Consider the following 114,505-nt stretch of genomic DNA (forward strand, 5'->3'; position numbering starts at 1 on the left):
GGCACGCTGTTGAGTTCTCAAGGAACGGACGCTTCCTTCGGCCCCGTCTCCGGGCCCTCCGGGCGCTTCCCTTCGGTGTTTCCAACCCTACCAGACGCTTTCCGGGCCGCTTTCCCGCCCGTATTTCAATCCAGTGGCCGTTGGAATGGCCTTGCCTTTCGGCTGACCCGAACATTATCAGATTTCTCCGGGCCGGTTTTCCACCCGGTACAAGGATCGTCCGGACGCACAGCGTCTCGGCGTCCTCGTTCGGGGGAGATGCCAAAGTACTGGACGGCCGCGGCCGGAGGCAAATCGACTCCGGCCGCGGCCGTCCCGGGGGCTTTCGGTCCGTCAGACGTCCACGACGACAGGCAGGATCATCGGCCGCCGGCGGTAGTTGTCGGAGACCCACTTGCCCACCGCGCGCCGGATCAGCTGCTGCAACTGGTGCGCCTCGGCGATGCCGTCGGAGGCCGAACGCGCGAGCGCCTCCTCGATCTTCGGGACGACCGCGGAGAGCGCGGAGTCCTCGATGCCGGAGCCGCGGGCCTGCAGATGCGGCCCGCCGACGATCTTCCCTGTGGTGCTGTCGACGACCACGAAGACCGAGATGATGCCTTCCTCACCGAGAATGCGCCGGTCCTTGAGAGCCGGCTCCTTCACATCGCCGACCGAGAGGCCGTCGACGTAGACGTACCCGGCCTGCACCTTGCCCGCGATCTTGGCGATGCCGTCGACCAGGTCGACCGCGACGCCGTCCTCGGCGATGACGATGCGGTCCTGCGGCACACCGGTCAGCGCACCCAGCTCCGCGTTGGCCCGCAGATGGCGCCACTCGCCGTGCACCGGCATCAGGTTGCGGGGTTTGCAGATGTTGTAGAAGTACAGCAGCTCTCCGGCGGAGGCATGGCCGGAGACGTGGACCTTGGCGTTGCCCTTGTGGACGACGTTCGCGCCCCAGCGCGTCAGGCCGTTGATCACCCGGTAGACCGCGTTCTCATTGCCCGGGATGAGCGAGGAGGCCAGGATCACCGTGTCGCCCTGGACGATGCGGATCTGGTGGTCCCGGTTGGCCATCCGGGACAGCGCCGCCATCGGCTCGCCCTGCGACCCGGTGCAGACGAGGACGACCTCGTGGTCCGGGAGGTCGTCGAGCGTCTTGACGTCCACGACCAGGCCGGGCGGCACGCGCAGATAGCCGAGGTCCCGGGCGATGCCCATGTTGCGGACCATGGAACGGCCCACGAAGGCCACCCTGCGGCCGTATTCGTGGGCGGCGTCGAGGATCTGCTGGATGCGGTGGACGTGGCTGGCGAAGCTGGCCACGATGATCCGCTTCCGCGCCCCGGCGAAGACCTGGCGCAGCACCCCGGAGATCTCGCGCTCCGGCGGTACGAAGCCGGGGACCTCCGCGTTCGTCGAGTCGGCGAGCAGCAGGTCGATGCCCTCCTCGCCGAGCCGCGCGAAGGCGGGCAGGTCGGTGAGGCGGCGGTCCAGCGGGAGCTGGTCCATCTTGAAGTCGCCGGTGTGGACGACCATGCCGGCCGGGGTGCGGATGGCGACGGCGAGGGCGTCGGGGATCGAGTGGTTGACCGCGACGAACTCGCAGTCGAAGGGGCCGATGCGTTCGCGGTGGCCCTCACTGACCTCAAGGGTGTAGGGCCGGATGCGGTGCTCCTGGAGCTTCGCCTCGATCAGCGCGAGGGTCAGCTTGGAGCCGATCACCGGGATGTCCTGCTTCTCGCGGAGCAGGTAGGGGACGCCGCCGATGTGGTCCTCGTGTCCGTGCGTGAGCACGATGCCGTCGATGTCGTCGAGGCGGTCCCTGATGGACGTGAAGTCCGGCAGGATCAGGTCAACTCCGGGCTGCTCCTCCTCGGGGAAGAGCACCCCGCAGTCGACGATCAGCAGGCGTCCGCCGTACTCGAAGACGGTCATGTTGCGGCCGATCTCGCCGAGACCACCGAGCGGGGTGACACGGAGGCCGCCCTCGGGGAGTGGTGGCGGCGAGCCGAGCTCGGGATGCGGATGACTCAAAAGACTCTCCTCACCACGCGCGACCGCCCTCCCCGCCGTGCCCCGCCGCATGGTGGTACGGGCGGCGGGGCACGGCGGAGACGGCGTGGCGCGCGTGACATTCGTGCACGTGCGTCAGGTGTCTCGTTGTGGAGTTGTGCGGTTGTTCAGAGCTGTACCCCGCCGGCCGCCAGATCGCGCCCGAGCTGCTCGGTCTCCTCCTCGGAGAGCTCGACGAGCGGCAGCCGGAGCGGGCCGCCGGGCAGTCCCAGCCGGCCGAGGACGGCCTTGGTCGTGATGACGCCCTGGGTGCGGAACATGCCGGTGAAGACGGGCAGCAGCTTCTGGTGGATCTCGGTCGCCTTCTGGACGTCGCCGGAGAGGTGCGCTTCGAGCAGGGCGCGCAGCTCGGGGGTGACGATGTGGCCGACGACGGACACGAATCCCACGGCGCCGACCGAGAGCAGCGGCAGGTTGAGCATGTCGTCGCCGGAGTACCAGGCGAGACCGCTGCGGGCCAGTGCCCAGCTGGCGCGGCCGAGGTCGCCCTTGGCGTCCTTGTTGGCGACGATCCGCGGGTGCTCGGCCAGCCGGACGATCGTCTCGGTGTTGATCGGGACGCCGCTGCGGCCGGGGATGTCGTAGAGCATCACCGGCAGGCCCGTCGCGTCGGCGATGGCCGAGAAGTGCCGGAAGAGGCCCTCCTGCGGTGGCTTGCTGTAGTACGGCGTGACGGCCAGCAGGCCGTGCGCCCCGGCCGCCTCGGCGGCACGTGCCAGCTCGACGCTGTGCCGGGTGTCGTTGGTGCTGGCTCCGGCGACGACATGGGCCCGGTCGCCGACGGCCTCGACCACGGCCCGCACCATATCGGCTTTCTCGGCATCGCTGGTGGTCGGGGACTCACCGGTGGTGCCGTTGACGACGATGCCGTCGTTGCCGGCGTCCACCAGGTGGGCGGCGAGGCGCTGGGCGCCGTCGAGGTCGAGGATGCCGTCCGCGGTGAACGGAGTGACCATGGCGGTCAGGACCCGCCCGAACGGGGTCTGAGGAGTGGAGGTCGGAGCCATGGGTCCCACGCTACTCGTAGCGCACCGCGAGGCGCTCCCTCGGGGAGCCGGGAAGTGGAACCCGGCACTGCCTGCTCGGGGGTTCAGGCAGTGCCGGGTCCGGTTTCTCACCCTAGAGGAACCTGATAAACCCCCGCAATACGGGCGCCTCGCACGGCGTATCCGGACATCGGCGACCTAAGGGGCGACACGCCCGTTGGTGTTGAAGGCGGCATGGGTGAGCGGCATGAGCTCCGCCCACTCCGCCTCCATCCGCTCCCCCACCATCTCGATCTCCCGCTGCGGGAAGGACGGGACGGCGGCCTGCTCGTGCCGGGTGCGCAGCCCGAGGAAGTGCATCAGCGAGCGCGCGTTGCAGGTGGCGTACATGGACGAGAAGAGGCCGACGGGCAGCACCGCCCGGGCGACCTCGCGCGCGACGCCGGCGGCCAGCATCTCCTGATACGCCGCGTAGGCCCGGCGGTAGCTCTCCTCCATGACCCGGCCGGTCAGTGCGCGCTGTTCCGCGGATCCCTCCACGAAGCGGTACTGGCCGGGCCGTCCCTCCTGGACCAGCCTGCGGTCCCCGCCCGGGACGTAGAACACCGGCCGGAGCTCGCGGTAGCGGCCGGACTCCTCGTTGTACGACCAGCCCGCCCGGTGCCGGTGGAACTCGCGGAAGACGAAGATCGGCGCGCTGATGAAGAAGGTCATCGAGTTGTGCTCGAAGGGGCTGCCGTGCCGGTCGCGCATCAGGTAGTTGATCAGTCCCCTGGAACGCTCCGGGTCCTTCCGGAGCTCGTCGAGGGACTGCTCGCCTGCGGTCGAGACCCGGGCGGCCCACAGCACGTCGGTGTCGGAGGCGCTGTGCTTCACGAGCTCGACGGTCACATCGCTGCGGAAGCTCGGTTCGGCGGTCTCGGCTGGGGCGTCGGTCACGGTCGGGTCCTTCCCTGGCGTCTCTGGGCGGCGCCCAGCTTACGGGCCGGTACGGAGACGTCCGCGGGGCCGCCGGGAGCGGCTCCCGCCCCTGGCCGGCGCCCTGAGGTGGTCCGGACCGGGTGGGGGTCGATAATCTCACCGGGCACAGCCTGTTCGAGCGTGCATACGAGTGAGGACCAGTCGTGCCCCTGACCTTCCTGACGGCCGACCGCGCATTCGACGAGGCCGCGGACGACATCGCCCTGCCGCACCACGACGAGAACCGCTGGCGCCGCCCCTACCGCCCCGGCCCCTGGCGGGTGGGTGCGGCCGCGCTTCTGCTGCTGCTGGCCTCGTACATGCTCGTCGCCGCGGTGATCGTCGCCTTCGCGGGCGCGCTGTCCGCAACGGTCACGGCGGTGGTCTCGGCCGCCGTCGTGATCGCTCTGGCCCTGCGGGTGCTGCGCATGGGTGTCTGGGTCAGCGCGCACGGACTGCGGCAGGCCGCCCTGCTCACCACACGCACCGTGCCCTGGGACCGGCTGTCCCGGGTGCGGACCGTCCAGCAGCCGGTGAAGTGGCTCGGACTGCCGCGCACCCTGCAGGGCCAGGCCCTGGTCGCGGTGCCCGACGGCGGGGAGCCGCTGCGGCCTCTGCTCACCGACCACAACGCCGACTTCCTGGGCCGCCCGGGGGCCTTCGACCGGGCCGCGGACGCGGTGGAGGGCTGGGCTGCGCACTACGGCCGCTGAGGGCCGCGGGACCACCGGGCGCCAGGGCCTTCCCGGCGCGCGCGGGTGCCCGCTCGCGCCCGATCGGGCCGCCTCGCTCGGACGGGCCGGTCGCCGGACGCGCCGTTGGCCCCCCGCCCGGCACGGCGGGCGGCGGGTGTACGGGCTCAGGCCCGGACGGGACGGCCGTCGTGCAGGGCGATGGCCCGCTGCATGGCCCTGCGGGCGCGGGGGGTGTCCCGTGCGTCGCGGTAGGCCACGGCGAGGCGGAACCACACCCGCCAGTCCTCGGGCGCCGACTCCGCCTCGGCCTTGCGGCGGGCGAAGACGGCGTCGGCGGAATCACGGTCGATCCGGCCGCTCGGGGTCCGCAACAGCTCGTCGACGGGCAGGCCGCCCTCGGCCTCCAGCTCGGCGGCGAGCCGGTCCGCGTCGCGGGCGAAGCGGGTGGTCTGCCACAGGAACCAGACGCCGATCAGCGGCATCACCAGCACGGAGACGCCGAAGGTGACGGTCACCGCTGTGCCCTGCCCGATCAGCGCCAGGCCCCGGCCGCCGGCCAGGACGAAGTAGACGCAGAGGACCCCCGCGAGAACGCCGTAGGTGATCTTGTCGCGCATCGCGGTCAGTCCAGGTCCAGGAAGTGTTCCAGGCCGAGGGTCAGCCCCGGCGTGGACACCACGCGCCGGACGCCGAGCAGGATCCCCGGCATGAAGGAGCTGTGGTGCAGGGAGTCGTGGCGGATGGTGAGCGTCTCGCCGGTGCCGCCGAACAGCACCTCCTGGTGCGCGAGCAGCCCGCGCAGCCGCACGGAGTGCACCGGTACGCCGTCCACGTCGGCGCCGCGCGCCCCGTCGAGCGCCGTGGTGGTGGCGTCCGGCTGGGGGCCGCGGCCGGCCTCGCGCCGGGCCTCCGCGATGAGCTGGGCGGTGCGGGTCGCCGTGCCCGAGGGTGCGTCCGCCTTGGTCGGATGGTGCAGTTCGATGACCTCGGCGGACTCGAAGTACCGGGCCGCCTTCCGGGCGAACTCCATGGTCAGCACGGCGCCGATGGAGAAGTTGGGCGCGATCAGCGCACCGGTACCGGGGGACTCGGCGAGCAGTCCGCGCACGGTCTCCAGGCGCTCGCCGGTCCAGCCGGTGGTGCCGACGACCGCGTGGACGCCGTTGCGGATCAGGAACTCCAGATTGCCCATCACCGCGTCGGGGTGGGTGAGATCGACCGCGACCCGGGCCTTCGCCGCGGTCAGCGCGGCCGGGTCGTCGTCGCGGTCGAGCGCGGCGACGAGCTCCATGTCCTCGGCGGCCTCCACCGCGCGGACGGCCTCGGACCCGATGCGCCCCTGGGAACCCAGGACTGCCACTCGGAGCTTGCTGCTCATGGCGGGATGTTCCTCACTTCTTCCGTGAACCGGCCGGCCGGCCCGTGGCGGGCCGGCGGCGGCCGGTGGACTGATGCGCCGGCTCCAGTGTGCCGCCGCGGCCGGGCGGGCCGTCAGGCCACCACCTCGTGGAGGCGGTCGGCCTGCCGGTCCTTGAGCGGCCCGATCACCGACAGCGAGGGCCGCTGCCCCAGCAGATCACGGGCCACCTCGCGGACCTCGTCCGGGGTGACGGCCGCGATCCGGCCGAGCATGTCGTCGACGGACATCTGGTCGCCCCAGACGAGCTCGCCCTTGCCGATGCGGTGCATCAGGGCACCGGTGTCCTCCAGGCCGAGGACCGTGGAGCCGGACAGCTGTCCCGTGGCCCGCCGGATCTCCTCGTCGGTCAGCCCGTGCCGTGCGACCTGTTCAAGTTCGTCGCGGCAGAGCTTGAGGACGTCGTGGACCTGGCCGGGGCGGCAGCCGGCGTACACGCCGAAGAGTCCGCAGTCGGCGAAGCCCGTGGTGAAGGAGTAGACGGAGTAGGCCAGTCCGCGCTTCTCCCGGATCTCCTGGAAGAGCCGCGAGCTCATGCCGCCGCCCAGCGCGGAGTTGAGGACACCGAGCGCCCAGCGGCGTTCGTCGGTGCGGGGCAGACCGGGCATGCCCAGCACCACATGGGCCTGCTCGGTGTTCCGGCTGAGCAGATCGACGCGCCCGGCGGTGCGGACGGCGCGGCTGCCGGAGCGCGGGGCGACCGGCTGCGCGTCCGTACGGGAGAGCGCCCCCGCCTGCTCGAAGGCGGTGTGGACGAGCTCGGTGATCCGGTCGTGGTCGACGTTGCCCGCGGCGGTGACGACCAGGTGCGTCGGGTCGTAATGCTTCTTGTAGAAGCGGCTGACGCGGTCGCGGGTGAGCCCCTCGACCGTCTCGACGGTGCCCAGGACCGGGCGGCCGAGCGGGCTGTCGCCGAGCATGGTGCGGGCGAAGAGGTCGTGGACGCAGTCGTCCGGGTCGTCCTCCGTCATGGCGATCTCTTCGAGGATGACGCCGCGCTCGGCCTCGACCTCGGCCGCGTCGATGACCGAGGAGGTGAGCATGTCGCAGAGGACATCCACGGCCAGCGGGACGTCCCGGTCGAGCACCCGTGCGTAGTAGCACGTGTACTCCTTGGTCGTGAAGGCGTTCATCTCGCCGCCCACGGTGTCCAGCGCGGCGGAGATGTCCAGCGCGCTGCGCCGCCCGGTGCCCTTGAAGAGCAGATGCTCCAGGTAGTGGGTGGCGCCGCCCAGGGCCGGGGTCTCGTCGCGGGAGCCGACGCGCGCCCAGATGCCGAAGGTGACCGAGCGGACCGTCGGAAGGGTCTCGGTGACGACCCGCAGGCCGCCGGGGAGGGTGCTGCGGCGGACCGTACCGGTGCCGTTGTCGCCCGGGAGGAGCGTTTCGGTACGGCCGACGGCCCGCCCCTCCGAGGAGGTGCGGGCCGTCGGGCGGTGTGATCCGCCCGCAGGGGACAGGGAGGTCACTTGGCGGCTTCGTCCTTCGTCTGCGGCTGGGCCTCGGGCTTGGCGGCGTCGCCGCCCTCCGCCTCGTCCATGACGGGGATCAGCGAGAGCTTGCCGCGCTGGTCGATCTCGGCGATCTCGACCTGGACCTTCGCGCCGACCTTGAGGACGTCCTCGACGTTCTCCACGCGCTTGCCGCCGGCGAGCTTGCGGATCTGCGAAATGTGCAGCAGGCCGTCCTTGCCCGGCATCAGCGAGACGAACGCACCGAAGGTGGTGGTCTTGACGACCGTGCCCAGGTAGCGCTCGCCGACCTCCGGCATCGTCGGGTTGGCGATGCCGTTGATGACCGCGCGGGCGGCCTCGGCGGCGGGGCCGTCGGCGGCACCGATGTAGATGGTGCCGTCGTCCTCGATGGTGATGTCGGCGCCGGTGTCCTCCTGGATCTGGTTGATCATCTTGCCCTTGGGGCCGATGACCTCACCGATCTTGTCCACCGGGATCTTGACGGTGATGATCCGCGGGGCGTTCGGGGACATCTCGTCCGGGACGTCGATGGCCTCGTTCATCACGTCCAGGATGTGCAGGCGGGCGTCGCGGGCCTGCTTGAGGGCCGCGGCCAGCACGGAGGCCGGGATGCCGTCCAGCTTGGTGTCGAGCTGGAGGGCGGTGATGAACTGCCGGGTGCCGGCGACCTTGAAGTCCATGTCGCCGTAGGCGTCCTCCGCACCGAGGATGTCGGTAAGGGTGACGTAGTGCGTCTCACCGTCGACCTCCTGGGAGATCAGGCCCATCGCGATGCCCGCGACCGGCGCCTTGAGCGGCACACCGGCGTTCATCAGCGACATGGTGGAGGCACAGACCGAGCCCATGGACGTCGAGCCGTTGGAGCCCAGCGCCTCGGAGACCTGCCGGATCGCGTACGGGAACTCCTCCCGGGTCGGGAGGACCGGGAGGATCGCCCGCTCGGCGAGGGCACCGTGGCCGATCTCGCGGCGCTTCGGCGAACCGACGCGGCCCGTCTCGCCGACGGAGAACGGCGGGAAGTTGTAGTTGTGCATGTAGCGCTTGCGCGTCTCGGGCGCGAGCGTGTCCAGCATCTGCTCCATGCGGAGCATGTTGAGGGTGGTGACGCCCAGGATCTGGGTCTCACCGCGCTCGAACAGCGCCGAGCCGTGCACCCGCGGGATCGCCTCGACCTCGGCGGCGAGGGTGCGGATGTCCGTGACACCGCGGCCGTCGATGCGGACCTTGTCCTTGATGACGCGCTCGCGCACCAGGGACTTCGTCAGCGCGCGGTAGGCGCCCGAGATCTCCTTCTCGCGCCCCTCGAACTGCGGCAGCAGCTTCTCCGCGGCCAGCGCCTTGACCCGGTCCAGCTCGGCCTCGCGGGCCTGCTTGCCGGGGATGGTGAGCGCCTGGGCGAGCTCGTCGCGGACCGCGTGGGTCAGCGCCTCCAGGACGTCGTCCTGGAACTCCAGGTAGAGCGGGAACTCGCCGACGGGCTTGGCAGCCTTCGCGGCGAGATCGGCCTGGGCCTTGCAGAGCGTCTTGATGAAGGGCTTCGCGGCCTCCAGACCGGCGGCGACGACCTCCTCGGTGGGCGCCTCGCCGCCGCCCTTGACCAGCTCGACGGTCCTGGTCGTGGCCTCGGCCTCGACCATCATGATCGCGACGTCGCCGTCCTCCAGGACACGGCCCGCGACGACCATGTCGAAGACGGCGTTCTCCAGCTCGGAGTGGGTGGGGAAGGCCACCCACTGGCCGCTGATCAGGGCGACACGGGTGCCGCCGATCGGGCCGGAGAAGGGCAGGCCCGCGAGCTGCGTGGAGCAGGAGGCGGCGTTGATCGCGACCACGTCGTAGAGGTGGTCGGGGTTGAGCGCCATGATCGTCTCAACGATCTGGATCTCGTTGCGCAGGCCTTTCTTGAAGGAGGGGCGCAGCGGCCGGTCGATCAGGCGGCAGGTGAGGATCGCGTCCTCGGAGGGGCGGCCCTCCCGGCGGAAGAACGAGCCGGGGATGCGCCCGGCGGCGTACATCCGCTCCTCGACGTCGACCGTCAGGGGGAAGAAGTCGAGCTGTTCCTTGGGGTTCTTGGACGCGGTGGTGGCCGACAGCACCATGGTGTCGTCGTCCAGGTAGGCCACGGCCGAGCCGGCGGCCTGACGGGCCAGGCGGCCCGTCTCGAAACGGATGGTGCGGGTGCCGAAGGAGCCGTTGTCGATGACGGCCTCGGCGTAGTGGGTCTCGTTCTCCACCAGGAAAATCTCCTCGTCTGCGCCCCCTGCCCGTGTGGCGGGGGACGATGGCGGTGGAGCGCCTCTGCCGCCTCACTCCGCGGGCCGGGCCGGTCTTCGATCGAAGCCTCCGGAGACGCTGCCTCCGACGGCCACTACCGAGGACCGGCGCCTGTGGCGACGGTGCTGCGGTGGGGTGGCGCTCCCCCTCATACGGTGTTCTCTTGTTCCGACCAGACTACAAAGCTTCCGCTTCCGTCACACGACGGAGCGGTCCGGCCGGAGTCCGGCGCCGCGCGGCGCACAGGCGCACGGACGGCGCATACGGCGAAGGGAGCGGCCCCCTGGCGTGGGAGCCGCTCCCTTCACGGCGTCTTACTTCGCGCCCGCCGCACCGCGGCGGATGCCCAGGCGCTCCACGAGGGCGCGGAAACGCTGGATGTCCTTCTTCGCCAGGTACTGCAGCAGCCGGCGGCGCTGGCCGACCAGGAGCAGCAGACCACGGCGGGAGTGGTGGTCGTGCTTGTGGGTCTTCAGGTGCTCGGTGAGGTCCGAGATGCGCCGGGTGAGCATCGCGACCTGGACCTCGGGGGAACCGGTGTCACCCTCCTTGGTCGCGAACTCGGCCATGATCTGCTTCTTCGTAGCGGCGTCGAGCGACACGCGGTACTCCTCTGTGATGTTCGATGCGCCCACGAGTGCCCCTGGTCTTGGTCTCAGGGGGGCTTCCGTGACTCGGAGGCGGGGATCCGATGAGCGCTGCGCCCAGAGCCCGCAGGCTCCGGGGGTGCGTACACAAACGGCCGTCACACAGCGTACCAGCCTCGTTCAGGAGGTCAGTGCCCGGAGGGAGTGGTAGACGTCGAAGACCGCGAGGCAGAGCGGGATCAGGGTCAGCAGGACGAAGGCCTCGGCGATCTCCAGGAACCGGCCCCAGAACGGGGTGACGCCCTTCCGGGGCACGATGAGCCCGAGGGCGACGACCACCGCGGCGGCCGCGGCGATCGCGGCGGCGAGCCACACCGTACGGAGATCCAGTGCCGCGCTGTCGCCCCGCAGGGCGTCGCGGATCAGGGCCGCCGGGGGGTTGAGGGAGAGCCCGAGCCCGAGCAGCACCAGCGACCCGAGACCGGCGGCGAGCGCGCAGCCGACCTGTGAGGTGTAGCGGAAGAGGTGGGCGCGCATCAGCATGGCGACGCCGGTCGCCAGCGCGAGGAGCTGGCTCCAGACCTGGCCCGAGAAGCCGAGTACGGCGGCCGAGCCCACGGCCACCAGCGAACAGCCGCCGACCAGACCGACCAGCAGCTCGTGGCCCCGCCGCGCCCGGGCGGCGACGCGTTCGGCGTCGACCGGCCCCTGGGGGTCGGGGTCCGCTCCGTACTCGCCCCGGGTGGTGCGCGGCGGCTCGAAGCCGACGGGAAGCCGGGCGAAGCGCGTGGCGAGTCCGGGCAGGAAGGCGAGCGCGCCCACGGAGAGCGGGACGCATACGGCGGCGGTCTCGCTCGCCGTCATTCCGGCCGTGATCGCCGTGAAGGTGACCAGCAGTCCGATGGCGGAGGCGAGGACGAAGGCGACGAACGGGCTGTCACCGCGGGGGGCGACCGCCGTCAGGACCACCGCGAGGACGAGGACGGCCGCGCAGGCCATGAGGAACTGCAGCTTCCCGACGCCCTGGCCCCCGGCCGGCGGCAGCAGGCCCGCGCCGGCCACCGCGGCGTTCGCGAGGGCGCCGACACCCAGCGCCACGGCGGCACCCCGGTCGTCGTACACCCGGGCGCGGACGCTTGCGAAGGCGAGGAGCAGGACGCCCGCGACGGCCGCGAGGATGCCCTGGAGGCCGTGCGTGTCGTGGCGCGGGGCGGCCGCCCACAGCGCGAAGGCGAGCAGCACGAGCAGCACCGAACCGGCGAACAGGCCGGCGCCCCGCAGCAGGTCGTCGCTCCACAGGGTGCGGTCCCGGGCGACCGCGGAGGCGACGGCGTCCGACACGTCGTCGAAGACCGCCGGGGGCAGGGACTCCGCGAAGGGGCGCAACGAGAGCAGTTCGCCGTCGAGAATGCGCTGCGCGGCGAGCGACCGCGCGCCGTCCAGGACCGTTCCGTTGCGCCGCACCAGGTGGTATCCCACCGGGGCCCCGGTTTCCGGGCTCTGCCCGGAGAGGCGGAGGATCTCGGGGCTGAGGTCCGCGACGGGGATGTCGTCCGGCAGGGCGACGTCGACGCGGCCGTCCGGCGCGACGACCGTGACCCGGCAGAAACCGGTTCCGCCGCCCGGCGGAGCCGCGGGGGCCGGCTGCCCGGCTCCGCTGGCCGCGGCTGGGGCCGTCATACTCACCTGCTGCTTCCCCTCGTCCTCGCCCGTGGCCGCGAGCCGCGGCCGCGGAACGCCGGCCGTGGCGCCGCGTCCCGAATGACCCTGCTGCCGTGGGCGGTTGCTGACCGTGGAACCGGGACGCGGCGCCACCCTACCGCCCGTCCGTCACCCTGTGCGCCAGTAGGATCGCTCCGCGCGGAGGGTCCCTTCACCGCGGGGGTGCCGAACGCAATTTCTCTGTCCGGCAAGAGAATTGGTGAGCAGTGAGCCAGATCGTCGTCAAGCGCCCACCACGGGTCCTGCCTCCCGAGGTGTCCGACGAGGAAGTGCGGCTGCAACCGCCGCCGGAGCTGCCGAGAGGCCAGCAGGAGGGCGCACTCATGCAGTTGCTGCCCATGCTGGGCATGGGCGGCTCGGTCGTGTTCTTCTTCATGACGCCCAATCCGATCATGCGGATCATGGGCATGGTGATGATCGCGTCAACGGTCGCCATGGCGATCGCGATGCTGGTCCGCTACCGGCGCGGCACCCAGGGGCAGCTGTCCGACCTGCGGCGCGACTACCTCAAGTACCTGACGCAGACCCGGCGCTCGGTGCTCAGGACGGCGCGGCTCCAGCGTGACGGACAGTTCTATCTGCACCCCGCGCCGGAGCAGCTGTGGGCGCTCGTCGCCGAGGGCAGCCGGGTGTGGGAGCGCCGGGTCGCCGACGAGGACTTCGGGCAGGTGCGCGTCGGGCTGGGCAGTCAGCAGCTCGCCACGCCGCTCGTCGAGCCCGACACGGCGCCCGTGGACGAACTGGAGCCGCTCACCGCGGACGCGATGCGGCGTTTCCTGGCCACGCACTCCACGCTGGACGGCCTCCCGATCGCCGTCTCCCTGCGGGCCTTCTACCAGCTGACGGTGAGCGGCGAGCCGGAGTCCGTCCGGTCCGCGACGCGCTCGATGCTGGCGTCGCTCGCCTCCCTCCACTCGCCCGAGGACCTCCTGATCGCGGTCGCCGCCGGGCCCGAGGAGGCCGGGCACTGGGAGTGGGCGAAGTGGCTCCCGCACGTCCAGGCCCCGGGGCCCGGGGACGGTGCGGGCAGCCGGCGGCTGATCACCACCGACGCGCACGACCTGCAGGATCTGCTGGCCTCACGGCTGGACGGCCGGCCCCGTTTCCAGGGCGCCGGGCACCCTCTGCTGGACCGGCCCCACATCGTCGTCGTGCTGGACGGCCGGTCGGTGCCGCCCACATCGCCCCTGGCCGCGGCGGAGGGCCTCCAGGGCGTGACCGTGATCGAGGTCGCGCCCGGCGAGGCGGGCGGTGCGCGCGGCGGTCTCTCCATGGTGGTGCACAAGGACTCCCTCCGGCTGGAGTCCGGGCACGGCCAGGTGTACGACGGAGAGCCCGACACGATGAGCCCGGAAGCGGCGGAGGCCCTCGCCCGCCAGCTCGCCCCGCTCCGTGTCGCGACGGGCGGGGACGACGAGGAACCCCTGCTCGCCAACCTGGAGTTCACCGATCTGCTGAACCTGGGGGACGCCGCCTCCGTCGACGTCGCCCGGACCTGGCGGCCGCGCTCGCAGTCGGAGCGGCTCCGGGTGCCCATCGGCGTCGGCGAGGACGGCACCCCCGTGATGCTGGACCTCAAGGAAGCCGCGCAGGAGGGCATGGGCCCGCACGGCCTGTGCGTCGGCGCGACCGGATCCGGCAAGTCGGAGCTGCTGCGCACGCTCGTGCTGGGCCTGGCCGTCACCCACTCCTCCGAGACCCTCAACTTCGTCCTCGCGGACTTCAAGGGCGGTGCCACCTTCGCCGGAATGTCCCGCATGCCGCACGTCGCCGCGGTGATCACCAACCTCGCGGACGACCTGACGCTGGTCGACCGCATGGGCGACTCCATCCGCGGTGAGCTGAACCGGCGGCAGGAGATGCTGCGCGACGCGGGCAACTACGCCAACATCCACGACTACGAGAAGGCGCGGGCCGCGGGTGCCGCCCTGCAGCCGATTCCCTCACTGGTGCTCGTCATCGACGAGTTCAGCGAACTCCTCACCGCCAAGCCCGACTTCATCGAGATGTTCGTGCAGATCGGCCGGATCGGACGCTCCCTGGGCGTCCATCTGCTGCTCGCCTCGCAGCGGCTGGAGGAGGGCCGGCTGCGCGGCCTGGAGACCTACCTCTCCTACCGGGTCGGCCTGCGCACCTTCTCCGCGGCCGAGTCGCGCGCCGCCCTCGGTGTGCCCGACGCCTACCAGCTCCCCAACGTGCCCGGCTCGGGCTACCTCAAGTTCGGCACGGACGAGATGGTGCGGTTCAAGGCCGCCTACGTCTCCGGTGTGTACCGCGCGGCCTCCCACCGGACCTCCGCCCCCGGCGGGCCGCTCCCGGTGGACCGCCGGCCGGCCCTGTTCACGGCCGCGCCGGTTCCCGTCCGCTACGCGGAGCCGGAAGCCGCGCCCCGCGTCCCGGAGCCGCGGGCCCCGGAGGACGACGCGCTGGCCGACACCGTGCTGGACGTCATCGTGCGGCGCCTGGAGGGACGCGGCGCGGAAGCCCACCAGGTGTGGCTGCCGCCACTGGACAACCCGCCCTCGCTGGACGACCTGCTGCCGGGCCTCACGGGTGTCCCGGGCCGCGGGCTGACCCGGCCGGACTTCGACGGCGGCCGGCTCGTCGTCCCCGTGGGCGTCGTCGACAAGCCGTACGAGCAGCGCCGCGACACCCTCTACCGGGACTTCTCGGGCGCGGCCGGCCATATGCAGATCATCGGCGGTCCGCAGTCGGGCAAGTCGACCCTGCTGCGCACGCTCGTCGCCGGCTTCGCGCTGACCCACACACCGCAGGAGGTGCAGCTCTACGGCCTCGACTTCGGCGGCGGCGGCCTGTCCTCCGTCGCCGGGCTGCCGCACGTGGGCGGGGTCGCCTCGCGCCTCGACCCCGAGCGGGTCCGGCGGACCGTGGCCGAGGTGTACGGCATCCTGTCGCGCCGTGAGGAGTACTTCCGCGGCGCGGGCATCGACTCCATCGCCACCTACCGCAGGCTCCGGGCCCGCGGCGACATCTCCGTGACGGAGCAGCCCTGGGGCGACGTCTTCCTGCTCATCGACGGCTGGGGCAACTTCCGCAGCGACTACGAGGGGCTGGAGGGCGCCGTGCTGGACATCGCGGCCCGCGGCCTCGGCTACGGCATCCACCTCGTCATCACCGCCTCCCGGTCGATGGAGGTCCGGGCCCACCTCAAGGACCACCTGATGAACCGGCTGGAGCTGCGGCTGGGCGACACCATGGACTCCGAGCTGGACCGCAAGGCCGCGGCCAATGTGCCGACCGGAGTCCCGGGGCGCGGCCTCACCCCGGAGAGGCTGCACTTCATGGCCGCGGTGCCGCGGATCGACGCCATCAACTCCGACAGCGATCTCTCCGAGGCCACGGCCGCGATGGTCCAGGAGACCAGCCGCCACTGGACCGGCGCCGGGGCCCCCGAGGTCCGGCTGCTGCCCCGCGAACTCCCGGCGGAGAACCTTCCCGCGGGCTCGGCCCACCCGGAGCGCGGCGTCGCCTTCGCCATCGACGAGAACAATCTGGAACCGGTCTTCGTCGATTTCGACCGCGACCCGTTCTTCCTCGTCTTCGGCGAGAGCGAGTCCGGCAAGTCCAATCTGCTGCGGCTGCTCATCCGGCAGCTCACCGAGCGCTACGACGGGGACTCCTGCAAGCTCCTCGTCGTCGACAACCGGCGCGCGCTGCTGGACGTCACCCCGGCCACGCACCTGGCCGACTACGTGCCGATGTCCAACACCATGGACCACCACGTGGAGGCGCTGGCCGACCTGATGAAGCGCCGCACCCCGCCGGCCGACGTCACCGCCCGGCAGCTCCGCGACCGCAGCTGGTGGACCGGCCCCTCGGTGTACGTGGTCGTCGACGACTACGACCTGGTCTCCACGTCCAGCGGAAATCCCCTGGCCGCGCTCACGGAAATGCTGCCCTTCGCGCGCGATGTCGGGGTGCGCTTCATCATCGCCCGCAGCTCGGCGGGCGCGAGCCGGGCCACCTACGAATCCTTCATGCAGCGGATGATGGAACTCGGCGCCCAGGGTGTGCTGCTCTCCGGAGACCCGCAGGAGGGGGACGTGCTCGGGGGTGTCCGGATGCGCCCGATGCCACCGGGCCGGGGCTTCTTCGTCTCGCGGCAGCGCGGCAATCCGCTGGTGCAGACGGGCCTGATGCCGGCGGAGGTGTCCTGATGATCGGTGCCGCCGTCTTCACCGGCGCGTTCGCGGTGGCGTTCGTCGCCTTCGGCCTGTTCGTGAACCCGCGGAAGCTGTGGTGGCGCTTCCGGGCACCCCACTTCGACCACCCGGAGGCGCACGAGCCGTCGGCGGCCTCGTTCACGGGGCGGCGGGTACTGCTGGTGCTGCTGGGCCTGTTCCTGGCGTGGCAGTGCGTCGAACTGCTGCGCCTGGGTGGGGTCTTCAAGACCGGTCCGGATCACGAGGAAGTCCTTGAGCGGGTGGAGAACGCGGCCGCGAGCCTGGAAACCGGCAAGGACGGCGGGCAGTACAAGATGCCGGTGGGTGAGGGATCCTGGGGCTTCTTCATCGACCCCCGGCTCAAGGGCCCCGGCGACGACCCGGTCGCGGTCCTCGTCTCCGCGACCGACGCGGAGGGCGACGGCGAGGACGTGGAGCGCTACAGGATCGACGGCATATGCCTGACGGTCAGGGCGACCCCGGATCCCGGGCAGTCCGAAAGGGATCACGCCATCGACAACCTGACCTATCGCGTGAAGACCGACGTTGTGGACAGTCCTTGCGAGGACGAGTAGGCCGTCCGTAGGTTGAACCGATCCGGGGGCCGTACAGATGGCGAACCGTCATAAATCAGCAAACGGGGGAAGGGGCGCCCGCTGATGGCGTGGGACGAGTGGGAGCAGTTGAAGGCGTCTGCGGCCGAACGGCAGTCGACGCGCATGCAGTTGAACCGGCTGCCGGACGAGGACAGGCCCAACACGGGGACGGGGCCCGGCGACCTCAAGGCAGGCCAGGAGGACCTCGCCCGGATCGGTGACGAGGCGTACACGCTCTACAACCGGCTGTGGGATGAAGCCCGTCCCCAGGACGCCGAGCCCGCGGGGCCCGATCTCGACCGGCAGGGCTTCGCACTCGGCGCGGCCCTGAAACACGTCTCCACCCGCTGGGACAAACAGCTCGGCTCCCTCATGGACGCGTGTGCCCTCATCTCGAACCACATGGAGTTCTCCAACAAGGTCCACACCGAGGACGACACCCGGATCCAGCGGCACGTGAGCAGCATCCACACCCTCGACCAGGGCTTCGACGAGTCGTACGCACCCCCCGGCGAGCGCAACGAGGTGTACGGCACGGATGACGACAAGGACAAGAAGGACTAGGGGGAACGTTCTCGTGGATTTCGAAGCCCTTCATTCTGCCAACTTCAGCACGCTGGACAGCGCGGTGAAATCGTGGAACGGCGTGGTCGGCAAACTCGAGACCCTGGAGAAGGACGCGCGCGAGGGACTGCGCGGCAAGGCCAACAAGGCCGACTGGTCCGGTTACAACGCCACCGTCTCGCGCGAGTTCATCGGCAAGACCGCCGGCGAGTTCGAGGACGCACACACCCAGGCGACGTCCATCCGGAACATCGTCCGGGACACTCGCGACGAACTGAAGCTTCAGCAGAGCAAACTGCTGAAGGCCATCGCCCGGGGCAGGGACAACCACCTCCTCGTCCAGCCGAAAGGCGGCGGCTTCACGGTCGAGGACCCCGAGAACAAGGCGGCGGGCGGCCAGACGGCCGTCGACGCCCTGCGCGACGAACTCCAGGGCATCCTCAACAAGGCGACCGAGATCGACACGACGGCGGCCACCGCGCTCAAGGCACTGGTCGATCTCACCGATTACGGATTCTCCGGGGCCGAGTACAAGGACCGCGACGCGGCCGCCGCAGCCGTCAAGGAGGCCGAGAAGCTGGCCGCACTGGCGAAGAAGAATCCCGAGGACCTGAGCGTCGCGGAGTTCGACGCGCTCAACGCCGGTCTCAAGAAGTACTCGGGCGACGAGATCTTCGCCGAACACTTCGCCTCGACCCTGGGCGCGAGGGGAACCCTGGAGTTCTGGGCGGGGATCAACGACCCCTACCGGGGGCGGGAAGTCGGCCAGGAGCGGCACGACCAACTGGACGACCTGCAGAAGCATCTCGGCCTCACCCTCGCCACGGCGACCCAGGCGGACACCGTGGAGATGGCGACGTGGAAGCGCGAGATGACGGATCTCGGCGACCAGCGCGTGGGGAAGACCGGTTACACGATGGGCTTCCAGGTCATGAGCAACCTCATGCGCTGGGGGAACTACGAGGACCGGTTCCTGACGGACTACGGAACCGAGCTGATCAACACCGAGAAGAAGCTGAGCGACAACGGCCGCCACATGCCGACCGGGTGGGCCCCGATGGGGATGGCCCCGCTCAACCGCACCGGCACCGATTCCGGTTGGGACCCCATGACCGGCTTCATGAAGGCCCTTGCGAACAGCCCCGGCGCGGCCACCGACTTCTTCAACGACACGTTCGTGACGAAGGACGAGGACCACGACTTCATGACGAAGAACAAGGAAGGAAAAGAAGTACGGGACGAACTGTCCAATTTCGAGTACCTCTTCGAGGAACGTGACTGGCCCCCGGAGCGGGACAGCGAAGGCGAGGAGAGCATCGCCGGGCGCAACAACTTGGCCATGGCCCTGGAAGCTGCGACCACAGGCCACCCGGCCGGGGAGATGCCTACGGCCGACACACCGGCGCACAACGCGGGTCAGACGAAGCTCGTGGAAAGCATCTTCGCCTCTGTCTCGGAGAACCCGAATCGCCTGACGGATCACGGTTACATGTCGGACAGCCTCGGCCAGATTGCATCTGAATACCTGCCGGACATGAATCGAGCGATGGCCAATGACCCGTCCAACAAAATCCAGCAACTGTTCCCCGTAGCCGGCTCAGCGGCGGACTTGAACCACAGGGAAGTCACGCGGTTCCTGGTGACAATAGGCCAGAATCCCGAGGCATACGCCGCCGTCGAAGCAGGCCAGAAGAGCTACATGGGAAACCTGCTGGACTACCACCTAAACCCCGATCTTCCAGAAGACAGCCGCTACGTATCGAGCCAGCAGCTCACCGTAGAAGAGATTACGCATGCTTCAGGAGAGATCTCAGGAACCCTCAGCATTGGACGCCAAGAGGCTGTGGCCGGCGCCGCCGATCAATCCGACAAAGACTATGCAAACGCCATGACACAGCTAAAGGGTGCCATTTCGGGAGGTGTGGGCATCGGTATTGGCGTTGGTACAACCTTCATCGCTTCGCCTGTGGCCGGCGCCGTAGCGGGTGGTGCAGCAAGCACAGTGAGCGGTGCAGTCCTTGAACAGCTGTTCAAGGACGCGGAGGGCGATGCGAAAAGCGCCGCCGGTCAAGAGATGGGCAAACACTGGGAGAACGGCATCGACCGCAATACGGAATATTCCCAAAAGGCAGTGTCGGATGCCATCAAGGCGCATGGCTTGGAGTTGCCTGATGCACACGCCTGGGCGCGAGTGGGGTCACGCGACGGCTTCCTCGCCGCGGGCACCAACACCAAAGCCATGGGCCCGGATCTCACAACTGACATTTGATCGGAAATCGTTGTATGCACATCACTCCCAAAGCAGGCGCAGCATGGAACAGCACTCACTGACGCTCAGTCAGCCTTACCGGAAGAGTTGGTGGAGTGCCGCATGCGTAACAGCAGCCATCGTTCTCGGACTCACCGGTTGTTCCGGCGAGGAGAAGCGCACCTACAAGATTCCGCCCTCTCTCTGCGGTGTGCCGCTTGAGTCAGACCTCATCTCTCCTTTTCTGCCTCCAGGTTCAACCATCAGCGTCTCGCCTTCCACACCAGTTGACGGCACTGAACGCTGCACTGTCCGTGTGGATGGCGAGTCAGTAATGATAGCCAGCCAGGAATGGTGGGACGAGGCGAGTAGAGCAACGCCTCAGAAGGTCGCGTCGGCGCATGCCCATGTGGAGCCGAATAATATTTCGGAGGACGGCAGGTATGTCCATTCCTCCAGAGGGGCGGCCTGGCAGGTGTCGTGTCGTGAGCCACAACGCAGCAAGAGTGAACTCTTCATCGTTATCCAGATCCCCGAGTCCGGGACTCCTGACGAGGATTCCATGAAAAGACTCGCCAAGGCATACGCAGAGGAAGTGGCGTCCTCAGACAAGTGCGTACGAAACCACTGACCACGCCTCCCCGGGATGCGCGGAGTCGTCCGTTGAGGACCAGGAAGCCGGCCATCCCCCTTGCGGCACTGCTGGCAGTCGGCTTGGGGGGTTCCGCGGCTTATCTCTTCGGGGTTCCACCGTTCGAGAAGCGCGGTGGCATCGGCGTGGAAAGCGTCTGTGCGTCTCTCGGCGAACCGGCGAAGGCGGCACGTGCGCTGGAACGGGTTCTCCCCGACGCGTCCGAGTACTCCTTCGACGACAGCGTGAGCGGCGGAAACGTCGCACAGGGAGATTCCGGCTACACCGCCGACTGCTTCGTCTCTGGCGATGACGGTGTTCTGCTCAGCGCCAGAGCGCAGCTGATCCTGGTCGGTTCGCCGGGCAGCACACCGGAGGACTGGGAAGCCGAGGTCCTCGGGGACAAGGCGGGGGAGAGCGGAAGTTTCGCGGCGGGATCGAAGGGCGTGGCATCGGCGTCCAGGGCGGCCGTACTGGTGCCCTGCGCCAAGCCCGGGACGGTTCCCGGGGGCTCGTACAGCCTCAGTGTCGTCGTCGACCGGAAGAAGGCGACTGGAGAAGGCGACTCCGGAATACGCCGGGGTCTGACCGATCTCGCTGTCGGCGCGGCCCGTTACTCGCATGAGAAGGCGGGCTGCGACCTTCCGTCCGAACTACCCGGCTGACCGGACGGTTCCGGCGCCCCGTTCCCGCCCGGGCAGGCGGTGGGTGGCGGGCAGGGGAACCGGAGAACGGCGGGGTGGGCGCCTCCCGTGCGCGTCCACCCCGCCGTTCCCCTGTGCGGTTGTTCTGCCCCCGGCCGGGCTCAGAAGTGGCTGGCGGCCTTCCTGTCGCCCGCCTGGTAGGTCGGGCCCGCCTCGCGGACCGCCTTCGCGATGCTCTTCAGCGCCTCCTGGATGACGCGCGTCTCCTTGTCCCACTTGGCGTGGGCCGTGTCGGCCGCCGTCTTGGCCTCGCCCTCGAAGGTGTTCGAGACCGAACGGATCTTCTTCTGGAGAGCTTCGAGCGCCTCGTCCACGCGCCTCGCGCTCATGTCGATGCTCTTGGCCGCTTCTTCGAGCGAGGAGTACGTGACGAGCATGATGTCGCCGTTGTTGCTGCCCATGTGACTGCTCCTGGTGGCATGGATGTGGGTGGGGAGAAGGACGGGACGCGCGAGGCCGCGCTCCGCGTCAGTACTTGGCGATGTTCGAAACGGCCTGCTTCTCCGCCGCGGCATCACCGGAGAATCCGCCGGTCACGTCGACTCCGCGGAGCGCCGCCTGCACCTCGTCCTCGGTGTTGCCCGCGGTGGTACGGGTGACCTGGATCGCTTCCTGGAAGTTGAGCAGCAGCCGCGAGATGCGGACCATGGCCATGTTGATCTCGTTCTGCTTCAGGTCGAAGGCGCCGGCACCGACACCCTTCCAGCGGCCCTCGAGCCCGTCGATGGTCCCCTGAAGGCGCTTTACCTCGCTCTTGATGCCCTCGAACTGAGTGGTGATCTCGTCCTGGAAAAGCTTGAGATCCTGATCTCCGACCTTCTGGACCGTCATGTGTCCTTCTCCCTCTGCTGGATTCTGGAGTGAGCGGCGCCGGCTTGTCCGACGCCGCAGGTAGGGGTCAGTGGGTGGTGGGGCGGGTGCAGGTGCGCCGCCGCTGTCACAGGCTTCGCCGTCGGCGGAGCATGACAAAGGCACCGCCGGCGAGCGCGGCCGCCGCGGCGGCTCCGCCGATGACGAGGCCCAGGCTGCCGCCGCCCGCCTGCTCGTCCGAGGCCGAGACGGCCGCCTCGGCTCCGGGCTTGCCCTCGGGGGCCTCGGACGACGGCGGTGCCGTCGGCTTCTTGGACGAAGAGGACGGCTTCTCGTTCTCGGCGTCGGGACCGGTCTTCTGGTTGGTGAGCGGGTTGATGTCCGGATCGCCGGGCTTGCCGAGGCCGCGGTTGATGTGAGCGCCGGGGCGAATGACGCCGTAACCGTAGTACTCACTCAGCGTCTTCTTATCGCCGTCCTTGCCTCTGCCGGCGCTTTCGAGCATGACCCGGAGCACCTGATTCGCGGTCCATTCGGGATGCGCGGACCAGATCAGGGCGGCGGAGGCGGAAGCCAGGGCGGTCGCAGCACTCGTTCCGCCATCACCATCACAGTACTTCTGAAAAGTCTGATCGCACCAGAGTGGGATGTCCTTGCCCGGAGCGGCCAGGTCGACGAAGTCTCCGTGCTGGGAGTAGTCGGTCACGCGGCCGTCGGGGCCCGACGCCGCAACACCGACGACTTCCGGATAGCTGGCCGGGTACTCCTTCTTGTTCTCCTTGTGGCCAGTGTTTCCCACAGAAGCGAAGAACAACTTGCCCTTGCGTTGGGCATACTCCACAGCATCGTGAATTCTCGCGTTGTAGTACTCACTTCCCATCGACATGTTGATGATCTGCGCATCACTGTCCGCAGCGGCCCGGATCGCCTCTTGCTGGTCGAAGGCGTTAACCGATTCCCTGTTCTGCAGATCGGTGTCGGTCACCCGGAACGGAATGATCTTTGCACCTGGCGCCAAGCCCTGGAGTCCTCCCCCTTTGCCGGTCCCGGCAATGAGTTCGGCCATGGTCGTGCCATGCCCGTCGTAGTCGTCGGTCTCATCGCCCTTGACCCCGGTGGCGTCCATCCCTTTCAGCACCTGCCCCTTGAGTGAGGGCGTGGAGGGATTCACACCACTGTCGATGACCGCAACTTTGACGCCTTCCCCTGTGCTGGTCTCCCAAATCTCCTCGGCGTGCATGGCATCCAGGTACCACTGCTTGGACTGCACATCGATGGCCGACGCCGCAGGAGCCGCGCCAATGGCGCCGGCTCCCAGGAGTCCTCCCAACACCGCAGCGGAAAAGATCCGCTGGAGCGGACGGGACTTCCCGCGGATCCGGACCTTGGTCATTGCTGCCGTCATCCTGACTTCCGAACCTTCCCGTGCCTATTCGATCACCGGTGGTACAGCACCACGCTGCCGCACTGCCCACTCGTCTTCCGGGAGATGATCCGGACGTGCCGTCGGGCGTTGCCGCTCCTCGCCTCCGGACTGCCCCTGGCCAGCGCCTCGTTGGCCGGAACGCTCACCGGAGGAGGCACCTCTGATCAGCGACTGCTCTCCCCTGCCGCTGGTCAGCGGAGCTCCGACGACGCCGTTCGTCCGAGAGACTCCGCGGCCGTTGGCCGGGGAAGTCCTTCCCGGCGGATTGGCCCCCAGGGCTCCCGACCGGGGGACTTGCGCCGAGGTACGCCCCGCGGTGTCCGCACCTCCGCCGACAACCGTCCCCCTGGGAAGGCGTGATGTGGAGGAGCCCCCGGTAGCGGACTGCGGCGTACCTCCGACGATCCCGGCCTGACGGCCGGGGCGCGGCCCCGCCGAGGCGTTGGGCCGACCGTCGGCAACCGGTCGGCCCGCCGTCGTGGGACGACCCGCAACAGGGCCCTGATGTCGCCCGTCGGCAGTACTGGGACGTCCAGCCGCTGGTTGCCCCGGCATCCCCGGCCTTCCCCCCATCGGAGCTCGGCCCTGGCTGCCGGAAGCGGGTGCACGGCCAGTGGATTGGGCAGGATTCCCCATGGGACCGGGGCGCCCCGCCGAACCAGGCCCTCCCGCGCCTGGGCCCGTGCCCGGAACGCCGGGCATGCCGGCCCGTCCGGGCAGTCCGGTGGCACGCCCGGGCGACGTCGAGCCCGGTGCACCGGTGGGCCCGGGACGTCCGACCGCACGAGGTCCGGGGCCGCCTCCGGGGGCTCCGGGGTGGCCCAGGGAACGTGGTCCGTCGCCACGTATGGGCACGCCGAAGCTCGGTCCCGTGGGGGGAACACGGTTCTCCCCCGCCGTGCCCGGGGCCGGTGAGGCCGGCCCGGGAGCCGGTGGCGCCGACGGTGCCGGCAGCGCTGAGGTCGTGTCGATCTCCATCCGAGTGGATTCCCGGACCGGCCCCGAGACGCCGAGATCAGCGATCCGAAAGGCGCCATCAGCCTGCCGTGCTCCTTCTCCCGAGCTCGGGGGTGACGGAGAAGTGCGGTACAGATCGGGCCGCGCACTCTCACCCGACGAGGAAGCCCCGTTGTCCCTGCCTCCCGCAGGCTGCGGCACCGGCGCCTGCAGCGTCCGCGGTGGTTTCGGCGGTTCCTGGGACGCCAGGGTCTCCTCGGAGACCGCGTAGAAGGACGCCAGGCGGTTCATCTGGTTGATGGCCTCCTGGCGGTCCTTCTCTACCTGAAGGGCTTTCTGGTACTCCGGGTTGTCCTCAGTGCGTTCCGGGACGGGGAATTCGTCCGGCTTCTTCTGGACGAGCCGTCCGTCGCGCGGCGGCCGGGCGCTGCGCACGGAGGACAGGCCCGTGCTCGCCACCTTCATCTGGGTGCCGACCGCGTTGGCGAAGGTGCCCAGTCCCCAGGCGTACTTGACGAGTTCCTGCCCGTACCGCTGGAACTCGGTGGCCGCTTCGCCTTTCCACTCGGTCTTCGTGACGAATCCGTTGAGTTCTTCCGCCGCCTCGTTGAGCGCTTTGGTGGCCTTCAGCAGGGACACGCCGGCGTCCTCCAGGTCGGAGGGCTTGGCGCTCTCCAGGAGGTCGAGCATCGGATTGAGCCGCGCGCCTTCGAAGTCCGTCCGGCCGAAGACACTCTTCCCGGGGCCCATGCCGAAGGCTCCCCGGAAGAAGTCCGGCAGCCGCTCCATCATGTCGGCCGTGCCGAACTGGGCCTTGATCTCTGCCGAGTCCGCCTTCTGCTGCTCCTCGGGAGTCAACTCGGGCTTCTTCTCGTCACTCACCGGGAATCACCCCATGTCCGTCGGAAGGTCCCTGTCGCGGTCAAGAACCTTCTTCTCGCCGCCGGTTTGTTCGTCCCGCTTCGCCTCCGCTCGCGCCGCTTCGTCCAGGCGGGCCCTGATCTCGTGGAACCGGCGCCGCATGTCGTTCTCCACGTTGTCGAAGCCGACGTCCGCCGCGTGCACGGCGATGCCCAGCATCTCGATCTGGTCACCGAGGGACTTGGAGAGCTCGACCAGCGCCTTGTGGACACGGTTGTACTGCTGGAAGAAGCCGTCCGCCTCCGCGAAGGGCAGGTTCGTCCCGCTGAAGGACCCGCGGCTGACGCGTTCCAGCGCCACCTTGGAACTGCCGCCGTTGCCGCTCTCCAGCTCGGTCAGCAGCTTGTCGATCCGGGACCGGAACTTCCTGAGGGCGTCCACGCCGCGCTCGAGGTCACCCGCCACTGCCGTCCCCACCGTTCACCGCATCGAGCACGATGCTCCCCCTCCCCGTTTCGCGCCGGCCCTCATCCGGCCGGCCGTTGGTGACCGGCCCGCGGCCGAACGCGCTCTGCCAACAGTAGCCACCGACGGTGACAGTCCCAAGTTCCTTACCGGTTCCGGTACTTCCCGGCGTTCATACGCCCGGACAACCTTAGGCCCCACACATCCGCTGCCGGGGTGACGGCACGTCATTGCGGCGGGCCGTGCGAGGAGTGTCACACCTCGGGCGCCCCCTTCACGCCTCCGTGCCGGCCCGGCCGCCTCCGCCCGCCGTGCGCCGCCGCCAGTCGCGCAGCGCGACCGCGCCGCCGCTGATCGACGCGACCAGGACGCCTCCGCCCACCACCACGTACGTCGCCAGTCGCGCGTTGCGCTCTTCCGGGCTCTCGCCCAGGTGCAGTTCGGCCGGCGTGGGTGCCTCGGCCTTGGTCAGCCCCTCGCGGGCGACCGGCTCGCGGACCGGCTTGTCGTCCTCCGTCAGGGCGCGCACCGGGTCGACGACGCCCCAGCCCACCAACCGGTCGTGGCCGGCGATGGACCGCTCCGCCGTCTGCTGGAGCTGGGCGGTGATCTCCTCCTGCTCCCAGTCGGGGTGCTTGCTCTTGACGAGCGCCGCGACCGCGGCGACATAGGGCGCCGAGAAGCTGGTGCCGTTGTCGGCGCAGTGGCCGCCCCCGGGAACGGTGGAGATCATGTCGACTCCGGGGGCCGCTATGCCGACGAAGTCGCCCGACTGCGAGAAGGGCGCCCGTTCGTTGTTGCGGTCGGAGGAGGCCACGGCCAGCACCCCCGGGTACGACGCCGGGTAGGTCTTCTTGGCGTTGCCGCCGAGGCCGTCGTTGCCCGCCGAGGCGACGACCACGATCTCCCGCGCGAGGGCGGCGTCCACGGCCTGCCGGAGAGCCGGGGCGGGCTCCACGGCACCGGCCGTGTCCTGGGAGATGTTGATGACGTCGGCCTTCTCCGCCACCGCGTGGTCGATGGCCCGGGCCAGGGTCGCGGCGGTGCCGTGTCCCTCCGCGTCGTTCTGCTGGATCGGGATGATCGTCGCGTCGGGCGCGAGACCGACGAAACCGGTGCCCTCCGCGGGGCGGGCCGCGATGATCCCGGCGACCTTGGTGCCGTGGCCGACCGTGTCGGTCGTGCCGTTCTCCTTGCCGCGTTCCAGCTTGTTGCCGTTCTCGTCCTTGAGGTCGCGGTCCAGCAGGTTCCTGCCGCTGCCGGTGTCGACGGCGTCGCGGAGCTGGGGGTGCCGGGTGTCGACTCCGGTGTCGATGACGGCGACCCGGACTCCTTCGCCGGTCGACTGCTTCCACAGTTCGTCCAGCAGGACCCGCTGGAGCGCCCAGGGGCGGCCTTCGTACGGCTTCCCGGGGAAGGTGCACTGGTCCGGTGTGCCGGCCGCCGCGGGGGCGGTGGACAGGCCGGTGAGGGTGAGCACGGCCACGGCCGCTGCCGCGGCGGTCAGCGGGCGAGGGTGGGTGAGGGTCATCGGTCCGCCCCCTCACGAGCCCTGCGGCTGGCGCGCGGCACCGGTGGACAGCCGCGGGCCGGTCGGCAGGAAGGTGGACCAGGCCGCCGGGACCGGCAGCGGCTCCACGTCCTTGTAGCCCAGCCGGTTCTGTGCCTGCCGCGCCTCCTGCAGCCGCTGCTGCTTCTCCCGCTGTGAGCCCGAGGATCCGATGCCGGAGTCCTCCGTCGCGCTGTCGCCGTTGGACTGCATGGCATAGCGCAGCCCGGTGTCGGTGACGAGGAAGAGGAAGCCGGTGCCGGTCTCGGAGCCCTTGAACTGACGGAAGAGCTGACCGGATCCGGGGGTGACGTAGGCGCTGCTGGAGCCGGTCGGCAGCGGGGCGGGGAAGCCGGTGCCGGCCCAGGTGCTGAGCACGGTGGAGCCGTCGTCGCCGTCCACCTCGCGAAGGACGTTGCACACGGTGTTGCGGCTGCCCTCCGCGGTGCCGGCCTCGTTGACGACCCGCGGCGTGTACCGGGGCCACCGGTTGTCCTCGACGAAGCGCCCGGAGGGCTCGAACGCGGCGGCGCTGACGGGCCTGGCCCGCTCGTCCTGTCCGAGCTCGATCAACTGCGGGCTGCTGAGCAGGAGTTTGGCCGTGAAGTCGGACACGGGGGCGACCCGGCCCGGCAGGACGACGTAGTGCTGCTTCCGCGTGCCGTCGGTGGCGGTGAGCACCATGCCGACCCTGTCGGCCTCCGGCTCCAGTTCGCCGGGGACGCCCGCGGGCCCGCCGACCGGGCCGGGCACCGTGGGGAAGTCGACGGTGTCCCCCCGGTGGAGGGTCTTCAGCCAGGCTTCGGAGACGCGCTGGGGCCTGCGGTCCTGTCCGGCGAGCAGGCGGAGCAGCAGTCCGTCCTTCGCCAGGGGGTAGGCCGTGCCGGCGGCGTCGATGACGTAGCGGCTGCCGTCGGGGCCCTCCGCGTAGAGCAGTTCGCCGCCGCGCAGGCGGTCGGTCCCCTCGGTCCGGCCCCGGTCGCGCTCGGCGAGGACGAACGCCGCCTTCTGGATGGCCTGGCCGCCCTGGCCGGGACGCTCGCAGACGGCCCAGCGCTTCGCCTTGCCGGCCTCCGCGGGCTCGGGCAGCCGGTCGGGGGCGTAGGGGATCCCGAGGGTGGCGCCGTGCGGGATCTTCCCGTTGTCGAGGACCGACTCGTCGACCTTGATGACCTCGTCCTTGTCCGGGGCGAGGAGGAGCCTGGCGGAGGCCATGTTGAGCACCGGGTGGAGCTGCGGTTTCTTCCTGCCGGTCCGCAGCACCACGTAGCGGGTGGTGGACTTGCTCGCGATGATCACGTTCTCCCCGGGCACGTCCCAGCCCTTGGGGGCCACCGGTTTGAACATGCCCCAGGCGCCGAACACCGCGAGGACCACGACGCCGATGACGGCGCCGGGCACCACCGCGCGCAGCGGACGCGGTGCCCCCTCCTCCGAACCGGTCGCGTTCGGCTGGAGGAACTGAGCGATCAGCCTCCGCCTGGCGAAGGTGTAGGCGTTGAGTTCGTCCCGCCGTGATGCCATCTGTCCGTTGCCTCTCCCCGCTGGACGGGCAGGTTCCACCACCGGTCGAGGGGCCTGCCGCCGTGCCGCCCCCTACTATGCCTGCCCATGCCCGCCGCATGCCGCTCAGGTAGGGTGACGGGCGGTTCAATACCCGTGAGCCGTTGGTGACTTGAACACGAGGGGGACGAGGCGGCGATGGGGACGGCGACGCGCGTGCGCACCGGGCCGGCCACCGGTCCGGCACCCGGCGACTCCCGGCGGCGGGACGGCGGCGGGGCGGCCGCCCCGGCGGGGGAGCGGGTGGCGCGTGTGCGCCCGCCGTCCCGCACCGGCCGTGTCGGCCCCTTCCTGCTGTGGCAGGTGGTTCTGCTGGAGGCGGCACTCGCGGTGGCCGCGGCCGGGCTGGCGCTCGGCGGTGGGTGGCCGGTGCCCGCCCTCGTCGTCGCCTGCGCGCTGGCCGTGCCCGCGGTGATCCGCCGCCGGGGCCACACGGTGCCGGACTGGTTCGCGGCGGCCCTCGCCCTGCGCTCGCGCCGGCGGACGACCGGGCCGTGCGCGCCGGACACCGACGCCTCCCTGGCCCCCGTCGCGGAGAGCCTTCCCGGCTTCCGCCCGTTTCCCCATGTCGACCGGGAACGCCGGACCGTCGGGATGCTCGGTGACGGCACCTTCCTGACCGCGGTGGTGCGTGTCGAGGCCGCGGGCTCCTCGCTGCGGCCGGCCTCCGGAGCCCGCGCGCTGCCGCTGTCCCTGCTCAGTGATGTGCTGCAGGTGGACGACATCGTGCTGGAGTCGGCGCAACTGGTGCAGCAGGTACGGCCGGCCCCCGCCCCGCACCTGCCGCAGCAGGCGGTCGCGCGGCTCTCGTACGCCCCGCTGCAGGCGGGGACGGGCGCGCCCGCGCTTCGGATGACCTGGGTCGCGGTGAAGCTGGACCCGGAGCTCTGCCGGGAGGCCGTGGAGGCGCGCGGCGGCGGGCTCGGCGGGGCCCGGCGCTGCCTGGTCCGGGCCGCGGACCATGTGGCGAGCAGGATCAGCGGGGCCGGATTCCAGGCCGTGGTGCTGGACCAGGAGGAGCTGAACTCCACGGTCGCCACGGCAGCCTGTGCCAGTCCGCGGCTCGCGGCCCGCGCCGGGCGCCCGGACGCCGGGCCGCAGCGGCGTACGGTGGAGACCTCGCGGGTCTGGCGGTGCGACGACCGCTGGCACACCACCTACGCGGTCGGGCGCTGGCCCGCCCTCGGGCCCGCCGCGCTGCCGCTTCAGCGGCTGGTGTCCCTGATCACCGCCGGACCGGCCTATGCGACCACCTTCAGCCTCGCCGTGCGGCGGGGCCCGCACCGGGGATCGGTGAACGTCGCCGGCCATGTGCGGGTCACCGGGGGCTCCGACACCGAACTGGTCGGTGTGCGGCGCGCCGTCGAGCAGGCCGCGCGGTCGGCGGGAATCGGACTCGTGCGCCTGGACCGGGAGCAGCTTCCCGGTGCGCTGGCCACACTGCCGCTGGGAGGTGCGCGCTGATGGCGCGAGGAGGTCCGGTGCGGATGCCGCTGGGGCTGCCCGGCTCCCGGTACCGGGGGCACACCATGCCGGCGGACGATCTGGGGCTGCTCTCCCTGCCGGTGGGGGACGACGGCGTGGTGATCGGGGACGACGCCGAGGGCCGTCCGCAGCTGATCGGTTTCCACCGTTCGGCGCCCTACGACGTCCTGCTGATCGGCGGTCTGTGGACGGCTCAGGTGCTGGCCCTGCGCGCCGCCGGCACGGGCGCGCGCGTGGCCGTGGAGACGGGACGCGCCCAGGAGTGGACGCGTCTGGCGCACGCCGCGGGAGCAGGGCTGGAGTGCATCACGCTGCACGAGGTCGGCCGGGTACCGCCCATGGGCGCCACCGTGGGCAGCCCCGTCCTGGTGGTGCGGGACTGCGGTATGCGGCCGCCGCGGGGCCGTGTGGTGTCGTCGCCCTGGCAGTCGGTCCTGACGCTGCTGCCCTATCTGAGTCCGGTGGGGCCCCGGCTGCTGAGGGACGCCACGCTGGTGGGTGTGCAGCGGGTGTCGCCACAGGAGGCCGGGCAGATCGGACGGATCCTGGGGCTGTCGGCCGCGGAGATCGCGGCGCTGCCGACCCTGGCGGACGGGGTGACGCTGTGGTGCGCGGGGCGGGAGCGCCACTGGGTCATGACGACCGGCACCGACGCCGAGACGGGGCTGCTGGGTGTGGCCCGCAGAATGGAGTGAACTCCCGCCTCCCCGCGCGGCCTTCCTCCGTGTCCGTCCGGCTGCGCTCCCACGGCCGCGAAGCCCGTCCACCGCGGCCGGGGCTGCCCTAGGATGACGGAGCGCAGCCGGGCGACTCCCGGCCGCGTACGGCGCGGGGCACAGGCGCGGCGCCGGCATCCGGCTGTCTCGTCACCGAAAGGAAGCCGACTGATGGGGAGCGCGCAGGAGAAGGAGGAGCTGTACGCCCTCGACATCTCGGGGGTCGAGTGGCTCAGTGCTCCGGGCAGCGAGTCGGAGGAGCGGGTGGAGATCGCGTATCTCCCGGGCGGAGCCGTGGCGATGCGGTCCTCGGCCGATCCCGACACCGTGCTGCGGTACACCGAGGGCGAGTGGCGGGCCTTCGTCCTCGGAGCGCGGGACGGGGAGTTCGACATCCGCTGAGGCGGGCGCGGGGCTGCCCGCGCCGCGGGCAGGAGCCGGCCGCGGGACGTCGGCCGCCGTCGCCGCCCGGTGCCCGGCGCTGCCTGCGCGCGCCGGGCCCGGTACGGAGCGTCCGTGGGGGTGCCGTCGGCCGGGGCGCCGTCAGCCCTTTCCGATGACCAGAAGCAGCTTCTCCGGGGAGCCGCTGGAGGTGCCCGTCACCCGGTCGGCGGCGAGGTAGAAGCGGTTGTCCTCGTAGACCGGGAACGGGGAGTAGAAGCCGTTCTCCGCGTCACGCGCGGCCTCCGGGTTCTTCATCAGCGTCCTGGGCTTGCCGCCGCCCGCGCCGATGCTGACGATGCGGCCGCTCTTGTCGTAGGCCGGTTTCTGCCAGGCGATGAGATTCTCGCCGTCGGTGCGCAGCGGCATCATCGTCACGTCGTCGCCCGCGGCGGACTTCCACTTCCGCTTGCCGGTGTCCAGGTCGAAGGCGTGGATCTCGTTGTACCGGCCGAAGCCGTCACCGCTGCTCTTCTTCTTGTCCTCGGTCGGCAGGTAGAACAGGTCGTCGCTCGCGGCGACGCCCTGGCAGCCGTCGAGCTTCTGGGACATGATCCGCAGGCCGCAGGCCGGACGGTAGGTCTCCTTGCCGAGGTCGATCTGCGAGCGGACCTTGCCGCCCGCGCCGATCGCCAGGATGCCGCCGGACTTGTTGTCCTGGTCGGAGAGGGAGACGACGACGGGGTCGGTGGAGAAGACGTTGCTGACGTTGAAGCCCTCGGGCGCCGTGTACGTCCACTCGGGCTTGCCGCCGGTGCCGATCTTCTGGAGCTTGCCGCCGGCGGTGCAGGAGAGCGAGCGCAGCAGGGACGTCCCGCCCGCGAAGCCGTTCGGAGTGCAGCCCGCGGCCCTTTCGCCGTCGGGGAGTTCCTTGCCGTCGTCCACCCCGAGCAGGGCGGAGCCGCCGAACCAGGAGGCGCCGACGGTGTCCCCGCCGAGCGCCACGGTGGTGCCGATGTAGCCGCCGAGGCCACCCTTGGGCAGGGGTTTGTCCCAGGCCTTCTCGCCCTTGTCCAGGTCGATCAGGGCGACATGGCTGCACTCGTCCTCCTTCCCGCCCTCGTACGCCACCACGGCCTTGCCGTCGTCCGTGGCGTCGACGGATGCCGCACAGATGGTGCCGCCGACGCCGACGGACCACTTCTCCTTGCCGTTCTTCGCGTCGTAGGCGGTGACGGACTTCAGGGCGGCCTTCACGGCGGCGCCGTCGGCGAGCCAGAACCCGGGGGTGTCCACACCGGACTTGGGAACGTCGGGTGCCGGCTTCTGCCACAGCACCGTGCCCTCGCCCTTGCCGCCGGAGCCGGTGAGGCCGTCGTCGTCCCCGGGGCGGGCGCCCGCCTCCCCCTCGTCGCCGCTGCCGCCGCCGAGTTCGGCGCTGTCGCCGTCTCCGGCTCCGTCCTTCTCGCCGGCGCCGGCGGAGGGCCTGCCGCCGTCGTCGCCGCCGGAGAGGGCGAAGACCGTGCCGCCAACGGCGAGCAGGACCGCGAGAACGCTGCCGATGACGACGGCCGTGCGCTTCCTGCCCGGGCCGCCGCCGGCGGGCGGGGGCATGCTGGGCGGCGGGTACGCGCCGTAAACGGGTTGCTGCGCGTAGGGGTTGGGCTGCCCGTACGGAAGGCCGGGCTGCTGCCCGTACTGCGGGGCGTTCCACGGCCCGGTGGGCGCGCCCTGCGGTGCCGGGGGTATGGGCGCCTGGTGGGGCGGCGGGGGCGTGGGGCCGGGCGCGGGGCTGTCCGGCGCGCCGAAGCCGCCACGGGGCGGCGGGCCGGACGGCTGGTTCGGCGGCTGGTTCGGCGGCTGGTTCGGCGGCTGGTTCGGCGGCTGGTTCGGCGGCTGGTTCGGCGGCGGAGGTGGCTGCGACATGGTGGGTTCCCTCGTTGATGGTGCGGTGAGTCGGCGGATACGGATCGGTGGACGGGACGGGCCCGCCCCGCCCGGCGGACTGGCGGACTGGCCGGCCGACGGCCCGGGGCGCGGCGAGTGGCGGGCGGGCGGGCGTATGCCGTGCCGTATCCCACCACGGTTGCAGGCGGCGGCTACTCATACGCGATAATCAGGAATTCCTCGCCTCCTCCCAGGGATTCACACACGATGAAGAACTGTCCCCGGTCGAGGTACACGTCGAGCGGCGGATGCGTGGTGTGGTAGGCCAGCGCGATCGTCCCGTCGTGCGGCGGGGGGCGTTCACCGCAGATCTCACCGGGCAGTGGGACCTTTCCCAGGATGCTCCCGTCCTTTCGGGAGTAGACCCTGAGTTCGCTGATCTCGGCCTTGACGACGGTGGTCTCCGCGAACCAGGTACCACTGGCGTCGCCGGCGGCATTGTCCTTGATCCTCCCTTCGGGGGCCGGCGCCTTCCAGGACAGGGAACTGCGCGTTCTGTGCTCGTGCTCGGGTGGCGCGGCCGGCCCCGAGTTCCCTCTTCGCCTCCGGCATCGCGGCCCACTTGGCCTTGCCGGTCCGCAGGTCGAAGGCCACGACCTCGTTCTCCTGGGCGGAGCTGTCGCCCGGCGAAGCGTGGCTCGGCCCCTGGAGATAGAGCGTCCGCTCCCCCGCCGCCGCGCCGGGGCACCGGGGCGTCACGTGTTCGCAGAGGCCCGCCTCACGGTCCACGTTCCGGCCCATGTCGACGAGTACGGCCGGTTCTCCCTTCCCCGGGAGGTGGTAGACGCTGTGGGTCCCCTCGGTGATGTCCCGGTGCAGCGTGACCACGAGGGGCGACACGGAGGGGATTCCCTCCACCCGGAGCCCCGCCGGAACCGGCCAGGTCCACTCGCGTTCACCGGTGGCAGGGTCGTGCACCCACACCACCTGCCGTCCGTCGCATGCCGCTCTGGCGACGAGCACGGCTCCGCCGCGGACGCTCTTCACCCCGCAGGAGCCGTCCAGCCGGTTGAGCCGCTGCAGGACCTTCTGGTCGGCGATGCGGAAGACCGTCGCAGATTCCTCCAGCACCACGGCGACCGTCCCCTCCGTAACGGCCAGCCGCCCGGGGTCCACGATGTCGGGCTCCGTTCCGGCCGGTACCGGGAGCTTCCGGGCGCTCCTGAGGGGCTCGGTCGGCGTCAGGGCCATCGGTGCGGGAACGGCCGCGGGCACCGGGCCGTCGTCGGGGACTGCCCGCGCACGGGAGCGGTCGTCCGCGGCGAGCGTGCGGAGGGGGGGCGACGGCGCCCCGGCCGGCGTTGCTGTCACGGCCGTTGGTGGAACGTTCGGCGGCTTCCTCGGCGTGGCCGGGGGCGGTCGAGACGATGTCGCCGCCGGACGCGGCCACGCCGAGGAAGCCGCCGCGCTGCGAGAACACGGCTCCCGTCCTCCCTGCCGCCCGTCCGCGCGCCTTCCGCGCGCCTTCCGCGCGCCGCCCGTCCTCGCCGGAGCGGTGAACGCACATCCCGCCGGAGCGATGGCGGCCGCCAGTGCCGCGGCCGTTCCCCCTCGCATCACGTGTGTCCGTGCGCCGCCCGGCGAAGGCGCAGGCATGGAACTCGTCACGCCGTGACACCATGGATTCCGGCATCTCCCCCGTGTATACGCCCGGTTGGGCAGTGTCGCTGTCGCACCGGTCCCCTACTATGCCCGGTGGCGATCCGCACGTCCCGTGCGGGTCGGGTGACGTTCGGTCAACATCTGCGCCACGCAGTGCATCTCGGGCGTACGTCGGTACGACGAGGGGGGATCAGGCGTTGGGTACGGTCACCCACCTCGTACTGCGGCCCCCGGTCCGTCCACCACGGCCGCGCCGGCCTCCCGGGGCGGTCCGGACACCGTGCCGCCGGCTGGTCCGGTCACACCGCGCCCCGCGTCGCGGCCGGGGCGTGCCGGCCCTCCGAGGCCGCAGCAACCGGTGTCGGCCACAGTGGCCGCCGCGCTGCTCCCGGTGGCCTGGGCGGTGGGCCCCTCCCGCTGGTTCCGTCCGCCGCGGACTCCCGCGCCCTGCCGCTCTCCGCGGTGAAGCGCCGCCACCGGCGGCCGCTGCCGGAGTGACTCGGCGGGGTCCCGGGAAACGGTGCGGATCACGGGGTTCCGGCAGGACCGGGTGGCGGCGCTGTCGATCCCGGGGCGACGGAGTCACCCTTTGGTGTAACGGACGTGCCCGCCATTTCGTGATGACGACGTTGGTGCACGCCGAACCGGGACTGCCCGGCAGCCCTCGGCGCGCGGGCTGATCCGGGGGAGGCCCGGCCGTGCCCACTCCGGTAATGCCGTTTCTCCTCCGGGAGTTGGGCCCGGTTCCGCCGTGCCCGGCCCGTGGTCCCGGACCGCTTCCCGGGCATCACGGACCAACGGGCCGTCAGTCCGCGCCGGACGGGCCTGCCGGACACAGGTTCCCGGTGATTAGGCTTGGCGGGGAGGCGGCGGCACAATCTGCGGGCGCGGCCGCCGCGTCATCACGAGGCGCGCCGCGCGGACGGCCGGTGAAAGCCGCCCCGGTACGGCCCATGAGGGTGCGACACCACACCAGGAGGCATTGTGAGCAGCGATCGGGACGAGCTCCGCGCGGGCGGAACCACACCCGGCGAGGACCCGTCCGACGCGGAGCACGAGCACGAGCAGACGGGCGAGTTCACCATCGACTACACCCCGCCGGCCTGGTACACGCAGAACACGCCCGATGCCGCCCCCGCGGCCGGGGACGGCGCACCGGAGGCCGCCGGTCCGCCGGAACCGCCGGCGCACGGCGGTTCCGGACCCGCGGACCGGTCCGCCGTCCCGCCACCGGGCCCCGCACCGGCCGAGGGCCCGCCGCCGCCCGTGTCACCGCCGCACGCGGCGCCTCCGCACGCCTCCGTGCCACAGCAGGCCCCGTATGCGCCGCCCACCGCGGCACCGGCCATGCCCCCGATGCCCCCGGCGCCTCCGTTCCCTGCGCCGGAAGCCCCCTCCCCCGCATCCGGCCCGGAGGGCGCCGGCCCGGAGGGCGCCGGCCCGGTCGCGTCCGCGCCGGAGGCCTCCACCCCGGCCGCGGACCCCGGCGCCCCGGACGGTGCGGGGGAATCCGGCGAGGGCGTTGACGAGCGCCCGCAGCCCGGCGGTGCCACCATGCGGTTCTCGGCGGCCGCGCTGCGCGAGGAGATCGCCGGTCTCTCCACGGGTCAGCCGGCCGCCGACGGAGAGACCGCGGAGGACGGCGGCCCCGCCGGCAGCGACGACAAGGCCGCCCCGGCCACGGACGCCTCCGGGCCGGCTCCCGCCGGCCACTCCCCGGCCGACGGCCGCTCCCCCGCGGACGGCTCCCCGCACCAGGACGGCCCGGGCTCCGACGGCTCCGACGGCTCCGGCGACGCCCCGGGCAGCGCGTCCTCCGGCCCCGCACCCGACGCGGCCCCGGCCGCCGAGGAGCCGCCGCAGGCCGCCCCGGGCGCTCCGCTCGTCCCCCCGCAGACGCCCGGTCCGCACGGCGGGCTTCCGCCGCTGCCGCCGTCGTTCCAGGCCGCCGACACGCCCCCGGGACCACCGCCCGCGCCCGCCCCGGGATACGGCTACCCGCAGCAGCCCCCGGCCGCGCCCGCCCCCATGCCGCCGCAGCCCGCCGCCCCGTGGCCCCCGCAGGGCCCCGCGGCGCCCCGGGGTCCGCAGCCCGGTTACGGCTACCCGCAGGCCGGGCCCCCCGCCGCGCCCGGCCCCGGGGAAGCGGCCGGTCCGCAGCCGCCGGCCCATCCGCCGCAGCAGCCCCCTCCTCCCCAGCAGTACGACCCGGCGGCCGCCCAGGGCGCCCCGCCGGGCTACGGCTACCCGCAGGCCGGCGCCGCACCGCAGCCACCGCAGCAGCCCGCACCGGCCTGGCCGGGAGAATCGCAGCCGCAGCCGGACGGGCAGCCGTACGCCCAGGGCGACGGCTCCCAGCTTCCGCCCCCCGCCCAGCCGGAACAGCAGCGCTATGCCGCTCCGCCCCCGCAGGGCCCGGTGGACCCCCGCGCCGGTGGCTGGCCGGCCGTCAGCCCCGAGGACCGCCGGCAGGCCGCCCACGGGGCACCGCTCGGCTACACGGCCGCCGTGGAGCTCTCCTCCGACCGGCTGCTGCGCAACAACAAGCCGAAGCCCAAGAGCAAGGCGCCGGGCGCCGGTTCACGGTTCCGCCTGGGCGGCAAGAAGGAGGAGGCGGAGCGGCAGCGGAAGCTGGACCTGATCCGTACCCCCGTCCTCTCCTGCTACCGCATCGCGGTGATCAGCCTCAAGGGCGGCGTCGGCAAGACCACGACCACCACCGCCCTCGGCGCGACGCTCGCCACCGAGCGCCAGGACAAGATCCTGGCGATCGACGCCAACCCGGACGCGGGCACCCTGGGCCGCCGCGTGCGCCGGGAGACCGGTGCCACCATCCGGGACCTGGTGCAGGCGATCCCGCACCTCCACAGCTACATGGACATCCGCCGGTTCACCTCGCAGGCGCCCTCCGGCCTGGAGATCATCGCCAATGACGTGGACCCCGCCGTCTCCACGACCTTCAACGACGAGGACTACCGCAGCGCCCTGGAGGTGCTGGGGAAGCAGTACCCGATCATCCTCACCGACTCGGGCACCGGTCTGCTCTACAGCGCGATGCGCGGCGTGCTCGATCTCGCCGACCAGCTCATCATCATCTCCACCCCGTCGGTCGACGGGGCGAGCAGCGCCAGCACCACCCTGGACTGGCTCTCCGCGCACGGCTACGCCGAACTGGTGCAGCGCAGCCTCACGGTCATCTCCGGTGTGCGCGAAACGGGCAAGATGATCAAGGTGGACGACATCGTGGCGCACTTCCGTACCCGCTGCAGGGGCGTCGTGGTGGTCCCCTTCGACGAGCACCTCGCGGCCGGCGCCGAGGTCGACCTCGACATGATGCGCCCCAAGACCCGCGAGGCGTACTTCAACCTCTCCGCACTCGTCGCCGAGGACTTCGTCCGCGCTCAGCAGGAGCAGGGCCTGTGGACACCGAACGGCGGTCCGCCGCCGCAGTCCGCCCCGCCGCTCCCCGGTCAGTACCAGCAGCAGGCGCCGTACGGGCAGCCGCCGGGGCAGCCCTACGCCCAGCCGGGCGGGGCCCCGCAGCCGCCTCCACCGGGGCACCCCGGGGCGCAGCACCATCCGCAGCAGCCGGGGCAGCAGCCCGGCCAGGCCCCGCCGCCGGGCTGGCCGCAGCAGCCACAGGGGGGTTACGGCTGGCCGCCTCAGCAGCCCGTGCCGCCGGAGCAGCCGGGGCAGCCTCCGCGGCAGTGAAGCGGCGGAAGTGACGGTACGGACCGGGGGCGGGCCGTCCGCACCGGTGGGCCCCGGCCCGTGGTGAGGACCTGGTACGGAGGAGACCTCGTGTCGGCGGAGGGGGCTCCGGGCGCGCGTGGCGCGTGCCCGGGGCCCCTCGTTCGCGCCGTACCGCCCGTACCGTCGTGCGGGCGGTACGGCGCACACGGGCCGGTGGCCGCACGCCCGCGCCTCCCCGGGCGGGTCGGCCGGTGCGCGGGAGCGCGGAAGCGCGGAAGCGCGGAAGCGCGGGCCCGGCTCCGGCACCGTGGCCCGCTCCGGGCCGGCCGGAGGGGGCAGCGCCGCTCGGGGAACGCCTGTCGGGGCCGAGCGCGGGGCCGCGGCGCCGGAGGGCCGCGGCCGGTCAGGAGCGGCCGGTGCCGGAGCCGTCCGTGTCGTTGGCGCCGGCCGAGCCGTCCCGCCGTCCGGCGATCAGGGCCCGGGAGCGTTCGACGTCCTCCGCGATGCCCTTCTTCAGCGCCTCGACCGTCTCGAACCGCCGCTGGCCCCGGAGCCGGGTGAGGAACTCCACTGCCACGTGGAGGCCGTACAGCTCCAGTCCGACCCGGTCGATGGCATAGGCCTCGACCGTCCGCTCGCTGCCGTCGAACTGGGGATTGGTGCCGACGGAGATCGCCGCGGGCATCGACTCCCCGTCCGCCTCCAGCCAGCCCGCGTAGACCCCGTCGGCGGGAACGGCGGTGTGCGGCAGCGTCTCCACGTTCGCGGTGGGATACCCCAGCTCCCGGCCGCGCTGCGCGCCCCGGACCACCACGCCCTCCACCCGGTGCGGGCGGCCGAGGATCTCGGCGGCACCGGCCACGTCGCCCTCGGCGATCAGCCGCCGCGTCAGGGTGGAGGAGAACGGTTCGCCGCCTCCCGCCTCGCCACTGACGTACAGGTCGACGACCTCCACCTCGAAGTCGTAGCTCCCGCCGAGCTCGGTGAGGAAGGCCACGTCACCGGCGGCGCGGTGGCCGAAGCGGAAGTTGGGCCCCTCCACGACCGCCTTCGCGTGCAGCCGGTCCACGAGGACCTTCACCACGAAGTCGGCGGGCGAGAGCTGGGAGAACTCCTTGGTGAAGGAGAGCACCAGGACCGCGTCCACGCCCAGCCCGGCCATCAGTTCGGCACGCCGGTGGTGCGGCGCCAGCAGCGGCGGGTGGCTGCCCGGCCGGACGACCTCGCTGGGATGCGGGTCGAAGGTGACGACGACCGCCGGGACGCCCAGCTCGCGGGCGCGCTCCACCGCCCGTCCGATGATCAGCTGGTGTCCCCGGTGCACGCCGTCGTAGGAGCCGATGGTGACGACGCTGCGCCCCCAGTCCTCGGGGATCTCCTCCAGACCACGCCAGCGTTGCACTGTGACCGCTCCTCGCCCGAATGTGTGAACCCGTGGTGTGCGCCGTCATCCGAGCGGCGCCCGCGGTACCTGTCGGTGTCCGCGGGTCCAAGACTGCCATGCCGGGTGACGGTGCCCGCCATCGGCACCGGGCGCGCGGCCCGGCCGGTGCCCGGCGCCCGGACCGGCCGCCCGGCGTCAGGCGAAGACGGCCAGGCTCCTCGCCCTGCCCCCCGCGCCCTCCACCAGGGCCAGGAACCGCCCGTCCGGGCCGAAGACGGCTGTCGGGCGGCCCTCGGCGAGGCCGGGGGCGTCCAGGCGGACGCCGTTCGACAGCAGCCGGGCCTGCTTCTCGTCCACGTCCCAGCGCGGGAAGGCCGCCGCGGCGGCCTCGGCGAGCGGCATCACCGGCAGGCCGTTGACCGCTTCTCCGGCCGCGTCCACCGCCGCTTGGAGCTCCTCCAGGGTGTGGGCGGCGTCCAGCCCGTACGGGCCGACACGGGTGCGCCGCAGTGCCGTGAGGTGGCCGCCGGTGCCCAGGGCCGCGCCGAGGTCGCGGGCGAGGGCGCGCACATAGGTGCCGGAGGAGCACACCACGGTGACGTCCGCGTCCAGCACCGCCGTGCCGTCCTCCGCGACGGCCTCCCGGACGGTGCGGACGGTGAAGAGCGGCACACTGACGGGGCGGGCCGCCAGCTCGAAGTCCTCCCCCTCTCGGGCCCGCTGGTAGGACCGCTTCCCGTCCACCTTGATCGCGCTGACCTTGGACGGCACCTGCAGAATGTCGCCGGTCAGGCGGGCGACGGCGGACTCGACGGCCGCTCGTCCCTCCCCCGCCGCCTCCGTGGCGCCGGGCGGCAGGCCCGCGGTCCCGGTGGAGGCGGTGATCTCGCCCTCCGCGTCGTCCGTCACGGTCGTCTGCCCGAGCCGGATCGTGGCGGTGTACTCCTTGTCGGTCAGCGCGAGGTGGCCGAGCAGCCGGGTGGCCCGGCCGACGCCGATGAGGAGCACTCCGGTCGCCATCGGGTCCAGGGTTCCGGCGTGCCCGACCCGGCGGGTGCGGGCCATGCCGCGCAGCCGGGCCACGACGTCGTGCGAGGTGTGCCCGGCCGGCTTGTCCACGACGACCAGGCCGTCGGCTGCCGCGATACGGGGGGCGCGCCGCGCGGCACGCCCCCCGGTGTCCTTGTCCGTCATGCCCGCGAAACGCCCTCGCCGCCGTTCTCCCGCCCGGCCGCGCCGCCGGGCTCCTCCTCGCCGAGGTCGTCGTCCCCGAACTCCTCACCCGGCTTGCGGTACGGGTCCGGCCCCCCGGCGTAGTCCGCGCCGGTGGCGCTCTCCCGCACCTGTTCGTCCCGGGCGCGGGCCCGGGCGAGCAGGTCGTCGATGGTGCGGGCGTTGTCGGGGAGGGCGTCCGGCACGAAGGTCAGGCTCGGCGTGTAGCGCACGCCGGTCTGCCGGCCCACCTCGGAGCGGAGCACGCCCTTGGCGCTCTCCAGCGCCGCGGCGGAGGCCGCGCGCTCCTCGTCGTCGCCGTAGACCGTGTAGAAGACCGTGGCCTCCCGCAGGTCGCCGGTGACCCGGGCGTCCGTGATCGTGACGAACCCCAGTCGCGGATCCTTGATACGGCGGTCCAGGGTCTCCGCGACCACGACCTGGATGCGATCGGCCAGCTTGCGGGCCCGCGCGTTGTCGGCCATCGGTCCGTCTCCTTCGTGTCTTCCGGCATCTTGCTTCGGCGGCTGCGTCGCCGCCCCCGTCGGCTGGTCACGACGCGCTCAGTCGTCGTCCTCGCCGTGGAACCGCCGCCGTACCGACAGCAGCTCCACCTCGGGCCGGGCGGCGACGAGGCGCTCGCACCGGTCCAGTACGTCCGTGAGGTGCCCCGTGTCCCCGGAGACGGCCGCCAAACCGATCCTGGCCCGGCGGTGCAGATCCTGGTCGCCGGTCTCCGCGACGCTGACGGCGTACTTGCGCTGCAGCTCGGCGACGATCGGGCGGACGACGGAGCGTTTCTCCTTGAGCGACCGCACGTCGCCCAGGAGCAGATCGAAGGACAGCGTCCCTACATACATGGAGTACAGGTCACGCCACCTGCGGGGCCTCGGGTGTGGTCACCGCCCCGGCCGCCGGCGGGGCGGCGGGGGACAGAAGAACCGTACACGCAACGGCCGGGGCCGATCGACGGAGATTTCCCTCCGCCGACCGGCCCCGGTACTGCCGTGGGGATCAGCCGCGCGGCTTCTCCCGCATCTCGTACGTCGCGATGACGTCGTCGACCTTGATGTCGTTGTAGCTGCCGAGGTTGATACCGCCCTCGAAGCCCTCACGGATCTCGGTGACATCGTCCTTGAAGCGGCGGAGGCCCGCGATGGTGAGGTTCTCCGCGATGACCTTGCCGTCCCGGACGAGACGCGCCTTGGTGTTGCGGCGCACCTCGCCGGAGCGGACCAGGACACCCGCGATGTTGCCGAGCTTGGAGGAGCGGAAGACCTCGCGGATCTCCGCCGTACCGAGCTCGACCTCTTCGTACTCGGGCTTCAGCATGCCCTTCAGGGCCGCCTCGATCTCCTCGATGACCTGGTAGATCACCGAGTAGTAGCGCACGTCCACGCCCTCGCGCTCGGCCATCTGCGTGGCACGCCCCTCGGCGCGCACGTTGAAGCCGATGACGATGGCGTCGGAGCCGGTCGCCAGGTCGATGTCGGTCTCGGTGACCGCACCCACCCCGCGGTGCAGGATGCGCAGGTCGACCTCTTCGCCGACGTCGAGCTGGAGCAGCGAGGACTCGAGAGCCTCCACCGAACCGGACGCGTCGCCCTTGATGATGAGGTTGAGCTGCTGCACCTCGCCGGCCTTGAGCACCTTGTCGAGGTCCTCCAGGGACACCCGGCGGGTGCGCTTGGCGAAGGCCGCGTTGCGCTCGCGCGCCGCGCGCTTCTCGGCGATCTGGCGGGCCGTGCGGTCCTCGTCGACGACGAGGAAGTTGTCGCCGGCGCCCGGGACGTTGGTGAGACCCAGGACCAGCACGGGGGTCGACGGACCCGCTTCCTCGATCGTCTTGCCCGTGTCGTCGTGCATCGCCCGGACACGGCCGTACGCGTCGCCGACCACCATCGTGTCGCCGACCCGCAGGGTGCCGCGCTGGACGAGCACGGTGGCCACGGCGCCGCGGCCGCGGTCGAGGTGCGCCTCGATCGCGATGCCCTGCGCCGACTGCTCCGCGTTGGCGCGCAGGTCGAGCGCGGCGTCCGCGGTGAGGACGACGGCCTCCAGCAGGTCCTCGATGTGCAGGCCCTGCTTGGCGGAGATGTCGACGAACATGGTGTCGCCGCCGTACTCCTCGGCCACGAGGCCGTACTCGGTCAGCTGACCGCGCACCTTCGCCGGGTCCGCGCCCTCGACGTCGATCTTGTTGACCGCGACCACGATCGGCACCTCGGCGGCCTTGGCGTGGTTCAGCGCCTCCACCGTCTGCGGCATCACGCCGTCGTTCGCCGCGACCACGAGGATCGCGATGTCGGTGGACTTGGCACCGCGGGCCCGCATGGCGGTGAACGCCTCGTGACCCGGGGTGTCGATGAAGGTGATCTTGCGCTCTTCACCGTTGACCTCGGTGGAGGCCTGGTAGGCACCGATGTGCTGGGTGATGCCGCCGGCCTCGCCCGCGATGACGTTCGTCTTGCGGATCGCGTCGAGCAGGCGGGTCTTGCCGTGGTCGACGTGACCCATGACGGTCACCACCGGCGGACGCGCGACGAGCATCTCCTCGCCGCCCTCGTTCTCGCCGAACTCGATGTCGAAGGACTCGAGAAGCTCGCGGTCCTCCTCCTCCGGGCTGACGATCTCGACGGTGTAGTTCATCTCCTCGCCGAGCAGCTGCAGCGTCTCGTCCGAGACGGACTGCGTGGCGGTGACCATCTCGCCGAGGTTGAGCATCACGGCGACGAGCGACGCCGGGTTGGCGTTGATCTTCTCCGCGAAGTCGGTGAGAGAGGCACCCCGCGACAGGCGGACGGTCTGCCCGTTGCCGCGCGGCAGCATCACGCCGCCGACCGACGGCGCCTGCATGGCCTCGTACTCCTGGCGCCTCTGCCGCTTCGACTTGCGGCCGCGCCGCGCCGGACCGCCGGGACGGCCGAAGGCGCCCTGCGTTCCGCCGCGGCCACCGGGACCGCCGGGACGGCCGCCGAAGCCGGGACGGCCGCCGAAACCGCCACCGCCACCCGGACCGCCGGGACGGCCGGCGAAACCGCCACCGCCACCGGGACGACCGCCGCCACCGGGACGGCCGGCGAAGCCGCCACCGCCGCCGGGACGACCGCCGCCACCGCCGGGACGGCCTCCGCCGCCCGGACCGCCGGGACCGCGTCCGCCCGGACCGGGGCGGGGGCCCGCGGCCGGACGCTGCGGCATCATGCCGGGGTTCGGGCGCGCGCCGCCGCCGGGGCGGGGACCGCCCGCACCGGCCTGGCCGCCCTGCGGACGGGGCATGCCGCCCGGGGTCGGACGGGCGCCGCCCGGAGCCTGCGGACGGGGACCGCCGCCGGCTCCCTGCGGACGCGGGGCACCGCCGGGAGCCTGGCCGCCGGGGCGCGGGGCGCCGCCGGGACGGGGGGCCGGACGGGCCATGCCCGTGCTGCCGCCGGAGGTGAAGGGGTTGTTGCCCGGACGCGGGCCGCTGCGGCCGCCGGGGCGGCCCGCCTGGCCGCCGCCGGGACGGGCGCCGGGACGCGGCGCCTGGTCACGGCCGCCCTGGCCCTGGTCGCGGCCCTGGCCGGGAGCGGCCGGACGGGCCGGACGCGGACCGGGGGCGGACGCGGGCTTGGGTGCGGGCGCGGACGGGGGCGCAGTGAACTCCGGGGCCGCGGGGGCCGCCGGAGCGGGCTTGGGCGCCGGGGCCTTGGGGCCCGGCGTGGGACGCGGGCCCGGGGCGGGCGCCGCGGACGGCTTCGGGCCGGGCGCGGCCGGGGGCCGCGGACCCGGGGTGGGGGCCGCCTTCGGACCCGGCTGCGGGGCAGCCGGACGGGCCGCCGCGCGCGGCGTGGGCGCGGACGGCTTGGAGGGCGCCGCCTTGCGGGGCGCCGCCGGCTTGCCGGCGGCACGGCCGGAGCCGTTGCCCTGCTGGAAAGCGTCGGTCAGTTTGCGTACAACGGGCGCCTCGATCGTGGAGGACGCCGAACGGACGAATTCGCCAAGTTCTTGGAGCTTGGCCATGACGACCTTGCTCTCGACTCCGAACTCCTTGGCGAGTTCGTATACCCGGACCTTTGCCACTTCGCTCCTTCTGGTCCGGGTTCCGCCGGACCGTCGCTACTTCATGGGCGTACTCATCGCGTACTCATCGAGTGCTCATCGCAATCTCGACCTACTTCCGACTCGCGAGGTACCTGACCGCACGGTTGCCCGTGCCGTTCTCTTACGGTTGTGCCTGATCTCTTACGGTCGCTCCTGTGCGGCCCGCCGTTCGAGGAACGCCCGCACCGCATCGGTGCCGAGCGGCCCCGGGCCCCGGAAGGCCCGGGGGAAGGCCCGGCGGCGGACCGCCAGGCCGAGACAGGCCGGGGTGGGGTGCAGATACGCACCCCGACCGGGCAGCGTACCGCGTGGATCGGGCACGCACTCGCCCCCGACCACCGCGATACGCAGCAGCTCGCCTTTGGCCGCACGCTCACGGCAGCCCACGCAGGTGCGCTCCGGGCAGGCCTGGGCATGCGTCCGGCCAGACGTCCTCAAGTCTACCTCCCCGCACCGACTCACCCCTGTGCAGGGTAAGAACCGCGCAGTAGTCCGCGTATTCCGCCGGCCGGCACCCGGTACCGTCCCGGGCCCGCTCAGGCCTCCCGGCCGTCCTGCCGCTCGGTGTCCGGGCGGATGTCGATCCGCCAGCCGGTGAGCCGTGCGGCGAGGCGGGCGTTCTGGCCCTCCTTGCCGATGGCCAGGGACAGCTGGTAGTCGGGCACGGTGACCCGGGCCGACCGCGCCGCCATGTCCACGACCTCCACCTTGCTGACCCGGGCCGGCGACAGGGCGTGCGCCACCAGCTCGGCCGGATCGTCCGACCAGTCGACGATGTCGATCTTCTCGCCCTGCAGCTCGGCCATCACCGCGCGGACCCGGCCGCCCATCGGCCCGATGCAGGCGCCCTTGGCGTTGAGTCCGGAACGGGTGGAGCGGACGGCGATCTTGGTGCGGTGGCCGGCCTCGCGGGCGATGGCGGCGATCTCCACCGAGCCGTCCGCGATCTCCGGCACCTCCATGGCGAAGAGCTTCTTCACGAGGTTGGGGTGGGTCCGCGAGAGCGTCACGGACGGGCCGCGCACGCCCTTGGCCACTCGTACGACGTAGCTGCGGAGCCGGGCGCCGTGGGAGTAGTCCTCCCCCGGGACCTGCTCCTGCACCGGCAGGATGGCCTCCAGCCTGCCGATGTCCACCAGGACGTTCTTGGGGTCCTTGCCCTGCTGGACGACGCCCGCGACGACGTCGCCCTCGCGGCCCGCGTACTCGCCGAAGGTGATCTCCTCCTCGGCGTCCCGCAGCCGCTGCAGGATGACCTGCTTGGCGGTGGTCGCCGCGATCCGGCCGAAGCCCGAGGGGGTGTCGTCGAACTCCCGCGGCTCGGTGCCCTCGTCGACGTCCTCCGGGTCCTCCGTCGCCCAGACCGTCACATGCCCCGTCTCGCGGTCGAGTTCGACGCGGGCCCGGCGGCGGCTGCCCTCGGTGCGGTGGTAGGCGATGAGGAGGGCCGATTCGATCGCCTCGACCAGCAGGTCGAAGGAGATCTCCTTCTCCCGCACCAGACCCCGCAGGGCACTCATGTCGATGTCCACGGCTACGCCTCCTCTTGGTTCTCGTCCGCACCGGCCGCGGTGACGCGCCCGTCGGCCTTGCGATTGAACTCGATCTCGACGCGCGCCCTGTCGATCTCACCGAAGGCGAGCCGCCGGGTGGTGGGCTTGCGCCCCTTGACCCCGGGCACCTCGACGTCGAGCCCGTCCTCGTCCACGGAGAGGATCCGGGCGGTGAGCTCGCCGCCGCCGGTGAGCCCGGCCTTGATCAGCCGGCCGGTGGCACGGCGGTAGTGGCGCAGCTCGGTCAGCGGGCGGTCGGCACCGGGAGAGGTGACCTCGAGGCGATAGGCCGCCTGCCCCATGGCGTCGGTCTCGTCGAGCTTCTCGGAGACCGCACGGCTCAGTTCCGCACAGGTGTCCAGCAGAACGCCGGAGTCGGAGTCCACGACGATCCGGAGGACCCGCATCCGGCCGACGGGAGTCACCTCGATCTCTTCCAGATCCAGGTCTCGCGCGGCGACCAGTGGTTCGAGCAGTCCGCGCAGCCGCTCGCTCTGGGTGGTGCTCATCCGGGTGACTCCTCGGCCGCGTGTGCTGTTGTCTGGAGATCGCGTGTCAGACCAAAGGGTATCCGGTCGCGGAGGGTGCCGTGTCCGCCTCCCGGAGGGCCGCGGAGTGCCGCGCCCGACCGGTCGGCGATTCGGATGCCGAACGCGGGTACGCTCATGTCGGCCGATCAAGGATGCGTGCGCCCGCCCGTCCCGCCCGGCCCCTCCCCCAGCTCGACCGCGGCTTCCCGCACGACCCCAGGATGTGACCGTGCCGCCCACCACGCCGTCGCGAGCCCTGTCCGGGCCCCGCAGAAGGAGTCTGCTCGCCGGGGCGCTCGCGGCCGGGCCCGGCGCCCTGCTGCTGTCCGCCTGCTCGGGGGACGGCGCGGCCCGGGAGGGCGGCAAGCCGGACGCGGAGGACCGGCGGCTGCGCGAACGGTCCGCGCGGGACTCCCGGCATCTGCTGCTCCGGTACGAGGCCACCATCGCCACCCACCCCGACCTGGCGGAACTCCTCGTTCCGCTGCGGGCGGAGACCGCGCTCCACGCCGCGGCCTTCGAGGCCGGCGACGGCCGCTCCGCCTCCCCCTCGGCGCCGCCCCGGTCCGGCGTCCCGGGCCCGGACGGCCCCGGCGTACCGCCGGCCGCGCCGTCCCCCGCCCCGTCCCCGGACGCCCCGGCGGGCCGGGAGGCAGCGGCCCCCGAGGTCCCGCGGCAGGCCGCCAAGGCCCTCAAGGCGCTGGCCGAGGCCGAGCGCCGCACCGCCGACGCCCGGACCGGAGCCCTCTCCCGCGCGGAGCCGGAGCTGGCCCGGCTGCTCGCCTCGGTGGCCGCGTCCGGCGCGGCCCACGCCTATCTGCTGACGGAGGCCTCCTGATGCCGGTGCCGGGTGGCGGACCTGCCGGGGCCGGGCCGCGGCCCGGCCGCCCGGTGCGCGGCCCCGCTCCCGGACTCCGCGCGGCGGACGTCCCGTTCATCTCTTCCCGGGACCGCCGGCTCCCGGGCCCCTCCCCGGAAGGCAGCACCGCATGATCACCGCCCGGACCGCCCCCCGCGACGACGACGCCCCGCCCGAGGCCGTCCTCGACGCGGCGCAGCACGCCCTGCGCGCGGAGCACGCCGCGGTGTACGGCTACGGGGTGGTCGGCGGCCGGATCGGTGAGGACCGGCGCAAGGAGGCGCGCGAGGGGCACGACGCCCACCGGGCGCGCCGGGACACGCTGCACCGCACGGTCCGCGATCTGGGCGGTGAGCCGGAGGCGTCCGCCGCGGCCTACGCGCTGCCCTTCCCGGTGCCGGACGCGGCCGCCGCGGCACGGCTGGCCGCCGAGCTGGAGGAGCGGGTGGCGGCCGTCTACGCCGATCTCGTCCGGGCCGCCGAGGGCGGGCTGCGCCGGGACGCGGCGGGCGCGCTGCGGGAAGCGGCGGTCCGGGCGGTGCGGTGGCGGGGCGGCAGCGTAGCCTTCCCTGGTCTCACCGAGCGTTCGGCACCGGCCGAGCCCACGGACGGACCGCCGGGCGGCGGCGCGAGCGAGCTCTGACCCCGCCGCCCGTACGGCCGGCGGCGCGGAACACGGCGAGCGGGAACCCGAGGAGACGGCGACGGAAGGGGACGGACCGGGCATGGCTTCCGCAGCACGGGCCGGGAACGACGCTCCGCTGGAACCGCCGCCGCGCCTGGCACGGGCGCTGCGGGAGGCGGGCGACGCCGCCCCCGCCGGCCGGACGTGGCTGGCGGAACTGCCGGTGCTCACCCGGGATGCCCTGCGGCGCTGGGAGTTGGCCCCCGAGCGGGTACAGGAGCCCGGCGGCCGCAGCAGCCTGCTGGTGCTCGTACGGCGGGCGGACGGCGGCCGGGCCGCGCTGAAACTGGTGCCTCCCGGCGCGGACGCCGCCGCGCAGCGCGCGGCGCTGGCCCGCTGGGACGGCTTCGGCGCCGTACGGCTGCTGGAGGCGGACGAGGCGGCCGGTGCCCTGCTCCTGGAACGGCTGCACGGCGAGGTGTCGCTCAGTTCCCTGCCGGAGGCCAAGGCCCTGCTGGAGGCGGCGGGCACGGTCCGGCGGCTGTGGACGGAGCCGGACGCCCATCCCTATCCGTCGGTGGCGGACCGCACCGCGCGGGCGGCGGCGCTGCTGCGCACGGCGGCCGACGAGCCCTGGGCGGCCGATGTCCGGCCGCTGGCCGGGCAGGCGCTCGCGGCCCACGCGGAGCTGACGGCCGCGGAGCCGGAACGGCTGCTGCTGCACGGCCGGTTCCGGGAGGGGAAGGTGCTGGCGGGCGAGCGCGCGCCGTGGCTCGCGGTCGGCCCGGACCCGCTGGTCGGCGAGCGGGCCTACGATCTGGCGCTGCCGGTCCGCGACCGGCTGGAGGACCTGGTGGCCGCCCCGGGCGGGGCGGCCGCCGCCCGCCGCCGGCTGGGCAGGCTGGCGGACTCCCTGGAGGTCGACCGGGAGCGGCTGCGCGGCTGGACGGTGTTCCGCGCGGTGGCCGACGGGCTGCCGGCCCTGGGCCGCGGCCACCGGCGGGGTGCCCTTCTCCTGGAATTCGCGAGCTGGTTCTGACCGGTCCCGTATCCGCCGGCCCCGGCCGGTGCCGCGCCGTTCCCGCACACCTCACCGGCCCGGCGGACCGACGGGACCGCACACCGGCCGCTCCCGTCCGGCGCCGGTGTCCGGCCGCGTTCCCGGCCGATGGAGCGAGCAGTCCGGCACGCGCGCGGCCGGGCGGGCAGGCGGGCGCCCGCTTCCGCGTCCCGTCCCCGTCCGCTTCCGCTGCTGTCCGCCGGACACCGCGCCGGCCGGGGACGGAAACGGCGGGGACGGAAACGGCGCCGCGGCCGTGGCGGGCGCCCGGCCACCGCCGTGCGGTCAGCCGCCGAGGCGGGCCAGGGCCTCCGCGACCGTCAGTTCCTCCCGCTCGCCCGTGCGGCGGTCCTTGAGCTCGACCACGCCCTCGCCGGCCCGGCGGCCCGCGACCAGGATCACCGGCACACCGATCAGCTCGGCGTCGGTGAACTTGACGCCCGGGGAGACGCCCGCCCGGTCGTCGACGAGGACCCGCACCCCGGCGGAGCGCAGCTTGTCGGCGACCTCCAGGGCCAGTTCGGTCTGCTGGGCCTTGCCCGCGGCGACGATGTGGACATCGGCCGGGGCGATCTCGGCGGGCCAGCACAGGCCCTTGTCGTCGGCGGTCTGCTCGGCGAGGGCCGCGACGGCGCGGGAGACGCCGATGCCGTAGGAGCCCATGGTGACCCGGACCGGCTTGCCCTCCCGGCCGAGGACGTCGAGGTGGAAGGCGTCGGCGTACTTGCGGCCGAGCTGGAAGATGTGGCCGATCTCGATGGCGCGGTCGATCTGCAGGCCGGTGCCGCACTTCGGGCAGGGGTCGCCCGGCTCGACGACGACCACGTCGAGGTACTCGTCCACCTCGAAGTCGCGGCCGCAGACGACGTTGCGGGCGTGCTTGCCCTCCTTGTTGGCGCCGGTGATCCAGCTGGTGTTCACGGCCACGCGGGGGTCCGCGATGTAGCGGAAGGCGCTGCCGGCCATGGACTGCGGACCGACGTAGCCGCGGACCAGGTCGGGGCGGTCGGTGAAGTCCTCGGCCGTCACCAGTTCCACGACGGCCGGGGCCAGGTGCTCGCCGAGCTTGCCGAGGTCCACCTCGCGGTCGCCGGGGACACCGACGGCCGTGATCTTGCCGTCCACCTTGACGAGCACGTTCTTGAGGGTGGCGGAGGCGGGCACGCCCAGGTACTCGGCGAGGGTCTCGATGGTGGGGGTGTCCGGGGTGTCCAGCTCCTCGGCGGCCGGGTGGTCCGTGGCCTCCGCCGGGGGCACCACGGTGGTGACGGCCTCGGTGTTGGCCGCGTAGTCGCAGGCCGGGCAGTCGACGAAGGTGTCCTCGCCGGCGGCGGCCGGGGCGAGGAACTCCTCCGACGCGGAGCCGCCCATGGCGCCGGAGACGGCGGAGACGATGCGGTAGTCCAGGCCGATGCGCTCGAAGATCCGGGTGTACGCCTCGCGGTGCAGCCGGTACGCCTCGGCCAGACCCTCGTCGTCGGTGTCGAAGGAGTACGAGTCCTTCATCAGGAACTCGCGGCCGCGCAGCACGCCGGAGCGGGGGCGGGCCTCGTCCCGGTACTTGGTCTGGATCTGGTAGAGCACCACCGGCAGGTCCTTGTAGGAGGTGCACTGGTCCTTGACCGTGAGGGTGAAGATCTCCTCGTGGGTGGGGCCGAGGAGGTACTCGCCGCCCTTGCGGTCCTTCAGCCGGAACAGCAGCTCGCCGTACTCCTCCCAGCGGCCGCTGGTCTCGTACGGCTCCTTCGGCAGCAGGGCGGGGAGCAGCACCTCCTGGCCGCCGATGGCGTCCATCTCCTCGCGGACGACCCGCGAGACGTTCTCCAGGACCTTCTTGCCCAGCGGCAGCCAGGTCCAGATTCCGGCGGACGCACGGCGGACGTACCCGGCGCGGACCAGCAGCTTGTGGCTGAGGGTCTCGGCATCGGCCGGGTCGTCGCGCAGCGTCTTGAGCATCATCCGGGACATGCGCTGGACCATGAGGTTCTCTCCTGCGTGGAAAAAGTGATTGCCCTGGAGGCTACCGAAAAGCGGGGCGCGCCGAGGAACGGCGGCCGTCCGGGCGCTATCGGCGCAGCGGAAGCGGGGCGCCCATCACCGCGTACGGGCTGGCGGCGCTCGGGAAGTAGACGGGGCGGGCGAGGTCCCGGTAGCCCAGGGAGCGGTAGAGGCCGCGGGCGGGACTGTCGGTGTCGATCGCCGAGAGGAGGCTCCGCGGCTCGGTGGCGGCGTCGGTGAGGTCGGTGATCAGCCGGCGGCCGATGCCGCGCTTCTGGTGGTCGGGGAGGACGTGCAGTTCGGTGACGACGAAGGCGTCGTCGAGCCAGGCATCCCGGCCCTCGCGGCGCAGATACGGTTCGACGACGGTGGACCACCAGTGGCCGCGGTCGTTGGGCATGCCGTAGGCGAAGCCGACGAGCCGGCCGTCCGTGATGGTGGCGCCCAGCGCGCGGGCTCCGGGGCAGGCCATGTGGCGCTGGACGATGTGCCGCCGTACGCCGACCTCCTCCTCGGTGAGCCCGAAGGCGAGGGCTTGCACGGCCAGCGCGTCGTCCACCCGCGCGATCAGGTCGAGCGGGCCGACCACGACGTCATCCATGGCCGCGAGACTACTCAAAAGAGCACGCTCATGAAGGCGCCGGTCTCCCGGAAGCCGACGCGGCGGTAGGCCGCGCGGGCGGGGGTGTTGAAGTCGTTGACGTAGAGGCTGGCGAGCGGGGCGACATCGGCGAGGGCGTACCGCAGGACGGCGGCCATGCCGGTCTCGGAGAGCCGGCGGCCGCGGAACTCCGGGGCCACCCAGACACCCTGGATCTGGCAGGCCCGGTCGGTGGCCGCGCCGATCTCGGCCTTGAAGACCACCCGGCCGTCCTCGATCCGGGCGAAGGAGCGGCCGGCGGAGACCAGTTCGGCGACCCGGGCCTGGTAGAGCAGTCCGCCGTCGCCGGCCAGCGGGGAGACGCCGACCTCCTCGGTGAACATCGCCACGCAGGCGGGCATGACGATGTCCATCTCGTCCTTGCGGACGCGCCGGACGTACGGGTCGGGGGCGACGTCCGGGGGCACGGCGGAGGCGACCATCAGCGGCTGGCGGGGCCGCACCTCGCGGGCGGGGCCCCAGCTCGGCTCCAGCAGCGACCAGAGCAGGGCGGTGGACTCGGCGGGGCCGACGATGGAGGAGCAGCGGCGGCCGGCGCGGCGGGCGCGTTCGGCGAAGGCGCGGACGGCCTCGGGGCCGGCCTCCACGGGGACGAGGTTGGCGCCGGCGTAGGCGAGGGATTCCAGCCGGCCGTCGGCGTACCAGCCCCACATCTCGCCGCCGAGCCGCCAGGGGTCGAGGCCGGCGGCCTGGACCCGGGCGGCGACGAAGGCGTTGGTGACCGGGTCGCGGTCGAGCACCGCGAGGGTGGCGTCGAGATCACCGGGGCCGAGGACCCTGGTGGTCGTCTGGGTCAACACGTGTCGGGGCCTCACCGTCTGCTGCTGCGTCGTTCCGGGGCGCCCCCGGGTGCGGCGGGGTGGGCGTCACGCCCCGGGGTCCGTCCGGCCCGTCCCCGGGACGGGACCTGGCCCCAGCCGCACTGTACCTCCCCTGTTCCCGGGGCACCCGCCGTGCCCGGGGAACGGACGGGGCGGCCGGTCCGGACCGGTGCCGCGCACCGGCCCGGACCGGGGGAGGACCTTCCCGGGTCCTGTCCTCCGTCTGGGCCGCCGGGGCTGCCGCCAAACACCGGCCGGCGGGAAACCCTGGGCTCCGGGACGGCCCGTGCCCCCGCCGGGGGGCCGGCGGGGGCACGGGCGGTGTCCGGCGCGCGGGTGCCGCGGGCCGGGGCCCGCGGGTGTGCCCGGTGGCGCGGCCGGCCAGGCGGGGGCGGTCAGCCGGCGGCGGTGACGACGGGCTCGCCGGAGGCGACGCCGTCCTGCTCCATCTGCTCGGCGATCTTCATAGCCTCGTCGATCAGAGTCTCGACGATCTTGGATTCGGGCACCGTCTTGATGACTTCGCCCTTGACGAAGATCTGGCCCTTGCCGTTGCCCGAGGCCACGCCGAGGTCCGCCTCGCGGGCCTCGCCGGGTCCGTTCACCACGCAGCCCATCACGGCGACGCGCAGCGGGACCTCCATGCCCTCCAGGCCGGCGGTGACCTCCTCCGCCAGCTTGTAGACGTCCACCTGGGCCCGGCCGCAGGAGGGGCAGGAGACGATCTCCAGCCCGCGCTGCCGAAGTCCGAGGGACTCCAGGATCTGGTTGCCGACCTTGATCTCCTCGACCGGCGGCGCGGAGAGCGAGACCCGGATGGTGTCGCCGATCCCCTCGCTCAGCAGCGCGCCGAAGGCGACCGCGGACTTGATGGTGCCCTGGAAGGCCGGGCCGGCCTCGGTGACGCCCAGGTGGAGGGGGTAGTCGCACTGGGCGGCGAGCTGGCGGTACGCGTTGATCATGACGACCGGGTCGTTGTGCTTGACCGAGATCTTGATGTCGCGGAAGCCGTGCTCCTCGAAGAGGGAGCACTCCCAGAGGGCCGACTCGACCAGCGCCTCGGGGGTGGCCTTGCCGTACTTGGCCAGCAGCCGCTTGTCCAGCGAGCCGGCGTTCACGCCGATGCGGATCGGGGTGCCGGCGTCGGAGGCCGCCTTGGCGATCTCCTTGACCTTGTCGTCGAACTGGCGGATGTTGCCCGGGTTCACCCGGACCGCCGCGCAGCCGGCGTCGATCGCCGCGAAGACGTACTTGGGCTGGAAGTGGATGTCGGCGATCACGGGGATGCCGGACTTCCTCGCGATGACGGGCAGCGCGTCGGCGTCGTCCTGCGAGGGGCAGGCGACCCGGACGATCTGGCAGCCGGCCGCCGTGAGCTCGGCGATCTGCTGCAGGGTGGCGCCGATGTCCGCCGTCACGGTCGTCGTCATCGACTGCACCGATACCGGCGCGTCACCGCCGACCGGCACCGAGCCGACGTGGATCTGCCGGCTCACCCGGCGGTCCGCCAGTTTGATCGGAACGGACGGCATTCCCAGCGAAATCGCAGTCATCTGCGTGCAACCCCAACGTATGGCTTCTGGCCCGGGAGACAGGCGGGCTCCGGTCCGAGATTACGGCACGCGCGGGGGTGCGGCCGCCGCGGCCTCCCGCGCGGCGCGCGGACGGGGGACGGCCGGGAGGGGGTACCCCCCGGCCGTCCGCGGGCCCGGGCGGGCCGGCCCGTCAGGAGATCCGGACGGGGTTGACGAGGTCGGCCATGAGGACCAGCAGGGTGAAGCAGATGAAGATCCCGGCGACCACATAGGCGACCGGCATCAGCTTGGCGACGTCGAACGGGCCCGGGTCCGGGCGCCGGAAGATCCGGGCCGTGTTCCGCCGCGCCGACTCCCACAGCGCTCCCGCGATGTGGCCGCCGTCGAGCGGCAGCAGCGGCAGCATGTTGAAGAGGAACAGCGACAGGTTGAAGCCCGCGACGAGGAAGAGCATGGTCGCGACCTGCTGCTGCGGCGGGATGTCGAGGTTGAACACCTCGCCGCCGACGCGGGCCGCGCCGACGACGCCCATCGGGGAGTCGGGTTCGCGCTCGGCGTCGCCGAAGGTGGCGTCCCAGAGCGCGGGGATCTTCGAGGGCAGGGCGATCAGCGCCTCCACGCCATTGGTGATCATGTCGCCCATGCGGTCGACCGACTGACCGAAGGTCTGCTGGACGACTCCGGTGGCGGGGCTGAAGCCGAGGAAGCCCGCGGTGACGTACTCGCCCTTGATGAGTCGGCCGTTGTCGTCGTACTTGACCAGCCGGTTCTCCACCAGGTCGGCCTGGAGGGTCTTGAGCTCTCCGGCGCGCTCGACGGTGATGGTGGCGGGACCGGTGGTCTCCCGGATGCGCTCCTGGAGAACGGACCACTCCTCGATCGGCTCGCCGTCGAAGGCGACGATCCGGTCGGCCGGCTGGAGTCCGGCCGCCTTGGCGGGTGAGGCCGGGTCGCCCTTGCGGCAGGTGTCGCGGTTCTCGTTCTGCGAGATCACGCAGTCGGAGACGGTGGAGACGGTGGTGGTCTGGGTGTTGATGCCGAAGCCCATCAGCACGCCCATGAAGACCGCCACGGCCAGCACCAGGTTCATGAAGGGGCCGGCGAACATCACGATCACGCGCTTCCACGGCGCGCGCGTGTAGAAGAGCCGCTTCTCGTCCCCGGGCTGCAGCTCCTCGAAGGCGGCCTCCCGGGCGTCCTCGATCATGGTGCGGAAGGGCGAGGTGGAGCGGGTGGTGACCCTGCCGTCCTCGCCCGGCGGGAACATGCCGATCATGCGGATGTAGCCGCCGAACGGGATGGCCTTGACGCCGTACTCCGTCTCCCCCTTCTTGCGGGAGAAGAGGGTCGGGCCGAAGCCGACCATGTACTGCGGCACCCGCACGCCGAACAGCTTGGCGGTCGACAGGTGCCCCAGCTCGTGCCACGCGATCGAGAACAGCAGCCCGATCACGAAGACGACTATGCCGAGAACCGTCATCAGGGTCGTCATGCGCGGGCCTCCGATGCTGACGTCGCCGCCATCTCACGGGCGCGGGCGCGCGCCCACTCCTCCGCTTCCAGGACGTCGGCCAAGGTGAGGGAGGTTCCCCGCCCGGGGCCGCCGTGCTCGGCCACCACCTCGGCGACGGTCTCCACGATGCCATTGAACGGGAGGCGGCCGTCGAGGAACGCGTCCACGCACTCCTCGTTGGCGGCGTTGAACACGGCGGGGGCCGTACCGCCGAGGCCGCCGACGTGCCGCGCCAGCCCCACGGAGGGGAAGGCGTCGTTGTCGAGCGGGAAGAACTCCCAGTTCGACGCCTTGGTCCAGTCGCAGGCGGGAGCGGCGTCGGGCACCCGCTCCGGCCAGCCCAGCCCCAGCGCGATCGGCATCCGCATGTCCGGGGGGCTGGCCTGGAGCAGCGTTGAACCGTCTGTGAATTCCACCATCGAGTGCACATACGACTGCGGGTGGACGACCACCTCAATCCGTTCGAACGGAATGTCGTAGAGGAGATGCGCCTCGATGACTTCCAGGCCCTTGTTGACGAGGGTCGCCGAGTTGATCGTGATCACCGGGCCCATGTCCCAGGTGGGGTGCGACAGCGCCTGCTTGGGGGTGACCTCGGCCAGCTCCGGCTTGGTCCGGCCGCGGAACGGACCGCCCGAGGCGGTGACGACCAGCTTGCGCACCTCGGAGCGGCTACCGCCCGCCAGCGCCTGGAAGAGCGCGGAGTGCTCGGAGTCCACCGGCACGATCTGGCCGGGCTTGGCCACCGCCCTGACCAGCGGGCCACCGACGATCAGCGACTCCTTGTTGGCCAGGGCCAGCACCCGGCCGGCCTCCAGGGCGGCGAGCGTCGGAGCCAGGCCGATGGAGCCGGTGATGCCGTTGAGCACCGTGTGGCAGTCGCTCGCCGCCAGCTCCGCCGCGGCGTCCGGCCCCGCCAGGATCTCCGGCTGCTTCGCGGAGCCGTACGCGGCGGACAGCGCCTCGCGCAGGGCCGGCACGGCGTCCTCCCGGGCGACGGCCACGGTGCGGACGTCCAGCCGGCGGGCCTGCTCGGCGAGGAGCCCGGCCCGGCCGCCGGCGGCCGACAGGCCGGTCACCCGGAAGCGTCCGGGATGGCGCAGCACCACGTCGATGGCCTGGGTGCCGATCGAGCCGGTGGAGCCGAGGATCACGATGTCCCGCGGGCCCCCGGTGGCGGCGGTGGCCGCCGGGAAGGTCAGATGCGGGTGGGCGAGGGAGTCCGTCATCCCCCCATTGTCACCGCACGGGCCGCGCGCGGCGGACGGCACACCCGCCGCCACCGCGGGCGGCGGGGGCGGAGGCGTACGCGCGTCCGCTCCCCGCAGGGTCCCCCCAGGGCCCGGAGCGACCGGGTCCGGATCCGGGCCGCGCCGGGCGCCGGGCCGCAATACCGTTCCCCGGCCTGCGAGTTCGTGCCCCGGCCGGACCCGGGGCAACCGAGCGGATCTTTCTGCACACGGTTCGTGCAGCCGTATTCCTTCCCCCTGCGGTCACAACTAGCATCGGCTCCACCACGCGCCGCCCCCCACCTGCGGCGATACCCGTTGCGACGTCTGGCTGGGGTGACATGGCACTGCGCTCGCGTACGCCCGAGGAACCGGGGCGGGGGGCGGACCCCGTACGCCGTCCGCGGTCACTGCGCACGGTCCTGCTCGTCCTGGCCCTCATCCCCAGCGTGGCGCTGGCGGCCCTGTGGGGGGTCAGCACGGCGCGGCTGGCGCTCGACTGGCGGCTGCAGGCCCGGCACGCGGCCCTGGCCGACCGCGGCATCGCGCTCACCGGCGACCTGGCCGCCGGCCTCCAGGAGGAACGGCGGCTGACCGCGGAGAGCCTGGCCGGCCCCGGGAGCTCCCGCGACGCGCTGAGAAAGCAGCGCGAGCGGACCGACAGGGCGGTCCGGGCCTTCCGCTCCGGTACGGACTCCGGCACCGCGGGACTGCACGGTGAGCTCCGCGACGCGCTGTCCCGGGCCCGGGAGGAGCTCCGGGTGCTCCCGGACATCCGGGACTCCGTGGACGACGGGAGCGGCACCCAGCCCGTGGCCTTCGAGTCCTTCACCGTCCTGATCGACAGCGCTCTCCAGTTCGCCGACGCCCTGGGCAACACGGACAACGGCGCGGTCAGCGTCCGGGCGCAGCCGCTGACCGACCTCATGTGGGCCACCGAGATGCTCGCCCGTGAGGACGCGGTGCTCACCCGCGGCTGGACCGCGGGGCACCTCGGCAAGACGGAGCGCTCCCGCCTCGTCGAGTGGATCGGCGCCCAGCAGTACCTCCTCACGGACCGCATCGAGTCGCGGCTGTCCGAGGCCGAGTCCGCGTTCCACCAGGACATGACCCTGAAGGACGCCTGGCACACCAAGACCGTGGTGGAACAGACGCTGCTGCAGCTCCCCCTCACCGAGCCCGGCGACCTGCCCCGCGAGGCCGGTCAGTGGCGGAAGGCCATGGCCGGCCTGCGGCCCCCGCTGCGGGAGCTGACCGGCAGACTGGCCGCCGACTTCAACCGGGCCAACGACGGATCGGTACGGGATCTGATGGCCCGCACGGTCGCCGCCAGCGCCATCGGGCTCGGCGCGGTCGTCGTCGTCATCGGGCTCAGCCTGTGGCTCACCGGCTCCCTGCGGCAGCGGATCCTCGCACTGCGCGACGAGGCGGCGCGGCTGGAGACGGAGCTCCCGGCCGTCGTGGAGCGGCTGCAGCGCGGCGAGGACATCGACGTCGAGGCCGAGGTGCGGGAGGTCCCGCACGGCGACGACGAGCTGGGCCGGCTCGGCCAGGCCCTCAACCTCGCCCGCCGCAGCGCCGTCGAGACCGCCGTCCGGGAGACCGAGCAGCACCGCGGCTTCGAACGGCTGCTTCAGCGCATCGCCCGCCGCACGCAGCTGCTCATCGGTCTCCAGCTGAAGAAGCTCGACGAGATGGAGCGCCGCCACGAGGACCCGGAGGTCCTGGAGGGGCTCTTCGACCTGGACCATCTCGCGGCCCGGCTCCGCCGCTACGAGGAGAACCTCGTCATCCTCGGCGGCGGGCAGCCGCAGCGGCGCTGGCGCAGGCCCGTCCCGGTGCTGGACGTGCTGCGGTCCGCGCTGGGCGAGGTGCAGGACTACCGCCGCATCCAGATCGAGGTGCAGGGCAGGCCGTGGCTCTCCGAACGCGCGGTCGGCCCGGTGGCGCACATCCTCGCGGAACTGATGGAGAACGCCGCCGTCTTCTCCAAGCCGCCGAACCCCGTGGAGGCACGGGCCGGTGTGGTGGGCCGGGGCCTGGTCGTGGAGATCGAGGACCGCGGTCTCGGCATGGAGCCGGAGGAGTACGAGCGGCTCAACGCGATGATGGCCGAGCCGCCGCGAATGGACATGATGTCCCGGGCCGACGACGCCCGGCTGGGCCTGTACGTGGTGGCGCGGCTGGCCGCCGGGCTCGGGCTGACGCTCGAGTTCCGCCCGTCGGTGTTCGGCGGCACCCGGGTGATCGTCATGATCCCCGCCGAACTGGTGGCCGGCGAACCGGAGCCGGAGAGCGATGCGCCCGAGGGCGCCGCGGCCCCGGCCGGGAGGGCCCTGCCGGCGGCCCGTGGAGCGGGGGAGCCGAAGGACGCCGCTCAGCCGTCCGCCGCGGAAGAGCCCTCCCCCGGACTCCCGCGCCGCTCCCGGGGACAGGCCGCGGCGGCCGTGACCGGCGGCACCGGTACGCGCGACGGCGGGGCCGCCCCGCACAGCGGTGCCGTGAACGGTGCCGGCGGCGGGGCGAGCCCGCTGCCCCGGCGGGTCCGGCAGGCCGGCCTCACCCCCGAACTCCGGAACCCGCCGCGGCGGACCGGCACCGACGAGGACGCGTCCCCCCACGCGCATCCGGCACCCGAGCGCTCCGGCGCGACGGTGGGCGCGTTCCAGCGCCAGTCCCGCATCATCCGCGGGCCGGCCTCCGAGCAGGACCTCCCCCCGGCCGACGTCAGCCCGCCCCAACCCGGCGGAACAGCAAGGGAAGACCGAGAATGACACAGCGCACCACGGCAACCGACCGGGACCTCGACTGGCTGCTCGACGGACTGGTGGAACAGGTGGCGGGGACCCTGCACGCCGTCATCCTGTCCGACGACGGCATGGTCGTCAGCCAGTCCGGGACCATCGAGCGGACGGACGCCGAGCGGCTGGCCGCCGTGGCCACCGGCCAGCAGAGTCTCGCCCGGGGCATCGACGAGCTCTTCAACGGCGGGGCGGTGCGCCAGATCATCGTGGAACTGGCCGACCTGTGGCTCTTCATCATCTCCGCGGGCAAGGGCACGCACCTCGCGGTGATCGCCTCCCAGGAGGTCGACGCCGAGGTCATGTCGGTGGCGATGTACACCCTGGTCCAGCAGGTCGGCAAGAAGCTGGGCACCGAGCCCCGCGGCGACGCCCCCGCCGGTGACGGGGGTAGATCTGGTTGAGCCACTGGACGGAGGGGCTCGGACCGGACGACGCCGACGGGTCCCTGGTCCGGCCGTACACGATCACCCGCGGCCGTACGGTGCCGGAGCGGGAGGGCCTCACACTGATCACCATGGTCGTCACGACGGACCGGGACCAGCCCCCCGCACGCGGCCTGGAGCCCGAGCACCGCGCCATCCTGGAGCGGTGCCGGGTCCCGGCCGCCGTCGCGGAGATCGCGGCCGCGCTCGATCTGCCGGTCTCCGTGACCAAGATCCTGATCGGGGATCTGATCGCGCTGGGCGGGGTGACGACACGGCCGCCGATGACGGCCGCGCAAGCCGGACTGGACAGGACTCTTCTGCGGGCGGTGAGGGATGGGCTCGAACAACTCTGACCACGGAGCCGGACCGGAGCGTGGCCGGGCGGCTCCGGCGGCCGTCAAGTTCCTCGTCGCCGGTGGCTTCGGGGTGGGCAAGACGACCCTGGTCGGTGCGGTCAGCGAGGTGGCCCCCGTCCGGACCGAGGAGTATCTGACGCAGGCCAGCGCCGGGGTGGACGTCATCGAGGAACTGGCGGAGAAGAGCACCACCACGGTGGCGCTGGACTTCGGCCGGATCACCATCAGCGCCGACCTGGTGGTCTACCTCTTCGGCACGCCGGGCCAGGAACGCTTCTGGTTCATGTGGAACGACCTCGTCAACGGCGCTCTGGGGGCGATCGTGCTGGTCGACACCCGGCGGCTGGCGGTCAGCTTCGCCTCCATCGACTTCTTCGAGAACCGCGGTGTCCCGTTCGTGGTCGGGGTCAACTGCTTCCACGGGCACTGCGACCGCACGGAGGAGGAGGTCCGGCACGCCCTCGACCTCGACCCGGCGGTCCCGCTGCTGCTGGGCGACGTCCGGCGGCCGGAGGTGGGACGGGATCTGATGCTCGCCCTGGTCGATCTGCTGATGGCGATGGCACCGCCGGACGGCGCCCGGGCCTCCCGGGGCGCCGAAGTGCGCTGACGGCCCCGACGGCGAACGGCCCGGGAGGGACGTGTTCAGCCGATCGTGCGGTGGACGCTCTTCCGGCGCACCGGGCCCGGAGCCGCATCGGCGATCCACGGCCCGTCGCCGCTGGGATCGAGGACACCCTCCTCCAGCCAGGTGTACGCCCCGCCGAGGACGCCCGCGGCGACCTTGCGGTCGAGGTCGTCGGTGTTGGTCCACAGCCGGCGGAAGAGTCCCTCGGTGCGGACGCGCGCCTGCCGGCAGAAGGCGTCGGCCAGCTGGTACGCCTCCCGGCCGTGGTCCGCCTCGCGGCGCAGCCGCTCCGCCCGGGCGCAGGCCGCACTGACGGCGAACAGTTCCGCGCCGATGTCCACGATCCGGCCGAGGAAGCACTGCCGGCTCTCCAGCCGCCCCTGCCACCGGGACATGGCGTAGAAGGTGGCGCGGGCCAGCCGGCGGGAGGAACGTTCCGCCCAGCGCAGATGGCGGGCGAGGTCCGGGTGGCCGGCCGGATGGAACTCCCGGTACGAGCCCGGCCGCCGGCCCGGCCCGGTGAGCAGCCCGGGCAGCCAGCGGGCGTAGAAGCCGCCGGCCCGGGCACCGGCGCGGGCCTTCCCGGCCAGGGGGACGTCCGGGTCGATGAGGTCGCCGGCCACCGACAGATGGGCGTCCACGGCCTCCCGGGCGATCAGCAGATGCATGATCTCCGTCGAGCCCTCGAAGATCCGGTTGATGCGCAGATCGCGCAGCAGCTGTTCGGCGGGGACCGCGCGTTCGCCGCGCGCGGCGAGGGAGGCCGCGGTCTCATAGCCGCGGCCGCCGCGGATCTGGACGAGGTCGTCGGCGATGCGCCAGGCCATCTCGCTGCCGTAGAGCTTGGCGAGCGCGGCCTCGATCCGGATGTCCGTGCGGCCCTCGTCGGCCATCCGCCCGGCCAGGTCGACCATGGCCTCCAGGGCGAAGGTGGTGGATGCGATAAAGGAGATCTTGGCCCCGACGGCCTCGTGCCGCCCGACGGGCCGGCCCCACTGCTCGCGGGCGGCCGACCACTCGCGGGCGATCTTCAGGCTCCACTTGCCGGCGCCGGCGCAGATGGCGGGGAGGGAGAGCCGGCCGGTGTTGAGGGTGGCGAGGGCGATCCGGAGGCCCGCTCCTTCCGCGCCGATGCGGTGAGCGGCGGGGACCCGGACGCGGTGGAAGCGCGTCACGCCGTTCTCCAGGCCGCGAAGTCCCATGAACGCGTTGCGGTGTTCGACCGTGATGCCCTCGGAGGAGGCCTCCACCACGAAGGCGGTGATGCCGCCGCGGTGGCCGTCCCCGGCCGGGACGCGGGCCATGACGACGAGCAGATCGGCGACGACGCCGTTGGTGGTCCAGAGCTTCACCCCGTCGAGGAGGTAGTCGTCGCCGTCGGGCACGGCGGTGGTCGCGAGACGGGCCGGGTCGGAGCCGACGTCGGGTTCGGTGAGGAGGAAAGCGGAGAGGTCCGTGCGGGCGCAGCGCGGCAGGAAGGCCTCCTTCTGCTCCGGGGTACCGAAGACCGCCAGCGGCTGGGGGACGCCGATCGACTGGTGCGCGGAGAGCAGGGCCGCGATCGCCGGGCTGACGGAGCCGGCGAGGGCGAGGGCCCGGTGGTAGTACACGTGGCTGAGCCCGAGGCCGCCGTACCGGGTGTCGATCTTCATGCCGAGCGCGCCGAGGTCCTTGAGGCCGCGGACGACGTCGTCGGGGATGCGCGCCTCGCGCTCGATGAGGGCGCTGTCGACGCGGGTGGCGAGGAACGTGCGGAGCCGGGCGAGGAACGCCTCCCCGCGCCGTTCGTCTCCGGGGTCGGGGGCGGGGCCGGGGTGGACGAGATCCGGGCGGAACCGGCCGAGGAAGAGCTCCTTGGCGAAGCTCGGCCTGCGCCACTCCTGTTCACGGGCGGCCTCGGCCACCTCGCGCGCTTCGCGTTCGGAGACGGAGGGACGGGTGGACGGTGCGGTCACGGGGCTCACCTCGCCGCGAGTAGGGGGTGCGGGGCCGGCACCGGCCGGGGCGGGGACGGCGGGGCTCCGGCCGGGCGGTGGGGGCTGGTGACGGTGTACCCGGCCGGGGACGGCACATACCGGGCGCCCCCCGAACCGATGGGCCGGACGGCGGGGGGGCGCCGGTACGCAACGGGACGCGTTCGGGGACGCGCCCCCGCTCCGGGGCGCCTCTGAAGCGCGCCGCCGACGCCCGTTGAAGCGCTTCGACACTCCTCCTGGACAGCTTCCGGTCACCGGTCTACTGTCGTTCCACGGCAGGGATCGACGGGCGGGGCCGAGCAGGCAGTCGAAGCGCTTCACCCGCCCCTGGCCCGCCGTCCGTCACCGTCGCACCGCTGGGGAACTGCATGGTCACACTCGCCGAGGTCGCCCGGCACGCCGGGGTCTCCGCCAGCACGGTGAGTTATGTCCTCAGCGGCAAGCGCTCCATCTCCGCCACCACCCGCGACCGGGTCGAACGCAGCATCGAGGAGCTCGGCTACCACCCCAACGCGGGCGCCCGCGCACTGGCCAGCAGCCGCTCGAACATCATCGCGCTGATGATGCCGCTGCGGACCGACATGTACGTCCCCGTGATGATGGAGATCGCCCTCGCGGTCGCCACCACCGCCCGCAACCACGGCTACGACGTCCTGCTGCTGACCGGCGAGGAGGGGCCGGCCGCCGTCCGCCGGGTCGCCGGCAGCGGCCTGGCCGACGCCATGATCCTGATGGACGTCGAACTGCTCGACGCCCGTCTGCCGCTGGTGCGCGAGACCGGCCGGCCCGCGGTCCTCATCGGGCTCCCCGCCGATACCACCGGACTGACCTGCGTGGACCTGGACTTCGCCGCGACCGGCGCGCTCTGCGCCGAGCATCTGGCGAAGCTCGGCCACCGGGAGATCGCCGTGATCGGCGAGGCCGCCGCCGTCTACGAGCGGCACACCGGCTTCGCCGAGCGGACGGTCGAGGGGCTCCGCCGCCGCGCCCGCGAACTCGGGCTGCGCACCCTGCACCGGCCGTGCGAGGGCAGTTACCCGTCGCTGGCGGGCACCCTCGCCCGGATCTTCGGCGAACGCCCGGACACCACCGGCTTCGTGGTGCAGAACGAGAACGCGATCGACCCGCTGCTCAGCCTCCTGCGGGAGCAGGGCCGGGCCGTGCCGGAGGACGTGTCGGTGGTGGCCGTCTGCCCGGAACAGGTGGCCCTGCAGGCGTCCGTGCGGCTCACCTCGGTCGCCATCCCCGCCCAGGAGATGGGACGCCGGGCCGTGGAGCTCGTCATGGAGAAGCTGGAGGGAGGCGGCCGGCCCCACACCACCCTGCTTCCCCCGCAACTCACCGTCCGGGCCAGCTCCGGTCCCCCGCCCGCCCGGGACTGAGCACCGCCGCGCCGCGCTCCCCGTATCACCGCTCTCCCCTACCACCGCTCCCCCCGTACCAGCGGACCCGCACGCAGTCCGACCGGCCGCCGTCACCCCAGAGGAGCGCATGTGAACCCGTCACCGCAGTCAGCCTCGCTCGCCCAGTCCTCCCCCACGGCCGGCACCTTCCGCGAGAGCGGCGGCGCCCTGGAGTGGTCGGGCCGGCGGGAGACCGTACGGCTCGAACCCCGGGGCCCGGACGCGATCCGGGTCCGCGCCCGGCTCGGCGGCCCCGTCCTGGGGAGAACTCCTGTCGTGCGGCGGCGAGCATCTTCCGCGAGGCCTTCGGGTCGGCTGCCTGGGAACGCAGGTAGGCATGGGCCAACTTATCGGCCTGGAGGTCGTCGGGGTCATCCAGATACAGGCCGCGCGTGTGCATCTCCAGGTAGACCACCGACATGAAGCGGAGCGGGTGCCGTTCGTCGTCCCGTCCGAGAATCAGGAAGTGGCCGCCCGACCCGGCGGCCGAGGCTCCGGATCTGTGCGGGAGAACCTGGATATCGATGTTCGGCCGCCGGGACGTCTCTTCCAGACGGGCCATCTGCTCCGCCATCACCGCCTCGTCGCCCACGACAGTCCGCAGCACGCTCTCGGTAAGGATCGCCCACAGGTGGAGGTTCTCGCGTTCGAGGATGTCCTGACGCCGCATGCGAGCCGCGACCTTGCGTTCGATCTCGTCCCGATCGGCGCGCACGTCGCCGGCCTGATGGGCCGCCAGCGCGTAGGCGCGAGTCTGCAGGAGCCCGGGAACGAGGATGTTCGCGTAGGCGTGTACGTACTCCGCGGCCGTTTCAAAGCCGGCCAGCGGGTCCATCCACTCTGGAATGGCCGGATCGCCGACCCACCAGCCCTCGCCCTGTCCGCGGACCGACTCGGCCAGGGCCTCGCGCTCGGCCTCCGTGGCTCCGCAGGCATCAGCGGTCCCGCGGACCATCGGCACGGTGCACATCAGGCTCCGTCTCACCCTGTCGGCCGGCAAGGTGACGGTAGCCGTGACCGACAGCGGCCCGCGGTACCCCATGCAGTCGTCCGCACCGGAAGAAGAGAGTGAGCACGGACGCGGGCTCCTCCTGGTGGAGGCGCTGTCGGACTCGTGGGGCCACGAAGCGCATGGCGACGGCTCGCGTGTGTGGGCCACGATGCGCACCCGGTGAAGCGTCAGGGGCTCACGCGGCGACCGGAACACCTGCACCCCGTGAGCCTCTGCGCCGTCGGGCCGTCGTTCAGTTCGACGAGACGCCGAAGTTGTTGGTGCGGAAGTCCAGGCCGCCCGCCGAGGACGTGATCTCGTAGCCGAACTGGACGTCGCCGATGGTCTCGTCGCCGATCCAGCCCTTGGTGTTCTTCAGCCAGTCCAGGACCGGCTTGATGTTCACCGTGCCGGCGGTCGAGTTGGAGGAGCGGATGAAGGTGTAGACGGCGTTGTGGCCGTTGTCGCCCCGGTACACGGACCAGCTGTGGCCGCCCAGCGAGACGTCGCCCTGGTGGGAGCCGAGGGGGCCGACCGGGCCCGTCCGGTTGACCCAGAGCATGATCTCGTGGTCGTAGTCGGTGTCCCAGATGTCGTAGCTCGTGTTGTAGGCGCCGGAGTTCGGGACCGTGACGTTGTAGTGGCTGGTCAGCGTGGTGATCTGGCTGATCGGCTTGTTCACGGTCTTCTTGGCGTTCGGGTAGGACTTGATGCCGCCGGTATTCGGGTGGTCCGCCCAGACGCCCCAGTCGCTGTACGAGTTGGCCCAGATGGTCTGCGGTCCGGTGCCGGAGCCCCAGATGTTGTTGTAGAGGGTGTAGCCACCGTTGGACCAGGTGCCCCACTGCTCCGAGGAGGACCAGACGGCGGCGTGGGCGGGCGCGGTGGCCAGGGTGGTCAGTCCGGCCAGCGCGGCCGCGGCGGGGAGGGCGGTGCGGAGCAGCGTCCGGCGTGGAATGCGGGCGGTGGAGGGGGTGGAGGGGGTGGAGGGTCGCACGGGGGTTCTCCTTCTACGGGGGTGGGGGTTCGGGAACGTGCGGTGCGGGTGGCGCGTCCGGTGCCCCGTCCCGCCGGGCCCCGGTGCGCAGCGCGGCGGCGCCGTGCCGGTCGAGGCGGACGGCACTGGTGTGGTCCCGCCCGGTCAGCACGTCGGTGGCCGGGGCGGGGAGCGGGACCACGGCCGGGGCGCCGCTGTGGTTGAGGAGGAAGAGCAGGTCGCCGCGGCGGACCGCCTCCACGCCGGCGGGGAGTCCGGGGAGCGCGGGCCGCAGCCCGGCGGCGGTGGCCGCGTGCGTCAGCAGGGCGCGCAGCGCCGGGGGTTCGGGCAGGGTGGAGACGTACCAGGCGGTGCCGGCGCCGTGGCGGTGGCGGGTGACGGCCGGGCCGCCGTCCAGTTCGCCGCCTTCGAGGACGGCGACGGGCTCGGCTCCGGCGAGTTCGAGGTCCTCGGTCCAGAGGCTGCCGGTGAAGGTGTCCGGCAGTCCGCTTCCGGCGGTCGCGGCGGTCTCAGCCGGCGCGGAGGCCGCGGTGGTGGTGACGGTGACCGTCTCGCGCTCCGCCAGCGGCCACCACTCGTGCACGGTGGCGAGGCCCAGCAGTTCGCGCAGTCGCGCGTCGACGCCGCCGGGGCGCACCCGGCCGTCGCCGTCGGTGACGCCGGTGAAGAAGCCGCAGACGAGGGTGGAGCCGCCGCGCACATGGGCGCTGAGGTTCCGCAGCGCCTCCCCGGTGAGCAGGTGGAGGTGCGGCACGGCGACGAGACGGTAGCCGCTCAGGTCCGCGTCGGGGCGGGCGAAGTCGGTGGTGATCCCCGCCTCCCACAGGGCCCGGTGCCAGGCGCGCAGCAGGCCCTCGTGGGTGACGAGGGCGGAGGGGCGGCCCTCACCCCGGGCGGACCACCAGGCATCCCAGTCGTGCAGGACCGCCGCCCCGGCCGGCACCGGCCGTCCCGCCACCTCGCCGCCCAGCCCGGCCAGTTCGGCCCCGAGTTCGCGCACCTGTTGGAAGGTCCGGCTGTGCTCCCCCGCGTGCGGCAGCATCGCGGAGTGGAACTTCTCGGCGCCCTGCCGGGACTGCCGCCACTGGAAGAAGCAGACGGCGTCGGCCCCGCGCGCCACGGCCTGCAGGGACCACAGGCGCATCAGTCCCGGCGGCTTCGGCCGGTTGACGGGCCGCCAGTTCACCGCGCCGGCGGCCTGCTCCATCAGCATCCAGGGACCACGGGCCTGGGAGCGGGTGAGGTCCTGGACGAGGGCGTTCTCCGCGCCGCCGTGCGGGTCGGCGGGATCGGGGTAGATGTCGGCGGAGACGACGTCCTCCTCGGCGGCCCAGGCCCACCCGTCCACGCCCGGGAAGAACGGCATGAAGTTGGTGGTGACGGGGGTGTCCGGGTCGTGTCCGCGCAGGATGTCGCGTTCGGTGGTGAAGCACTCCAGCAGCGCGTCGCTGGTGAAGCGGCGGAAGTCGAGCTCGTGCGCCGGGTTGAGCAGGTATTGGGCGCGGCGCGGCGGGATCAGTTCGTCCCAGCTGCCGTAGGTCTGGCTCCAGAAGGCCGTGCCCCAGGCTTCGTTGAGCGCGTCGAGGGTGCCGTGGCGCCGCCGCAGCCAGCGGCGGAAGTGGCGGGCGGTGGACTCGCACCAGCAGGGGGTGGCGTACTCGTTGCCGACGTGCCACAGGCGCAGCGCGGGGTGGCCGGTGTAGCGGGCGGCGAGGTCCTCGGTGAGGGCGGCGGCGTGCTCGCGGTAGACGGCGGAGGAGGCGCAGAAGTGGTTGCGCGAGCCGTACCAGACGGTTGCGCCCGCGGGGTCGCGCGGCAGGGTGTCCGGGTGGCGGGCGCCGAGCCAGGGCGGGGGCGAGGCGGTGGGGGTGGCGAGGCAGACGCCGATGCCGGCCTCGTCCAGCAGGCCGAGGACGGTGTCCAGCCAGCCGAAGTCCCGTGCGCCGGGCTCGGGTTCGATGCGTGCCCAGGAGAAGACGCCGACGGTGACGAGGGTGACCCCGGCCTCGCGCATCAGCCGGATGTCCTCGGTCCACGTCTCCTCGGGCCACTGCTCGGGGTTGTAGTCGCCGCCGTAGAGGACGCGGCCCCGGGTGGCGTCCGCCGGGCCGGGCCGTGCGGACCGTCCGCGCCGTGCGGGGCGTCCGGGCCGTGCGGGCCGGCTCACGCGGGCGCTCCGTGCGGGGTGCCGTGCTCGCCGGTGCCGAGGCGGACGCGGCCGGGGATCCGGGCGTCCCCGGCGGTGGACCGGCCCGTCCGGACCACCCGGTGCGCGTCGTCCCGGACGCGGCCCCGGGCGGTGCCGCTGCCGTCGCCGCGGCGGTGCACGGCGGGGACGGCCCGGCCGGCGTTCCGGGTGAGGGCGGAGCCCGGGACCGGGGTGCGTCCGCCGGGTGCGGAGAGGTGCGGCATGTCCTGGGGAGCTCCTTCCGTGTGAGCGGACGGTGGCGGGTCGTGCGGCCGTGCGGTGGCGCAGAACACGGGCGCGGGCCGGGACCCGGCCCCGGCGAGGGGGGACCGGGACCGGGTCAGCCCTTGATGGCGCCCGTGAGCATCCCCTTGGTGAAGTGCTTCTGCACGAAGGGGTACACGGCCACCACCGGGATCAGCGCCAGCACCATGACGGCCATCTGCACGGCCAGCCCCGGGACCTGCTGGGTGGCGATCATCTGGGACATGCCCTGGGGTGCTTCCTGCTTGATGACGAGCTGCCGCAGGATCATCTGCAGCGGCCACTTCCCGGAGTCGTTGAGGTAGATCATCGCGTTGAACCACTGGCTCCAGTAGCCGACCGCGTAGAAGAGCGAGATGACGGCGATGACCGCCTTGGACAGCGGCATCACGATGCGCAGCAGGATGCGCCACTCCCCCGCGCCGTCGATGCGGGCGCTGTCGATGAGCTCCGGCGCGGTGTTCATGAAGAAGGCCCGCAGGACGAGGATGTTGAAGACCGAGACCGCGCTCGGGAGGATCATCGCCCAGTAGCTGTCCTGCAGGCCGATGCCGGTGACCAGCAGATAGGTGGGGATGAGGCCGGCGCTGAAGAACATGGTGAGCAGCAGGGTCATCAGGATCGGCCGGTGCAGCAGGGAGCCGGGCCGGGAGAGCCCGTAGGCGCAGAGGATGGAGACGGCCATGCTGATGGCGGTGCCCACCAGGGTGACCAGCAGGCTGACGACCGTGGCGCGGGTGACGGTCCCGCCGCTCAGCAGCTCCTGGTACGCCCGGAAGGTGACCGTCCTCGGGACGATCACCAGCCCGCCGGCCTCGGTGATGGTCCTCTGGTCGGAGAGGCTGGTGACGACGACCACCCACAGCGGGCCGAGGATCGCCAGGCAGACGGCGGCGAGGGTGGCGCCCTTCAGGCCCTGCCCGACCGGCCCCGGCTCCTCCTCCCACACGGGCCGCCCGCCGCGCCGCCCCGCGTCCGGTGCCGCCGGGGCGGCGGACGGCGGGTCCGGCTGTGCGGCGGCCGTCCGCGGCGGTGCCGTGGTGCTCACTTCCGGTACACCCCCTGCTCGCCCAGCAGATGGGCGACCTTGTTGGCCAGCAGGACCAGCACCACGCTGAAGACCCCCTTGATCAGGCCGCCCGCCGCGGCGACGCCGTAGTCGCCGTTGGCGATGCCGACCCACCACACATAGGTGTCGAACACCTCGGAGGCGCCCGGCCCGACCGCGTCGCGCTGGAGGAGGATCTGTTCGAAGCCGACGGTCAGGGCGTCGCCGACGCGCAGCACCAGCAGCAGGGCGATGACGGGCCGCAGCGCGGGCAGCGTCACGTGCCACATGCGGCGCCACCGTCCGGCGCCGTCGGCCGCCGCGGCCTCGTACAGGTCCTGGTTGACGGCGGAGAGCGCGGCGAGGAAGACGATGACGCCCCAGCCCGCGTCCTTCCACACCAGTTGCGCGGTGACCAGGAACGTGAAGACCCCCGGGTCGGTCATCAGATCGAAGCCCTCGTAGCCGCGGGCGCGCAGCAGCTGGGAGAGCAGCCCGGCGCCGCCCAGCATCTGCTGGAAGACGGTGATGACGAGCACCCAGGAGAAGAAGTGCGGGAGGTAGAGCACGCTCTGCACGACGGCCCGGACGCGTTCGCTCATGAGGCTGTTGAGGAGCAGCGCCAGCGCGATGGGGACCGGGAAGAACAGGGTGAGCTGGAGGAAGGTGATGGCGAGCGTGTTGGCGCCGGCGTCCCAGAAGCGGCTGTCGGACAGCAGCAGGGAGAAGTTCTCCCAGCCGGTCCACGGGCTGTCCCACAGCCCGGAGAGATACGGGTCGTAGTCCTTGAAGGCGACCGTGGTCCAGATCAGCGGGACGTACACGAACAGCGCCAGCAGGCCGACGGCCGGGAGCGTCATCAGCAGCAGGGAGCGGTCCCGGCGCAGCCGGTGCCGGCGGCGGGCGGACGGCGCGGGGCGGGGCGCGCCCGGGCGGCCGCCGTCGCCGGCACCGCTGCCGCCGTCCGGGGCGGGGGTGCCGGGGGGCGCCCCCGCGGCCCGGGGGCGTACGGCGCTGCTCACACTCCGCTGCCGTTCTTCTCCAGCAGCTCCGCGTACCAGTCGCGCAGCTTGTCGCCCCCGCCCTTCCGCCAGTCGGTGACGGCCCGCTGCGCGTCGCGCAGCGATTTGCGGCCGCGGACCACGTCCTTGGCGAGGTCCTCGAACGGTGTGTAGAGGGAGGCGTACCGGGTGGGCTCCTGGATCTGCATGCCGTGGAAGAGCGGCTTGCGCATATGGGCGCCCATCCGCTGCATCCAGCCGCAGTAGTCCTTCACCACTCGGGGATGGTCGGGGTAGGCGACGGCGGCCTCGGCGGAGACGATGAAGCGGTAGGTGTCCTGGACCTCCTTGACGCCCTTCTCCGTCTTCACCGGCACGCCGTCCTCGATCGTGTGGTGCTCGCCCTCGGTGCCGTAGTCGATGAGCCGCTGCTCGCGCGTGCCGTAGGGGGCGGCGATGAAGTCGGCGATCGCGAGGCACTCCTCGATCCGCTCCTTCGACAGCTTCTTGTTGAGGAAGGACCAGAGGCTGGCGGGGGCACCCCGGTAGAGGACGGGGTCGCCGCCACCGGGACCGAAGAAGTCCATGGCCTGGATGCGGAAATCCGGGTTGGCGGCGGCCTGTTCGAAGGTGAGGCCATACCACTTGGCGTCGCCGTCGTTCATCATCAGCGACTGGCCGGAGGTGAAGCGGGTGGCCGCGTCGTTGGCCTTGCCGGCGACGGCGTCCGGGTGGACGACCCCGGCGGCGTAGAGCTTGCGGGTCCACTCCAGCGCTTCGAGCCAGGCGTCCGTCTCGACCTTGTGGACGAGCTTGCCGTCCCGCTCGGTCCAGTAGTACGGCTTCTCCGGCGGGCAGCCGAAGATGATCTGGGCGGACCACCACATGTCCTCGCAGGCCCACCGCTTGCTCGCGGGGCGGGTGATCTCCTTGGCGAGGGCGAGGAACGCGTCCGGGCTGTCCGGGACCTCCCAGCCCTCGTTCTCGAAGAGGTCCTGCCGGTAGAAGGGGACGACGCCGCCGAGCGGGCGCGCGGGCATCGGCAGGCCGCGCAGCTTCCCGCCGAAGACGGACATCTGCCAGGCGGCGGTGGGGATGGCGGCGAGGTTGGGGTACTTCTTCACCTTGTCGCCGGAGAGATACGGGCCGAGGTCGGCGAACTTGGCGCTGATCGCACCGTGGATGCGGCCCTGCATCTCCCACTGCGGGACGCAGACGATGTCGGCGATGCCGTCGGAGGCGAGGACGGCGCTCAGCTTCTCGCCGTAGGTGTTGCCGTCCTGGGTCTGCCAGCGGATCTCGGCGCCCAGCGCCTCGTTGACGGCCCGGTAGTACGCGGCGTCCTTCGGCGGCGGGGTGCCCCAGAGCGGGGTGAAGGCGGTGTACGTGCCGCCGCGGCCCGGCTTGCCGCGTACCGAGGCGGTGAGGTCCCCGGGCGCCGGGGCCCGGGTGAAGCCGGGGCTGGAGCCGTTGCGGCTGGGGATGTCCGGATCGCTCGCCCGGGAGGCCACATGGGCAGGCAGCAGCTTCCTGAGGTCCTTGCCGCTGGTCGTGCCGCCGCGGTTGGTGCTCTCGCCCGAGGAGCACCCGCTGAGCAGGGGTAACCCGCCGGCGGCCGCCGCGGTGACGGCGGCCGCTCCGGCGAGGAACGTCCGTCTGCTGCGCGGGGCGGGGCGGCCCGGGGCGGAACCGCGGTGCGGGGCGGAACCGCGGCCCGGAGCCTGGAAGTTCGGCATTGCGTCAACCCTTCGTGGCGTAACCGCCGCACGGCCAGTCCCTTGACCGCGTGGTCGAAGCGCTTCGATGGCGCTGAGGTTAGGTGCGGGGTTGGGGCCACGCAAGAGGCCCCACAAAAATGCTCGCGCCAGGGAGAGTTGACGCCCCGGGCCGCCTCGGGAAGCCCGCAGGACGGATGCGGTACGTCTTGACACCAGCACGGCCACAGCGCAGCATCGAAGCGCTTCGAAGCACACACCGCTTCCTCCCCTGCTGTTCCGCCTGTGGTACGCCTCCGCTCCGCACTCCCCCGCCCCGGACGCCCTCGGGGCACCCCGGCCGCGAGGAGACCGTCCGTGCCCACCGCTCCGCCGCCCCGCCGCGCTGCCCGGCTGCCGCGCAGACAGCGCGTGGACGATCTGCTCGCCCATCTCACCCTCGATGAGCGGATCGCGATGCTCCACCAGTTCGCACCCGCCGTGGAACGCCTGCGGATCGCCGCCTTCCGCACCGGCCAGGAGGCCCTGCACGGAGTCGCCTGGATGGGCCCGGCCACCGTTTTCCCCCAGGCCGTGGGGCTCGGCGCCAGCTGGAGCCCGGACCTGCTGCGGCGGGTCGGCGAGGCCGTGTCCACGGAGGTCCGGGCCCTGCGCGCCCGCGATCCGCGGGTCGGGCTGAACGTCTGGGCGCCCGTCGTCAATCCGCTCCGCGACCCGCGCTGGGGCCGCAACGAGGAGGGCTACTCCGAGGACCCCGCGCTGACCGCCGCGCTCGCCACCGCCTACACCCGGGGGCTCCGCGGAGACCATCCCCGGTACTGGCGCACCGCCCCCGTCCTCAAGCACTGGCTGGCGCACAACAACGAGACCGCCCGCGACACCACTTCCGCCTCCGTACCGCCCCGCGTGCTCCGCGAATACGACCTCCCCGCCTTCCGCGGACCGGTCGAGGCGGGCGCGGTGGCCGGTGTCATGCCGGCGTACAGCCTGGTCAACGGACGGCCGAACCACCTGTCGCCGTATCTGGCGGAGGAGTTGCGCACCTGGACGGAGCGGGAGCTCGTCGTCTGCTCCGACGCGGGAGCGCCCTCCAACATCGCCGGCTCGCAGGGCTACCACGCCACTCACGAGGAGGCGGCCGCCGCCCTGCTCCGCGCCGGAGTGGACAGCTTCACCGACCACGACCAGGACCCCACGCCGACCGCCGCCCGGGTGCGCGGCGCCCTGGAGCGCGGTCTGATCTCCGAGCACCACATCGACACCGCCGTCCGGCGGCTGCTGGCCATGCGCCGCGATCTGGGCGAGTTCGACCCGGTGGACGACCCGTACGCGGATCTCGGCCCGGAGCACGCCGACACCCCGGCCCACCGGGAACTGGCCCGCGAGGCGGCGGAGCAGGCCGTCGTGCTGCTGAAGAACGACGGCCTGCTGCCGCTCCGCGAGGACGGGGCCGCGGGCCGCAGTGCGAACGGCAGTGGGGACGCCGGTGGGGACGGCGACGGCGATCCATCGGACCGCGCCGGCACGGTCGCCGTGATCGGCCCGCTGGCCGACGCCTGCAAACGGGACTGGTACAGCGGTGACCTGATCCGCCGCAGCACCCTGCGCGGTGCGCTGGCCGAACGCCTCGGCCCCGGACGGGTCGTCCACGCCGACGGCGCCGACCGGGTGCGCCTGCGCTGCGCCACCGGCGGCTGGCTGCGCGTACCCCCCGGCCGGTCCGCGGAGCCGGCGGCCGGACCCGCCGGCTCCCTCAACCCCGCGCACGCCCGGGGCCGTACGGACCTCCCGCCCGTCACCCGCGGCGAGCACCCCACCGAACTGGCGCTCACCGACTGGGGCGGCGGTGTGCTCACCCTGAGGGCCCCGGACGGGCACTACCTCAGCGCCGCCGCCGACGGTTTCGTCCGGGCCTCCGCCAAGGAACCCGGCGGCTGGGTGGTCCAGGAGACCTTCGCCCTGGAACCGCACGGGCCCGGCCATCTGCTCCGGCACCTCGGCTCGGGCCGCCCCTGCCGCCTCACCCCGGACGGGCTGCGCGCCGACGGCGGAGGCGGAGGACCGGAAACGGCCGAGGTGTTCACCGTCGAGGTGACCGAGCGGGGCGAGGACGCGGCCGCCCGCGCCGCCGCCGCGGCCGGCACCGTGATCGTGGCGGCGGGGAACGACCCGCACATCAACGGCCGGGAGACCGAGGACCGCACCACGCTCGCACTCCCCCCGGCGCAGGAGCGGCTGTGGCGCGCGGCCCGCGCCGTCAACCCGCGGACCGTACTGGCCCTCGTCAGCAGCTACCCGTACGCCGTCCCGGAGGCCGACGCCGCGCTGCCCGCCCTGCTGTGGACGGCGCACGGGGGGCAGGCGGCCGGGACCGCGCTCACGCGCGTCCTGTTCGGGGACGTCTCACCGGCCGGACGGCTGCCCCAGACCTGGTACGCCCGCGACGCGGATCTGCCGGGGCTGTTCGACTACGACATCATCGGCGCCCGCGCCACCTATCTCTACTTCGACGGCGCGCCCCTCTACCCCTTCGGCCACGGCCTCTCCTACAGCGCCTTCTCCTACGGCGGCCTGACCGTGACCCGCGACGGCGTCGTCCTCACCGCCACTCTGACCGTCACCAACACCGGGGACCGGGACGCCGACGAGGTGGTCCAGCTGTACGCGCGCGCCGGCGCCCCGCGCGTACCGCGCCCGCACCGGCAGCTGGTGGCCCACGAGCGCCGCCGGCTCGCCGCCGGGGAGACCGGGCGGTTCACCTTCACCGTGCCGGTGTCCGCGCTCGGCCACTGGGACGTGGCGCACGGCCGCTGGACCACCGACCCGGGCCGCTACGAACTCCAGGCCGGCGCCTCCGCCGCGGACATCCGGCTGACGGCGCCGGTCACCGTCGGCGGACCGCCGCCCGCCCCGCGCCCGGTGCGGAAGGCCGGCCTGGAGGCCGCGCACCACGACGTGTCGGAGAACGCCGTACTGGTGGACCGGGCGAAGACCCGGGGCGACGCGGTGGCACCGGCGGACCCGGGCACCGCGGCCCGGCTGCTCTTCCGCGCCTGCGACTTCGGCCCGGAGGACGGGACGGCCGCCACCGCCCCGGAAGCCCGGGGCGGTGGCGGAACGGGCGGGGGCGGAGCGGGCGGCGGCCCGGCCGCGCGGGACACGGTCGTCCTGCTGGCGGCCCGTGCGGAACCGGGCGAGGCCCGGATCGGGCTGGCCCTGGCCGACGGCACCCCGCTCGGCGAAGCCGTTGTCCCCTGCACCGACAGCCCCTATGCGTACCGGGCCGTGGAACTTACGCTGGGCGGCGCCCCGCGCGGTGTGCGGGACCTGTGGATCACGCTGCGCGGAGCGGTCCGCCTCGCGCGGCTCGACTTCGGACTCCGGGACGCATCGAGGGAGCCGTCCCGGGCGGCCGGAGGGCACTGACCCGGTGCCGCGGTGTCTCCCGGGCGGGTGAGACACCGGAAGCCGGGCCGGTCCCGCCGGCCGCACCTGAGCGGCCGGGGCGCGTCGTGTGGGCTGCGCGCCCCGGCCGTTCGCTGCCCGCCCCGCCGGACGGCGCTCACAGCCGCCCCGCGGGCTGCGGGTTCCTACAGATCCAGGCCGGTCAGGACCATGACCCGCTCATAGGTGTAGTCGTCCATCGCGAAGCGCACGCCCTCCCGGCCCACGCCGGACTGCTTGGTGCCGCCGTAGGGCATCTGGTCGGCCCGGTAGGACGGCACATCGCCGATGATCACGCCGCCGACCTCCAGCTCCCGGTGCGCGCGGAAGGCGGTGCGCACGTCGTGCGTGAACACCCCCGCCTGCAGCCCGTACTGGGAGTCGTTGGCCGCCGCGAAGGCCGCCTCCTCGCCCTCCACACGGGTGAGGGTCAGCACCGGCCCGAAGACCTCCTCGCAGGACACCTGCACGTCGGACGGCACGTCCGCGAGCACGGTCGGGGCGTACGTGGCCCCGTCCCGCTCGCCGCCGGTGAGCAGCGTGGCGCCCGCGCCCACCGCCTCCCCGACCCAGGACTCGACGCGCTTGGCCGCGTCCTCGCTGACCAGCGGGCCGACATCGGTGGCCGGGTTCGACGGGTCGCCGGTCACCTGCTCCTTGACGGCCGCGACGATCCGGGGCACCAGCCGGTCGTACACGGAGGCGTCGGCGATGACCCGCTGGACGGAGATGCAGGACTGGCCGCCCTGGTAGTTGGAGAAGGTCGCGATCCGCCTCGCGGCCCAGTCGAGGTCGGCGTCCGAGGACCAGTCGGCGAGGACGATCGCCGCGCCGTTCCCGCCGAGTTCGAGCGTGGTGTGCTTGCGCGGCGCCGAGTCGAGGATCGACCAGCCGACGGGGCCGGAGCCGGTGAAGGAGATGACCGGCAGCCGCTCGTCGCGCACCAGTGCGGGCATCCGGTCGTTCGGCACCGGCAGGACGCTCCAGGAACCGGCGGGCAGGTCGGTCTCGGCGAGCAGTTCGCCCAGCAGCAGCCCGGAGAGCGGGGTGGCCGGGGCGGGCTTGAGGATGATCGGGGCGCCCACGGCGAGGGCCGGGGCGACCTTGTGCGCGCACAGGTTCAGCGGGAAGTTGAACGGGGCGATGCCCAGCACCGGCCCGCGCGGGAAGCGGCGGGTGAGCGCGAGCCGCCCGGCGCCGCCCGCGTCGGTGTCCAGACGCTGCGCGTCACCGCCGTTGAAGCGGCGTGCCTCCTCGGTGGCGAACCGGAAGACGGAGACGGCGCGGCCGACCTCGCCGCGCGCCCACTTGAGCGGCTTGCCGTTCTCGGCGGAGATCAGCTCGGCGATCTCCTCGGCCCGTTCGGCCAGCCGCCGCTGGACGTGCTCCAGCGCCGCGGCCCGGACGTGCGCCGGGGTGGCGGCGAACTCGGCCCGGACGGCGTGCGCCGCGGCCACGGCCTCGTCGACCTGGGCCTCGGTCGGGACGCTCGCCCTGCCGACGAGCCTGCCGTCCCAGGGTGAGGTGACATCGAGTGTGCCGTCGCCGGTCGCCTGCCGGCCGGCCAGCCAGAACGCGTGGGTGTGGGTCACAGCGGATCCCGGCCCTTCCGAGGTGGTGGGGATGGTGCGGTGTGCCTGCTGGGTGCCTGCGGGATGCAGGCGGGGGTGCAGGTGCGGTGTGCTGCGCACCACGTTAGGGGCGGCGGCGCCGAATGGCGTTTGTCCGCGGTGGAGCGGTGCGCCGGTCCGGCTAGGACGCTTCGGCGTGCCGCGCTCCGGCCGGCCCGGGGCCGGCGTGCCTCCCGCCCGCCGGCCCGCCCCGGACGCCCCGCCCCGGCCGGGCCGCGCGGCCTCAGTCCGCGCTGGTCGCCTTGAGGGCGAGCCAGAGCTCCATCCGGGCGTCCGGGTCGTCGAGGGAGCGCCCGAGGATCTCCTCCACCCGGCGCATCCGGTAGCGCAGGGTGTGCCGGTGCACGCCCAGGTCCGCGGCGGCCGCGTCCCACTGGCCGTGCCGCGAGAGCCAGGCGCGCAGCGAGGCGACCAGATCGCCGCGGCCCGTGGCGTCGTGCTCCCGGAGCGGGCGGAGGATGCCGTCGGCGAACGCCCGTACCGCGTCGTCCGCGAGCAGCGGCAGCACCGACCCGGCCGCGACCTCCTCGTGCTCGACGAGCACCCGGCCGCGGCGGCGGGCCACCGACAGCGCCTGCTCGGCCTGGCGGTAGGCGGACACGGCGGCGATCGGCCCGGTGGGGGCGGAGATGCCGACGGCGAACGCGGCCACGGGCGCCGCGCTGCGCTCGCCCCGGCGCCGGGGCGAGCAGCGTCCCGCACCCTCGTACTCCTCGGCCAGCCGCTCACAGGCGGCGACGGCGGCACCGCCGTCCGCGGCGAGCACGACCAGCCGGTCGCCGTCGGGCACGGCCAGGAGATGCTCCCCGCTCCGGGCCGCGGCGGTCTCCAGGGTGTCGGCGAGCCGGCCGAGCGGATCCGGGGCCGCCCCGTCACCGCCGGCGGGAACCGCGTCCGGGGTCTGCGGACCGGCGCGTTCCGCGACGAGCACCCGGAACGGGGCGTCGAGCAGGGCACCGTAGAGACTGCCGGCGACCGTGCGGGCGTGGTCCGGCTCACCCGCCAGGAGCATCCGCAGCACGGCCGAGCCGAGACGCTGCTCGGCCGCCGCCAGGGTGCGGGAGCGTTCAGCCGTGAGGGTCAGCAGGGCGACGGCCGAGTTGACGGCGTAGCGCTCGGCGGTGCCCAGTGGGGCGCCGGTGCCGACGGCCAGGACGCCCCGGGCGCGCCGGCCGCTGCCGAGGGACTGCAGTTCGATCCGGTCGGCTCCGTCGTCGTCCGCTCCGGTACCGCCGGTGACGGCGCTGGCCGGAGCCGGCCGTTCGGACAGCCGCTCGACGTCCGAGGTCAGCCGGGCGGCGCGCCGGGCGGCCCACTCGGGGGCCGCGGCGACCACCGCGCCGGACATGTCGTAGAGGGCGGCCCAGCCGCCGACGTGCGCGGCGAGCCGGGCCAGCAGCGCCTCGGGGCCCTGTGGGCCGAGCGCCGCGCGGGTCAGCTCGCGCTGGGCCTCGAAGCCGGCGGTGACCGCCTGGTACTGCTCGGCCGCGATGGCCGCCGACACGGCCTTGCTGATCGCGATGAACGGGGTCCGGCGCGGTACCTCCAGCAGCGGCATCCCCTCCTCCGCCGCGGCCGACACCAGCGCCTCGGGGATGTCCTCGTAGTTGACGCCGACGGCGAAGCCGAGCCCGACGACCCCCGCGCCGGCGAGCCGGCGGACATAGGCCCGCATCTCCTCCGCGTTCTCGGCGTCCAGCTTGAGCGCGGTGACGAGCAGCAGTTCGCCGCCGTCGAGATAGGGCACCGGGTCGGCCAGTTCGCTGGCGTGGGCCCAGCGGACCGGGGTCTCCAGCCGCTCCTCCCCCGCGCGGACGGCGAGCTTGAGCGCTGGGTGGGCCACGAGGGAGGCGAGCGTCGGCGGCATGGGTCCTTCACGGGAGGCGGAATGACGCGGGACCGAATGGGCCGTCCCGTATGAACGGCATGGGTCGATTCTGCCTCACTGTAGGGTTGCCGCGCAGCCCACGGGTCAGCTCCGCAGATCCACCAGGAGCGGCGGAGTGTGCTCGCCGCGGGCCGTGGTCAGCGAGACCACCGCGTGCTCCGGCGGCAGCGAGTGCGCCAGCTCGGAGGCCGACCAGCGCTCCCGTTCCACCTGCCGGACCGTCACCGACTCACTGGTGACGGCCCGCCCGGTCACCAGCCGCCGGATGACGTGCACCACCCGGGTGAGCGGTTCGTCGGTGACGATCTGCCGGTTGGTGACGTCGCGCGCCTCCACCCACTCCTTCCCCCACACCTCGGCGAAGCGCGCGCCGTCCCAGGTCGTCACCCCGGCGAACGCCATCCGGCAGCCGACGGTGCCGAGCAGGGTGCTGCGCAGCGCCTCGGGCACGTCGTCGAGGGTGCGCAGGGTGAGCAGGACCCCGGCGTTGGCGGACCGCAGCCGCTGGATGCCGCGGAGCGACTCGGCGGTGACGGTGTCGGAGGCGTCGTGCAGGATCAGGCAGGCGAAGAGCGAGCGGTCGGCGCGGCCCGCGGCACACTCGGTGAACTGGGCGAGCACCAGCCGCGCCAGGATCCGGGAGGCTTCGGCGTGGCCGCGCTCGGGGAGGTCGATGCGGACCCGCAGCGGGTGGTCGAGGGAGCGCAGCGAGAAGGGGCGGCTGCCCTCGGCGGTGGCGAAGAAGTCCGCGAAGGCGGGCCGGTCGAGCAGCGCCAGCCGGTCGGCGAGCAGGGCGCAGGCGTCGTCGGCACGCCCCGACTGCCGTTCGCGCGCGTCGAGTTCGCGGGCCTGGGCGAGCTGCCCGGTGTCCCGCAGGGCCGTGCGGAGCGCGTCCAGGGCGGTCGCCGATCCGTCGAGCAGTTCGCGGAGCTCGGGTACGGAGGGAAAGCGGCCGTGGGCGGCCCGGAAGGGCCCGAGCAACTGGGCCAGCGCCGTCGGGGCCCGGCGGGCGCCGCCGGGCTGCGTGGCGGCGAGGTCGCCGATGAGGGCCTCGGCGAGGATGCCGGCGGCCTCGTCCGGGTCGGTGGTACCGCCGTAGAGGTCGAGGTCATGGGCCGAACCGGGGCGCCCGATGCGGATGACGACGTCGAAGAAGCCGTCGGGGGCGAGCTGGGCGCCCGAGGCGCCGACGGCGACGACAGCGGTCCGGCCGGTGAGCGCCTGGAGGCAGAGGGACTCCAGCACCGGCCGGACCAGCCGGCCGGTCTTCCCCGCGCCCGGCGGGCCGACGGCGAGCAGCGAGGTGCCGAGCAGTTCGGGCGCCAGGGCGAAACCCGCCCCGCGGTGCCGGTAGGGGTTCCGGCGGTCGTCGGCGGCGGTGCCGAGACGGACCTGCCCGGCGGCCAGGTCGTGGCGGGCCGTGCGGACCGGCAGGTCGCGGGCGCCGGACGGGTGGAGGCAGGCGGCGGCGCCGTGTCGCAGCACGGTATCGGTGAAGGCGGGCAGCCGCTCCGGCCGGCCGCGCACCCCGGTCCAGGCGCGCCGGATGCGGGCGTAGTCCACGTCGGTCAGCCGCCCGGCGCGGGCCTCGGCGGCCAGCCGGCCGGCGGCGTCGGGAGCACCGCCGGAGCGGAGTTCGGGCCACTCGGCGGGGTCGGCCTCCGGCGGGGGCGGCGGGGCCTGCCGCTCGCCGTCGTCCCACAGCCTCCGCAGCAGCGGGGCGACCCAGCGCCGGTACAGCTCCGGCCAGCGGCCGAGCCGCCCGAAGACCACGATGAGCCCGGCGGCGAACAGGCCGTAGTAGATGTACGCGGCCCAGACGTACGCCAGGTGGTTGCCGCCCGCCGCCCGCCAGGAGTCGGGGGTGAAGAGCAGCAGGGGCCAGAGCCAGTAGTCGCCGAGATAGCCGTTCCAGCACAGCGACCAGATCAGCCAGCCGCAGAGGAACGAGATGAGGGCGCCGCTGAGCAGGGAGCGGCCCGGGATGCGCTCGGGCTCCTCCGGCGGCCGGGGCCGGTGGCCGAAGCGCCAGATGCCGGGCGGGGTCTCGGGGCGCGGGGCGCGCACCCAGGCGAGGAAGGGGGGTGGCGCCTCGGCGGCCGCGCCGCCGGGGCCGCCGGGGCCCTCGGGGCCGCCGAAGCCGCCGGGGCTCCCGGGACCGCCTTGGCCGCCCGGGCCGTCGTGGCGGCCGGGGCCGTCGTAGCCGCCGGGGCCGTCGTAGCCGCCGGGGCCGCCGCCCGGCCGGGCGGCGGGCGCGGGCGGTGCGGGCCGGCTCACCGGGTACGGATCCGGGGCGGCCGGGGCTCCGCCGTCCACGGGGCGCGGGGGCGGCACCGGCGCCGGGGAGCCGGGCGGCCGCAGGGGTGGCGGGGCAGCGGGCGGGCCCGCGGGAGGCGGTACCGCGCCCGGGTGTCCGGTGCCCCGGCGGCCGTCGTGTGCGCCTTCGGTGTCCATCTGCCGCCTCTCGCCCCCTGACCCGCCAACCGGCCTGCCGTTCCCACCCGTTCAATCTAGTGCCCCGCACCGCGCCCCGGCCCCGCCGCGTGCCCCGCCTGCCCGCGTTCCCGGCTCGCCGCGTCCCGGTTCCCGCCGGCGCGGCACCCGGTCCGGGGCCCGTCCGCACCGGCGGCCGGACGAAGGGCGGCGCGGGCCGCGCCCCGCCGCCCGCGCCCCGGCCCGCCGCGAAGGTGCCGCCGCGGACAACGGGACACGCGCAGCGCTACCGATCGGAGCATGCCCCGGGCCCCCGCCCGGCCCTAGCCTGCGCAGTACGTGCCCGATCCGGGCATTCCGCCGGAGTTCCCGCGGACAGCGCCGCCACGGACCAGAGGAGATCACCATGACCGCGACCACCGGAGGCCCCTCGCTCCCGCAGGAGCGCCGCGTCGTCACCGCCATCCCCGGCCCCAAGTCCCAGGAGCTCCAGGCCCGCCGGGCCGCCGCGGTCGCCGCGGGCGTCGGCTCCGTGCTGCCCGTCTTCACCACCCGCGCCGGTGGCGGCGTCATCGAGGACGTGGACGGCAACTCGCTGATCGACTTCGGCTCCGGCATCGCGGTGACCTCGGTCGGCAGCAGCGCCGAGGCCGTGGTGCGCCGCGCCTCCGCCCAGCTCGCCGAGTTCACCCACTCCTGCTTCATGGTGACGCCGTACGAGGGCTACGTGGAGGTCTGCGAGAAGCTGGCCGAGCTCACCCCCGGCGACCACGCCAAGAAGTCGGCGCTCTTCAACTCCGGCGCGGAGGCGGTGGAGAACGCGGTGAAGATCGCCCGCGCGTACACCCGGCGGCAGGCCGTCGTCGTCTTCGACCACGGCTACCACGGCCGCACCAACCTCACCATGGCGCTGACCGCCAAGAACATGCCGTACAAGCACTCCTTCGGGCCGTTCGCCCCCGAGGTGTACCGGGTGCCGGTGGCCTACCCCTACCGCTGGCTCACCGGCCCCGAGCACTGCGCCGAGGAGGCGTCGGCCCAGGCCATCGACATGATCACCAAGCAGATCGGGGCGGAGAACGTCGCCGCGATCGTGATCGAGCCGCTGCTCGGCGAGGGCGGCTTCATCGAGCCGGCGAAGGGCTTCCTGCCGCGGATCGCCGAGTTCGCCAAGGCCAACGGCATCGTGTTCGTCGCGGACGAGATCCAGTCCGGCTTCTGCCGCACCGGCCAGTGGTTCGCCTGCGAGGACGAGGGCATCGTGCCGGACCTCATCACGACCGCCAAGGGCATCGCGGGCGGCCTGCCGCTGTCGGCCGTCACCGGCCGCGCCGAGATCATGGACGCCGCCCACAGCGGTGGCCTCGGCGGCACCTACGGCGGCAACCCGGTCGCCTGCGCGGCGGCACTCGGCGCCATCGAGACCATGCGCGAGCTCGACCTCAACGCCAAGGCGCGGCGCATCGAGGAGATCATGAAGCCGCGCCTCCTCGAACTGCGGGAGAAGTACGAGGTGATCGGCGACGTGCGCGGGCGCGGCGCGATGCTCGCCATCGAACTGGTGCGCCCCGGCACCAAGGAGCCCGCCCCGGACACCACCGCGGCACTGGCCAAGGCGTGCCACGCGGAGGGCCTGCTGGTGCTGACCACCGGCACCTACGGCAACGTCATGCGCTTCCTGCCGCCGCTGGTGATCGGTGAGGACCTGCTGAACGAGGGCCTGGACATCCTCGGCAACGCCTTCGCCGGCCTCTGACGCGGCGCGCGCGGCGCAGGGCCCGGCATCCGTCCGGGGTGTTACCCGCGGCTACAGTCCACCCCGTGAAGAATGTGTGCGGAGCCCATGGTGGACGGGTGATCCGGCTGTCCGGCCGCCTTCCGGTGCCGTACGGTCGTCCGCAGATGAGAGAAACACCCCGTCCGCGGATCTCCGCGGACGGTACCGGACCGGCGCCTCCCCAGCACCGGACCGGCCGTGCCCTCGCGCACACCGGGGCCTCCGGCTCCGGGATTCTCCACCGGTCGGACGGCCGCCCGCCCCAAACCCCCCGGGGCGCGCGGCAACACACCGGTCGTTGCGGTCGCTCCGGAACAACCCCCCCTGTTCCGGAGCGGCCGCTTCCGCCGTTCCGGAGCCGTCCGGTGCTGCCCGCGCCCCGCGCCTTCCTCCGCATCCTCCCCCTCCTGCTGTCCCTGCCGCTCTTCGCCGCGGTCACCTGGCAGGTGGCCGGCGGCGGTCCGCTGCGGGCGCTGGACGAGCGCGCCGGCGCGGCGGCGGCCCGCCCGGACGGTCACGGTCCGGGCGACGCCGCCGCCGAGTTCGCGGCGGATCTCGGCCACCCGCCGGTGGCCGCCGCCGTGCTCGCCCTGGCCGCCGTCACCGCCGCCCTCCTCGGCCGGCGCTGGGCCCGGACGGACCGGCCGGTCCGCGGGGAGACCCCGGCGGGGGCCGCCGGAGGAGCACGGGAAACGGCGCACACGTCCCGCGCCCGGCGCGCGTGGAGGCCGTGGACGCCTCCGCTGGCAGCGGCCGCCGCACTCGCCGCCGTCCCCGTGCCGGTCGTCCCGCTCAAGGCGTGGACGGCCCGCCCCGGTCCGGACGGGCTGCCGCTCGCCGCGGGTGAGGGCTTCTACCCCTCGGGCCACACGGCGACGGCCGTCGTGGCCTACGGCGCCGCCGCCCTGCTGCTGCGGCCGTACGCGCGCCGGATCGCGGCCCGCCGCGCACTGACGGCCTGCGCGCTCCTGCTGAACCTGGCCGTCGGTGCGGGACTGGTGGTGCGCGGCTACCACTGGCCCCTGGACGTCGTGGGCAGCTGGCTGCTGTCCGGCTCGCTGCTGTGGGCCCTCCGCGGTGCGCTCACCGGCCGTCCCCGCGGGCCAGCCCGGCCGCGGCCTCGTGCAGCGCCAGCTCCAGCAGTACCGGATCGTTGAGCGTCCCGGCCCCGTCGGGCGGCACCACCCAGCGCACACCGCCCGTCGCCACCCCCGGATAGGGCACGACGATCCAGGTGCCGCGGCCCGCGGCGCGTGTCCCGGTGCCCACCCAGCGCTCGGCGGTACCGGTCGGGACGAAGAAGCCCGTCCGCTCGTCCCCGAAGTCGGCCAGCACCGGACCGGGCCGGTCGATACGGCGGCGCAGCACCTCCAGCGCCGGAAAGCCCAGCTGCCCCGGCAGGATCAGGACATCCCAGCGGCGGCCCGCCGGGAGCAGCACCACCCCCAGTGGATTCCGCTCCCACTCCAGGCGGCACGCCGCCGGGTCGGGCGCCGCCGAGACCAGCCACTCCACCGTGCTCTCGTCCCCCGCACCGTACATACCGGGCCTTCCTCCTGACGAAATGTCAAAGACATGACGCTGGAGGAGGGAGTGCGGGGCCCCGATCGTCACACCACCGGGCGTCCGGAGGGGGCAGAACCGGACACCGGACGGCAAAGCGTGCACCCCGGCGGCTCGAAGACCACCGCCGGCTCGGCGGACTCGGCCTCCTCGCCCGGCAGGACGAAGCTCCGGCCCTCCCGGCCCACGCCGATCCCGGACACTGCTCCGCGCCCTGCCGCGGCATCCTCGCCGACTGCCGCCCGCGCGGCCGCGGACGGCAACACCCGCCCCGGCCGCCCGCCTACGATGATCCTGCTCCGGCCACCCCGGAGCGCCCGCCGCCCGGCCGTACCCAGGAGGACCGATGACCGATCTGCAGCCCTTCATCGCGGGACTGCCCAAGGCCGAGCTGCACGTCCACCACGTCGGCTCCGCCTCACCGCGCATCGTGTCCGCCCTGGCCTCCCGGCACCCCGACTCCCCGGTGCCCACCGACCCCGAGGCGCTGGCCGACTACTTCGTGTTCCGCGACTTCGCCCACTTCGTCGAGGTCTACCTGTCGGTGGTGGACCTGATCCGCGATGCCCAGGACGTCCGCCTGCTGACCTACGAGGTCGCCCGCGACATGGCCCGGCAGAACATCCGCTACGCCGAACTCACCGTGACACCGTTCAGCTCCACCCGCCGGGGCATCCCCGACGCCGCGTTCATCGAGGCCATAGAGGACGCCCGCGAGGCCGCCGAGGCCGAGTTGGGCGTGGTGCTGCGCTGGTGCTTCGACATCCCCGGCGAGGCCGGCCTGGAGGCGGCCGAGGAGACCACCCGTATCGCGGTGGAGCACCAGTGCGAAGGACTGGTGTCGTTCGGGCTCGGCGGGCCCGAAATCGGCGTTCCCCGGCCGCAGTTCAAGCCGTACTTCGACCGGGCCATCGCGGCCGGGCTGCGCAGCGTCCCCCACGCGGGCGAGACCACGGGCCCCCAGACCATCTGGGACGCGCTGCGCGATCTGCGCGCCGAGCGCATCGGGCACGGCACGAGCGCCCCGCGGGACCCCCGGCTGCTGGAACACCTGGCGGAGCACCGCATCCCCCTGGAGGTCTGCCCGACCTCCAACATCGCCACCCGCGCGGTCACCGACCTCGAACAACACCCGGTGAAGGACATGGTGGCGGCGGGCGTGCTGGTCACCGTCAACAGCGACGACCCGCCGATGTTCGGCACCGACCTCAACACCGAGTACGGCGTCGCGGCCCGTCTCCTCGACCTCGACGAGACGGGCCTCGCCGCCCTCGCCAGGAACGCGGTCGAGGCATCCTTCCTCGACCCGGCGGGCAAGGCGAAGCTGGCCGCCGAGATCGACGCCTACACGGCGGAGTGGCTGCGCCGGTGACGGCGCCGACGGCCCGCACCGGGCTCCGGCCGGGGGCGGGCCGTCCTGCCGTCACCCGCTCCCCCGGTGTGCTCAGTCCCGGGGAAACTGGTCGGTCTCCAGTGTCCAGTCCATCCCGAGCGGGGAGAGGTCGAGCTTCTCGCCGAAGTCCACGGTGAGCTCGCTCTCGTACTCCTCGCCCTCGGGGCGGCCATGGGCGTGGCACTTGCCGGTGTACGGGTCCGCGATGACGTAGACGGGAACCCCGGCGCGGGCGTAGGCGCGCTTCTTCTTGCCGTAGTCGTTCTCCCGCGTGTCCCGGGAGATCACCTCGGCCACGAACTCGATGTCGCCGCAGCTCCAGCGCCGCTTCGCGTCCTGCCGTGCCTCGTGCGAGAGCTTGACGACGTCCGGCGCGAACCCGTTGCGGCCGCCCGGGAAGTCGATCCGCACGTCCGACTTGACCTTGACGTGCATCCCGAACCGGTCCTCCAGCATGCGGACGATCCAGCGGATGATCTCCCAGTGCGCGTCCCGCTGTGGCGACGTCTGGATGGCCCCTTCGACGATCTCAACCTTGTAGCCCTCGGGGACGGGCATCCGCTCCAGCAGCTCGAACATCTCGTCGAGGCTGAGCTCGTCGCTGTCGGCCATCTCGATCCTGTCGGTCAGCTCGATGGTCACTGTGCCGCTCCTCCCCGCCACGCTCCTCACGGCGTGGCCGGGAGAGACAACGATACGCACAGCGGGCCGGAGACGGGCCCGGGTGCGGCACCGGAGGACTGCGGCCGCATCGACCGGGTACTCGCCGAGGCGCACGGACGGATCGGCCGCCGGCATGCCGGTGGGCGGCGCGGTGCCGCGACGCACGAGAGGGGATCGGGCATGTTCGTCTTCTTCTCGAACCGGAGCGGATGCCTCGGCTCGCTGCTCATCAGCCTGGCCGGCACGGCCCTGCTGTTCCTGCTGCTGTACTCCTGCCAGCGCGTCTGAGGCCGTCCCGGACGGGGTGGGGCCGGGTGGCCCGGCGTCAGCCGACGGGTACCAGGGTGAGGTAGGCCAGGCCGAGGACGCCGCGGTAACCGGTCAGCCAGGAGGTGCGCTGCCGGTCCACGCGCTCGCGGGTCTCCGCTGCGAGGGGATGCTCCGGGTGGGCGGCGAGCCAGGTCTCCGTACCGGCCCGGAGCGCCCGGGTTCCGGCGTCCCGGCACGGGCCCGGCGATCCGCGGCCGTACCGGCACCGCCACGGCCGCCCCGGTCCGGCGGCCGTGGGCCCGGGGCGGCCATGGAGACATCGCGTGCCGCGGAGCGGCTCAGCCGTCCAGCGACGTCATCACGTGCTTGATCCGGGTGTAGTCGTCGAAGCCGTACGCCGACAGGTCCTTGCCGTAGCCGGACTTCTTGAAGCCGCCGTGCGGCATCTCGGCGACCAGCGGGATGTGGGTGTTGATCCACACGCAGCCGAAGTCCAGGGCCCTGGACATCCGCATGGCGCGGCCGTGGTCCTTCGTCCAGACCGAGGAGGCGAGGGCGTACTCGACGCCGTTCGCGTACTCCAGCGCCTGCTGCTCGTCCGTGAACGGCTGGACGGTGATGACCGGGCCGAAGACCTCGTTCTGAACGATCTCGTCGTCCTGCTTGAGGCCGGAGACGACGGTCGGGGCGAAGAAGTAACCCCGCTCACCGACCCGGTGACCGCCGGTCTCCACCTTGGCGTGCGCGGGGAGACGCTCGATGAAGCCGCTCACCTTCGCGAGCTGGTCGGCGTTGTTGAGGGCGCCGTAGAGCACGTCCTCGTCGTCCGGCTGCCCGGTCTTCGTGTCCGCGGCGGCCTTGGCGAGGGCGGTGACAAACTCGTCGTGCACGGACTGGTGGACGAGGACGCGGGTGGCGGCGGTGCAGTCCTGGCCGGCGTTGAAGAAGCCCGCCTCGGTGATGCCCTCGACGGCCTTGGCCAGGTCGGCGTCCTCGAAGACGACGACGGGAGCCTTGCCGCCCAGCTCCAGATGGACCCGCTTGACGTCCTTGGCGGCGCTGGCGGCGACCTCCGTACCGGCCCGGACGGAGCCGGTGATGGACGCCATCGCGGGCACCGGGTGCTCCACCATCAGCCGGCCGGTGTCGCGGTCGCCGCAGACGACGTTGAAGACGCCGTCGGGCAGGACGGAGCCGAGGATCTCGGCGAGCAGCACCGTCGACGCCGGAGTGGTGTCGGAGGGCTTGAGGACGACCGTGTTGCCCGCGGCGAGCGCCGGGGCGAACTTCCAGACGGCCATCATCATGGGGTAGTTCCACGGCGCGACCTGCGCGCAGACGCCGACCGGCTCCCGGCGGACGAAGGAGGTCAGGCCCTCCATGTACTCGCCGCCCGAACGCCCCTCCAGCATCCGTGCCGCGCCCGCGAAGAAGCGGACCTGGTCGATCATCGGCGGGATCTCCTCGGAACGGGTGAGCCCGACCGGCTTGCCCGTGTCCCGGCACTCGGCCTCGATGAGTTCCTCGGCACGCTCCTCCATCGCGTCGGCGATCTTGAGCAGGGCCTTCTGCCGGTCCGCGGGCACCAGATCCCGCCAGGCCGGGAAGGCGGCCTCGGCGGCGGCCATGGCGGCGTCGACGTCGGCGGCGTCCGACAGCGGGGCGGTGGCGTACACCTCGCCGGTGGCCGGGTTGACCACGTCGGTGGTCCGGCCGTCGGCGGCGTCCCGGAACTCCCCGCCGATGTAGTTGCGCAGTCGACGCAGTTCGGTGGTCACGTGCCACCCCTCCCTGTCGGTGTCCAATGGGTGAGACACCCACCCTAAACGCTCGCGCGGACATCGCAGCAGGGGGCGTCCCCACCGCCTCCCGGACGGTCCCGGGCCCGGCCCTCCCACCCCCGTGCCGAAGCACGCCCGGAAACACGCCGGCCGTTGCTCACCCGCAGCCGGGACGGTTTCCGCCGAGGCCGGCCGACGGGACGGTTCCGCGCACCCGTCCATCCGATCGGACGAAAAAACAGCGCATGTCCCACCCCGGTGCGGTGCCGCGGCCGTCCACTCCTTACCGTTCCAGGCACCGAGGGGGCTCCGCCCCACCCACCCGGCCGGCCGGGTGGCCGGACCGCTCACACAAGCCGAGGTGCTCGCCATGGTGGCCCCGCCCGACCACGACGTTCTCCGGGCAGACGCCCTGCACTACGCGATCAGCGGCACGCCCCTGCTCGCCGGTGTCTCCCTGGGGGTCCGGGAGGGCGAGATCCTCGCCGTCACCGGCCCCCGGGGCAGCGGCAAGACAACACTGCTGCAGTGCCTCTCCGGGCGCCTCGTCCCGGACAGCGGACAGGTGTGGTTCCGCAGCTCCCCCGTGCACCCCCTCGGTGCGGCCGCACGCGAACGGCTGCGCCGCGAAAGCTTCGGCTGGATCGGCACCGAGCCGCAACTGGTACCGGAACTCACCGCCTGGGAGAACGCCGCGCTGCCGCTGCTGCTGCGCGGCACGGCCCCGCGCGCCGCGCGAACAGCGGCCGTCGGCTGGCTGGAGCGGCTCGACGTCGGCGACTGCTCCCGCAGCCGGCCGGCGTCCCTGACGCAGGCCCAGCGGCAGCGGGTTGCCGTCGCCCGCGCGCTCACCGCCCAGCCGTCGGTGCTCTTCGCGGACGACCCGACGGCGCGGCTGCACAGCGCCGACCGCGCCCTGGTGCTGCGCATCCTCACCACGGCGGCCCGCTCGCACGAGATCACCGTCGTGCTGGCCACCCACGACACCGAGGCCGCCTCCCACGCGGACCGCCGGTTCGCGCTGCTCGACGGCCGCCCGGCCGACGCCCCCGCCGCCGAAGCCACCGGCGGCCCCGCGGGCGGCACCGACGACACCGAGGGAAGGACGACGTGCTCGCTCTCCGTCTAGCCCGTGGCGCCGGCCCGGCCGTCCAGTCACGCCGGCTGGCGGTCGCGGCGGCTTCCGCCGGCGTGGGCTTCCTGCTGCTCAGCAGCCTCGGCCAGGCCGCCGCTCACCCGGCGGGGGCCGGCGCGTCCGCCCTCCGGCTGCTCTGGTCCGCCCTGCCGCTGGCGGCAACCGTCCAGCTGGCCGTCGCCGCCGCCCGTGCCGACCACGGCACCGGACCCCGGCGGAACCTGTACGCGGCCGGATACGGGCCCGCACGGCTGGCACTGCTCGCCGCCGCCTCGACCGTCCTCTCCTCCGCCCTCGGCGGTGCCGCTGCCGCGCTGCTCTTCCTGCTGCTCCGCGGGGACCTCGGCGTCCCGGCCGTGCCCGGCGCGGAGAACACACTGGGCGCCGGGGTGCCGCTGCCGTTCCCGGCCGTGCTCACCCTGCTCACCGTGGTACCGGCGGTGGCGGGCGCCGCCACCGCTCTCGCGCTGCGCCCCCGTCCGGCGCCCGCGGAACACCGGTACCGCGACACCGGTGGCGATCCGGACGTGCCGCGGTCCGCGGGGAGGGACGCGCGGGCGCCGGGCACCGCACCGCCGGGACTGCCCTGGGGAGTCGCCCTGACGGCGGCCGGGCTGGCGCTGGCCTCGTACACCGGCCACGCCACACCGCCGGACGGCCGAGCCCCGCTTCCCGGACACCTGGACGCCGTCGCGCCGGGCGTCGTCGCCGGCTGGGCGCTGGTCGCCGTCGGCCTGGTCACGGCACTGCCCGGAGTGACGCAGCTCAGCGGACGGCTGCTGGCCGCGGGCCGGCCGGGCGCGCTGCGGCTGCTGGCGGGCCGGTTCCTGCAGGCGGAGGCGGAACGGATCGGGCGGCCGCTGGGCGTGCTCTGCGCGGTGGCCGCCGGCGCTCTTGCCGCGGACCGGCTGTACGGCGGGCCCGGCCCGGCCGCCGTCGCCTCGTTCGGCCCTCTCCTCGCCCTCGGGGCCGCGCTGGTGGTGGCGTGCGTGACGCTGACCGTGGTCATCACGGCCCTGGAGTCGCGGGCCGAGCGCGCCGACACCACCGAGGCGCTGCTGCACGCCGGCGCCCCGGTCGCCCTGCTGCGCCGCGCGGCCGCCCTCCGCGCCGCCGTGATGGCCGCCGTGGTGGCCCCGGTCAGCTGGGCCGCCGCCACCCTCGCCACCCTGCCGCTGCTTCCCTGACCACCCTGCCGCTGCTTCCCTGACGCACCCGTGGCCCGGCGGCTCGGCGCCGCCGGGCGGAACTCCTACCGGGCTGCCAGCACCACCACGTCCTCGGCGCGGAACGCCGCGCCCACCTCCGTGCCGGTCTCCGGGGCGTCCCTCAGGGGGCAGGACGCCTCCAGGGGCGGGCCCGCCCCGGGCCGGAGCAGCAGGGAGACATGGTCGCCGCGGAAGGTGCGGGCCGCGACGGTGCAGCGCAGGCCGTCGGCCGGCGAGACCAGCCGGACCCCGGTGGGGCGGACGAGCAGCCGGTGCGTGCCCCGCGCCGAGCCCGGCTCCACCGGCAGCCGGCCCCAGGGGGTGTCGGCGGCCCCGTCGCGCACCGCCCCCTCGATCACGTTGCCGAAGCCCAGGAAGCGGGCGACGAACTCCGAGGCGGGCCGGCGCCAGACCTCCAGGGGCGTGCCGGTCTGGGCGACCCGGCCCTCCCGCATCACCACCACCCGGTCGGCGAGGGCGAAGGCCTCGCCCTGATCATGGGTGACGGTGAGCACGGTCGTCCCCAGCCGGCGGAACAGTTCGCGGAGTTCGACGACCAGGCGCTCGCGGAGCGTCCGGTCGAGCTGGCCCAGCGGCTCGTCCAGCATCAGCAGCCGCGGCTCCGGGGCCAGGGCGCGCGCCAGGGCCACCCGCTGCTGCTCGCCGCCGGACAGCGAACCCACCGTGCGCTTCCGGGCGTCGGGCAGGCCGACGAGGTCGAGGACGTCGATGACGCGGCGCCGGGCCTCGCCACGCGGCACCTTGCGCATGCGGAGGCCGAAGGCGACGTTGCCGCCGACGTCCCGCTGCGGAAAGAGCTGATGGTCCTGGAACATCAGTCCGACACCGCGCCGGTGCGCGGGCACCCCGGCCTGGTCGCGGCCGGCCAGGGTCACCCGGCCCGCGTCCGGCCGCTGCAGCCCGGCCACCACGCGCAGCAGCGTCGACTTGCCGCTGCCGCTCGGCCCGAGCACGCACACCGTCCGGTGCTCGGGGACCTCCAGGTCCACGGCGTCGAGCACGGCGCGGTCGCCGAAACGGACGGTCACCCCGTCCAGCCTCAGCAGGGCGGGAGGACCGGACGGGGCGCCGGGAGTCCCGGCGCGGGCGGCGCCGGGGGCCGTACCCGGAGCGGTGTCGGAGGGCATGTCAGAACTCCCCGGAGCCGGAGCGGTCGGTGCGGACGCGTTCGAGAAGCAGCAGGGACGCGGCGCACACCAGCATGAGGATGGTGCTGAGCGCCATCGCCTGTCCGTACGGCAGTGCGCCGGCCCTGCCCAGCAGCCGGGCCACCGCGACCGGAAGGGTGAGGGAGTCCGCGCGTGCGATGAAGACGGTCGCGCCGAACTCGCCGAGGGAGACGGCGAAGGCGAAGCCGGCCGCGACGAGCAGCGCCCGCCGCACCAGCGGCAGGTCCACCTCGCGCCAGGCGCGCAGCGGGGAGGCCCCCAGCACGGCGGCCGCCTCCCGCAGCCGCGGGTCCACCGCGCGCAGGACGGGCAGCACGGTGCGGACGACGAACGGCACCCCGACCAGCGCCTGCGCCAGCGGCACCAGGATCCAGGCGGACCGCAGGTCCAGCGGCGGCTCGTCGAGGGCGATGAGGAAGCCGAAACCCACCGTCACCGCGGAGGTGCCCAGCGGCAGCATCAGCAGCGCGTCGAAACCCCGTACGAGCCGTCCGGCCCGCCGGGTCAGGGCCGCCGCGGCCAGGCCGCCGACCACCAGGGCGATCAGGGTGGCCACGGCCGCGAACGCCAGGGAGTTCCCCACCGCCTCCAGCGGCGCGACGGTGAACGTCCCGCCCTCCTCGGACCCCAGCGCCCGGTAGAAGGCGAAGCCGTAGCCGTCCGGTCCGTCCAGCGAGCGCTCCACCAGCACCCCCAGCGGCAGCAGGAGCAGCAGCACGACGAGCACCACGGTGGAGCCCAGCAGGGCCCACTGGCCGGCGCCGCTCGGACGGCGGGCGGTGTGCGCGGGGTCGACGAGCCGCAGCGCGCTCTCACGCCGCCGTACCGTCCGGGCGTGCAGCAGGAGCAGGCCGCCGACGGCGCAGAACTGCAGCAGCGTCAGCACGGCCGCCGCCGGCAGGTCGAGCAGCTGCGCGGTCTGCCGGTAGATCTCGACCTCCAGGGTCGAGTAGCGCGGTCCGCCGAGGATCTGGACGACCCCGAAGGAGGTGAAGGTGAAGAGGAAGACCATCAGCGCCGCGGCCGCGACGGCGGGCGCCAGCGCGGGAAGGGTGATCCGGCGCCAGGCGGCGAGGCGGCTCGCGCCGAGCACCCGCGCGGCCTCCTCCTGGCGCGGGTCGAGCTGCGCCCAGAGACCGCCCACCGTCCGGACGACGACGGCGTAGTTGAAGAACACGTGGGCGAGCAGGATGGCCCACACCGTGGTGTCCAGCCGGACGCCCCACAGCTCGTCCAGCAGCCCGCCGCGGCCCAGCAGTGCCAGGAAGGCCGAGCCGGCCACGACGGTGGGCAGGACGAACGGCACCACCACCAGGGCCCGCAGCAGCCGCTTGCCGGGGAAGTCGAGACGGGCGAACACATAGGCGCCCGGCAGCGCGACGGCCAGCGTCAGCGCGGTGGACGCCGCCGCCTGCCAGACGGTGAACCGGAGCACGTCCAGGACCAGCGGGTCCGTCAGCACCGTGCCGGCCCTGCCGAACTGCCAGCGCTCCCCGTCCCGCAGACCGCGGGCCACGATCGCGGCCACCGGATGGACGAAGAACAGGGCGAAGAAGGCCGCCGGCACAGCCATCAGCGCGAGCCGCGGGACGGTGCCGGAGCCGCGCCCGCGCCGCCCGCCCGGCCCCCGCCCCGCCGGGGACGGGGGAGAGGGAGGAACGGGCGGCTCCGGCGACGGGGCCCGAGAGGCAGCGGGAGCAGGAGCCGGCACCGTCCCGGCGGTCACCTCGGGACGAGCCGGGACCATGCCTTGACCCACCGCTCACGGTTCGCGGCGATCTTCTCCGGATCCGGCGACGCGGGCTTCTCGATCGTCTCCCCGTACCGGGTGAACACCTCCGGCAGCTTGACGTCCGACCGCGCCGGGTGGACGAACATCTGCAGCGGCACGTCCTCCTGGAAGGTCTCGCTCAGCAGGAAGTCCAGGAGTTCCTTACCGCCCTCGGGGTTCTCCGCGCCGTCCAGCAGCCCGGCGAACTCGGTCTGCCGGAAGCAGGTGCCCTTCGCCACCCCCGTCGGCCCCTCCTCGGGCAGCGGGTCCTGACCCAGCACCTCGGCGGGCGGGCTGGAGGCGTAGGAGACGACGAGGGGCTTGTCGCCCTTGCCCTTGCCGCCGCCGGAGCCGGAGAAGCGGTCGTTGTAGGCCTGCTCCCAGCCGTCCACCACCTCGACACCGTTGGCCTTGAGCTTCTTCCAGTAGTCCTGCCAGCCGTCGTCGCCGTACTCGGCCGCGGTGGCGAGGAGGAAGCCCAGCCCCGGTGAGGAGGTCGCCGCGTTCTCGGTCACCAGCAGGTCCTTGTAGGCGGGCTCGACCAGGTCGTCGAAGGTCTCCGGCGGCGCCAGCCGCTTCTTCTCGAACCAGCCGCGGTCGTAGTTGACGCAGACGTCGCCGTAGTCGACGGGCGTGACCCGGTGCCCGCCCCGGTCGAGCCGGAGTTGCTCCGGGACCTTCTCCAGGCCCCTCGCCTCGTATGCCGCGAAGATCCCGTGGTCGAGGGCGCGGGAGAGCAGGGTGTTGTCGACGCCGAAGAGGACGTCGCCCTGCGGGTTGCCCTTGGACAGCACGGCCTGGTTGACGGTCGTGCCGGCGTCACCGCCGCGCAGGATCTTCACCTTGCGGCCGGTCTGCTCGGTGAACTCCTTCAGCACGTCGTCGGAGACGGCGAAGGAGTCGTGGGTGACGAGGGTGACGGCCGCCGGTTCGCCGCCGCCCTTCCCCGCCGTGTCACCGGAGTCACCGCAGGCGGCGAGCGAAGTGACGCCCAGCGCGGTGATGAGCAGCGCGGCGGCGGGCCGTCCGCGGAAGTGCGTGGTCATGAGGTGGTGCCTCCCCTGAGCGGGCAGGGCACGACAGCTTGTCGAGTGGTGACCGAACTCCCTACGCCGGTATGACCCGGTTCAGGTTCGAGGGTCTGCGGCTGCTGCCGCACTCTCAGCGCTGCGCGCTCCCCTGTCGGAATAGACGTTCGAAAACGACGATATCAGCGCTCCGCGGCGGCCAGCTGACCGCATGCCCCGTCGATCTCCTGGCCGCGGGTGTCCCGGACGGTCACCGGCACCCGGTGCGCCTCCAGCGCGGCCACGAACGCCTTCTCGTCCTCGGGCCGCGACGCCGTCCACTTCGAGCCGGGCGTCGGGTTCAGCGGGATGAGGTTGACGTGCACCCGGCGGCCCTTGAGCAGCCGGCCGAGCAGATCGCCCCGCCAGGCCTGGTCGTTGATGTCCCGGATCAGCGCGTACTCGACGGAGACCCGGCGTCCGGACTTCTCGGCGTACTCCCAGGCGGCGTCGAGCACTTCGCGCACCTTCCACCGGGTGTTGACCGGCACGAGGGTGTCGCGGAGTTCGTCGTCCGGGGCGTGCAGCGAGACCGCGAGCCGGCAGCTGAAGCCCTCGTCGGCGAAGCGCAGCATCGCCGGGACGAGACCGACGGTGGAGACGGTGATGCCGCGCTGCGACAGTCCCAGGCCGTCCGGTGCGGGGTCGGTGAGCCGCCGGATGGCGCCGACGACGCGTCGGTAGTTGGCGAGCGGCTCGCCCATCCCCATGAAGACGATGTTCGACAGCCGGGCCGGCCCGCCGGGGATCTCCCCGTCCCGCAGCGCCCGCATGCCGTCCACGATCTGGTGCACGATCTCGGCGGTGGACAGGTTGCGGTCGAGACCGGCCTGGCCGGTGGCGCAGAAGGGGCAGTTCATGCCGCAGCCGGCCTGCGAGGAGACACACATGGTGACCCGGTCCGGGTAGCGCATCAGGACGGACTCGACGAGCGTGCCGTCGAAGAGCCGCCACAGCGTCTTGCGGGTGGTGTCGTCGTCACAGCTGATGTGCCGTACGACGGTCATCAGGTCGGGCAGCAGTTCGGCCGCGAGCTTCTCGCGGGCGGCCGCGGGAATGTCCGTCCAGGCCGCCGGGTCGTCGGCGTACCGGGCGAAGTAGTGACGCGAGACCTGGCCGGCCCGGAACGGCTTCTCGCCGATCGCCGCCACGGCGTCGCGGCGCTCGGCGGGGCTGAGGTCGGCAAGATGCCGCGGCGGCTTCTTGGCCCCGCGCGGTGCGGCAAAGGTGAGTTCTCCGGGCTTAGGCATGATTCCCCCAGTGTCGCAGACGCGACGGGGTGCCCCGGAGCCCCGCGGACGAGGCCCCCGCCGGAGCGGTCCGGCGGGGGCCTCGCGTGCGCCGTGCCCCGGTCAGTCGCCGGAGCCGGTGAAGACCACCAGCAGCAGCCACGCCACCGGAGCCGTGGGCAGCAGGGAGTCCAGACGGTCCATGATCCCGCCGTGGCCGGGGAGCAGCGTGCCCATGTCCTTGATCCCGAGGTCGCGTTTGATCATGGACTCGCCGAGGTCGCCGAGCGTGGCACTGCCCGCGACCGCCAGCCCGAGCAGCAGGCCCTCCCACCAGCTGCCCCCGTCGATCAGGAACTCCATGCACAGCGCGCCGGCCACCATGGCGGAGCCAACGGCTCCGAGGAGCCCCTCCCGCGTCTTGCCGGGGCTGATACGCGGTGCGAGCTTGTGTGTGCCGAAGCGCCAGCCGACGGCGTAGGCGCCGGTGTCGCTGACGACGGTGAGCAGCAGGAAGACCAGCACCCACCGGGCGCCGTCGCCGGCGGCCAGCATCAGCGCCACGAAGGTGGCGAGGAACGGCACGTAGAAGGCGGCGAAGAGACCGGCGGTGACGTCACGGAGGTAGTCCCGCGGGTCGTCCGTCATCCGCCAGGCCAGGACCGCGAGCGCGGTGAGCGCCATGGCCACCCAGGCGCCCTCGGGGCCCCGCAGGTACCCGGCGACGACCATGGCCACACCGCCGGCCGCCAGCGGTACCAGCGGCGCGCGGATGCCCTTCTGCTCGCGCAGCCGGGACGTCAGCTCCCACAGGCCCACCACGACCGCGGCCACGATCACCGCGACGAAGACGTCCTTGACGAAGAACAGCGAGGCGAGGATCACCGCGCCGAGGCCGACCCCGACACCGATCGCGGCCCGCAGGTCGCGGCCGGCCCGTTTGCGCGGCGGCGTCGCCGGGGACGGATGGGCGCCGGCCGGCCCGTTCTCATGGACCGGGGGGCCGCTCGGCCGAGCGGCCCCCCGGTGGTGTCCGTCGCGGTCGTCCTGGTCGCCGCCTGCGGGGGGCACGATGGGCATGGGCCGAGTCTGCGCCGTGTCGTCCGCCCCGTGCGGGGGACCCGCCGCAGGAGGCCGCGCGGGCCCCTGACCGGGCGGCCCTCCGTAGCCGGCGTGCGGCGGGGCGCCCCGGGAAGAGTCGTTCATCAGACCTCGAGCAGCTCGGCTTCCTTGTGCTTGAGCAGCTCGTCCACCTGCGCCACGTACTTCGCGGTGGTGTCGTCGAGCTCCTTCTCGGCGCGGCGGCCCTCGTCCTCGCCGACCTCACCGTCCTTGATGAACTTGTCGATGGTCTCCTTGGCCTTGCGCCGGACGCTGCGGATCGAGATCTTCGCATCCTCGGCCTTGTGCTTGGCGACCTTGATGTACTCCTTGCGGCGCTCCTGCGTCAGCTCGGGGAACACCACGCGGATGATGCTGCCGTCGTTGCTCGGGTTGACCCCGAGGTCGGAGTCGCGGATCGCCTGTTCGATGTTGCGCAGCGCGCTCTTGTCGAACGGGGTCACCACGGCCATCCGCGGCTCCGGGACGGAGAACGACGCCAGCTGGTTGATCGGCGTCATCGCCCCGTAGTAGTCCGCCACGATCTTGTTGAACATCGCCGGGTGCGCACGGCCGGTGCGGATCGCGGCGAAGTCCTCCTTGGCGACCACGACGGCCTTCTCCATCTTCTCCTCGGCTTCGAGGAGGGTCTCTTCGATCACCACTTGCTCCTGGTGTTATCAGTAAGCAGAGCCTCGCCCCTGCGCGCGTCTACTCCTGCACGGTGTCCGACCGGCAGGCTGTTGTCCATCCCCGTATCGGGCCGGATCCCCCGGGTCAGGCCCTGGTCCCTTGGTCGCTCACCAGCGTGCCGATCTTCTCACCCTTCACCGCGCGCGCGATATTGCCCTCGGCGAGAAGTTCGAAGACGAGAATCGGCAGCTTGTTGTCCATGCACAGGGTGATGGCCGTGGCGTCCGCGACCTTGAGGCCGCGGGTGATCACCTCGCTGTACTCGAGGGCGTCGAACTTCACCGCGTCGGGGTTCTTCCGCGGATCCGAGTCGTAGACCCCGTCGACGCCGTTCTTGCCCATCAGCAGCGCCTGCGCGTGGATTTCCAGCGCGCGCTGGGCGGCGGTGGTGTCGGTGGAGAAGTACGGCATCCCCATGCCGGCGCCGAAGATGACGACGCGCCCCTTCTCCAGGTGCCGCACGGCCCGGAGGGGGATGTACGGCTCCGCGACCTGGCCCATCGTGATGGCGGTCTGGACGCGGGAGTCTATTCCCTCCTTCTCCAGGAAGTCCTGGAGCGCGAGGCAGTTCATGACCGTGCCCAGCATGCCCATGTAGTCGGAGCGGGCCCGGTCCATGCCGCGCTGCTGGAGTTCCGCGCCCCGGAAGAAGTTGCCGCCGCCGATGACGACGGCGATCTCGGCGCCGTCCCGGACGACGGCGGCGATCTCCCGGGCCATCTTGTGCACGACGTCCGGGTCGACGCCGAGGCCGCCCCCGCCGGCGAAGGCCTCGCCGGACAGCTTCAGCAGAAACCGGCCCCGCTGGGGGCCGTGATCGGGTTTACCGGCCTTGTCGGCGTCCTGATTCATGGAGATCTCCTCGTGCACAGACGAAGAAGGCCACTGCCGTGCGGGGTCTGCTCGATCCCTCTGCGGCAATGGCCTCCTCGTCACCTCTGCGGCCGTCCGGCGCGCGGTCGGCCGGCTGCCCCCGACCTTAGCGGCGGCGGGCGCTTTCCGCTGTCGCTGTCCGGACTCAGGCGCCGACGCGGATGCGGGCGAAGCGCTTCAGCGTGACACCGGCCTCGTCCAGGACCTTCTGGACGGTCTTCTTGTTGTCCTTGGCGAACGCCTGGTCGAGAAGGCAGTTCTCCTTGAAGAAGCCGTTGACGCGGCCCTCGACGATCTTCGGCAGGGCGCCCTCCGGCTTGCCCTCCTCGCGGGCGGTGGCCTCGGCGACGCGACGCTCGTTCTCGACCGTCTCGGCCGGGATCTGGTCACGGGAGAGGTACTTCGGACCGAACGCGGCGATGTGCTGCGCGATGTCCTTGGCGACCTCGGCGTTCTCCTGGTCGAGTTCGACGAGCACGCCCACCTGCGGCGGGAGGTCCGGGCTGGTGCGGTGCATGTACGTGGCGACGAAGCCGCCGGCGAACTGCGCGAACCGGTCCAGAACGATCTTCTCACCGAGGGTGGCGTTGGCCTCGTCCACATACGCCTGGACGGTCTTGCCGGACTCGATCTCGGAGGCCAGCAGCGCCTCCAGGTCGGCGGGGGAGGTCTTGGCGACGTGCGCGGCCAGCGCGTCGGCGACGGCGAGGAACTTGTCGCCCTTGGCGACGAAGTCGGTCTCGCACTTCAGCTCCAGCAGAACGCCGGACTTGCTGTCGTCCGCGATGAGGGAGACGACGGCGCCGTTCTCGGCGCTGCGGCCCTCGCGCTTGGCCACGCCCTTCTGGCCCTTGACGCGCAGGATCTCGACGGCCTTGTCGACGTTGCCCTCGGCCTCGTCCAGCGCCTTCTTGCAGTCCATCATGCCGGCGCCGGTGAGCTCGCGGAGCTTCTTGACGTCAGCGGCGGTGAAGTTCGCCATGGTCTGTCAATCTCTTCTCGAAAGTCGATCGATCGGATCTACGGGTGGACGGCGGGGGCACCGGCCCCCGCCGTCGTCAGCCGTGACGCTGGGGTCAGGCCTTCTCGGCGTCCGCGGCGGGAACCTCGGCCGCGGGGGCCTCGGCGGCGGGGGCCTCGGCGGCGGGGGCCTCGGCCGGCTTCTCGGCCTCGGCGGCGGCCGGCTGCTCGGCGGCCTTCTTGTCGCCGCCCTCCAGGAGGTCGCGCTCCCACTCGGCCAGCGGCTCGCCGGCCTTCTCGCCCGGCTTCTGGTCGCCGGTGGCCGCGCCGGAGCGTGCGATGAGGCCCTCGGCGGCGGCGTCGGCGATCACGCGGGTGAGCAGGGTGACGGAGCGGATCGCGTCGTCGTTGCCCGGGATCTTGTAGTCGACCTCGTCCGGGTCGCAGTTGGTGTCGAGGATCGCGACCACCGGGATGTTGAGCTTGCGCGCCTCACCAACGGCGATGTGCTCCTTCTTGGTGTCCACGATCCAGACGGCGCTGGGCACCTTCTGCATCTCGCGGATACCGCCGAGGGTCTTCTCCAGCTTCGCCTTCTCGCGGGAGAGGACGAGCAGCTCCTTCTTGGTGAGGCCGGAGGCGGCCACGTCCTCGAAGTCGATCTGCTCGAGCTCCTTGAGGCGCTGCAGACGCTTGTAGACGGTCGAGAAGTTGGTCAGCATGCCGCCCAGCCAGCGCTGGTTGACGTAGGGCATGCCGACACGGGTCGCCTGCTCCGCGATGGCTTCCTGCGCCTGCTTCTTGGTGCCGACGAACATGATGGAACCGCCGTGCGCGACGGTCTCCTTGACGAACTCGTAGGCGCGGTCGATGTACGACAGCGACTGGAGCAGGTCGATGATGTAGATGCCGTTGCGCTCCGTGAAGATGAAACGCTTCATCTTCGGGTTCCAACGGCGGGTCTGGTGCCCGAAGTGGACGCCGCTCTCCAGCAGCTCCCGCATCGTGACGACGGCCATGGCCGTACTCCTTGACATTCTCGGTTCCACCGCGGCCGGGCGGCCGCCGTGCCTGACGCCCCGGCGCGCCGTGCCGCGGAAGGCATCTTCCGAGGACCGAGGGACGCGGCCACCGCGCTGCCTGAGAGGTCTGACGCGACGGTGGCGGGGCGTGCGAAGTCGATCCGGTCACCCGGATCGCCACCAGAAGTGTACGGGACGGCCGCACCCCCGGACGACACGGACAGGAGCGTCCGGGAGACATGACGCGGGCTCCGGATCCGGCGCCGGGTTGTCCACAACCGGCCGGTAATCCACAGGTTGAGTCCAAGATCCCCGCGAGGACCGGACGGTGCGGGACGGTCGCCTCATGGGGACGGACGAAGCAGCGGAACGGGCAGGGCTGGGCCCTCGGTACGGGCGGCGGGTCGGGCGGGTCGGGCGGGAAGGGCGGTCCGGGGCGCGGGCCCGGAGCCCGGCCCGGAGCGGAACCGCGGCCCGCGGCCGCCGGGTCCGCCGCGGGCCGGTGACCGCCGTATGCGCGCTGCTGGCGGTGTGGCTGCTCCTGTCCCGGCCGCCCGGATCCGGGCCCGGCGGTGGCGCGGCCTCCTCCTCACCGTCCCTCGTCGCCGGGGCGGAAGGCCCGGGAGGCGGCACCGCCCCGGGCTCCCCGGACATCCGCCGGCCGCGCCCGGACGGCGGCGGAGCGGATCCGCGAACGGGGCCGCGGACGGCGCGGGGCACGCCCCGCGGGCACCGCGCCTGGCCGGTCGGCGGACCCGCCGGCCGGAGCCGCGCCGCCGGCCGGCGGCCGGAGGTCCTGCGCGGCTGGCAGCCGCCGCCCTCCCGGTACGCGGCCGGCCACCGCGGTGTGGACCTGGCCTCCCGTGCGGGCCGGACCGTACGCTCCGCAGCGCCGGGCCGGGTCTCCTTCGCGGGTGTCGTCGCGGGCCGCGGCGTGGTGTCGATCGAACTGGACGGTACGGGGCAGCCCCCGCTCCGCATCACCTACCAGCCGGTGACGGCCGAGGTGGAGAAAGGGGACCGGGTGGCCGCGGGGCAACCGGTCGGTGTGCTGGCCCCGGGGCCGTTCCACTGCCGGACCGCCTGTCTCCACTGGGGCCTGCTGCGCGGGGAGGAGTATCTGGATCCGCTGTCGCTGCTCCCCGCCTGGATACTGCGCGGCGCCCCGTCCCGATTGCTGCCGGTCTTCGGCGTACCGGAACCCCGGGCGTGAACGCCGGCCGCCGGCGCCCGTCCGGAAGGGGCCCGGCCCGCCCCGGCGCGGGCCGCGTCCGGGCGGAGTGGCCGCAGTGCGGCATCAGCCGCCGCGGACCCCGCGCAACGCCATGGCCACCGCTGCTTCGGCGACCTCCTCCGGGCTCTCCGCCACCGCGAGTTCGGCCCGGCGGACGGCCGCATCCACCACTCCCTGGAGGAGCACGGCCGCGAGCCGCGGCTGCCGGTGCCCGAGCCGGCCGAGGGTCTCGACGACGAGTGCGATCAGTCCGCCGTGGGCGGCACGGATCCTCTCCCGCGCCCCGGCATCCAGCTCACCGGCGGAGATGGCCACCACCGCACGGTGGCGCCGGTCCCCGGCGAGCGCCAGCTGCCGCCGCACATAGGCTTCGATCTTCTCCTCGGGCGTGGCGGCCGCCGCCATGGCCGCTTCGACCTCCCCCGCCCACACCGGGAAGTCGACGGCGCAGAGCTCCTCGACGACGGCCGCTCTGGAGCGGAAGTACTCATAGACGGAGGAGCGCGCCAGCCCGGTGCGCTCGGCGAGGGCGGGGAAGGTCAGCGCCTCCGTTCCGCCCTCGGACAACAGGGATCGGGCGGCGTCCAGCAGGGCGCCGCGCTGCATGGTCCGGTGCTCGGCCACGGAGGCCGCTCGAATCCTGGGCACCCGTCCACTCTACGGAGGAGCCGCCGTCCGCGGCGAGCGGCCGGGGAGAAAGGACCGGCGGAGGGGGCTCAGCGCCCGACGTCCGCCAGTTTGGCCCGCAGTTGGAGCACGGACTTGGTGTGGATCTGGCTCACCCGGCTCTCGGTGACCCCGAGGACCTGCCCGATCTCGGCGAGAGTCAGCCCTTCGTAGTAGTAGAGGGTGACCACGGTTTTCTCCCGCTCCGGAAGGGTGTTGATGGCCCGGGCCAGCAGTCTCCGCAACTCGCGGTCCTCGGCGACCTCCTCGGGGTCGTCCGCCGCGGTGTCCTCCAGTTTGTCCATCAGGCTGAGCCGGTCGCCCCCCTCGCCACCGGCGTGCAGCAGCTCTTCCAGAGCCACCACGTTGGCCAGGGAGAGCTGGCTGAAGACCTGGTGCAGCTCCTCCAGGGCGATCCCCATCTCCTCGGCGACCTCGGCCTCCGTGGGAGTGCGCCGCAGGGACGCCTCCAGCGTGGCGTAGGCCCGCTCGACGGCTCGGGCCTTCTGGCGCACCGAGCGGGGGATCCAGTCCAGCGCCCGCAGCTCGTCGATCATCGCCCCGCGGATCCGGGTGATGGCATAGGTCTCGAACTTGATGGACCGCTCGGGGTCGAACTTCTCGATGGCGTCGATGAGGCCGAAGACGCCGGAGGACACGAAGTCGGCTTGGTCGACGTTGGGCGGCAGGCCCACGCTCACCCGCCCGGCCACGTACTTCACCAGGGGTGAATAGTGCAGGATCAGCTGTTCCCGCAGCCGGCTGTCGGCCGTTTCCTTGTACGCCCGCCAGAGCTCGTCGAGCGACGAGGGGGCGGCGGGGCGCACGCTGCCGCGGGCGGCGGGTGGCGCTGCCGCGCGGTCAGACCCGGAGGTGTGCTGGGGCATTCGTCGCCTTGAGCCGTTCTGCCGTCAGGGTGAAATCGTCGGTCGGGAGCCAGGACGTGCGTAAGCGTAACGTGACCAACCCGTAGCAGCGTGCGAAGGACTGCGGGTATCTCATGCGCAGATACGTTCCGCTGATCGCACCGCGGAGTTGCGCCCATCGAGTGGCGCATGGGGCGTGTGCGATGGGAGAGGTCGTCCGGTGTGAGGGCGGGTCCACCGGCGGGCCGGCGCCGGCGAGCCGATCACAGCAGGTCAGAGGCCGCCTTCCGGAGGGACGACGGGACAGTCGGCCGAGCGGGCCAAGCGCCATCGACCACCGCGCCGTTCGACAAATCCCAGGGACTGTAATTCGTACAGCCGTGCGTTCGCCTCGTTCCCGTCCGTACCCGCTTCCCGCGCGATCTCCCGCGTGTCCGCGTCGCGCCGGGCCGGCAGGGCCTCCAGAACCCGGGCCGTGAGCGGAGCCAGCAGATCCCGGGCGACGACCGGGCCGGTCCGGCCGGGGGCCAGCTCCCCGATCCCGCCGACCAGCTCGATCACCTCGTCGGCGTCCGTGACGAGGGTGGCCTCCCCGCGCAGCAGTTCATGGACTCCCGCAGACAGACCGGACGTCACCGGGCCCGGCACGCCGGCGGACAGCCGGCCCAGCCGCTGGGCACCGCGGGCGGTCACCAGCGATCCGCTGCGGTACTCGGCCTCCACGACCACCGTGCCGCGGGTGAGGGCGGCGATGAGCCGGTTGCGCTGCAGAAAGCGGCTGCGGGTGGGGTGGCTGCCCGGTGGGAGCTCCGCCACCAGCAGTCCCTGGTCGGCGATGCGCCGCACCAGCTCGGTGTGGCCCCGCGGATAGGCGCGGTCCACCCCACACGCGAGCACGGCGACGGTGGCGCCGCCCGCGGCCAGCGCCCCCCGGTGCGCCGCGCCGTCGATCCCGTAGGCCGCTCCGGAGACCACCACCCAGCCCCGCTCCGCCAGGCCGGCCCCGAGGGCGGTCGCCACATGGGCACCGTAGTCCGTGCATGCCCGGGCGCCGACCACGGCGACCGACCGCAGCGCCCAGAGCCGCAGGGACGGCCTTCCCCGCACCCAGAGACCGATGGGGCGGGCATCGCCCAGGTCGTCCAGCTGCCCGGGCCATTCCCGGTCTCCCGGGCAGACGAAGCGGATACCACCGGCCTCCGCGGCACGGAGCTCCTCCGCCGGATCGCCCCCGGCCGCGCGGGCCCGGTAGCCCGCCATCCTTGCGTCGCTGACGGCGGACGGTGCTCCGCCCCGCCCGAGGAAGAGCCGCAGCAGAGCGACCGGCCCCCGCTCCCGCAGCCACCTCCCGGCCAGTTCGTCACCCGGCTCCACGATCCGGGTGAGGGCCGCCCGCGCCCGGCGCGCCTCCTCCGTCTCCGAGGCGCCCGTCATGCCGGTCCCCCGACCGGAACCGCTCCCCGGCTCACGCCGGTGCGCAGCTGGAGGGCCAGGGCCACGTCGGCGGCCGCCGGCCGGTCCCGGCCCGCGAGATCGGCAGCCGTCCACGCCACCCGGAGCACCCGGTCCAGGCCACGGGCGGTGAGCAGGCCCCGTTCCAGATCCCGTTCGGCCTCCCGCAGGGCGCCGGGCTCCAGCCGCCACCGGGTGCGCAGCTCATGGCCCGGCACCTCGCCATTGAGGCGCCACGGGGTCCCGGCCAGCCGGGCCGCGGCCCGTTCCCGGGCCTGGAGCACCCTCCCGGCCACCACCGCGGTGGGCTCCCCCGTGGCCCCGCCCTCCAGAAGGGCCCGTCTCCCCACCGGTTCGACCGTGACCCGGAGGTCCACCCGGTCCATCAGCGGTCCGGAGAGCCTCGACTGATACCGGCGGACGACGGCGGGCGGGCACTCACAGCCCACCCCGGACACCGAGTGCCTGCCGCAGGGACAGGGATTGGCGGCGAGGACGAGCAGGAAGCGGGCCGGCAGCCGCACGACGCCCGCGCTGCGGGCCACCACCACATGCCCGGACTCCAGCGGCTGCCGCAGCGCGTCCAGCACCCGGCCGCTGAACTCGGCAGCCTCGTCGAGGAAGAGGACACCGCGGTGGGCGAGGGTCACGGCCCCGGGTCTGGGCAGGCCGTTCCCCCCACCGATCAGCGACGGCATGGTCGCGGAGTGGTGCGGCGCGCAGTACGGGGGCGTGTCGATGAGCGGCTTGCCGGGCGGGAGCACTCCCGCCACCGAGTGCACGGCGGTCACCTCCAGGGACTCGCGCCGGGTCAGGGGCGGGAGCAGGGCGGGAAGCCGTTCGGCCAGCAGGGTCTTGCCCGCGCCGGGAGGTCCTTTCAGATAGAGGTGGTGTCCGCCGGCGGCGGCCACCTCCAGCGCCGTCCGGGCGGCCCGCTGGCCGGCGACGTCGGCGAGATCGGGCAGCCGCCCGCCGTCCGCGGCCCGGGAGGACAGCCCGGCCGCCGCCCCCGAGCCCGGGAGGGAGAGGCCGGCGAGCATCGGGTCCGGCCGCCCGGCTTCGTCCGGCTCCTCCTCGGGCACGGGGTCGTCGGACAGCACCGCGATCAACTGCCGCAGGCTGCGCACCCCGAGGACGGCGATCCCGGGAACCAGGGCCGCCTCGGCCGCCGTCTGCTCCGGGACGACGACCTGCTCGTACCCCGCCTCCGCAGCGGCGAGCGCGGCCGGGAGCACGCCGCGGACCGGACGCACCCGCCCGTCGAGTCCGAGCTCCCCGATCATCATCAGGTCCGCGATCCGCCGCGGATCGATCCGCTCCGCCGCCCCCAGGACCGCACAGGCAACGGCGAGGTCGAAGCCGCTTCCGCTCTTCGGGACGGAAGCCGGGCTGAGCCCTACCGTCAGCTTCTTCTGCGGCCACTCGGCGCCGGAGTTGACCACTGCGGCCCGGACCCGGTCCCGGCTTTCCACCAGGCTCTTGTCCGGCAGCCCGACGAGGGTGAAAGCCGCGATCCCGGGTTCGAGATCCGCCTGCACCTCGACCACGACACCCTCGATCCCGGCCAGCGCCACCGAGCAGGTGCGCGCGAATCCCATCAGGCCACCCCCCGTGCGTGTTCGACGACGGGGGCACCCCGCCCCGGCAGCAGGACTCCCACGAGGTCGATCCGGACCCCGCCGGGCGGAGGCTGCCGCGCCGGCCAGCGCTCCTGCAGCCACCGCGCGGCGAGCCGCCGCAGACGCGCTGCCTTCCGGACCGGCACGCCCGCCATGGGATGCTCGCGGCCGCCGGCCCGGCGGGTCTTGACCTCGCAGATCACCAGGGCGTCGCCGTCCCGGGCGACGATGTCGATCTCACCCTCGCGGCAGCGCCAGTTGCGTTCCAGTACCGTCATCCCGGCGTCGGCCAGCCGCCGGGCCGCCAGGTCCTCTCCGTAGCGGCCGAGCGCTCCTCGCGCGTTCATCGGCACCACCTCCGGGAGCGACTCTCCCGGAACCGGAGCAATGAAGTGGATCTTGCTCTGAAACGGTGGATTACTCGCCGGTTGTGGAAAAACCGCTCACTCGACGGGGTGAACCGGCGGTCTCATCGGTTGAAACCGGACTCGTCCGGCAGTTCGAGGTCGCTCTTGTTGAGCTCCTCGATGTTCACGTCCTTGAAGGTCAGCACCCGGACCTGCTTCACGAACCGCGCGGGCCGGTACATGTCCCACACCCAGGCATCGGCCATGGAGATCTCGAAGAAGACCTCTCCCTGCACCGAGTGCACCTGCATCTCGTAGGCGTTCGTCAGATAGAAACGCCGTTCGGTCTCGATCACGTACTTGAACAGGCCGACGACGTCGCGGTACTCCCGGTAGAGCTTCAGCTCCATCTCGGTCTCGTACTTTTCGAGGTCTTCGGCGCTCATGACATGGTCCCCTTCAGCCGGGCGTCCCCCTATTGTGCGTCAGGCCCGTTCCGCCTCCAGGGTCACGGGCGCACTCGGAGGACCCTCGGCGAGCAGCGTGCGCAGCAGCTCCGCGAGCTTGGTCGGATACACCGTCTCACGCAGCGTGGACAGTTCCCCGGAGGTCCACCACCGGAGCCCGGTGATGCTGCGTTGTTCCAGCTCGGTGCGGCCCGCGCCATCGGTGCCGGTCTGCCGGGTCCTGCCCAGGAAATACCACTCGTCCTGGTTCCAGCGGCGCCCGTCGAACGGAAAGGAACAGCTGCGCCGCCACAGCACCGGCCCCAGCTCGACCTCCGTGATCCCGGTCTCCTCGGCCAGCTCGCGCCGGGCCGCCTCCTCCCGGCTCTCCCCGGGCTCGACGCCGCCGCCCGGGGTGAACCACCAGGAGAGCCGGGGGTCGGCGGGTTCGTGTCCGTGCAGCAGCAGAATCCGGTCGGCGGGGTCGAGCAGCACCACGCGCGCCACCTTTCGCCGCACCTCAGGCACCGGACCGCTCCGTGCGCCGCCGCCCGGCCCGGCGGGCGACCGGCCCGTACGCGGCCCCCGCGAGAACCAGGACCGCCCCGGCGGCCACGGCCAGGGAGAGCGGCCGCAGCGGGCCGGGCTCGGAGACCCCGCCGGGGAGCTCCGCGAAGGGTGCCGGGCGGGGCATCGTCCCGAAGGAGTCCACCGGCCAGATCCCGGCGTCCACCCGGGCGCTCACCGCGCTCGCGGGCACCGCGCCGTGATCGCCGTCGGTCAGGTGTTCCCGCGAGTCCAGAGAGGTGCTCCGGTGGTCGCCCAGAAGGAACACACTTCCCCGGGGGACCTCCGCGGTGAATTCCATCGGAGAGGCCGGACCGGCGCTCCGCAGATACGGTTCGTCGAGCGGTTCGCCGTTCACCGCCAGCCGGCCGTCGGCGTCGCAGCAGACGACCTTGTCCCCGCCGACGCCCACCACACGCTTGATCATGGGGAGGTCTCCCCAGGCCGCGTCGGTGAACACCACCACATCACCGCGCCGGACCTCCCCGCCGTCGATCCGTTCGGCCAGCACCCGGTCACCGGCGTTGACGGTCGGCTCCATGGAGTCCGTCGGCACGGTGTACGGCTGGTAGAGCAGTGCCGCCCAGACGAATCCCCCCAGGAACAGCACACAGCCGACGGCCACCGCCAGCCCGGAGAGTATCCCGCCCGCTGTGCGGTGGCCGTCGGCCGTCCGTTCCGCTGTGCTCATTGCCGCTCCCCGCCTCGATGCTCCGGGACGGCACCCTACCCGGCGGTACGGGACGCGGTCAGCCGTCCCGCTCCGTCTTTCCCGTCACCGTCACCGATACGCCCAGCGGCGCCGGGCCGGTGGCCGCGTCCCGTGCGAGCAGCCGCCGGCGGCGCCACAGCACCAGCGGCACCGCACCGGCCAAGCCGAGAGCCGCGGGGGCCGCCCCGGCTGCCACGGCGTTCAGCCCGCGCTGGTCGAACGTGTCCGGGACCGGGAGGGTGGACCAGCGGTCCAGCGGCCAGGCCACGACCACGGCGCGCCCGACCACCTCGTCGACCGGGACGGTGCCGTTCCCGGGGAGGTCCTGGTGGTAGCGGGAGTCGAGGGAGTTCTGGCGGTGGTCCCCCATCACCCAGATCCGGCCCTCCGGAATCTTGACCGGGCCGAACTCCTTGTCGCCGCACGGGGTGTCCCCGGGGTAGAGATAGTCCTCGTCAAGGGCCCTGCCGTTGACCTCGACCGGACCGGTCTTCTTGCACTCGACGGTGTCGCCGCCCACCCCGATCACCCGCTTGATCAGGTCCTTCTCCTCCGCGGACGGCATGAGTCCGATGGCGCTCAGCACATTCCGCACCGCGGAGGCGACCGGGCCGGACTCCGTCTCGGGCATCTCCCCGAGCCAGCGTCCGGGGTCGTGGAAGACGACGACCTCACCGCGCTCGGGTTCGGATCCGAACCACGGGGTGAGCTTGTCCACCAGCACCCGGTCCCCGCGCTGCAGGGTGTTCTGCATCGAGTCGGAGGGGATCGAAAAGGCCTGCAGAAGGAAGGTCTTGATGAGAAGCGCCAAGAGCAGCGCGATCCCGATGAGGATCGGCAGCTCTTTCCAGAAGGAACGCGGCTTCTTCCCTCTCACCTCGCCTTCCTCACCACCGTTCGTCTCTCCCTCTCCCTCTGTGTCTCCGTCTCCGTCTCCGTAACGCTCCCCGTCCTCCGGGCGTTCCTCGGGTTCGTCCTGACCGGTTCGTGCGCCGACGGCCACGTCCCCCACATCCACTCCTCACTCCGCACTGCTGCTTGGCCCGCGCACGGCGCAGGCCCACCACTCCCATAACGAGCGGGAGTTCCGCAGGGATCGGGAGATGGATCATCGCTTGCCGTTCCCGGGCCGGCTCGGGCCCGGGAACCCCAGTATGGGCCCCTGGCCTGTCACTCCGCGGAACCAGGGCGGTCGCGGGTGTCGCCGCGCCGCTCCGGTCGGGCACCGAGGCGTAGGTCTCCTGCTCCTCCAGCCGGCTCCAGTGGTCGAACGGCCAGGCGATCCACAGGGCCCGGCCCACCACCAGGTCCTCCGGGACCGTGCCGTTCGCGGTCTCCTTCAGATGGAAGCGGGAGTCCGCCGAGTTCGACCGGTGGTCTCCCATGACGAAGAGCCGGCCCGGCGGGACCGACACTTCGAACCGCTGCTCGGAAGGTGAGTTGCCGGGGTGCAGATACGGTTCGTTGATCGCCGTGTCGTTGACGGTGACGCGGCCGTCGGGGTCGCAGCACCGCACCGTGTCCCCGCCGACCGCGACGACCCGCTTGATCAGGTCCTGCTCGTCGTCCGAGGGGAGCAGGCCGATGAAGGTCAGCAGTTGCTTGCCCTGCTTGATCCCCACCGGGTCCTCCTCGGTGCTGATCTGCTCCCCCTCGAGCCAGCCACCCGGGTCCTTGAAGACCACGACGTCGCCCCGCTGCGGCTTCGAGCCGAACCACGGCGTCAGCTTGTCCACCAGCACCCGGTCGCCGATCTGGATGGTCTGTTCCATCGAGCCCGATGGGATCACGAACGCCTGTACGAGGAAGGTCTTGAGCCCCAGGGCGATCAGGACGGCCACGGTGATGAGGATCGGCACCTCCTGGATCGCCGACCGGCGGCGGCGGCGCTTGATGCGCTGCGCGGCACGGCGCCGCTCGGCCCGCCCGCCGGTCAGCCGCCCGCCGGTGGGACGCGACCCCGTGGGCAGCCGGAGGTCCCGGTCGGGGCCGCCCCGCGGCTTGCCGCGGTTACCCATGGCCGCCTCCCCGCCCGGCGGCCGGCGCATCGGGCACGCGGGCGAAACCCTCCGGCGTGGTGAGGGACGTCCAGTGACGGGACGGCCATCCGATCCAGTCGGCTCTGCCGATGACCCGGTCGACGGGCACCGTGCCGCCGCCGGGCTCGCCGAGATGGTCGCGGGAGTCGCGGGAGTCACTGCGGTGGTCGCCCATGACCCAGAGTCTGCCCAATGGCACGACGATGTCGAAGGGCACCTGGGACGGGCTGTCACCCGGTAGCAGATAGTCCTCGTCGAGGGCCACGCCGTTCACCTTGATCCTTCCCCGCTCGTCACAGCAGGTGACCCGGTCGCCGCCGATTCCCACCACGCGCTTGACGTAGTCGGTCTCGTCCGGCTCCGCGAGTCCCACGGCGGCTGCCGCCTCGCGCAGCAGTCCGGTCAGCACGCCACTGGAGCGCCCGCCGTGGACGAACGAACCGGTGCCGTCGAACACCACTACGTCTCCGCGGCCCGGTTCGTTGCCGAATCCGTAGGCGAGCTTGTTCACGAGCACGCGATCGCCGGTCCTCAGCGTGGGCTCCATCGAACCGCTGGGGATGAGGAAGGGCTGCACCACCCAGGCGCTGAGCAGGGACACTCCGGCGACCGAGAGGGCCACGAGGAGCCCGGCCCGCCGCCAGAACCCACGGCCGGGGCGTCGCGCGGGGCCCGCCGGGCCCGAACGCGCCGAGCGCGACCGCGTCTGCCGCCCCTCAAGAGGTGCGGCAGAGCGATCGCGCTCGGAAAGGTGTTCGTCGGTGTCCATCGCCCCAAAAGCCTAACCGGCCGGGCCGCGTGGACCTCCGGCGAAGGTTCAGCTGCGCTTCTCCTTGATCTTCGCGGCCTTGCCGCGGAGCTCGCGCAGGTAGTACAGCTTGGCGCGGCGGACGTCACCGCGGGTCACGACCTCGATCTTCTCGACGATCGGGGTGTGCACCGGGAAGGTGCGTTCCACGCCGACGCTGAAGCTGACCTTGCGGACCGTGAAGGTCTCGCGGACTCCGGAGCCCTGACGGCGGATGACGACGCCCTTGAACTGCTGGACACGGGAGCGGTTGCCCTCGATGACGCGGACGTGGACGTTCACGGTGTCGCCGGGGCGGAACGCGGGGACGTCGCTGCGCAGCGATGCGGAGTCGACGCTGTCGAGAAGGTTCATGACCGTCTGCTTTCCTCGCTGATGCCACAGGTCATCAGCGGTACGTAAGGGTGCGAGATGCGGGGTGCCGCCGGTTCGGGCGGCGAGTGCGGCGGGCGGGCGTCGTTCCCCCTGTGGCAGGGGCGCGCGCCGGACGCACAACAGCGGCTCATTCTTCCACGGCGGTGGGCGCCCGCCCAAATCGGCCGTCCGCCGCCGCGCCCCAGCCGAGTTCGGCGAGGATCCGGCGATCGTCCTTGTCGAACGTGGCGGGGTCGCGTCCGGCGATCAGGTCGGGCCGGTTGCGGGCGGTGCGGCGCAGCGCCTCGTCGCGCCGCCAGCGGGCGATGCGGCCGTGGTGACCGCTGAGCAGCACCTCGGGAATGCCGCGGCCGCGCCAGACGGGCGGCTTGGTGTAGACGGGACCCTCCAGCAGCCCGGCCATCCCGCCGGGCGCGAAGGAGTCGTCGCGGTGGGATTCCGCGTTGCCCAGCACCCCGGGGAGGAGCCGGGCGATCGCCTCCGTCATCACCAGCACGGGGGCCTCGCCGCCGGCGAGGACGTAGTCGCCGATGGAGACCTCCAGGAGCTCGTACTCCCGTGCGTACTCCTCGACGACCCGCCGGTCGATGCCCTCGTAGCGGGCCGGGGTGAAGACGAGCCAGGGCCGCTCGGCGAGCCGGACGGCCAGCTCCTGGGTGAACGGCTCCCCGCCGGGGGTGGGAACGACGATGACCGGCCGCTCCCCCTCGGCGCCCGAGGCGATGACGGCGTCGAGCGCCTCCCCCCACGGCTCCGGCTTCATGACCATGCCGGGGCCGCCGCCGTACGGGGTGTCGTCCACGGTGTTGTGCCGGTCGTGCGTCCACGCCCGCAGATCGTGCACCCGGACGTCGAGCTGTCCGCGGG

95 protein-coding genes, 3 pseudogenes and 1 riboswitch (1 of these 99 cut by a window edge) are annotated in these 114,505 nt (G+C 73.0%); of the genes and pseudogenes, 29 read left to right on the forward strand and 69 right to left on the reverse strand.

The window, feature by feature from the left end:
• Positions 1–333 precede the first annotated feature (333 nt).
• The 3 genes from KBZ10_RS07440 to thyX form a co-directional block, all read right to left on the reverse strand.
• Complete coding sequence (locus KBZ10_RS07440; protein ID WP_210986719.1) at positions 334–2,019, reverse strand: ribonuclease J; 1,686 nt, start codon at positions 2,017–2,019, stop codon at positions 334–336.
• A gap of 146 nt (positions 2,020–2,165) precedes the next feature.
• On the reverse strand, positions 2,166–3,065 hold the full coding sequence (dapA, locus tag KBZ10_RS07445) for a 4-hydroxy-tetrahydrodipicolinate synthase (protein WP_210986720.1): 900 nt from the start codon (positions 3,063–3,065) through the stop codon (positions 2,166–2,168).
• 177 nt (positions 3,066–3,242) lie between these two features.
• Complete coding sequence (gene thyX, locus KBZ10_RS07450; protein ID WP_210986721.1) at positions 3,243–3,983, reverse strand: FAD-dependent thymidylate synthase; 741 nt, start codon at positions 3,981–3,983, stop codon at positions 3,243–3,245.
• A gap of 185 nt (positions 3,984–4,168) precedes the next feature.
• Between thyX and KBZ10_RS07455 the strand changes: the two genes are divergently transcribed.
• Positions 4,169–4,717, forward strand: a complete 549-nt coding sequence (locus KBZ10_RS07455) for a hypothetical protein (RefSeq protein WP_210986722.1) — start codon at positions 4,169–4,171, stop codon at positions 4,715–4,717.
• Between the two features lie 146 nt (positions 4,718–4,863).
• Here the strand turns inward: KBZ10_RS07455 and KBZ10_RS07460 are convergent, their stop codons facing one another.
• The 6 genes from KBZ10_RS07460 to eccD form a co-directional block, all read right to left on the reverse strand.
• Complete coding sequence (locus tag KBZ10_RS07460; RefSeq protein WP_210986723.1) at positions 4,864–5,316, reverse strand: tetratricopeptide repeat protein; 453 nt, start codon at positions 5,314–5,316, stop codon at positions 4,864–4,866.
• A gap of 5 nt (positions 5,317–5,321) precedes the next feature.
• On the reverse strand, positions 5,322–6,077 hold the full coding sequence (gene dapB / locus KBZ10_RS07465) for a 4-hydroxy-tetrahydrodipicolinate reductase (protein WP_210986724.1): 756 nt from the start codon (positions 6,075–6,077) through the stop codon (positions 5,322–5,324).
• Between the two features lie 113 nt (positions 6,078–6,190).
• The gene (locus tag KBZ10_RS07470; RefSeq protein ID WP_374223321.1) at positions 6,191–7,585 is read right to left on the reverse strand and encodes a M16 family metallopeptidase; all 1,395 of its coding nucleotides are present in this window, start codon (positions 7,583–7,585) and stop codon (positions 6,191–6,193) included.
• Positions 7,582–9,825, reverse strand: coding sequence for a polyribonucleotide nucleotidyltransferase (locus KBZ10_RS07475; protein WP_210986725.1), 2,244 nt, complete (start codon positions 9,823–9,825; stop codon positions 7,582–7,584). The genes KBZ10_RS07470 and KBZ10_RS07475 overlap by 4 nt, the downstream gene beginning before the upstream one ends.
• Before the next feature lie 354 nt (positions 9,826–10,179).
• On the reverse strand, positions 10,180–10,467 hold the full coding sequence (gene rpsO / locus KBZ10_RS07480) for a 30S ribosomal protein S15 (RefSeq protein ID WP_019709763.1): 288 nt from the start codon (positions 10,465–10,467) through the stop codon (positions 10,180–10,182).
• Positions 10,468–10,632: 165 nt separating this feature from the next.
• Positions 10,633–12,132, reverse strand: a complete 1,500-nt coding sequence (gene eccD, locus KBZ10_RS07485; RefSeq protein WP_210986726.1) for a type VII secretion integral membrane protein EccD — start codon at positions 12,130–12,132, stop codon at positions 10,633–10,635.
• 248 nt (positions 12,133–12,380) lie between these two features.
• On the opposite strand from eccD, the gene eccCa reads away from it, so the two are divergent.
• The 6 genes from eccCa to KBZ10_RS07515 all read left to right on the forward strand — a co-directional run bounded on the left by eccCa (position 12,381) and on the right by KBZ10_RS07515 (position 21,062).
• Complete coding sequence (eccCa, locus tag KBZ10_RS07490; protein WP_210986727.1) at positions 12,381–16,352, forward strand: type VII secretion protein EccCa; 3,972 nt, start codon at positions 12,381–12,383, stop codon at positions 16,350–16,352.
• Positions 16,352–16,933: a hypothetical protein gene (locus tag KBZ10_RS07495; RefSeq protein WP_210986728.1), complete on the forward strand. Its 582-nt coding sequence runs from the start codon at positions 16,352–16,354 to the stop codon at positions 16,931–16,933. Before eccCa ends, KBZ10_RS07495 begins: the two co-directional genes overlap by 1 nt.
• A gap of 84 nt (positions 16,934–17,017) precedes the next feature.
• Positions 17,018–17,518, forward strand: coding sequence for a hypothetical protein (locus tag KBZ10_RS07500; protein ID WP_210986729.1), 501 nt, complete (start codon positions 17,018–17,020; stop codon positions 17,516–17,518).
• Positions 17,519–17,531: 13 nt separating this feature from the next.
• Positions 17,532–19,787, forward strand: coding sequence for a DUF6571 family protein (locus tag KBZ10_RS07505; protein WP_210986730.1), 2,256 nt, complete (start codon positions 17,532–17,534; stop codon positions 19,785–19,787).
• A gap of 43 nt (positions 19,788–19,830) precedes the next feature.
• Positions 19,831–20,397, forward strand: a complete 567-nt coding sequence (locus tag KBZ10_RS07510; protein WP_210986731.1) for a hypothetical protein — start codon at positions 19,831–19,833, stop codon at positions 20,395–20,397.
• 32 nt (positions 20,398–20,429) lie between these two features.
• The gene (locus KBZ10_RS07515) at positions 20,430–21,062 is read left to right on the forward strand and encodes a hypothetical protein (protein ID WP_210986732.1); all 633 of its coding nucleotides are present in this window, start codon (positions 20,430–20,432) and stop codon (positions 21,060–21,062) included.
• Between the two features lie 140 nt (positions 21,063–21,202).
• Here KBZ10_RS07515 and KBZ10_RS07520 read toward each other — a convergent pair whose 3' ends face one another.
• The 7 genes from KBZ10_RS07520 to eccB all read right to left on the reverse strand — a co-directional run bounded on the left by KBZ10_RS07520 (position 21,203) and on the right by eccB (position 28,693).
• Entirely contained in the window at positions 21,203–21,502 is a 300-nt protein-coding gene (locus KBZ10_RS07520) for a WXG100 family type VII secretion target (RefSeq protein ID WP_210986733.1), read from the reverse strand.
• A 67-nt stretch (positions 21,503–21,569) separates the two neighbouring features.
• Positions 21,570–21,932, reverse strand: coding sequence for a WXG100 family type VII secretion target (locus tag KBZ10_RS07525; RefSeq protein WP_210986734.1), 363 nt, complete (start codon positions 21,930–21,932; stop codon positions 21,570–21,572).
• A 106-nt stretch (positions 21,933–22,038) separates the two neighbouring features.
• Positions 22,039–23,304, reverse strand: a complete 1,266-nt coding sequence (locus tag KBZ10_RS07530; RefSeq protein ID WP_247701989.1) for a S8 family serine peptidase — start codon at positions 23,302–23,304, stop codon at positions 22,039–22,041.
• 44 nt (positions 23,305–23,348) lie between these two features.
• Positions 23,349–23,483 carry a hypothetical protein gene (locus KBZ10_RS29990; protein ID WP_282107786.1) on the reverse strand — a complete coding sequence of 45 codons (135 nt, stop codon included), beginning with the start codon at positions 23,481–23,483 and terminating at the stop codon, positions 23,349–23,351.
• Between the two features lie 1,699 nt (positions 23,484–25,182).
• On the reverse strand, positions 25,183–25,620 hold the full coding sequence (locus tag KBZ10_RS07535; protein WP_210986736.1) for a hypothetical protein: 438 nt from the start codon (positions 25,618–25,620) through the stop codon (positions 25,183–25,185).
• Positions 25,621–25,894: 274 nt separating this feature from the next.
• On the reverse strand, positions 25,895–27,151 hold the full coding sequence (gene mycP, locus KBZ10_RS07540) for a type VII secretion-associated serine protease mycosin (protein WP_210986737.1): 1,257 nt from the start codon (positions 27,149–27,151) through the stop codon (positions 25,895–25,897).
• Positions 27,152–27,163: 12 nt separating this feature from the next.
• Entirely contained in the window at positions 27,164–28,693 is a 1,530-nt protein-coding gene (gene eccB / locus KBZ10_RS07545) for a type VII secretion protein EccB (protein ID WP_210986738.1), read from the reverse strand.
• A gap of 177 nt (positions 28,694–28,870) precedes the next feature.
• Here eccB and eccE point away from each other — a divergent pair, with 177 nt between their 5' ends.
• The 3 genes from eccE to KBZ10_RS07560 all read left to right on the forward strand — a co-directional run bounded on the left by eccE (position 28,871) and on the right by KBZ10_RS07560 (position 31,335).
• The gene (gene eccE, locus KBZ10_RS07550; protein ID WP_210986739.1) at positions 28,871–30,196 is read left to right on the forward strand and encodes a type VII secretion protein EccE; all 1,326 of its coding nucleotides are present in this window, start codon (positions 28,871–28,873) and stop codon (positions 30,194–30,196) included.
• Positions 30,196–30,912 carry a hypothetical protein gene (locus KBZ10_RS07555; RefSeq protein ID WP_247701990.1) on the forward strand — a complete coding sequence of 239 codons (717 nt, stop codon included), beginning with the start codon at positions 30,196–30,198 and terminating at the stop codon, positions 30,910–30,912. Before eccE ends, KBZ10_RS07555 begins: the two co-directional genes overlap by 1 nt.
• Positions 30,913–31,104: 192 nt before the next feature.
• Positions 31,105–31,335 carry a DUF397 domain-containing protein gene (locus KBZ10_RS07560; protein WP_210986740.1) on the forward strand — a complete coding sequence of 77 codons (231 nt, stop codon included), beginning with the start codon at positions 31,105–31,107 and terminating at the stop codon, positions 31,333–31,335.
• Positions 31,336–31,476: 141 nt separating this feature from the next.
• Here the strand turns inward: KBZ10_RS07560 and KBZ10_RS07565 are convergent, their stop codons facing one another.
• Both KBZ10_RS07565 and KBZ10_RS07570 read right to left on the reverse strand, forming a co-directional pair.
• Positions 31,477–33,240, reverse strand: coding sequence for a PQQ-binding-like beta-propeller repeat protein (locus KBZ10_RS07565; protein WP_210986741.1), 1,764 nt, complete (start codon positions 33,238–33,240; stop codon positions 31,477–31,479).
• Between the two features lie 333 nt (positions 33,241–33,573).
• Positions 33,574–34,572, reverse strand: a complete 999-nt coding sequence (locus KBZ10_RS07570) for a hypothetical protein (protein ID WP_210986742.1) — start codon at positions 34,570–34,572, stop codon at positions 33,574–33,576.
• 1,275 nt (positions 34,573–35,847) lie between these two features.
• Between KBZ10_RS07570 and KBZ10_RS07575 the strand changes: the two genes are divergently transcribed.
• Positions 35,848–38,574, forward strand: a complete 2,727-nt coding sequence (locus KBZ10_RS07575) for an SCO5717 family growth-regulating ATPase (RefSeq protein ID WP_210986743.1) — start codon at positions 35,848–35,850, stop codon at positions 38,572–38,574.
• Between the two features lie 385 nt (positions 38,575–38,959).
• Here KBZ10_RS07575 and KBZ10_RS07580 read toward each other — a convergent pair whose 3' ends face one another.
• The 8 genes from KBZ10_RS07580 to rimP form a co-directional block, all read right to left on the reverse strand.
• Complete coding sequence (locus tag KBZ10_RS07580) at positions 38,960–39,958, reverse strand: bifunctional riboflavin kinase/FAD synthetase (protein ID WP_210986744.1); 999 nt, start codon at positions 39,956–39,958, stop codon at positions 38,960–38,962.
• Between the two features lie 177 nt (positions 39,959–40,135).
• The gene (gene truB, locus KBZ10_RS07585; protein ID WP_210986745.1) at positions 40,136–41,134 is read right to left on the reverse strand and encodes a tRNA pseudouridine(55) synthase TruB; all 999 of its coding nucleotides are present in this window, start codon (positions 41,132–41,134) and stop codon (positions 40,136–40,138) included.
• Entirely contained in the window at positions 41,131–41,637 is a 507-nt protein-coding gene (rbfA, locus tag KBZ10_RS07590; RefSeq protein WP_210986746.1) for a 30S ribosome-binding factor RbfA, read from the reverse strand. The genes truB and rbfA overlap by 4 nt, the downstream gene beginning before the upstream one ends.
• A 78-nt stretch (positions 41,638–41,715) precedes the next feature.
• Positions 41,716–42,012, reverse strand: a complete 297-nt coding sequence (locus KBZ10_RS07595) for a DUF503 domain-containing protein (protein ID WP_019709781.1) — start codon at positions 42,010–42,012, stop codon at positions 41,716–41,718.
• 154 nt (positions 42,013–42,166) lie between these two features.
• Positions 42,167–45,214 carry a translation initiation factor IF-2 gene (infB, locus tag KBZ10_RS07600; RefSeq protein ID WP_210986747.1) on the reverse strand — a complete coding sequence of 1,016 codons (3,048 nt, stop codon included), beginning with the start codon at positions 45,212–45,214 and terminating at the stop codon, positions 42,167–42,169.
• 162 nt (positions 45,215–45,376) lie between these two features.
• Positions 45,377–45,673: a YlxR family protein gene (locus KBZ10_RS07605; protein ID WP_210986748.1), complete on the reverse strand. Its 297-nt coding sequence runs from the start codon at positions 45,671–45,673 to the stop codon at positions 45,377–45,379.
• Positions 45,674–45,771: 98 nt separating this feature from the next.
• Complete coding sequence (nusA, locus tag KBZ10_RS07610) at positions 45,772–46,767, reverse strand: transcription termination factor NusA (RefSeq protein ID WP_210986749.1); 996 nt, start codon at positions 46,765–46,767, stop codon at positions 45,772–45,774.
• A 2-nt stretch (positions 46,768–46,769) separates the two neighbouring features.
• Positions 46,770–47,297: a ribosome maturation factor RimP gene (gene rimP, locus KBZ10_RS07615; protein ID WP_210986750.1), complete on the reverse strand. Its 528-nt coding sequence runs from the start codon at positions 47,295–47,297 to the stop codon at positions 46,770–46,772.
• Positions 47,298–47,547: 250 nt separating this feature from the next.
• On the opposite strand from rimP, the gene KBZ10_RS07620 reads away from it, so the two are divergent.
• The 3 genes from KBZ10_RS07620 (at position 47,548) to KBZ10_RS07630 (ending at position 49,841) form a co-directional block, all read left to right on the forward strand.
• Positions 47,548–48,156 carry a hypothetical protein gene (locus KBZ10_RS07620; RefSeq protein ID WP_210986751.1) on the forward strand — a complete coding sequence of 203 codons (609 nt, stop codon included), beginning with the start codon at positions 47,548–47,550 and terminating at the stop codon, positions 48,154–48,156.
• A gap of 151 nt (positions 48,157–48,307) precedes the next feature.
• Positions 48,308–48,820 carry a ferritin-like domain-containing protein gene (locus tag KBZ10_RS07625; protein ID WP_210986752.1) on the forward strand — a complete coding sequence of 171 codons (513 nt, stop codon included), beginning with the start codon at positions 48,308–48,310 and terminating at the stop codon, positions 48,818–48,820.
• 82 nt (positions 48,821–48,902) lie between these two features.
• On the forward strand, positions 48,903–49,841 hold the full coding sequence (locus KBZ10_RS07630) for an aminoglycoside phosphotransferase family protein (RefSeq protein WP_210986753.1): 939 nt from the start codon (positions 48,903–48,905) through the stop codon (positions 49,839–49,841).
• A 306-nt stretch (positions 49,842–50,147) separates the two neighbouring features.
• Here the strand turns inward: KBZ10_RS07630 and KBZ10_RS07635 are convergent, their stop codons facing one another.
• The 6 genes from KBZ10_RS07635 to dxr form a co-directional block, all read right to left on the reverse strand.
• Entirely contained in the window at positions 50,148–51,842 is a 1,695-nt protein-coding gene (locus KBZ10_RS07635) for a proline--tRNA ligase (protein WP_210986754.1), read from the reverse strand.
• A gap of 85 nt (positions 51,843–51,927) precedes the next feature.
• Positions 51,928–52,461: a GNAT family N-acetyltransferase gene (locus KBZ10_RS07640; protein ID WP_210986755.1), complete on the reverse strand. Its 534-nt coding sequence runs from the start codon at positions 52,459–52,461 to the stop codon at positions 51,928–51,930.
• A gap of 14 nt (positions 52,462–52,475) precedes the next feature.
• Positions 52,476–53,321: a GNAT family N-acetyltransferase gene (locus tag KBZ10_RS07645; protein ID WP_210986756.1), complete on the reverse strand. Its 846-nt coding sequence runs from the start codon at positions 53,319–53,321 to the stop codon at positions 52,476–52,478.
• A gap of 416 nt (positions 53,322–53,737) precedes the next feature.
• On the reverse strand, positions 53,738–54,895 hold the full coding sequence (gene ispG / locus KBZ10_RS07650; RefSeq protein ID WP_210986757.1) for a flavodoxin-dependent (E)-4-hydroxy-3-methylbut-2-enyl-diphosphate synthase: 1,158 nt from the start codon (positions 54,893–54,895) through the stop codon (positions 53,738–53,740).
• A 172-nt stretch (positions 54,896–55,067) separates the two neighbouring features.
• Positions 55,068–56,369, reverse strand: a complete 1,302-nt coding sequence (locus tag KBZ10_RS07655; RefSeq protein WP_210986758.1) for an RIP metalloprotease — start codon at positions 56,367–56,369, stop codon at positions 55,068–55,070.
• Positions 56,366–57,619, reverse strand: coding sequence for a 1-deoxy-D-xylulose-5-phosphate reductoisomerase (gene dxr / locus KBZ10_RS07660; protein WP_210986759.1), 1,254 nt, complete (start codon positions 57,617–57,619; stop codon positions 56,366–56,368). Before dxr ends, KBZ10_RS07655 begins: the two co-directional genes overlap by 4 nt.
• Before the next feature lie 341 nt (positions 57,620–57,960).
• Between dxr and KBZ10_RS07665 the strand changes: the two genes are divergently transcribed.
• Genes KBZ10_RS07665 through KBZ10_RS07680 form a run of 4 tightly spaced genes read left to right on the forward strand, consistent with a single transcriptional unit; the run spans position 57,961 to position 61,814 of the window.
• Positions 57,961–60,393, forward strand: coding sequence for a nitrate- and nitrite sensing domain-containing protein (locus KBZ10_RS07665; protein WP_210986760.1), 2,433 nt, complete (start codon positions 57,961–57,963; stop codon positions 60,391–60,393).
• Complete coding sequence (locus KBZ10_RS07670; protein WP_210986761.1) at positions 60,390–60,824, forward strand: roadblock/LC7 domain-containing protein; 435 nt, start codon at positions 60,390–60,392, stop codon at positions 60,822–60,824. Before KBZ10_RS07665 ends, KBZ10_RS07670 begins: the two co-directional genes overlap by 4 nt.
• Positions 60,821–61,201: a DUF742 domain-containing protein gene (locus KBZ10_RS07675; protein WP_210986762.1), complete on the forward strand. Its 381-nt coding sequence runs from the start codon at positions 60,821–60,823 to the stop codon at positions 61,199–61,201. Before KBZ10_RS07670 ends, KBZ10_RS07675 begins: the two co-directional genes overlap by 4 nt.
• Positions 61,182–61,814, forward strand: a complete 633-nt coding sequence (locus tag KBZ10_RS07680) for an ATP/GTP-binding protein (RefSeq protein ID WP_210986763.1) — start codon at positions 61,182–61,184, stop codon at positions 61,812–61,814. The genes KBZ10_RS07675 and KBZ10_RS07680 overlap by 20 nt, the downstream gene beginning before the upstream one ends.
• A 35-nt stretch (positions 61,815–61,849) precedes the next feature.
• Here KBZ10_RS07680 and KBZ10_RS07685 read toward each other — a convergent pair whose 3' ends face one another.
• On the reverse strand, positions 61,850–63,787 hold the full coding sequence (locus KBZ10_RS07685; protein ID WP_210986764.1) for an acyl-CoA dehydrogenase family protein: 1,938 nt from the start codon (positions 63,785–63,787) through the stop codon (positions 61,850–61,852).
• 389 nt (positions 63,788–64,176) lie between these two features.
• Between KBZ10_RS07685 and KBZ10_RS07690 the strand changes: the two genes are divergently transcribed.
• Together KBZ10_RS07690 and KBZ10_RS30475 are read left to right on the forward strand one after the other, a co-directional pair.
• The gene (locus tag KBZ10_RS07690) at positions 64,177–65,190 is read left to right on the forward strand and encodes a LacI family DNA-binding transcriptional regulator (protein ID WP_210986765.1); all 1,014 of its coding nucleotides are present in this window, start codon (positions 64,177–64,179) and stop codon (positions 65,188–65,190) included.
• A gap of 111 nt (positions 65,191–65,301) precedes the next feature.
• A pseudogene (locus tag KBZ10_RS30475) lies at positions 65,302–65,484 on the forward strand (hypothetical protein); the annotation flags it as partial.
• Positions 65,485–65,554: 70 nt separating this feature from the next.
• Here KBZ10_RS30475 and KBZ10_RS29210 read toward each other — a convergent pair.
• Positions 65,555–66,166: pseudogene (locus KBZ10_RS29210) on the reverse strand (DUF5753 domain-containing protein); the annotation flags it as partial.
• On the opposite strand from KBZ10_RS29210, the gene KBZ10_RS30480 reads away from it, so the two are divergent.
• Positions 66,057–66,386 (forward strand): ATP-binding protein, encoded by a 330-nt coding sequence (locus KBZ10_RS30480; protein WP_374223322.1) that lies wholly within the window; start codon positions 66,057–66,059, stop codon positions 66,384–66,386. The pseudogene KBZ10_RS29210 and the gene KBZ10_RS30480 sit on opposite strands and share 110 nt — an antisense overlap.
• 69 nt (positions 66,387–66,455) lie before the next feature.
• On the opposite strand, the gene KBZ10_RS07705 is transcribed toward KBZ10_RS30480, so the two are convergent.
• The 6 genes from KBZ10_RS07705 to KBZ10_RS07730 form a co-directional block, all read right to left on the reverse strand.
• Complete coding sequence (locus tag KBZ10_RS07705; RefSeq protein WP_210986913.1) at positions 66,456–67,160, reverse strand: hypothetical protein; 705 nt, start codon at positions 67,158–67,160, stop codon at positions 66,456–66,458.
• A gap of 52 nt (positions 67,161–67,212) precedes the next feature.
• Complete coding sequence (locus KBZ10_RS07710) at positions 67,213–69,366, reverse strand: beta-galactosidase (protein ID WP_307847259.1); 2,154 nt, start codon at positions 69,364–69,366, stop codon at positions 67,213–67,215.
• Entirely contained in the window at positions 69,363–69,611 is a 249-nt protein-coding gene (locus tag KBZ10_RS07715; protein ID WP_210986768.1) for a hypothetical protein, read from the reverse strand. Before KBZ10_RS07715 ends, KBZ10_RS07710 begins: the two co-directional genes overlap by 4 nt.
• A gap of 116 nt (positions 69,612–69,727) precedes the next feature.
• Positions 69,728–70,699, reverse strand: coding sequence for a carbohydrate ABC transporter permease (locus KBZ10_RS07720; protein ID WP_210986769.1), 972 nt, complete (start codon positions 70,697–70,699; stop codon positions 69,728–69,730).
• The gene (locus KBZ10_RS07725; RefSeq protein WP_307847260.1) at positions 70,696–71,721 is read right to left on the reverse strand and encodes an ABC transporter permease subunit; all 1,026 of its coding nucleotides are present in this window, start codon (positions 71,719–71,721) and stop codon (positions 70,696–70,698) included. Before KBZ10_RS07725 ends, KBZ10_RS07720 begins: the two co-directional genes overlap by 4 nt.
• Positions 71,718–73,436, reverse strand: coding sequence for an extracellular solute-binding protein (locus tag KBZ10_RS07730; protein ID WP_210986770.1), 1,719 nt, complete (start codon positions 73,434–73,436; stop codon positions 71,718–71,720). Before KBZ10_RS07730 ends, KBZ10_RS07725 begins: the two co-directional genes overlap by 4 nt.
• Positions 73,437–73,772: 336 nt before the next feature.
• On the opposite strand from KBZ10_RS07730, the gene KBZ10_RS07735 reads away from it, so the two are divergent.
• A complete protein-coding gene (locus KBZ10_RS07735; RefSeq protein WP_307847261.1) occupies positions 73,773–76,841 on the forward strand; it encodes a glycoside hydrolase family 3 C-terminal domain-containing protein in 3,069 nt (1,022 codons plus the stop codon).
• Positions 76,842–77,005: 164 nt separating this feature from the next.
• Here the strand turns inward: KBZ10_RS07735 and KBZ10_RS07740 are convergent, their stop codons facing one another.
• The 3 genes from KBZ10_RS07740 to KBZ10_RS07750 form a co-directional block, all read right to left on the reverse strand.
• Positions 77,006–78,451, reverse strand: a complete 1,446-nt coding sequence (locus tag KBZ10_RS07740) for an aldehyde dehydrogenase family protein (protein WP_210986771.1) — start codon at positions 78,449–78,451, stop codon at positions 77,006–77,008.
• A gap of 262 nt (positions 78,452–78,713) precedes the next feature.
• Positions 78,714–80,357: a PucR family transcriptional regulator gene (locus KBZ10_RS07745; RefSeq protein WP_210986772.1), complete on the reverse strand. Its 1,644-nt coding sequence runs from the start codon at positions 80,355–80,357 to the stop codon at positions 78,714–78,716.
• 105 nt (positions 80,358–80,462) lie between these two features.
• The gene (locus KBZ10_RS07750) at positions 80,463–82,832 is read right to left on the reverse strand and encodes an ATP-binding protein (protein WP_210986773.1); all 2,370 of its coding nucleotides are present in this window, start codon (positions 82,830–82,832) and stop codon (positions 80,463–80,465) included.
• Positions 82,833–83,217: 385 nt separating this feature from the next.
• Between KBZ10_RS07750 and gabT the strand changes: the two genes are divergently transcribed.
• Entirely contained in the window at positions 83,218–84,567 is a 1,350-nt protein-coding gene (gene gabT / locus KBZ10_RS07755; RefSeq protein WP_210986774.1) for a 4-aminobutyrate--2-oxoglutarate transaminase, read from the forward strand.
• 386 nt (positions 84,568–84,953) lie between these two features.
• Complete coding sequence (locus KBZ10_RS07760; RefSeq protein ID WP_307847262.1) at positions 84,954–85,745, forward strand: phosphatase PAP2 family protein; 792 nt, start codon at positions 84,954–84,956, stop codon at positions 85,743–85,745.
• Here the strand turns inward: KBZ10_RS07760 and KBZ10_RS07765 are convergent.
• Positions 85,672–86,130: a hypothetical protein gene (locus KBZ10_RS07765; protein WP_210986776.1), complete on the reverse strand. Its 459-nt coding sequence runs from the start codon at positions 86,128–86,130 to the stop codon at positions 85,672–85,674. The two genes, KBZ10_RS07760 and KBZ10_RS07765, sit on opposite strands and share 74 nt — an antisense overlap.
• 367 nt (positions 86,131–86,497) lie before the next feature.
• Between KBZ10_RS07765 and KBZ10_RS07770 the strand changes: the two genes are divergently transcribed.
• Positions 86,498–87,523, forward strand: a complete 1,026-nt coding sequence (locus KBZ10_RS07770; protein WP_210986777.1) for an adenosine deaminase — start codon at positions 86,498–86,500, stop codon at positions 87,521–87,523.
• Positions 87,524–87,595: 72 nt separating this feature from the next.
• Here KBZ10_RS07770 and KBZ10_RS07775 read toward each other — a convergent pair whose 3' ends face one another.
• Positions 87,596–88,186: a Uma2 family endonuclease gene (locus KBZ10_RS07775; RefSeq protein WP_210986778.1), complete on the reverse strand. Its 591-nt coding sequence runs from the start codon at positions 88,184–88,186 to the stop codon at positions 87,596–87,598.
• Between the two features lie 33 nt (positions 88,187–88,219).
• Here KBZ10_RS07775 and KBZ10_RS07780 point away from each other — a divergent pair, with 33 nt between their 5' ends.
• Positions 88,220–88,495 (forward strand): hypothetical protein, encoded by a 276-nt coding sequence (locus tag KBZ10_RS07780; RefSeq protein ID WP_210986779.1) that lies wholly within the window; start codon positions 88,220–88,222, stop codon positions 88,493–88,495.
• A gap of 37 nt (positions 88,496–88,532) precedes the next feature.
• On the opposite strand, the pseudogene KBZ10_RS29215 reads toward KBZ10_RS07780, so the two are convergent.
• Both KBZ10_RS29215 and KBZ10_RS07785 read right to left on the reverse strand, forming a co-directional pair.
• A pseudogene (locus tag KBZ10_RS29215) lies at positions 88,533–88,685 on the reverse strand (SAM-dependent methyltransferase); the annotation flags it as partial.
• Between the two features lie 130 nt (positions 88,686–88,815).
• Positions 88,816–90,255, reverse strand: a complete 1,440-nt coding sequence (locus KBZ10_RS07785) for a gamma-aminobutyraldehyde dehydrogenase (RefSeq protein WP_210986780.1) — start codon at positions 90,253–90,255, stop codon at positions 88,816–88,818.
• A gap of 373 nt (positions 90,256–90,628) precedes the next feature.
• On the opposite strand from KBZ10_RS07785, the gene KBZ10_RS07790 reads away from it, so the two are divergent.
• Together KBZ10_RS07790 and KBZ10_RS07795 are read left to right on the forward strand one after the other, a co-directional pair.
• A complete protein-coding gene (locus KBZ10_RS07790) occupies positions 90,629–91,387 on the forward strand; it encodes an ABC transporter ATP-binding protein (RefSeq protein WP_210986916.1) in 759 nt (252 codons plus the stop codon).
• Positions 91,369–92,580, forward strand: a complete 1,212-nt coding sequence (locus KBZ10_RS07795; RefSeq protein ID WP_210986781.1) for a hypothetical protein — start codon at positions 91,369–91,371, stop codon at positions 92,578–92,580. Before KBZ10_RS07790 ends, KBZ10_RS07795 begins: the two co-directional genes overlap by 19 nt.
• A gap of 65 nt (positions 92,581–92,645) precedes the next feature.
• On the opposite strand, the gene KBZ10_RS07800 is transcribed toward KBZ10_RS07795, so the two are convergent.
• The 9 genes from KBZ10_RS07800 to rpsB all read right to left on the reverse strand — a co-directional run bounded on the left by KBZ10_RS07800 (position 92,646) and on the right by rpsB (position 102,504).
• A complete protein-coding gene (locus tag KBZ10_RS07800) occupies positions 92,646–93,749 on the reverse strand; it encodes an ABC transporter ATP-binding protein (RefSeq protein ID WP_210986782.1) in 1,104 nt (367 codons plus the stop codon).
• A 1-nt stretch (position 93,750) separates the two neighbouring features.
• Positions 93,751–95,364: an iron ABC transporter permease gene (locus KBZ10_RS07805; RefSeq protein WP_210986783.1), complete on the reverse strand. Its 1,614-nt coding sequence runs from the start codon at positions 95,362–95,364 to the stop codon at positions 93,751–93,753.
• 149 nt (positions 95,365–95,513) lie between these two features.
• Complete coding sequence (locus KBZ10_RS07810) at positions 95,514–96,608, reverse strand: thiamine ABC transporter substrate binding subunit (protein WP_210986784.1); 1,095 nt, start codon at positions 96,606–96,608, stop codon at positions 95,514–95,516.
• A gap of 40 nt (positions 96,609–96,648) precedes the next feature.
• Positions 96,649–96,753, reverse strand: a riboswitch (TPP riboswitch).
• Between the two features lie 19 nt (positions 96,754–96,772).
• On the reverse strand, positions 96,773–97,879 hold the full coding sequence (gene rlmN / locus KBZ10_RS07815) for a 23S rRNA (adenine(2503)-C(2))-methyltransferase RlmN (RefSeq protein ID WP_210986785.1): 1,107 nt from the start codon (positions 97,877–97,879) through the stop codon (positions 96,773–96,775).
• A gap of 102 nt (positions 97,880–97,981) precedes the next feature.
• Complete coding sequence (locus KBZ10_RS07820) at positions 97,982–99,064, reverse strand: phosphatidate cytidylyltransferase (protein WP_210986786.1); 1,083 nt, start codon at positions 99,062–99,064, stop codon at positions 97,982–97,984.
• Positions 99,064–99,621 carry a ribosome recycling factor gene (gene frr, locus KBZ10_RS07825; protein ID WP_019709818.1) on the reverse strand — a complete coding sequence of 186 codons (558 nt, stop codon included), beginning with the start codon at positions 99,619–99,621 and terminating at the stop codon, positions 99,064–99,066. The genes KBZ10_RS07820 and frr overlap by 1 nt, the downstream gene beginning before the upstream one ends.
• 115 nt (positions 99,622–99,736) lie before the next feature.
• Positions 99,737–100,504: a UMP kinase gene (pyrH, locus tag KBZ10_RS07830; RefSeq protein WP_210986787.1), complete on the reverse strand. Its 768-nt coding sequence runs from the start codon at positions 100,502–100,504 to the stop codon at positions 99,737–99,739.
• A 166-nt stretch (positions 100,505–100,670) separates the two neighbouring features.
• Entirely contained in the window at positions 100,671–101,507 is an 837-nt protein-coding gene (gene tsf, locus KBZ10_RS07835; RefSeq protein ID WP_030544487.1) for a translation elongation factor Ts, read from the reverse strand.
• Positions 101,508–101,601: 94 nt separating this feature from the next.
• A complete protein-coding gene (rpsB, locus tag KBZ10_RS07840) occupies positions 101,602–102,504 on the reverse strand; it encodes a 30S ribosomal protein S2 (RefSeq protein WP_210986788.1) in 903 nt (300 codons plus the stop codon).
• Between the two features lie 505 nt (positions 102,505–103,009).
• Between rpsB and KBZ10_RS07845 the strand changes: the two genes are divergently transcribed.
• Positions 103,010–103,720 carry a M23 family metallopeptidase gene (locus KBZ10_RS07845; protein WP_307847265.1) on the forward strand — a complete coding sequence of 237 codons (711 nt, stop codon included), beginning with the start codon at positions 103,010–103,012 and terminating at the stop codon, positions 103,718–103,720.
• A gap of 84 nt (positions 103,721–103,804) precedes the next feature.
• Here the strand turns inward: KBZ10_RS07845 and KBZ10_RS07850 are convergent, their stop codons facing one another.
• The 13 genes from KBZ10_RS07850 to trmD form a co-directional block, all read right to left on the reverse strand.
• Entirely contained in the window at positions 103,805–104,365 is a 561-nt protein-coding gene (locus KBZ10_RS07850; protein ID WP_210986917.1) for a TetR/AcrR family transcriptional regulator, read from the reverse strand.
• Positions 104,366–104,457: 92 nt separating this feature from the next.
• On the reverse strand, positions 104,458–105,294 hold the full coding sequence (gene whiG, locus KBZ10_RS07855) for an RNA polymerase sigma factor WhiG (protein ID WP_210986790.1): 837 nt from the start codon (positions 105,292–105,294) through the stop codon (positions 104,458–104,460).
• Between the two features lie 252 nt (positions 105,295–105,546).
• Positions 105,547–106,707: a DNA-processing protein DprA gene (gene dprA, locus KBZ10_RS07860; RefSeq protein ID WP_210986791.1), complete on the reverse strand. Its 1,161-nt coding sequence runs from the start codon at positions 106,705–106,707 to the stop codon at positions 105,547–105,549.
• Complete coding sequence (locus KBZ10_RS07865) at positions 106,704–108,323, reverse strand: YifB family Mg chelatase-like AAA ATPase (protein ID WP_210986792.1); 1,620 nt, start codon at positions 108,321–108,323, stop codon at positions 106,704–106,706. The genes dprA and KBZ10_RS07865 overlap by 4 nt, the downstream gene beginning before the upstream one ends.
• Positions 108,323–108,691, reverse strand: coding sequence for a YraN family protein (locus KBZ10_RS07870; protein ID WP_030544494.1), 369 nt, complete (start codon positions 108,689–108,691; stop codon positions 108,323–108,325). The genes KBZ10_RS07865 and KBZ10_RS07870 overlap by 1 nt, the downstream gene beginning before the upstream one ends.
• A gap of 122 nt (positions 108,692–108,813) precedes the next feature.
• Positions 108,814–109,137, reverse strand: a complete 324-nt coding sequence (locus KBZ10_RS07875) for a DUF2469 domain-containing protein (protein WP_019709827.1) — start codon at positions 109,135–109,137, stop codon at positions 108,814–108,816.
• Between the two features lie 39 nt (positions 109,138–109,176).
• Positions 109,177–109,665, reverse strand: a complete 489-nt coding sequence (locus KBZ10_RS07880) for an NUDIX hydrolase (RefSeq protein ID WP_210986793.1) — start codon at positions 109,663–109,665, stop codon at positions 109,177–109,179.
• Positions 109,658–110,395 (reverse strand): signal peptidase I, encoded by a 738-nt coding sequence (lepB, locus tag KBZ10_RS07885; protein ID WP_210986794.1) that lies wholly within the window; start codon positions 110,393–110,395, stop codon positions 109,658–109,660. Before lepB (KBZ10_RS07885) ends, KBZ10_RS07880 begins: the two co-directional genes overlap by 8 nt.
• Positions 110,396–110,453: 58 nt before the next feature.
• Positions 110,454–111,419 carry a signal peptidase I gene (gene lepB / locus KBZ10_RS07890; RefSeq protein ID WP_210986795.1) on the reverse strand — a complete coding sequence of 322 codons (966 nt, stop codon included), beginning with the start codon at positions 111,417–111,419 and terminating at the stop codon, positions 110,454–110,456.
• Positions 111,304–112,434, reverse strand: a complete 1,131-nt coding sequence (lepB, locus tag KBZ10_RS07895; protein WP_210986796.1) for a signal peptidase I — start codon at positions 112,432–112,434, stop codon at positions 111,304–111,306. The genes lepB (KBZ10_RS07890) and lepB (KBZ10_RS07895) overlap by 116 nt, the downstream gene beginning before the upstream one ends.
• Complete coding sequence (gene lepB / locus KBZ10_RS07900; protein WP_210986797.1) at positions 112,427–113,224, reverse strand: signal peptidase I; 798 nt, start codon at positions 113,222–113,224, stop codon at positions 112,427–112,429. The genes lepB (KBZ10_RS07895) and lepB (KBZ10_RS07900) overlap by 8 nt, the downstream gene beginning before the upstream one ends.
• A 48-nt stretch (positions 113,225–113,272) precedes the next feature.
• On the reverse strand, positions 113,273–113,617 hold the full coding sequence (gene rplS, locus KBZ10_RS07905) for a 50S ribosomal protein L19 (protein WP_019709833.1): 345 nt from the start codon (positions 113,615–113,617) through the stop codon (positions 113,273–113,275).
• 148 nt (positions 113,618–113,765) lie between these two features.
• Positions 113,766–114,505: the 3' portion of a tRNA (guanosine(37)-N1)-methyltransferase TrmD gene (trmD, locus tag KBZ10_RS07910; RefSeq protein ID WP_210986798.1), read on the reverse strand. Its footprint extends 76 nt past the window's final position; only the last 740 of its 816 coding nucleotides appear in the window; the start codon falls outside the window, past its right edge; its stop codon occupies positions 113,766–113,768.

The sequence above is a fragment of the Streptomyces sp. F63 genome (genome assembly GCF_018070345.1).
In the GTDB taxonomy this organism is placed as follows: Bacteria; Actinomycetota; Actinomycetes; order Streptomycetales; family Streptomycetaceae; genus Streptomyces.

Bases quoted from the DNA above. Each gene is read 5' to 3' on its own strand.
- KBZ10_RS07630 (WP_210986753.1), top strand. From the start codon at position 48,903: ATGGCTTCCGCAGCACGGGCCGGGAACGACGCTCCGCTGGAACCGCCG.
- KBZ10_RS07495 (WP_210986728.1), top strand. From the start codon at position 16,352: ATGATCGGTGCCGCCGTCTTCACCGGCGCGTTCGCGGTGGCGTTCGTC.
- KBZ10_RS07510 (WP_210986731.1), top strand. From the start codon at position 19,831: ATGGAACAGCACTCACTGACGCTCAGTCAGCCTTACCGGAAGAGTTGG.
- KBZ10_RS07810 (WP_210986784.1), bottom strand. From the start codon at position 96,608: ATGACCACGCACTTCCGCGGACGGCCCGCCGCCGCGCTGCTCATCACC.
- eccE (WP_210986739.1), top strand. From the start codon at position 28,871: ATGGGGACGGCGACGCGCGTGCGCACCGGGCCGGCCACCGGTCCGGCA.
- KBZ10_RS07665 (WP_210986760.1), top strand. From the start codon at position 57,961: ATGGCACTGCGCTCGCGTACGCCCGAGGAACCGGGGCGGGGGGCGGAC.
- rpsB (WP_210986788.1), bottom strand. From the start codon at position 102,504: ATGGCCGTCGTCACGATGCGGGAGCTGCTGGAGAGCGGCGTCCACTTC.
- KBZ10_RS07690 (WP_210986765.1), top strand. From the start codon at position 64,177: ATGGTCACACTCGCCGAGGTCGCCCGGCACGCCGGGGTCTCCGCCAGC.
- truB (WP_210986745.1), bottom strand. From the start codon at position 41,134: ATGACGGACAAGGACACCGGGGGGCGTGCCGCGCGGCGCGCCCCCCGT.
- tsf (WP_030544487.1), bottom strand. From the start codon at position 101,507: ATGGCGAACTTCACCGCCGCTGACGTCAAGAAGCTCCGCGAGCTCACC.
- KBZ10_RS07820 (WP_210986786.1), bottom strand. From the start codon at position 99,064: ATGAACGACTCTTCCCGGGGCGCCCCGCCGCACGCCGGCTACGGAGGG.
- KBZ10_RS07560 (WP_210986740.1), top strand. From the start codon at position 31,105: ATGGGGAGCGCGCAGGAGAAGGAGGAGCTGTACGCCCTCGACATCTCG.
- KBZ10_RS07800 (WP_210986782.1), bottom strand. From the start codon at position 93,749: ATGCCCTCCGACACCGCTCCGGGTACGGCCCCCGGCGCCGCCCGCGCC.
- KBZ10_RS07595 (WP_019709781.1), bottom strand. From the start codon at position 42,012: ATGTATGTAGGGACGCTGTCCTTCGATCTGCTCCTGGGCGACGTGCGG.
- KBZ10_RS07565 (WP_210986741.1), bottom strand. From the start codon at position 33,240: ATGTCGCAGCCACCTCCGCCGCCGAACCAGCCGCCGAACCAGCCGCCG.
- lepB (WP_210986797.1), bottom strand. From the start codon at position 113,224: ATGGACACCGACGAACACCTTTCCGAGCGCGATCGCTCTGCCGCACCT.
- KBZ10_RS07680 (WP_210986763.1), top strand. From the start codon at position 61,182: ATGGGCTCGAACAACTCTGACCACGGAGCCGGACCGGAGCGTGGCCGG.
- KBZ10_RS07555 (WP_247701990.1), top strand. From the start codon at position 30,196: ATGGCGCGAGGAGGTCCGGTGCGGATGCCGCTGGGGCTGCCCGGCTCC.
- KBZ10_RS07875 (WP_019709827.1), bottom strand. From the start codon at position 109,137: ATGAGCGCCGAAGACCTCGAAAAGTACGAGACCGAGATGGAGCTGAAG.
- gabT (WP_210986774.1), top strand. From the start codon at position 83,218: ATGACCGCGACCACCGGAGGCCCCTCGCTCCCGCAGGAGCGCCGCGTC.
- pyrH (WP_210986787.1), bottom strand. From the start codon at position 100,504: ATGAATCAGGACGCCGACAAGGCCGGTAAACCCGATCACGGCCCCCAG.
- rbfA (WP_210986746.1), bottom strand. From the start codon at position 41,637: ATGGCCGACAACGCGCGGGCCCGCAAGCTGGCCGATCGCATCCAGGTC.
- KBZ10_RS07655 (WP_210986758.1), bottom strand. From the start codon at position 56,369: ATGACGACCCTGATGACGGTTCTCGGCATAGTCGTCTTCGTGATCGGG.
- ispG (WP_210986757.1), bottom strand. From the start codon at position 54,895: ATGACTGCGATTTCGCTGGGAATGCCGTCCGTTCCGATCAAACTGGCG.
- KBZ10_RS07730 (WP_210986770.1), bottom strand. From the start codon at position 73,436: ATGCCGAACTTCCAGGCTCCGGGCCGCGGTTCCGCCCCGCACCGCGGT.
- KBZ10_RS07640 (WP_210986755.1), bottom strand. From the start codon at position 52,461: ATGGATGACGTCGTGGTCGGCCCGCTCGACCTGATCGCGCGGGTGGAC.
- dxr (WP_210986759.1), bottom strand. From the start codon at position 57,619: ATGACGGACTCCCTCGCCCACCCGCATCTGACCTTCCCGGCGGCCACC.
- KBZ10_RS07865 (WP_210986792.1), bottom strand. From the start codon at position 108,323: ATGGGATTCGCGCGCACCTGCTCGGTGGCGCTGGCCGGGATCGAGGGT.
- KBZ10_RS07460 (WP_210986723.1), bottom strand. From the start codon at position 5,316: ATGCGCGACAAGATCACCTACGGCGTTCTCGCGGGGGTCCTCTGCGTC.
- KBZ10_RS07530 (WP_247701989.1), bottom strand. From the start codon at position 23,304: ATGACCAAGGTCCGGATCCGCGGGAAGTCCCGTCCGCTCCAGCGGATC.
- KBZ10_RS07790 (WP_210986916.1), top strand. From the start codon at position 90,629: ATGGTGGCCCCGCCCGACCACGACGTTCTCCGGGCAGACGCCCTGCAC.
- KBZ10_RS07750 (WP_210986773.1), bottom strand. From the start codon at position 82,832: ATGGACACCGAAGGCGCACACGACGGCCGCCGGGGCACCGGACACCCG.
- KBZ10_RS07525 (WP_210986734.1), bottom strand. From the start codon at position 21,932: ATGACGGTCCAGAAGGTCGGAGATCAGGATCTCAAGCTTTTCCAGGAC.
- KBZ10_RS07625 (WP_210986752.1), top strand. From the start codon at position 48,308: ATGATCACCGCCCGGACCGCCCCCCGCGACGACGACGCCCCGCCCGAG.
- rlmN (WP_210986785.1), bottom strand. From the start codon at position 97,879: ATGCCTAAGCCCGGAGAACTCACCTTTGCCGCACCGCGCGGGGCCAAG.
- KBZ10_RS07765 (WP_210986776.1), bottom strand. From the start codon at position 86,130: ATGTACGGTGCGGGGGACGAGAGCACGGTGGAGTGGCTGGTCTCGGCG.
- KBZ10_RS07500 (WP_210986729.1), top strand. From the start codon at position 17,018: ATGGCGTGGGACGAGTGGGAGCAGTTGAAGGCGTCTGCGGCCGAACGG.
- KBZ10_RS07635 (WP_210986754.1), bottom strand. From the start codon at position 51,842: ATGGTCCAGCGCATGTCCCGGATGATGCTCAAGACGCTGCGCGACGAC.
- rimP (WP_210986750.1), bottom strand. From the start codon at position 47,297: ATGAGCACCACCCAGAGCGAGCGGCTGCGCGGACTGCTCGAACCACTG.
- KBZ10_RS07870 (WP_030544494.1), bottom strand. From the start codon at position 108,691: ATGAACGCGCGAGGAGCGCTCGGCCGCTACGGAGAGGACCTGGCGGCC.
- dprA (WP_210986791.1), bottom strand. From the start codon at position 106,707: ATGACGGGCGCCTCGGAGACGGAGGAGGCGCGCCGGGCGCGGGCGGCC.
- mycP (WP_210986737.1), bottom strand. From the start codon at position 27,151: ATGACCCTCACCCACCCTCGCCCGCTGACCGCCGCGGCAGCGGCCGTG.
- lepB (WP_210986794.1), bottom strand. From the start codon at position 110,395: ATGAGCACAGCGGAACGGACGGCCGACGGCCACCGCACAGCGGGCGGG.
- KBZ10_RS07805 (WP_210986783.1), bottom strand. From the start codon at position 95,364: ATGGCTGTGCCGGCGGCCTTCTTCGCCCTGTTCTTCGTCCATCCGGTG.
- KBZ10_RS07520 (WP_210986733.1), bottom strand. From the start codon at position 21,502: ATGGGCAGCAACAACGGCGACATCATGCTCGTCACGTACTCCTCGCTC.
- rplS (WP_019709833.1), bottom strand. From the start codon at position 113,617: ATGAACCTTCTCGACAGCGTCGACTCCGCATCGCTGCGCAGCGACGTC.
- lepB (WP_210986796.1), bottom strand. From the start codon at position 112,434: ATGGGTAACCGCGGCAAGCCGCGGGGCGGCCCCGACCGGGACCTCCGG.
- eccD (WP_210986726.1), bottom strand. From the start codon at position 12,132: ATGACGGCCCCAGCCGCGGCCAGCGGAGCCGGGCAGCCGGCCCCCGCG.
- dapB (WP_210986724.1), bottom strand. From the start codon at position 6,077: ATGAGCAGCAAGCTCCGAGTGGCAGTCCTGGGTTCCCAGGGGCGCATC.
- KBZ10_RS07745 (WP_210986772.1), bottom strand. From the start codon at position 80,357: ATGCCGCCGACGCTCGCCTCCCTCGTGGCCCACCCAGCGCTCAAGCTC.
- eccB (WP_210986738.1), bottom strand. From the start codon at position 28,693: ATGGCATCACGGCGGGACGAACTCAACGCCTACACCTTCGCCAGGCGG.
- KBZ10_RS30480 (WP_374223322.1), top strand. From the start codon at position 66,057: ATGGCCGGATCGCCGACCCACCAGCCCTCGCCCTGTCCGCGGACCGAC.
- KBZ10_RS07770 (WP_210986777.1), top strand. From the start codon at position 86,498: ATGACCGATCTGCAGCCCTTCATCGCGGGACTGCCCAAGGCCGAGCTG.
- dapA (WP_210986720.1), bottom strand. From the start codon at position 3,065: ATGGCTCCGACCTCCACTCCTCAGACCCCGTTCGGGCGGGTCCTGACC.
- whiG (WP_210986790.1), bottom strand. From the start codon at position 105,294: ATGCCCCAGCACACCTCCGGGTCTGACCGCGCGGCAGCGCCACCCGCC.
- KBZ10_RS07715 (WP_210986768.1), bottom strand. From the start codon at position 69,611: ATGCCGCACCTCTCCGCACCCGGCGGACGCACCCCGGTCCCGGGCTCC.
- KBZ10_RS07670 (WP_210986761.1), top strand. From the start codon at position 60,390: ATGACACAGCGCACCACGGCAACCGACCGGGACCTCGACTGGCTGCTC.